The sequence below is a fragment of the Bradyrhizobium jicamae genome (assembly GCF_018130695.1).
Taxonomy (GTDB): Bacteria; Pseudomonadota; Alphaproteobacteria; order Rhizobiales; family Xanthobacteraceae; genus Bradyrhizobium; species Bradyrhizobium jicamae_B.
Genome location: NZ_JAFCJX010000027.1, coordinates 1 through 113,693 on the forward strand (window position 1 = coordinate 1; position 113,693 = coordinate 113,693).

Consider the following 113,693-nt stretch of genomic DNA (forward strand, 5'->3'; position numbering starts at 1 on the left):
CCGTCCGCCTTGCGCACACACGCCTGTCGCACGCTCAGCGGCCACCGCATCGTCACCCACGTTCGTGGCGTTCGCGAGCGCCCCTCGTGTCGGGTGAGACATGCCATTGTTAGCATAATCGGAAGTTCGTGTAAAGTAAAATATTTTTGCGCCGCGGGCTTGCGCCGTCGGGCAAATCAGCGGTTTAATATCAGCGGGAGCGTGCCGGTCCGTAGCTCGGATGCGAAGGACGGGATACGCCCCTCACTCCTGCGACGGCTCGATGCGGGGCATCTCCTTCGGCGGCGCTGCCGCCACCCTCTCCTGCTCCGCGGCGGCCGCCAGCCGCTCCACGACTACCGCGAGTGCCTGCTCGAGTTCGGGGTCGTCGATCCGGAACAGCGCCCTGATCAAGCGGAGCTGCCGGCGGGTGCGGGCTTCGTCGGCGCCGGGAAACGGGATCGACGGGTCGAAGGATTTCGTCATGGAAGCGTGGCATCCCGGTCAGGAGGAAAACGACAGCTCATTCATTGCAATACATTCACGGCAGTTCAGTCTTGGCAGTTCATTCACGACAGACGATGCCGTCATGGACGGCGCAGAAATTCAGGATCTGGTTGGCGCAGGCGGCCGGCTGCTGCATGCCGAGCATTGCGGACGCCGAGTTGAGATGTTCGATGCGGATCGAGGCGACCAGCTCGCGCAGCGCGGCTTCCTGGTCCGATGAGGAAATGTTGCTGCCGGTCGGATAGAGCGCCAGCACGGGCGCGGTGATCCGGCGGAGGTACGGCCTGGCATCGACGCGGCCTGCGAATTCGACCATGGCGACGACGATTTCGACATCAGCCTTGCCGACTTCTTTCGCGTACCACTCCATGAAAGCCGGATCGAAGCCTGCGGGAAACCGCGCCAGCGCGTTCGACTTGCGCACCCAGCCCTCGACGCCGAGCGCGCGGATCGCCTCCGCCCAGGTGGGATAGCCGACCGCATAGGCCTTGCGGATCCAGTCATTGGCCCACACCGCCGGCGCCAGCACCGACAGCGTGCGCACGCGGCTAGCCTGCTCGGCGGCCGATATCAGCGTGATGGCGCCGCCGATCGCTTCGCCGACGAGATGGAAGGTGTCGGCGCCGGCGTGATCGGCGATTGCGGCGATATCGCTCAAATAAGCCTCGCGCGAGATCGCCTGCGCCGGATTGGCCAGCGGCACGGATTGGCCGAGCCCGCGCAGGTCCGGGCAGATCACGCGATAGAACCGCGACAGATACGGGATCATGTTGAACCAGAACGCGCCGGAACGGGCAAAGCCGTGGATCAGCATGATGGTCTCGGCCTTGCGCCAGCGGTCGGTGTAGTCGTGCACCGCGTAGTGCAGTGTCGCGCCGTCGATCGCCTTGACGGTCGGCATCGCCTCGCCTCCGTCAGTTCGGCTTCAGCTGGAGCAGCTTTGCCAGCTGCTCCATCTCGGTGAATTCACCTGTCGCATGTTTCGCGGCATCTTCGGCGCTGATGACCCAGACCTCCTCGCCGCGCTTGCCGGCCAGCGTCTTGAACTCCTCCGTCGCGGCCGCACGCAGCAGCGCTTCGCGGAGTTTGTCGAAGCGATCCTGCGGAATGTCGCGCGGCGCGATCACGGCGCGCCACAGCAGCGTCTGCGCCGCTCCCATCCTGATGTCGTCGAGGCTCTCCACCTCGGGCAGCGTCTTCGAGCGCTGCGCCGTGGTCAGCAGCAGGCACTTGGCTTTCCCTTCGCCTGCGAACTGCGCGATGGTGGCGATCGCGCCGCCATAGATGTCGATGGTCCCTGCCAGGAAGGCCGTCACGGTCTGGTCGGCGCCCGAAAACGGAATGATGCGCTGGCGGATGCCGGCGGGCTGGAATATCCGCGCGGTGGAGAATTGCACGAAGGCGCCGACGCCGTCGGAGCCGTAGGTGTATTTGTCCGGATTGTTGCGCAGCTCGGTGAGGAATTCGGTGGCGGTCTTCGCCGGGAAGTCAGGGCGCACGCAGAGCACGCCGGCGGCGCGGGTGATCATCGCGACGATCCGATAGTCGCTCGCCGCAAAGCTCTGGGCGGCAACATGCGGCGCCATCGTGATCGCCCCGCTCGGCACGCCGCCGATCGTGTAGCCGTCCGGCTCGGAGCGCGTCACGAAGCTGACGCCGATGGTGCCGCTGGCACCGGGCTTGTTGAGGATCACCAGGGGCTGGCCAAGCAAGGGCGCGGCCGACTGGGCCAGCGCGCGCATGATGGTGTCGGTGCTGCTGCCCGGGCCGGCGGGCACCACGAGTTGAACCGGCCGCTCCGGATAGGCATCGGCCGGGCCAGCTCCGCGTGCCGGCGCGGCAGCGGTCGCTATCAGCGCGGCAAATAGGGCCAAGGCGCCGACCGCAGCGAATCCCCTACGGCGTCCGGGCGTCGGGCGCGGCACCATCTTCGAAAGACTCTCCCTAGGTTCCGGAAAAACCGGACGGATTTTCGGTCGGGTTGTCGGCGTGGGACAACGCCAAGTGTATCGGGCAAAAAACTGTGACTTACAGGAGCATTTCCTGTCTAATGAGTTCTTGGAAATGTGATATAAGCGTTCCAAATGAATGAACTCCCACGTACCCAGGCCCTGCGCTGCTTCATGACGGTCGCCCGCGAAGGCACCGTATCGCGCGCCGCATCGGTGCTGAACCTGACCCAACCGGCGGTCAGCCTGCAACTGAAAGGCCTCGAAGAAAGCACCGGCCTGCAGCTGTTCAACCGCACCCCCGGCGGCTTCACCTTGACCGAGGCCGGCGCCGCGCTGCTGCCGCTGGCGCACAAGGCGGTGCTGGCATCCACAGAATTCCGCACCATGGCCGAGACGCTGAAGGAATCCCAGCGCGGCGTCTTGCGGGTCGGCACCATCCTCGACCCCGAATTCACCCGCCTCGGCCCGTTCGTGCGCAGCCTCGCCGCCTCGGCCCAGCGCACCGAGGTGTTCCTGCGCCACGGCATGAGCGACGACGTTTTGTCGCAGATCGGCAAGGGCGAGCTCGACGTCGGCTTCTATGTCGACGCCACGCCGCCGGACTCGCTGCTCCGGCACACTTACACTGAGCGTACCATCGAGGGCGGCAAGTACCAGCTGGCGCCGCTGCTCGCCTATGACTACCGCGTCATCGCGCCGGTCGAATGGCGCGACCAGGTGATGGGCAAGGACTGGGCCGAGCTGATGCACCTGCCCTGGCTCGCGACGCCGGCGCATTCGGCGCACCGGCGGCTGCTCGACGACATCTTCCGGCCGCTCGGCGCGCTGCCCAAGCGCGTCGCCTACACCGACCAGGAAGAGGCGATGATCGACTTCGTCGAGTCAGGCGTCTGCCTCAGCCTCGCCCGCGACATCGTGCTGGAGCCGCGGCTGAAGCAACCACGGACGTTCGTGATATCAGACAAGGTCAAGCTGACCTGCGACCTCTCCTTTGCCTGCCTGACCACACGGCGCAATGAGCCGACCATCGCGCACGCCATTGCCGAGATGCAGGCGGTGTGGGGCGTGCGTCCCGCGCCGACCACCGCGATTGTCGGCGCGGGCACGACGCGCTCGCGCAAGGTGGCGAAGAGCGTTTAGCGGAACAATCCACGAAGGTGAGTACCTCGCTGCGCGCATTCCATATGCGCGGAAAATTGACTCAATTTGCGATCCATCAGCGGCCAAATGTGAAACTGTCTTGACCTAATCCATTCCATGGTTCGAACGGATGCGACATGATCTGGCTGGGTCTTTTCTTCCTCGCGGTTTCTCTCTTCTTCTTCGGACGCGCATGGAAAGAGTCGCAGACCGACGATTCGATCCTGTGGAAATGGTGCTCCCGACTGATCTGGTTCGGCAGCATCGGCGGTGTGCAGGTGATCGAGTTCCGACGCTACCTGGAAGGCCTGACGTATCGTCCTTTCTTTGCGCTGTTTGCCGGTGTGCTCCTCGGCGTGATGCTCTGGATTTTTGGCCGAATGATCGCGAGCGCCAATCTCCGCCCACGCTGACGTGCCTCCTCCACGTTCCCGGCGGAGGCACAGCTCGTACGCGTTGACTTACTTCGTCGCCGCCGGCTTGTCGCAGGGATAGGTATCCTGCAGGCCCCACAGCAGCAGCGACGACACCAGCCAATCGCCTTTCGCGGCGCGCTTCTCGGCCGATTTGAGCATGATCTCTTCGGTTTGCTCCGTCGTCAAAGCGAGATCGTCGGGCATGCAGAATGACGGTTGGCCGTGTCGCTTGAGCCATGCGTTGTAGGCCATCAGGCCGCCCCTGGCGCCGTCGAGGTACATGTGATTGAAGATGCGAAAATTCTCGCTCTTGGGATTGCGATAGGAATCGAGTCGGATGTCGACCGCGGCAGCGGGAGCTGCCGTCAGCGCCAAGATGCACGCCGACAAGATCCATCTCTTCATCGCGATTTTTTCCTCACGTCTTCGTCGAGCCACAAATCCCCTTCAGCGCCTGCCATTCAGCGCCCGACAGCAGCGGCGGGCCCTGCTTCAGGCCGCTGTCGGCCTTGTCCATGCGCGCGAGGCGGTCCTCGGTCAGCGGATGGCTGGAGAGCAGCGTGATGCCCTTGCCTTCCTTGCCGGTGATGCGGAGCATCAATTCGCCCATCGGCTTGGCCGGGCGGCCGAGCCGGTGCATGGTCTCGATCGCAAAACTGTCGGCATTGCTCTCGGCATCGCGCGAGTAGGACGACTGCACCAGCGTGCGCGAGGTGAACAGCAGCGCGCCGGAGCCGGTGACGTCGCCGAACAACAGCCCGATCAGGAACGACGAGCCGCCATTGTGGATCAGCTCGCGCATGCTGTCGCGATGGCGGACGTGGCCGAGCTCATGCGCCAAAACGCCCGCGACCTCGTCGGCATTCTCGGCCTTCGCCAGCAATTCATTGAACAGATAGACCCGCCCGCCCGGCAGCGCGAAGGCGTTGGCGATCTTCGGACTGGTGGTCACGACTTTCGACTGCACCGACGTGTCGAGGCCGGCGCTCTCGCGCAGCTTGCCGACCAGTTTCTCGAAAGCGGCCTGGCCGGCGGCATTGGTGCACTGGGTGGGCGAGAACACCGCCGAGACCTGCTTGTCGCCGACCTCGCCGAGCCGCCGCTCGAAACTGTCGGGCACCAGCGGCGTCAGCCGCTCGGCGGCCAGCGGCACGCCGAACAGCACCACCAGCACGATCGAGGTTGCGGCGGCGAGCGACCAGCCGACGATCGCAGCGATGCCGCGGCGGCTCGGCAGGTTCTCGTCGAGGCGCGGGCAGCGCGCGGTGACCTCAGCGGCCAGCGCCGCATCGCGGATCTCCAGCCGCGCCAGCCCCTGCCCGGTGATGCAGCTCAGCCGCAACAGGCCGGTCGGACTGTCGGCGCGACGAATGTCGTCATAGGTCCAGCTCGCAATCCGCGCGCCGTCCTCCATGATAACGAGCGCATAATCGAGCCGCAGCGTGACGGTGCGGCGCTTGTTCGAGGTGCCGTCGAAATAGGCCGCGGTCCGCCCCGGCGCTGACGGCGCGGGACTGCTGGCTTCGTCGTCCATCGTCATGCGTCAGAATCCCGCTACGTCGAGACCGTCGGCAAAGCCCTCGCCGAGCGCATTGGCGAGTTCGCCCCGCGCGCTGACATTGGCGGCGGCGCCGATGTTGTGCACGATGGTCGAGGATAGCACGCGGATCCAGAGGTCGCGCATCAGATAGACGCGCATCACCACGTTCATCGCCAGCGCGAAGGCGAGGTAGCCGAGACCGAGAAGCACCAGCATCGGAATGCTCTTGACGATTTCCTGGGACTGGAAGAACTCGTCGATCGGGGTTGCGGTCATGCTGGAGACCAGCACCGCGCACAGCCCGAGATAGATCGCGAAAACGATTCCGAGCACGACGACCCAGCCGATGACCTTCCAGTAGAGCCCGATCAGCTCGCTCTTGCGCAGCGTCGATTCCAGCCGCACGTCGCCGAAGCGGATGCCGGACAACCACCAGCGCCACTCGATCGCCTTGAACGCGCCGTAGACGAAGGGCAGGAAGATCGCCATGTAGAGCGCGAACGGCGTCAGCAGCCACAGCCACCAGCCCCGCTTGAAGAAATCCCAGCCACGGCCTTCGAAGCGTCCCTGCAGGTCGCCGTAATAGGAGTGGCGCATCTTGTAGCGCTCGAGCGCGGCCTCGCGCCAGGGCAGTGCAAGGCCGAGCGTGGCGAGGACGAGCAGGCCCCAGAGCGAGGCCTGCAGCGCGTAGATCCAGCCCGAGCCGCTCATCCAAAAGCGGACGCCGCGCCACACCGTGCGGGTCAGCCGATAGCGCCGCGCGCGGTAGATCGCGAACTGGCCGAACAGATAGAAGAAGAGGAACAGCGGAATCGAGGCGAAGGCCTGCGCCCGCTCGGCTTCGAGGCCGACCAGGAAATAGGCCAGATACACCGGCACCAGGATCGCGAGCGCGACCAGGAAGCCGATCAGGAGTTCCTTGCCGCGGCCGGTATATTCGGCGCCATCGCCATCGACATGGGTGTTGGACCATAGATGGCGGCGCATGTCGGTGGCGAGCCAGAAGCGGTAGAAGCCGAGCGTGATCAGCTCGAGGCCGGCACCGCGCGAGACCAGGTGGAAGAACTCCCTGCGGCCGCCCGAAAACGCCACCGGCATCGGCGGCGGAACCGGCATCGGCGGCGGCGGTCCCGGCGGGGTCCAACTCAGATCATTCACGGAAAAGGCTCCAAGGGCGGCGACAATTCTGCGCAGACAAAGCACAGATTTGTCGCGTCGAGTGTGATCCAGGTTTCATAGCGGAGTCGAGAGCGCGACGCATCCTAAAGGCGAGTTGCGATCGGTTTGCATTAACGGGGCCTTGCGGGAGGATGCGGATTTAAACGGTGTTTCAAACGGATTGACCCACCACGACCCCCACGATGCGGCCAAAGGCGGCGCTGACGGGCCTTGCGCGAACCGCAGAAGTGGAATGTAATTCGCTAAAACATCGACCCGCCGGCCATGCCCCGCGCGGGATCAGTCACGGGAGAAGCTCATGCATGGGACCGTCGAGTCCGTCAAAGACGTCACGCCTGAGGCCGCGCGCGAGCGCGCCTATGCGACGCCGCTGTCAGAGCTCGATCCCGGCCATCCTGAACTGTTCAAGACCGATGCCTTCTGGCCGTATTTCGACCGGCTGCGCAAGGAAGACCCGGTGCATTACTGCAAGGACTCGATGTTCGGGCCGTACTGGTCGGTGACCAAGTACAACGACATCATGGACGTCGAGACCAATCATGCGGTGTTCTCCTCGGCCGCCTCGCTCGGCGGCATCACGATCCGCGACGTCGACCCGGATCTGCGCCGCGAGAGTTTCATCGCCATGGACCAGCCGCGGCACTCGGCGCAGCGCAAGACGGTGGCGCCGATGTTCACGCCGACGCATCTCGATGAGCTCGCGATCAACATCCGCAAGCGCTCCGAGGGCTGCCTCGACAATCTGCCGCGCGGCGACGTCTTCGACTGGGTCGACAAGGTCTCGATCGAGCTGACCACGCAGATGCTCGCGGTGCTGTTCGACTTCCCCTGGGAGGAGCGGCGCAAGCTGACGCGCTGGTCCGACGTCGCGACCACGATTCCCGGCCCCGGCGGGCTGGTTGCGACGGAAGAGGAACGCCAGGCGGAGCTGCTGGAATGCGCGACGTACTTTGCGCGGCTGTGGAAGGAGCGGATCAACCAGCCGCCGAAGAGCGATTTGCTGTCGATGATGGCCCATAGCGAGGCCACGCGCGACATGGACCCGAAGAACTTCCTCGGCAATCTGATCCTCCTGATCGTCGGCGGCAACGACACCACGCGCAACACGCTGTCCGGCTCGATCTATGCGCTGCACAAGAATCCGGAGCAGTATCGCAAGCTGAAGGAGAATCCGGCGCTGATCGATTCGTTCGTGCCCGAGGTGATCCGCTGGCAGACGCCGCTGGCCCATATGCGGCGCACCGCGCTGCAGGACTATGAGTTCCGCGGACGCCAGTTCAAGAAGGGCGACAAGGTCGTGATGTGGTACGTCTCGGGCAATCGCGACGAGGACGTGATCGAGAAGCCCTACGAGTTCATCATCGACCGCGCTCGCCCCCGCAACCACATCTCGTTCGGCTTCGGCATCCACCGCTGCGTCGGCCTGCGCCTTGCCGAATTGCAGCTGAAGATCATCTGGGAGGAGATCCTGAAGCGGTTCGACCGGATCGAGATGGTCGGGGAACCGCAACGGGTCTATTCCAGTTTCGTCAAGGGCTACGAGACGCTGCCGGTCCGCATCGCGGCCTGAGCTATCCGGGAGAGATTACGATGAACGTCCACGCCGCAGTCAGCGCCGACAAGGCCGAGATGCAGCGCCTCGCCCGCGAGGAAGCCTATGCCACGCCGCTCGCCGATCTGCATCCGGGCGCGCCAAAGCTGTTCCAGAACGACACGCTGTGGCCGGTGTTCGAGCGGCTGCGCAGGGAAGCGCCGGTGCATTACTGCACCAATGCGCCGATCGAGCCCTACTGGTCGGTGACCAAGTACAACGACATCATGCATGTCGACACCAGCCACGGCATCTTCTCCTCCGACTCCACGCTCGGCGGCATCTCGATCCGAGACGTGCCGCCCGGCTACGACTATCCCTCCTTCATCGCGATGGACCAGCCGAAGCACGCCCATCAGCGCAAGACCGTCTCGCCGATGTTCACGCCTGATCATCTGGACGAGCTGGCCAAACTGATCCGGCAGCGCTCGGCCTCGGTGCTCGACAACCTGCCGCGCAACGAGACCTTCAACTTCGTCGACCGCGTCTCGATCGAGCTGACCACGCAGATGCTGGCGACATTGTTCGATTTCCCCTGGGAGGAGCGGCGCAAGCTGACGCGCTGGTCCGACGTCTCGACCGCGCTGCCGAAGAGCGGCGTCGTGGAATCGCCGGAGCAGCGGCGGCAGGAAATGGACGAGTGCTACGCCTATTTCTCCAAGCTGTGGAACGAGCGCGTCAACGCCCCGCCGCAGAACGATCTGCTGTCGATGATGGCGCATAACGACGCCACGCGGCACATGGACCCTGATAATTTGATGGGCAACATCATCCTGCTGATCGTCGGCGGCAACGACACCACGCGCAACACCATGAGCGGCTCGGTGCTGGCGCTGCACGAGCATCCCGAGCAGTTCAGGAAGCTGAAAGAGAACCCTGAATTGATCGACACCATGGTGCCCGAGGTGATCCGCTGGCAGACGCCGCTGGCGCATATGCGGCGCACCGCACTGCAGGACACCGAGATCGGCGGCAAGACGATCAAGAAGGGCGACCGCGTCGTGATGTGGTACGTCTCGGGCAACCGCGACGAGGAAGTCATCGAGCGGCCCAACGAGTTCATCATCGACCGCGCCCGGCCGCGCATCCACCTCTCCTTCGGCTTCGGCATCCACCGCTGCGTCGGCATGCGGCTCGCCGAGTTGCAGCTCAAGATCGTCTGGCAGGAGATGCTGAAACGCTTCGACCGCATCGAGGTGGTCGGCGAGCCGAAGCGGGTCTATTCCAGCTTCGTGCGGGGGATCGAGGATCTGCCGGTGCGGATCCCGGGCTGAGGCCCCGCGGCCGCCTATACAATCCCGGCATAGCCGCGAGAACCAGATGCGAAGAGAGGAGTAGCCTCTCACGCGCTAAGCCTCGGGTCATCGCGGGCGCACCACGCGTCCCCTGCCCGAGGCCACTATGGACCAGATTGCCGTTCACCAGGACAACGCGACCAGCGCCGACTGGGCGGTTGCGATCTACCGCACGCTGAAGGATTTTGGCGTCGCACAGGTGTCCTACGTTCCCGATGCCGGACATTCCAGGCTGATCAAGCTGTCGCACGCCGATGCAGCGATCAAGACCACGGTGCTCACCACGGAAGAAGAAGGCGTGGCGCTGTCCGCCGGTGCCTGGCTTGGCGGCGACCGCGCGGTGCTGCTGATGCAGTCGAGCGGCGTCGGCAATTGCATCAACATGCTGTCGCTGATGGCGAGCTGCCGCTTTCCGTTCCTGACGCTGGTGACGATGCGCGGCGAATGGGCCGAGTTCAATCCATGGCAGATTCCGATGGGCAAGGCGACCCAGCAGGCGATGGAGATCATGGGCGTCACCGTGCTGCGGCTGGAGAACCCGGATGATGCGGAAGAAGTGATCTCGGCCGCGGCCTCGCTGGCCTATGACGGCGACCAGCAGGTCGCGGTGCTGATCTCGCAGAAGATGATCGGTCGCAAGAAGTGGACGGAGACGAAGTGATGGCACAGGAATTCGGCTCCCTCGACCGCCGCGCCGCCGTGAAGGCCCTGCTCGCCGACCGCGGCGATTTGCTCGTCGTCTCCGGCCTCGGCTCGTCGTCCTACGACCTGTTCGACGCCGGCGATCATGCCGGCAATTTCTACCTCTGGGGCGCGATGGGCGGTGCGGCGATGGTCGGCCTCGGGCTGGCGCTGGCGCAGCCGCAGCGTCCGGTGCTCGTCATCACCGGCGACGGCGAGCAACTGATGGGGATCGGCAGCCTGCTGACGGTCGCGGTGAAGAAGCCCGGCAATCTTTCGATTGCGGTGCTCGACAACGGCCATTTCGGTGAGACCGGGATGCAGATGAGCCATTCCGGCCTCGGTGCGAAGCTTGAGGTGATCGCGCAAGGTGCGGGGATCACCGATGTCACCGAGATCGCCGACATGAAGGGCATCGACGCGTTCGGCGCGGCGCTGAAGGACCTGCGCGGCGGGCCGCGGCTGGCGCGCATCCGCATCTCCTCCGGCGAGGTCGAGCGTGCGCTGCCTCCGCGCGACGGCACGTATCTCAAGAACCGCTTCCGCGCGCATCTCGGCTTTGCGGTGACGTGATGGGAACGCTGTGCTCAGGCGAGCTGGATATCCCAGAGCCCCTCGGCGCGGCAGGCGGCGGTTTCCTCGCGCAGCAATTTTGCGATCAAGGTGATCGCATTCGAGCCGGGATGCTCGACGGGAGCAGCGAGCGTCAACTCGCGCCGCGGCGCGGGCTTGGCAATCGGCGCGGTCTCCAGCCGGCCCTCGGCGACCTCGGCGCGGACCGAGGACGGCGGCAGCATGGTGATGCCGAGCCCCGCCTCGACGAGGCTGGTCAGCACGCGAAACGAATCCGCCTCCAGCTTGACGTCGAGATTGACTTTCTTCTTGGCCGCGGCGTGCTCGATCATGGCGCGCAGCCCGTGCGAATGCGAGGGCAGCACCAGGCGCTGGCGCAGCAGCCAGCCGATCTCGACCTGCTTCTTCTGCTTCAATCCGCAGCCGCGCGGGCCGACGGCGACGATGTTGTCGCGGCCGAGCGGCTGCACCGCCAGATGCAGGTCGACCGACGGACCATAGATCACGGCGAGATCCATCTCGCCGCGATGCAGCCATTCGATCAGGTGACCGCTGTAGCTTTCGACGATGCAGAGCGCGATGCCGGGAAACTCCTCCATCGTGCGCCGCGCCAGCCGCGCCGACAGCACGCAGCTGACCGTCGGCACCATGCCGAGCACGACGCGGCCCGACGGCGCGCCGCCGGCCGACTGGATGTCGTCGCGGATCTGGTCGATCTGCCGCACGATACCGGCGGTGCGCGCCAGCAGCAGCCGGCCCGCATCGGTCAGCACCATGCCGCGGCCGTTGCGCGTGAACAGGTCGGTGCGCAGCTCGTGCTCGAGCAGCTTGATCTGCCGGCTCAGCGCCGGCTGCGCCACGCGCAAGGTATCGGAGGCCTTGCTCAGGCTGCCGAGTTCCGCGACGCACGCAAAGGTCCTAAGCTGCCGGAAATCCATACTTGCCAATCCTGGAAGGCAGGTTCATACGCTATAACAAACAAGCATAGGGAGTTTACCGGGGCCCCACAACAGCGGGCACGTCAGTGCTCAGAGCATGATCCGGAAAAGTGCGAAGCGGTTTTCCGAAGAGATCATGCTCAAATCAAGAGCCGAAGTGCGATGACGCTCATCGCGCTTTGGGCGCAACTCGGCAAGACACAACAATGACCGCACACGACATCCAGCACGACGACCATTCCGACATCCGCGACGCCGTCGCAAAGCTCTGCGCCCAGTTTCCCGGCGAATACTGGCGCAAGCTCGATCGCGAGATGGCGTATCCGAAGGCGTTCGTCGATGCGCTGACGGAAGCCGGCTATCTCTCGGTGCTGATCCCCGAGGAATATGGCGGCGCCGGCCTGAAGCTGTCGGCCGCGGCGGCGATCCTGGAGGAGATCCAGCGCGCCGGCTGCAATGGCGGCGGCTGCCATGCGCAGATGTACACGATGGGCACCGTGCTACGGCACGGCAACGACGCGCAGAAGGCAAAATATCTGCCGAAGGTCGCGACCGGTGAGCTGCGGCTGCAGGCGTTCGGCGTCACCGAGCCGACCAGCGGCACCGATACGTCGTCGCTGAAGACTTTTGCCAAGCGCGAGGGCGATCACTACGTCGTCAACGGCCAGAAGATCTGGACCAGCCGCGCCGAGCATTCCGACCTGATGGTCCTGCTCGCGCGCACCACGCCGAAGGAGAAGGCGAAGAAGCGCACCGATGGCCTTTCGGTGTTCATCGTCGACATGCGCGAGGTCAAGGGCAAGGGTCTCGAGATCCGGCCCATCCGGACCATGATGAACCACGCCACCACCGAAGTGTTCTTCAGCGACATGAAGGTGCCGGCCGAGAATCTGATCGGCGAGGAAGGCAAGGGTTTTCGCTACATCCTCTCGGGCATGAATGCCGAGCGCATCCTGATTGCGGCGGAATGCATCGGCGACGCCAAATGGTTCATCGCGAAGGCCACGAACTATGCCAAGGAGCGCAGCGTGTTCGGCCGACCGATCGGCCAGAACCAGGGCATCCAGTTCCCGATCGCCAAGGCCTACGCGCAGATGCGCGCGGCCGAGCTGATGGTGAAGGAAGCCACCCGCAAATATGAAGCCGGCCTCGACTGCGGCGCCGAGGCCAACATGGCCAAGATGCTGGCGGCCGATGCCTCCTGGGACGCGGCGAATGCCTGCGTGCAGACCCATGGCGGTTTCGGCTTCGCCGAGGAATACGACGTCGAACGAAAATTCCGCGAGACGCGGCTCTACCAGGTGGCGCCGATCTCGACCAATCTGATCCTCTCCTACGTCGCCGAGCATGTGCTCGGCATGCCCCGCTCCTACTGAGTAAGTCAGCATGCTTCCGCTCGAAGGATTGACCGTCATCGCCGTCGAACAGGCGGTTGCCGCCCCGTTCTGCTCGTCGCGCCTCGCCGATGCCGGCGCGCATGTCATCAAGGTGGAGCGGCCCGAGGGCGATTTCGCCCGCGGCTATGACGCGGCGGCGAAGGGCCAGAGCAGCTACTTCGTCTGGCTCAACCGCGGCAAGGATTCCGTCGTCATCGACCTCGCCACCAGGGAGGGCCGCGCGACGCTGGAAGAGCTGATCGCGAGCGCCGACGTGCTGCTGCAGAACCTGAAGCCCGGCTCGATGGACAGGCTCGGCTTCTCGCGCGAGCGGCTGCGCAAGGATTATCCCAAGCTGATCATGTGCACGATCACCGGCTATGGCGACACCGGCCCCTATGCCGACCGCAAGGCGTATGATCTGCTGATCCAGGCCGAGAGCGGCCTGGCCTCGATCACCGGCGGGCCGGACGGCCCGTCGCGGGTCGGCATCTCCGTCGTCGACATCGCAACGGGGGCCACCGCGCACGCCGCGATCCTCGAAGCGCTGATCGGACGGGGACGCACGGGCGATGGCGCCGACATCCGCATCTCCATGTTCGACGTGATGGCGGACTGGATGGCGGTGCCGCTGATCAATTCGGAAGCCGGCAATCCGCCGAAGCGCATGGCGCTTGCCCATCCCTCGATCGCGCCCTACGGCGTGTTCAATTCCAGGGATGGCAAGGGCATCCTGATCTCGATCCAGAGCGAGCGCGAGTGGAAGAAGCTCTGCGCCGAGGTGCTCGGCCAGCCCGACCTGCCCAATGATCCCCGCTTCGCCAACATGGTCGAGCGCGTGCGCAACCGCGCGCTGACGGATGCGACCGTCGGCGAAAGTTTTGGCAAGCTCAGCCGCGACGAGCTGCTGGCAAAACTCGACGCCGCCGACATCGCCTTTGCCGAGGTCAACACCATGGCCGACCTCGCCGTGCACCCGCATCTGCGCCGCATCGAGGTCGACACGCCGAAGGGCCGCGTCTCCTACGCCGCGCCGGCCGCGATCTTCGTCGGCGCAGAACGGCAGTACGGCGCGGTGCCAGGGATCGGCGAGCACAAGACGCTTCCGCAAAAGAAGAGTTAACAAATGACCGACGCGCTCGACCTCGATCATCTCCGCCAATGGATCGGCCGCAGTACGGAGGCGACCGACGTCGTCACCGCGCAGCTGGTGAAGGGCCTGCGTTCGACGTTGTTCCAGGAGATCGGCGAGCCGGCCAAGGGCGACGCCGCGCCGTGGACCGTGCATTGGTGCCTGGGCCAGCCGGTGTTTCCGATGTCGCAGCTCGGCCCCGACGGCCACCCGACCCGCGGCGGCTTCCTGCCGCCGGTGCCGCTGCCGCGCCGGATGTGGGCCGGCGGCGAGATCGCATTCATCGATGCCTTGCGCGTCGGCGACGAGCCGAAGCGGACCTCGACAATCTCGGACGTCACCATCAAGTCGGGCTCGACCGGCACCCTGTGCTTCGTCGCCGTCAATCACGAGGTCACGACGTCGCGCGGCGTGGCCATTCGTGAACGCCAGGACATCGTCTATCGCGAGATGACCAAATCGTCCGCAGCCCCGACAAAGGCCCCACCTCCGCCGCCGGCCGCGCAGCATCGCGAGAGGCATGTCTCCGATGCCGTGCTGCTGTTCCGCTACTCGGCACTGACCTTCAACGGTCACCGCATCCATTACGACCGCGACTACGTCACCGGCGTCGAGGGCTATCCCGGCCTGATCTTCCATGGGCCCCTGCAGGCCGCGCTGATCGTCGAGCTCGCCGCCAAACTGCGCGGCGGCAAGGCGCCGAAGACATTCAGCTATCGCGGCGTGCAGCCGCTGTTCGAGGGTAGCGAATTCTCGGTCAATGCGAACGACAAGGACGGCGGGCTCGAGCTGTGGACCGCGAATGCCGAGGGCCAGCCGACGATGAAAGCTGTGGCGAGCTGGTAGGCGTGGGTCGAATCTCGGCTTACTCCGACCAACACCACGGCGATTTCGTCACACGATGAGATCCGACATGTGAGGGGTGTGCCCTCCGTGCAAGTGGACGACCACGGGGAAGTCATCGTCGATCTTCAGGGCCTGATCGGTCGGATTGGCATAGACGATGGTCGAACCGGTTGCGCTGTCACTGATCCAGCCAACGGCATGCGCCGGAACATTGGTGCTTGCGGGCGTGAGGTCTGCGAAGACGAACGAACCGAGCGCCGACAAGTCGATCTTGTCGCTGCCCGATTGAAAATCGGTGATCGTGTCGAACTGCTTGGCATTTGAATCCGCGGCGGACAAAAAGACGAAGTGGTCGTTGCCATTGCCGCCGGTCAGCCAGTCCGCGCCAAACCCGCCGACGATGGTGTCGCAGCCGTCACCGCCCTTGATCGCATCGTTTCCCGAGCCGCCGTAGATCGTGTCATCGCCGCCATTGCCCTTGACCGTGTCATTGCCAGAGCCTGCATAGATGAAATCCGCCTGCCAGCTGCCGCTGACCGTGTCGTTCCCGGCGCCGGCATAGACGATCCGTCCGTCAGCGCCTCCGGCGATGCAGTCGTCTTTTGGCGTGCCATGCACGTAAGGCGGATCGCAAACGACATGGCTCCCCGTGGCCAGCACGTCGAAATCATTGGGGTCCGCGTCGCTGGCGCCGTGGATGGTGATCGTCACCGCCTGTTTGGTGCCGTCGATGGTGGTTACCGTGAAGCAATCGGTCAACGTGTCGCAAGGATTCAGCGCCTGCACGGTGCAGTTGGCGTTGTCGAGCTTGTAAGTCCACTCGCCGGCCGTCGTCATGGTGAAGGTGCCGTAGCCGCCGTCGCTCCAGGTCGGACAACTCACCGCCGTAAAGCTATTCGACGCATTGTCGACATCGGTGTCGGTGAGCGTGCCGCAGGCGATCGGCTGGCCGTGCCCAGTCCCGCCGGCTTCGGTCACCGATCCGGTCGTGGCGCCGGAAATGACGGCGGCGTCGTTGCTGCCATGGATGGTAACGGTCACCTCCTGCGCCGTGCCATCGATGGTGGTCACCGTGAAGTGATCGGTCAGCGTATCGCAGGCGTTCAACGCCTGCACCGCGCCGTTGCTGTTGTCGAGCGTGTAGGTCCACTCGCCGCACGCCGTCATCGTGAAGCAGCCGTAGCCGCCATCGCTCTTCGTCGGCGAAGAGACCTCCGTGAACGTATTCGGGGCATTGTCGACGTCGCTGTCGGTCAGCATGCCCGACGCGGTCGGCTTGCCCAGCCTGCCATTATCGGTGCCGCCGGCCTCGATCACACATCCCGTCGTGACGCCGGAAATGACGGCGGCATCATTGGCGCCATGGATGGTGACCGACACCTCCTGCGCCGTGCCGTCGATGGTGGTCACCATAAAGCTGTCGGTCAGGGTGTCGCCGACATTGAGCTTCTGCACCGCGCTGTTGGCATCGTCGACCTTGTACGCCCAGGCCCCGTCCGCCGTCATCGTGAAGCTGCCATAGCCGCCCGCGCTCGTCGCAGGCGAGCTCACGGCTGTGAAACCGGAGGCGTTGTCGACGTCGGTGTCGGTCAGCGTGCCCGACGCGGTCGTGCCGGCCGCGGCATTGGCGACCCCGCCAGCCTCGACCGCCGTGCCGGTGATCTTGCCCGAGATGACGGCGGCGTCGTTCTCGCCATGGATGGTGACCGTCACCTTCTGCGGCGTGCCGTCGATGGTGGTCACCGTAAAGCTGTCGGTCAGGGTGTCGCCGACATTGAGCTTCTGCACCGCGCTGTTGGCATCATTGACCTTGTAGGTCCACGTGCCGTTCGCGGTCATGGAGAAGCTGCCGTAGCCGCCTGCGCTGGCCTTCGAGCTGACCACCGTAAAGGTGTCGGGCGTGTCGTCGACGTCGGCATCGGTCAGCTTGCCCGATGCCACCGTGCCCAATATTGCATTGGCCACGCCGCCGGCCTCGCTCGCGGCGCCGGTCGCGATTCCCAAAATATGGGCCGCGTCGTTGACGCCGTTGATGGTGATCGTGAAGGTCTGGCTGGCCGAGAGCGCGCCGTCCGAGACCGTGATGACGAAACTGTCTGATGTCGGCGTCTTCAGCGCATTGATCGCGTCGCTGTTCGGCACGAAGGTGTAATGGCCGGTCGCGCTGTTGAGGTAAAGCGTGCCATAGGGGCTGCCCTCCGACACATCATAGGTCACTCCGCCCAGCACCGTGACGCCCCCGGTGCCGCCGCTGATGCCGAAGATCAGCGTGTCGCCGTTGGTGCTGCTGGCATGGAACGTTCCGGATGTCGCGGTGAAGGCGTCGAACACCACGGTATCGTTCTCGGTCGGTCCGGCCGGGGTGAACAGCGTCGGCGGCGCACGGATGGGAATGATCTGATTAGGTATGATCAAGGGTAGCGTTGGGAGCGACCCTGGCTCGACCTGGTCGGCACTCTCGATGAAATTGATCGGCTGCGGCGCCAGCGAATCCACCGTCGGAGGCGTGCTCGATCCGTTTGAGTTCATCTCCTTTTCGAGATTGGCAACCAGATCCTGTCGCGCCGCATGCAACTCCTGCATCCGCTCCGCCGAGTTAGCGAACTGATTGACACTGACCGAGGAGCCTTTCTTCGTCAGCACGATCGTCTCACCGGGATCGTCGACGATGATGTGCCGCGGGATCAGCTCCTTGGTCGTCAGTTCAAAGCTGCCGTGCGCGAAATCCTTGTAGGCGATGCTGTCGTCGTCCAGCAGGCTGGCGTTGGGATCTGCGGCCTGCGCCTCCTTCAGCAAGACGAAGGTCAGCGCCGTGAGCGACAGCATGCCGAACCCGCTCGCTTTTGCACGGCCGCGAAGGCCGCCGACCGGCGCATCGATCCGCAACGCGCCGGTCTTCATCGTTTCGCCCGGCATGAGGGCGAAGTGTCCTCGGGTTGCAGCGAATGCGGCGGACCGCGCGGCGCCGTCGCGGCCACAACCGAATCTGTCGAGAACCATGCGGGAGCCGCCGGACAGATCGAACATCGTGCCGTTGATGAAGCAGATTACGGGGCGACGCATGGTACTGGCTGCAATCCTTTCAAACAATCAGATCGTGCGTCGCATGGTTCACGTGCCCATGACCCGCCGCGTGATGGCTGTGCAGAGACAAATCATCGGTCGGCGTCTCCGCGACCGTCGTATCCTGGTGCGCAACACCATCGTCGTGATGATCGGCCGGTGCCGGGGTGATATCCGCGACATCGACGGGGTCTGAATGTTTGGGATTTGGCATGTTGTCCTTGAAGTGGAAGGTGTCGCCGAGATCGGCCGTATCGGTCGCCTTTGCGCCGTTGCCAGCGCCATTGCCATGTGCGCCATTGTCATGTGGGCTATTGTCATGCGTATCGGCGGTCTCGACTGCGCCGGCATTTGCCGGATTCGATTGCGGCGATTCCGCGTGCCCCTTCGGCCCTGAATGATCCTGCTGTTGATGGTTCGACGGCTGGTCTTTCTGGTCGAGCGCGGCGACCGACTCCGTCTCGGCCTGAGTGTGGGAATGGCCGTTCCCGCCGCCATGCTCCGGAGTTGCGCCATGGTTCTCGGACTCGACGGTTGAGATCGGGACGATGACGATCGTAGTGGCGGTCAGCCCACTCGGCGGCACTGCGGCCACATCGCCGGTCGTCTTCAGCGTGCTGCTGTCTGTCGCCTGATCGAATGTGAAGTTGTCGTGCGTCACGGTGTGAACGCCGTGCGGCACCACCGTCGGTGCGCTTTCCGGAGCAGTCAACGCTTCCGCGTCGAAGAGTTCGGTCGCTTGCGTCGAGCTACCGGAACTGGTCAATCCGGTCGCGCCCAGGCTTTCTTGCGCGGCATCGAAGCTGAACTGCGTGCCGGTCGTTTCTGCGCTCCAGATCCCGTCGGCGGCCAGCGTGCCGCCGGTTGAATCGGACGAAGCATCGGTGGTGGTCGTCGTGGCCAGCGCCACGAGATTCTCTGCCGTTGCGGCCAAGGCGAGATCGAGTGGATCGGCGGCCGCCACGATCGGCGCCGCGGACTGATCGGTGACGAAATCCGAGGCCTGGACACTCACGATCCCCTGCAGGTGGATTTCCACCAGGTTTGAATCGCCGACGTTCAGCGCCTGGTCGGTCGGATTGACGTACACGATGGTTTCATTGCTCGCGCCGTCATAGCGCCAGGCAATGGTATGCGGCGGCACGGTCGTGTTGGTGGAGCTCAACGCCATGAAGGCAAGCGCGCCGAGCGCCGTCAGATCGATCCGGTCGGAGCCCAGGCCGAAATCGGTGATGGTGTCGAATTGACCCGCATGGGAATCCACCGCGGACAGATAGACGAAGGTGTCGTTGCCATTGCTGCCGGTGAGAAGATCGGCACCAAAGCCGCCGATGATCGTATCGTCGCCGTTGCTGCCGCTGATCGTATCGCTTCCCGAGCCTCCGTAGATCGCGTCGTTCCCGCCATTGCCCTTGATGGTGTCGTTGCCCGAGCCGCCATAAAGGACGTCGTCGACGCCGGTTCCGTTGATGGTGTCGTCGCCGGCTCCGCCATAGATGATCTGGGTGACGCTACCGCCGCCCGCGATACTGTCGTGTCCGGGCGTGCCGTGGACGAGCGGCGGATCGACCACCACGACGCTCCCTGTGGCGAGATTGTCGAAATCGTTGGGGTCGGCGTCACTGGCGCCGTGGATGGCGATCGTCACCACCTGCGCCGTGCCGTCTGCCGTATGCACCGTGAAAGTGTCGGTCAGCGTGTCGCCGACGTTGAGCGCATCCACCACCGGGTTGGCGTTGTCGAGCGTGAACGTCCAGATGCCGGCGGCCGTCATCGTGAAGGTGCCGTAGCCGCCGTCGCTGCGCGTTGCGGTGCCGACCGCCGCAAAACTGTTGGCGGTGTTGTCGAGGTCGGTGTCGGTGAGCGTGCCTGTCGCGACCGGGATGCCGCGCGAGATGCCGCCGGCTTCGGTCACCGAGCCGGTCGCGACGCCGGAAATGATCGCGGCGTCGTTGCTGCCGTTGATGGTGATCGTCACCACCTGCGCCGTTCCGTCGATCGTGGTCACCGTGAAGCTGTCGATCAGGGTGTCGCCGACATTGAGGGCCTGCACGGCGCTGTCGGAGTTGTCCAACGCATAGGTCCACACCCCGCCTGCCGAGATGGTGAACGTGCCGTAGCCGGCCGCGCTCACCGTCGGGGTGGTCACCGCCGCGAAGCTGTTCGCTGCATTGTCGACGTCGGTGTCGGTCAGCGTGCCCGATACGATCGGCGTGCCCTGCACGGCGTTGGCGACGCCGCCGGCCTCGAGCACGGCGCCGGCCGTGCTGCCTGAAATGATCGCCGCATCGTTGCTGCCGTGGATGGTGACCGTCACCAGCTGCGGCGTGCTGTCGATCGTGGTCACCGTGAAGCTGTCGGTCAGCGTGCCGCCGGCATTCAGCGCCTGCACCGCGCTGTTGGTGTTGTCGAGCGTGTAGATCCACACGCCCGCGGCCGTCATCGTGAAACTGCCGTAGCCGCCCGCGCTCGCCGTCGGCGTGTTCACGGCCGTGAAGCTGTTGGCGGCATTGTCGAGGTCGGTGTCGGTCAACGTGCCGGATACCGTCGGCGTGCCGGGCAAGCCATTGGCGACGCCGCCCGCCTCGGTCACGGCGCCGGCCGTGGTGCCGGAAACGATCGCCGCGTCGTTGGCGCCGTGGATGGTGATCGTCACCAGCTGCGGCGTGCCATCGATGGTGGTCACCGTGAAGGTGTCGGTCAGCGTGTCGCCGGCATTGAGCGCCTGCACCGCGCGGTTGGTGTTGTCGAGCGTGTAGGTCCACACGCCATCCGCCGTCACGGCAAAGGTGCCGTAGCCGCCGGCGCTTGCCTTCGAGCTGACCAGCGTGAAGGTGTTGGCCGGGTCGTCGACGTCGGTGTCGGTGAGTCTGCCTGATGCCGTGGCGCCAACCGCGGCATGGGCGGCATCGCTGGCCTCGGTCGCGGAGCCGGTCGCGGTTCCGGAAATATGGGCCGCGTCGTTGACGCCGTTGATGGCGATCGTGAAGGTCTGGCTGGTCGAGAGCGTGCCGTCCGAGACCGTGATGACGAAGCTGTCTGATGTCGGCGACTTCAGCGCGTTGATCGCATCGCTGTCCGGGACGAAGGTGTAAGCGCCGCTCGCACTGTTGAGGTAAAGCGTGCCATAGGGGCTGCCCTCCGACACATCATAGGTCACCCCGTCCAGCACGGTGGTCCCACCGGTGCCTCCGCTGATGCCGAAGACCAGCGTGCCGGCATTGGTGCTGGTGGCGTGGAACGTTCCCGATGTCGCGGTGAAGGCGTCGAACACCACCGTGTCGATTTCGGTCGGCCCGGCCGGAGCGAACAGCGACGGCGGCAGCTTGATGGGAATGAAGTCAAATGTAGGGAACACGATCGCCGGGAGCGACTGCTGCTCGATCTGGTCACTCTCGATAAAATTGATCCGCTGCGGCGCCGGCGCACCGACTGACGGAGGCGTGCTCGATCCGTTGTTCATCTCATTTTCGAGATTGGCAAGCAGATCCCGCTGCGCCGCATGCAGCTCCGCCATTCGCGCCGCCGAGTTCGTGAACTGATCAACGCTGACCGAGGAGCCCTTCCTGGTCAGGACGATCGTCTGGCCGGGATCGTCGACGATGATGTGCCGCGGGTTCAGCTCCTTGGTAACCAGCTCGAAGCTGCCGTGCTCGAAATCCTTGTAGGTGATGCTGTCGTCATCCAGCAATGTGACGTTGGGATCCGCGGCTTGCGCCTCATTCAGCAAGGCGAAAGTCAGCGCTGTGAGCGACAGCATTCCGAATCCACCGGCGGCCCGTCCGCGAATGCTGCCGACGGGCGTATCGATCCGCAACGCGCCGGTCCTTGCCGCCTCGCCCGGCATGAAGGCGAAGCTGCCTCGGGTCACCGCGAGCCCGGCCGATTGCGGGAGACCGCCGGGATCACAGATGAATTCGTCGAGCACCACGCGCGTGCCGGCGGACAGGTTGAACACCGTGCCATCGATGAAGCGAATTCCGATACGCGCACCTGCTGCGGTCTCGATCGCGTCGCCCCGGCAGACCGGGTCGCCAGCCATGACGTCAACGGCAATGCCGCAGGCGCGCGTCAGCGTCGCACAGCCGATCGCTGTTTGAACATGGGCGATGATCTCTCGAGGCGCGGCCACAATGGCCGGTTCCTCGGTGCGGGACGAAACAAACATCGGCCTTGCCCTCGCCTGCTGAGGAATTCAGCCCCAGCGTGGTTGCCGCAATTGTCCTGCTCTGGCTTGCCGCACCACCACGAGGTAAGAACATTTCCGCTGGCAGCCGTCGGCAACCGCAAGACGTCCTGATCAAAAACTTCATCGGCTGAGGAAGGACGCGTTCAACGCAGCGTCGACGGATTGCACCGCCGCGAAGCACGGCCCTTGTCCGAAACATTGTCGTTATTTCTCAAGCCAGAGTACGGCGTTTTGGGTGATGGCACAGTAAGCTGGCTCACGGGGCGGGCGCCATGAAGAGGTACCCCTTTTGGATAGCTGGCCGGCAGCAGCCGGCCGGTACTAGATGTCCTGCCGCGCGTGGCCGATGGCTCGCGCGCCTATCGGCTGTTGCGCGAACCGGATCTTCTCAAAGGGGGGAGATCATGTGTACACATAGGATTGCGGTCTTGATGACGAGCCTGGTTCTGGCGCTCGCCGGGTCCGTGCCGGGCCCCGCTCGAGCCCAGACCAATTCGGCCCAGCCGGCCGTACAGGAGCTGGCGAAACCGATCGGGAAGGTCGTCGCCGCCACAGGCTCGGTCATGATTCAACACACGGGCGCGACGGTCGTTCAGGCCAATGTCGCGGGTCAGCCCGTTCAGGCCAAGGTCGGCGACCTCGTCTATCTCGGCGATGTGGCCCTGACCGGTGCCGATGGCCGGCTCGGCATCAACTTTGCCGACGGCAGTTCGTTCACGCTGTCGAGCAACGCACGCATGGCGCTGGACGAGTTCGTCTACCAACCGAACGGCAAGTCCAACGCGAGCTTCTACAATTTGACCAGGGGAACGGCCACCTTCGTTGCCGGCCAGGTCGCGAAGACCGGCGACATGAAGGTCGATACGCCCGTCGCCACCATGGGCATTCGAGGCACCACGCCACGCATCGAGATCGGCGATGACGGCAATGTGCGGTTTTCCACGCTGATCGAAGAGAGCACGCCCAGGACGGTCAGAAGGCGCGTCCCGGCCGCCGCCCCGCAGCCCGAGCAACCCAAGTTCAATCCCAGGATCTGTCGCGGCTGCTAGTTCATCAACGTGGCGTTGCGCCGCCTGTCATCGTCTGATCTTCCGCGATCAGGGAGCCTGTCATGGGACGTCGTGCAGCAGGCGGCATCATCGAGGGCGCGGCGGCCGTCCTGGTCATGCTGTCGCTCGAGTCATCGGCAGCCGCGCAGGCTCCGGGCAGGGACGACTATCTCAAGAACATCGAGCTGTGCAACGGCTCGAGCCGGATCTCGCTCGACGCCCGCATTGATGGCTGCACGGCGATCATCCGCGCCGGGCAGCGCTCCACGAATGCATTGACCATCGCCTACAACAATCGCGGCAATGCCTATGCCGCAAGGGGAGACTACGACCGCGCCATCGAGGATTTCGACGAGTCGATCAAGCTCGATCACAGCTACGCAAAGCCCCTCAACAACCGCGGCGTGGCTTACCTGAGGAAGGGCGAATACGACAAGGCGATCGAGGCGTTCGATGAAGCGATCAAGCTCAAGGCGAATTACGGCGAGGCGTTCGCCAATCGGGGTGAGGCCTACCTGAAAATGCAGGCCTATGATCGCGCCACGCGGGATTATGACGAAGCCATTCGTCTCAACCCCACCCTGGAAGCGCCGTGGAACGGACGTTGCTGGACGCGCGCCATCACCGGCCCGCTGCAGGCTGCCATGGAGGACTGCAACAAGGCGCTTGCGTCCGGTTCGAAAAGCGCCGCGGCGTACGACTCGCGCGGGCTGATTCAGCTGAAGCTCGGCAACTTCAGCAAGGCTGTCGATGATTATGGCTCGGCGCTGCGTCTCGATCCGAAGCTGGCGAGCGCGCTCTATGGACGCGGGCTCGCCAGGCGCAGACTGGGCGACGAAGCCGGCAGCAAACGCGACATCGCTGCGGCGCAGACCATGCAGGCAGGGATCGGCGACGAGTTCGCGCGTTACGGCGTCCGATAGCGTCTGTCGAGCGGCGGCACGATGCCGCCGCGTGGCAATGCCGCAGGAACGCAGCGCCCCACTCGCGCGTTGCTCGCCGGACACGCAGCATTCATCAGACATGGCTCACGACGAAGGACGATCCGCCAAATCGGCACGGCTGTGGCCGCTGCTGGCTGTGAATTTCTTCATGGCGGACATGCAGTCCGGGATCGGGCCGTTCGTCGGGGTGTTTCTCCAGGCCCATGGCTGGACCAGCGGGCTGATCGGCACCGCGATGACACTCGGCAACGTCGCGGGCATGGCGATCCAGACACCGATCGGCGGGTTGATCGACACCACGAACAGCAAGCGCGCCTGGGTGATCCTCCCCGGCATCGCTGTCGTCGTGGCCTCGGCCATCATCCTGGTGTCGCAGAATTTCTGGGCGGTCGCGCTGTCCCAGATCGCCACATCGATCGCAGGCGCGGCGATCGTTCCCGCGGTCACCGGCATCACGCTCGGTATGGTGAAGCAGCGCGGCTTCAACCGGCAGAACGGCCGCAACCAGGCCTTCAATCACGCCGGCAACATGGTCGGCGCCGCGGCGTCCGGCTATCTCGGCTGGCAATATGGCTACTTCGCCGTCTTCCTGCTTGCCGCGCTGTTCGGCCTCGTCACCATCACCTGCGTGCTGATGATCCCGGCGCAGAACATCGATCATCGCGCCGCGCGCGGCAAGGAAGAGGATCCGGACAGCGAGCCGAGCGGCTTCACTGTGCTGGCTCGGCACAAGCCGATTCTCGTGCTTGCGCTCGCGCTCGCCGCGTTTCATCTCGGCAACGCGGCGATCATGCCGCTGTATGGACTTGCGGCCGTTGCCGACGCGCAAATCAATGGGCCGGGATTCGTCGCCACCACGATCGTGGTGGCACAGGCCGTCATGATCGTCACATCGATCGTGGGCATGCGCGCAGCTGAAGCGCGCAACTACTGGCCCGTCCTGCTGGCATCCTTTCTCGCCCTGCCGATACGCGGCGTGCTCGCCTTCTTCCTGTCGGGCTGGTGGGGACTGCTGCCGGTGCAAATTCTCGACGGCATCGGCGCCGGCCTGCAGAGCGTCGCCGTCCCCGGCATGGTGGCGCGTTCGCTCAGCGGCACCGGCCGGGTCAATCTGGGGCAAGGCGCCGTCATCACCGTGCAGGGCATCGGCGCCTCGCTCAGCCCGGCGCTCGGCGGCTGGATTGCGCAATGGGTCGGCTTCCAGCCGGCCTTCCTGATCCTGGGTGGAATGGGTCTGGCGTCGGTCGCGCTGTGGATCGCCTGTCGACCGATCGTGCAAAAATACTGAGGTGGATCACGCGCATCGAATTCATGGCCGCAAGATCAACTTCGTCCCGTTCGGCCGAGCGTCAGCCAGAAGAAACGGCAACGCGAGGTGCTCGCACGCGCGCGCATACGCCCGGCTGCAGTTCCTCGTAGACGAGCGTGCCGCCGAGTTGCTGGGTCAGCAGCATGATGATGCGCGAGCCGAGCCCGGAGCCATCGGTTTCGCTGTGTCTGCCAACGCCATTGTCCGACACCTTCACCTCGATCTCCTCGGCCGCGCTGAGACGGACCGCAACATGCCCGGGCCGGCCATCGGGAAACGCGTATTTCAGCGTGTTGGTGACGAGCTCATTGACGATGATGCCGATCGCGAGCGCCTGGTTGTTCGGCAGCACGACATTGTCGCTGGCAACATCGAAGGCGACCGGGCCGGACGGTGCGAGCGACTGGAAGATCTTGTCGACGACGTCAGCCAGGAAGTATCGCATGTCGACCAGCCGGGAATCTTCCTTGACCGAAAGATGATCGTAGACTTCGGCGGTGACCTGGATCCGCCGCGCGGTATCCTGCAAAGCTGCGGCCACCGCCGGCTCCGCATTCCTGGCCTGCAGACGGATCATCGCGCTGAGCACGGCGAGATTGTTCTTGGTGCGATGCGCCATCTCCTGCAGCAGCAACGCCTTGGTCTTGTCGGCCTGCATCACCCGCTTCATCTCCAGCCGGAGAAACTCCGCCACGACGGCGGTGCCTGCGGCCGTGACCAGGAAAAGACCGTTCGAAGAGAAGTATTCCACGCCGACGTCGGCCCGGTAGCTGAGATAGGCTCCCACTGCGACGGCGATCGCGGCGGAGACGATGCCGGTGCCGCGATCGAAGATCAGGCCTGACAGGAAAACGCCGGGCAGCAGCAGGAAATAGCCGGGATATCCCGTCAACATCTGCAGCGCGATCTGCATGACCGCGCAGACCAGCATGATCGACATGGCGATGCAGTGTCGGACCCAGAGAGGCAGTCGATGCTCCAGCAGCAGCGGATAGAGCTTGTTCATCATAATTAAAACGAATCGGCCGGCGTCGCCGTTCCTGTCCAGCTCACGGCATTTTCAGATCAGCGCGAGGAACATTTGCGGCCGCTATCATCGCCGTCATCGCCCGCCCTCCACGAACGCGACCGACGTCCCCTTCGCAACCCTGGCCGCGACGCGCTCGGCGTCCCAGTTGGTGAGCCGGACGCAGCCGTGCGACTCCGCCTTCGAGACCTTGCCGGGCGACGGCGTGCCGTGAATGCCGTAGCCGTCTGCGGACAGGTTGATCCACACCGTGCCGACGGGATTGTTGGGACCCGGCTTGATGGTGAAGGGTTTTCGCGAGCGCACGCCCTTGAAGCGATAGGCCGGATTGTAACGGTAGTAGGGATTGCGGCTGACCTCGATCACCTTCAGCGTCCCCGACGGCGACGGCTTCTCTTCGCTGCCGACGGTCGCAGGATAGAATCCAATCAGCGCGTTCGACTTGTCGAACAATTTGACCGTCTGCCGGCTCTTGTCGACTTCGACCCGGTCGGCTTTGGCCGGCGCCTCGGTCGCTGCTGCCGCCGTGTCAACGACGACGATGATTTCACCCGCACGGTCGAACGGTCGTCCGGGATTGAGCGCGGCGAGCAACTGCTCGCTCATGTGGAATTTCTCCGCCAGCCCTTCGCGCAGGCTGGTGTAGCCGAGCTTCGGAATGTCCTTCATGTCGTCCATCTTTGCGGGCAGCTTGCGCAGGAACGGACCGGCGGCATCCTGCTCGGTAATGGTGTAGTTCGTCGTCACCGGCCGATCATCCGCGCGCAGCGCCTGCCAAACGTCGTCGGTCACCGTGTCGGAGCTCGGCAATTGCCTGGCGTCGGTGAAGGCGCGTAGCGCCTTCTTCGCATTCTCGCCGAACCTGCCATCGATCTCGCCGGGCGAAAAATGCGCGCGGTCGAGCAGCACCTGCAGCCGCACGCCCGCCGGCGTCGGCTTCTCGTTCGACAACGCCTTCTTCGACGGCTCGGCGGACTCGATGGCCGTCGCGTTCAGCTCGACACCGAACGCGGGGCCGACCACCAGAAGCGCGGTGAGAAGCACGCAGACTTGTCTCGCCCTGTTCAGCGACATCGCTGCTCCTTTCGCGCGATTGCGTGCAACAAGAACAAGCCTGCGCGTACGACGTTCCGAGAACCGGGAACGTTTGCCGGTTTTTCCCGTTCTTGGGCTGCAACGCAGTTGCTGCGTCACGCATGCACTCAGGCTTGCGGAGCGGGTGGCGACGTCGTGTTCAGAAGCTGGGACAAAGCAGTGACGAGCTGCGCGGGCACGAACGGCTTCTGCAAAAGGATGCTGCCGGGGACGCCTTGCGCGGCCCATTCATCGGCCGCCGCGCCCGTCATGTAGATGACCGGAAAGGCCGGGTCTGCTTCGCGCGCGCGGCGGGCAAGGTCCCAGCCGCTCATCCGGTCGAGATTGACGTCAGTGACCAGCGCGCGGAAATCGAAGATGTGGCTGGACAGCAGCGTCGCCGCCTGTTCGGCCGACGACAGGATTTCCGGCTTGAAGCCAGCCTCCAGCAAGGCCTCCTCAAGCACGCCCTGCAATGGGTAGTCATCCTCCGCGATGAGGATCCGAACGGAATCTGTCACGGCATTGCACCCCGAGCTCGATCGGACTCAACGCCTTGGCCGGCCTGGGGTTTCGAGGAAATGTTCAAAAGTGAACACAGCGAATTGTGCGATTCGGGCGGAACTGTTGTAGACTGCAGCCCACAAGCCCCTGCTTCGCTCAAGAGGGTGATCGCATGTTGTTCGACTCCATCGCCATCGCCGCCACCATCATCGTGCTGTTTCCGATGGGCTTTTTCCTGTTGTCCTCCCCCGCCTTCCTGCTGGTGAAACTGGATGTCCCGGAAGTCACCCAGCTGTTGCGCGGCCTGTTCAACGCGCATTTCCTGATGGTGGGCATTCTAGGCATGATCGGGACGCTCGCCTATGCGCTGGCCGGCCGGTGGACGTTCGCCGTCGGCATCGGCCTGGTCGCGGCGTTCGCGGTCTGGGGGCGCGGCTGGTTCCTCGAGCAGATGGATGCGCAGTTGATCGCACGGGACGCCGGCGATGCCAATGCGGTGCGCCGGCTGCGACGGCTGCATTGGGGCGGCATGCTGTGCAACGCGACCGTGCTGGCCGTGCTGGTGCGAAGCATTCCCTACATCATGCCCACGACGACGTCGTAGCTCACCACACGCATGGACGGCGCCCAAGCGGGATTGAGCGCCGGTGGAGATTTGATCACCGCGCCCGCGTCACCGCGGTGAGATTCATCGTCAGCAGCACGCCGGGCTTCGGCAGCTCCTTGACCGACACCACCGTGCGTGCCGGCCGGTGGTCGCCCATGCCATCGACATAGGCCGCATTCATCGCTTCGAAGTCGGACATCTCGAGCAGGAAGACGTTGACGTGCGTGACATGGCCGAGATCGGAGCCCGCGGCCTCCAGCATCACCGCGAAGGATTGGAGAATGCGCCTCGTCTGCGTCGCGACGTCGTCGCCGACCAGACGCCCCGTGGCCGGATCGAAGCCCGCCGTTCCGCCGATCCAGATCAACTCACCGACCTTGGCGACATGGCTGTAGGGGCCAATCGGGGTCGGCGTATCAGGCGGCGTGAGCGTTTCGACGCGGGATCTCATGGGAGTGCCTCGGTTAACGACATCCCATTATGCCGCACGAGCGGCGGCAAGACGCGACGAGAATTGTACCGAGAGCAAGATCAGGCCGCGCGGTCCTGCCGGTCCCGCTCGGCGAGCGCCTGCTCGATCTTGCGCTGGACGGCCGCGGTCGGTCGTCCGTCCCGCTGAAGACGGCGGAGCTCGTTCCACAACCGGATGATGGCCTGATCTGTTTCGACGTCCATGGCGCACGACTCACATGAGAGCGGCATTGTGAACGAAACAGGAACAATATTCAAGCCGGCAACCGGCCTCGCCGGCCGCATTTAGGAACGGGCGACAGGTCCGGACGTTGGTCCGGCGAGCGATACCACGAAGGAGAAATCCCGAGGACATATCCGCTCAACATAAGCCCCGTCAGTCACAACGTTGACTGGCGGGGTTTTGACGAGGAGGCCTCCCATGTACGCATTGTTCGAGGGCGCCACGCAGATCGGACCGCCGTTCCCGACCGAAAAGGAGGTGTGGGAGGCTGCGCTGATCGAAGGCCTCGTCACCGACGTTCCCGTCGCGGACGAGGAAGGCGGCCAGGTTCTCCCCAGGGGCTATCACGTCGCGCGCGTTCCGGAGTAGCGACGCGCTTCGATTTTTCGCTAAGGCATCCCCTCTCCCTGCCATGCTATCCTGGGTCGAAACCGGGCCACGGGGGGCTGTCATGCGCTTTGCGATCGGGGATGCGACCGTCGACATCATCGTCGACGATGACGATTTCACCCTCCCGCTGACGGGCTACTTTCCCGACCGCGATGTCGGTCTGATCGAACGGCATCGCGGCGTGCTGGAGCCTGACTATCTCGACCTCGCCGGCAACCTCGCCAAATTCGCGATCCAGAGCTTTGTGCTGCGGATCGGCGGACGCACGCTGCTGATCGACAGTTGCATCGGCGAGCAGAAGAACATCCCGGACATCCCGTCATGGCACCAGCGCCGCGACAGCGGCTTTCTCGACAGGCTGCGCCGCGCCGGCGTCGACCCCGCCGGGATCGACCTGGTGTTCTGCACCCATCTTCATGTCGATCACGTCGGCTGGAACACGCGGCGGGAGAACGATCGCTGGGAGCCGACCTTTCCCAACGCGCGGTATCTGTTCGGCCGCCGCGAGCTCGCCGACTGGATGACGCAATATCATGCGGGCAGCGCACTGCCGATCCACGCGCGCGCACTCGAGCAGAGCGTGATCCCGATCGTCGAGGCCGGCCGCGTCGATCTCGTCGATGACGGTTTCGAGCTCGGCCCCGGCCTGCGGCTCGTTCCGCTGCCCGGGCACACCAATGGTCAGATGGGACTGATGGTAGATCATGCCGGGGAACGCGCGATCTTCTGCGGCGATGCCGTGCACAACCCGCTGCAGATCTTTCAGCCCCGCCTGTCGACGTCCACCTGCGTCGATCAGAACGTCGCCGCCGACACCCGCATGAAGATCTTTGCGGAAGCCGCCGACAGCGGCCGGCTGGTGGTGCCCGCGCATTTTCGCGGCAGCCGCTGCGCCTGTGTCCGCGCCCGCGGCAGCGGCTTCGAACCGGTGTTTTCCTGCCGCCCCAAATGAGCCGCCGTCACAGCTCGTCGAGCGCCGACCATTGCGGCACGTGTTCGGCAAGCTTGTCGAGCAGCCCTTCGAACAGCTTGCGTTCGGATGCGCTCAGGCATGACAGCATCGCCCGCTCGCGCTCGCGCAAGGCGGGGATATATTTGGCATAGAGCGCGCGGCCGGCCGGCGTCAGGTACAGGAGCTGGCGGCGGTTGTCCTTCGCATCGACGTCGCGGCGAAGCAGCTTCTTCTTCTCCAGCGCAATGATGCCGCGGCTGATATTGGCCTTGAGGTGTCCGGAGAACTCGCAGATGTCGCTCGCGGTGACGCCCTCGCGGAAATTCAGGAAGATCAGCGTGACGATTTCGGGCCGTGTGATGCCGAACTCCATCTCGATCTTCCGGAACGAAGGCTCGCGATAGAAATTCAGGACGTAGCCGATCTTGTAGGCGATCCTGATCTCGGTGCCGCCGAGCACGTCCCTGGCGCGGTCGGCGCCCTCTTCTCGATCGGGCTTCGCCGCGCCATTTTTAGATAGTCTCATATGTGACTTTCTCATTGCCTTCCGGATCGATCTCATCCTAACATCGCGCCGGAATAGAACAGAAGTTACAGAACAGAAGTTTGGGAGATCGCCAGCCGTGAACAAGGCGGGACCTGTCGCGTCCGCGCGACGGACGGATTTGCTGTGCGCGCAGGGGCCGTCGTGCTTCTACGCAGGGACGGAGGCGCATCCGATCTATGTCGATCACGTGCGGCCGCCGGCGGGCGCGGCGGCGAAAACGCCTGTCGTGATGGTGCATGGCGCGGCCCATACCGGCGCCTGCTACATGGCAACCCCTGATTTGCGCCCGGGCTGGGCACAGCGATTCGCAGGCACAGGCCGCCATGTGTTCGTACCGGATTGGCCCGGCCATGGCCGCTCGCCGCAGCGACCGGATTTTCCGACGCTGGGCACTGAAGACGTGGCGAATTCCCTGCTCGCACTGCTCGAGGAGATCGGCCCCGCCGTGCTGCTGGTGCATTCCGCGAGCGGACCGATGGCGTGGTGGATGACGGAGCGGCGGCCCAACCTGATCCGCGCGGTCGTCGGCATCGCGCCCGGCCCGCCCGCCAATTTGCTGAAGGATTTGCCTGACGATCCCGTGGCGATCGCGGCGCTGCGGGATGATTCCAGCGCCGGCCGGCCCGTGCATGCCGCCGAGGATCGGCCGGTCTGGCTGAACGCCGAATTTGCGGCCGCCTCCTGGGCCAATACACCGCGCTTCCCGCAAGCTGCGTTCAAGCATTATTTCGCGTCGATCGTCGCCGAGAGCCCGCGCATCCTGAACGAGCGTTTCAATATCGGCGGCCGCGGCCTCAGGGTCGACGATCCCAACAGGCTGTGCGACCACGACATCCTGATCGTCACCGGTGAGCTTGATCCCCGTCATCCACGCGAGGTCGACGCTGCGACCGCGGCCTGGTTCGGCGCCGACTTCGTCTGGCTGCCCGACCGCGGCATCACCGGCAACGGCCACATGATGATGATCGAGGACAACAGCGACGACCTCGCCGCGCTGATCCTGGAATGGCTCGATAGCGCGGGCTGCTGACACGACAACGCAAGACAATCCGGAGGAGATGGAGATGAGACCGAACCTGCTCGGCGCAGCCCTGATCGCACTGCTCGCTCCTATGACGGCGCAGGCGCAGGTCAGCGGCGATGTCGTCAAGATCGGCGTCCTCACCGACATGGCCGGCGTCACCGCCGATGTCACCGGCAAGGGCTCGCTGGTCGCCGCCGAGATGGCGGTTCGCGAGATCGGCGGCAGCGTGCTCGGCAAGCCGGTGCAGATCATCGCGGCCGATCATCAGCACAAGCCCGACATCGGCACCGGCATCGCGCGGCAATGGTTCGACGTCGACGGCGTCGATGCGATCGTCGACGTGCCGAATTCCGGCGTCGCGCTGGCGATCCAGGGCCTCGCCCGCGAGAAGAAGCGCATCGTGCTGTATTCCGGCGCGGGCACCACCGCGCTGACCAACGAGCAATGCTCGCCCTACGGCGTGCACTGGACCTACGATACTTACGCGCTCTCGCATGGCACGGCCTCGGCGGTCGTCAAGGCCGGCGGCAATTCGTGGTTCTTCCTCGCCGCCGACTACGCGTTCGGCCAGCAGCTTCAAAAAGACGCCAGTGACGTGATCACGGCTGCCGGCGGCAAGGTGGCGGGCGGCGTCCGTCATCCCCTCAACACGCCGGACTTCTCCTCTTTCCTGCTGTCAGCGCAATCCTCCGGCGCCAAGGTGATCGGCATCGCCAATGCCGGCAGCGACACCATCAATGCGATGAAGCAGGCCAACGAGTTCGGCATCGTCAAGGGCGGCCAAAACCTCGCGGCGATGATCCTGTTCCTGCAGGACATCCACACGCTCGGCCTGGAAGCCGCGCAAGGCACCTATCTGACCACCGCATCGTACTGGGACCTCAACGAGGCGACGCGGGCCTGGTCGAAGGAGTTTCTGGCGAAAACCGGCATGCCGCCGTCGATGCTGCAGGCCGGCGTGTACGGCGCGGTGCGGCATTATCTGAAAGCCGTCGCGAAAGCCGGCACCGACGACGCCGACAAGGTCGCCGCCGCGATGCGCGAGCTTCCGATCGACGATGTGTTCTCGCAGGACGCAAAACTGCGCGAGGACGGCCGCGTGACGCGCACGATGTATCTGGCACGGGTCAAGAAGCCGTCGGAGTCGAAGTATCCCTGGGACTATCTGGAGATCGTGCGCCCGATCCCGCCGGAGGAAACCGTGTGGCCGCTTGCCGAAAGCAAATGCCCGCTGGTCAAGGGCACCTCGCGGTAACCTGCTTCGCGGCATCCTCATCTTGACTTCGCCGGGCAATCCATCGAGAGGTGGGTTGCTTTTGCCGTCGCTGAACGGCTAAGGCGGATCAATCGTCGCTCACATTCGGCGCAGCGGCGGAACACAAGAAGAGATCAAGGGGAGCCGCCCGATGTCGTCCCGCAAGCCCGCCGCGACGAAAAACAAGACCGTCACCGTCAAGGACGCCACCTTCGGCCTGCTGCGCGCCTTCGGCATCAAAAAGGTGTTCGGCAATCCCGGCTCGACCGAGCTGCCGTTCCTCAGCGACTGGCCCGACGACATCGAGTATGTGCTCGGCCTGCAGGAAGCATCCGTGGTCGGCATGGCCGACGGTTACGCGCAGGCCACCGGCAATGCCGGCTTCGTCAACCTGCATTCGGGCGCCGGCGTCGGTAATGCGCTCGGCAACATCTACACCGCGGATCGCAACCAGACGCCGCTGGTGATCACCGCAGGCCAGCAGGCGCGCTCGATCCTGCCGCTGCAGGCTTTTCTCTATGCCGAGCGCGCAAGCGAGTTTCCGCGGCCTTATGTGAAATACAGCGTCGAGCCGGCGCGGTCGGAGGACGTGCCGGCCGCGATCGCGCGCGCCTATTACGTTGCAATGCAGCCGCCGTGCGGGCCGACCTTCGTCTCGATCCCGATCGACGACTGGACCCACCCGACGCAACCGGTGGAAGCGCGCCAGGTCAGCCGCGAGCTCGGGCCGGATCCGGCTGCGATGAAGGCGCTGGTCAAGGCGCTGGCCGACAGCAAGCGGCCGGCGCTCGTCGTCGGCCCCGGCGTCGATCGTGCACGCGCGGTCGATCTGATGGTTGAGGTTGCGGAGAAGGCAAAGGCTGCGGTGTGGGTCAGCCCGTTCTCGGCGCGCTGCTCGTTCCCGGAACGGCATCCGCAATTCGCCGGCTTCCTGCACGCTTCGCCGGGCCAGCTCTCCGAGGCGTTGCGCGATCACGACCTCGTCGTCGTGATCGGCGCGCCGGTCTTCACCTTCCATGTCGAGGGCCATGCCGCGATCTTCGACGGCGGAACCACGATCTTCCAGATCACCGACGATCCGACGGCGGCTGCGGTGACACCCTCCGGCCAAAGCATCGTCGCCACCATGAAGCCGGCCCTGACGATGCTGCTGGAGATGCTGCCGGAGACGAAGCGCGCCACGCCCGCCGGCCGCACGCTGCCGCCGGCGCCCACTGCTGCCGATCCGCTGCCGGTCGAATATGTCCTGCATGCACTCTCCAGCGCGATGGGCCCTGACGACGTGCTGGTGGAGGAGGCGCCCTCGCACCGGCCTGCGATGCAGAAGGTCATGCCGATGCGCGGCCAGGACAGTTTCTACACCATGTCGAGCGGCGGCCTCGGCTACAGCCTGCCCGCCGCCGTCGGCATGGCGCTCGGCCGCGGCAAGGGACGCACGGTCTGCCTGATCGGCGACGGCTCGGCGATGTATTCGATCCAGGCGCTGTGGACCGCGGTCCAGCGCAAGCTGCCGGTGACCGTCGTGGTGCTGAACAATTCCGGCTACGGCGCGATGCGCTCGTTCAGCCAGGTCATGCAGGTGCGCAACGTGCCGGGTCTGGAATTGCCCGGCATCGATTTCGTCAAACTCGCCGAAGGCATGGGCTGCGACGGGGTGCGGGTGAGCAAGTCATCGGAGCTCGTCAGCGCCTACCAGCGCGGGCTGTCGCACAACGGCGCGAGCCTGATCGAGGTGATGGTGGATGCCGCCGTGCCGCTGCTCTACGCAAAGAAGGATTAGCACCGACTCAGGACGCCAGAAAGCCTCCGTCCGCCGTCAGCACGTGGCCGACGACATAGGATGACGCGTCCGAGAGCAGCCAGACGACGGCTTCCGCGACCTCTTCCGGCTGTCCCATCCGCCGCAGCGGCAGCCCCGCCGCGACGCTCGAGACATCGCCGACACCGGAGCGGAGCATCATGTCGGTGACGACGCGGCCGGGCGAAACCGCGTTGATCCGGACACCGCGCGGGGCCGCCTCCATCGCCGCCGAGCGCATCAGCGAAATCGCCGCCGCCTTCGAGGCCGAATAGAGCGACAGGCCGGAATTCGGATTGCGCACACCGCTCACCGAGGCATTGACGACGATCCTGCCCTCGCCGCGCGCGAACATCACCGGAAGCTGATGGCGAAGGCAGAGAAAGATCGAACGCACGTTGGTATCGAAGACGTCGTCATAGACGGCGCTGCCCTGCTGCTCGATCGGCGCGCGCTTCTCCTGGAAACCGGCGTTGTTGAAGGCGACGTCGAGCCGGCCATGGCGTTCGATAGCCGCTTCCACCAGACGGGCCACATCCTCCTCGCGGGTCACATCGGCCTTGATGGCAAGCGCCTGTGTGCCCAGCGCCTGGCAGGCCTCCACCGCGGACTCAAGTTCGGCTTCGCGGCGGCCGGCGATCAGCACCGCCGCAGCACCTTCAGCAGCCATTTTCAGCGCCGAGGCTCGGCCGATGCCGCTGCCGCCGCCGGTCACCAGACAAACCTTTCCACGCATCCGCTCGCCCGGGCCGAGTGAATTTTTGACCGGCAGAACCTCGCCCACGACATCCAGCTCCCACAGAACAGGCCACGCGAAACTTGCGCCGCATATAGTTGTATGATACAACTATATGGCCGGAGTCAAGAATGCCTGCCGCTGACCTGCCCCTCATCGACGACATACGTGCCGCCTCGCGGCAGATGGTGCGCGAGCTCGGCTTCATGGACGCGACGCTGGCCGCCACCGACTATCCGCCGTCGGCAGTCCATACCATCCTCGAGATCGGCACACGCGGGCCGATGACCTCGGGCCGGCTTGCCGAATTGCTGCATCTGGAGAAATCAAGCGTCAGCCGTATGGTGCGCAAGCTGATCGAGCACGGCGAGCTGAAGGAAGAACCCGACATCGACGACGCGCGGTTCAAATCATTGTCGCTGACCGCCAAGGGACGGCGGACGCTGGCTGCGCTGCATGATTTCGGCCGCCGGCAGGTCGCAGGCGCCCTGGCACGGCTGCCGGAGGCCGAGAGGGCCATCGTGCGTGACGGGCTGATGATCTACGCGCGCGCGCTCGGCGCGATGCGGAGCGCAGACGCCGAAATGGCGTAGCCCTTACGTCTCCTGCGTTTAGCTCCCGGAAGCCGCCCACTGGAATTCGGGCTGAATGCCCTGCTGGATCAGGCCCCTGCCGAGATCGGCCAGCGAGAACATCGCGCCGATGTCCACCGGGCCGCCATCGGTCCAGCATGACTGCAAGCTCGTCAGCAACGACGACATCGCCTGATTGAAAGCCAATGACGGGTCGGGCGTGATGGTCGATTTGGTGAAGTTGAACACGGTCGGCATCTGGATGGCGGCGCCGGTAAAGCCCCATTTCCCGTTGGTCTGAACGAGCTGCTTGCCGACAAAGACCTCCTTGAATTGGTAGTAATGGGCGAGTTCGGTGGTGTTGTCGGGAGGCGGCTGATCGGGATCGCCGGGCGTTCCCTCGCCTTCGGCCTTGATCAGCGCGATGGCTGCCTGGGCGTCCGCGATCGACTTGATTTGCGTGGCCTCCTTCATGTTGACGAAGTTGGCGTTCAAGTTGATCGCCGGCTGGACCGCCGTGAAGCCGGCCGCAATCGTGTCGTAAAATGCGCCGATCGTCGCCGGCGCATCGCGCAACGCCATCAGCGCGACCGGCGGAAACTCCGGAAGCTCGATCTGCATGAAGACCTGGAGCTGGTTGGGCGACAGCGGTTGCAGGTCAACGGCCAGTTTCTGCGGGATTCCGCCGGGCAATTTGTGGGTCGGATAGGTCGGCACGAAGTTCGCGTTGGCGATGCTGACCGTGCCGCCGATAGCCGACAGCATGTTGCCGGCGAGCGCGAAGTGAAACATCTCCTGCACGACGACCTGCTCAATGAGGTCCTGCACATTGCTCGGATCGTCGTTGATCGACCATTGCGCGCAGAGATACGGAGGGATGGTGGCGAACTCCAGCTGCATCGCGGTTTGCAGCGCCGCCTGCAGGTCGGGGAGCGTCGAGATTCCGTCTGACACGAATTGTGCAATGCTCTTCTTCATGCCGCCCTCCGCGATGAGTCCTGATTGATGTGCGCCGCAGCCTGCCGCTGCCCGTGGCATCCACCTTAACCTAAGATTGTATTTTTGACATGAACAATCGCGATCAACTTTTGGGGATGTGCACGCGAGCGGGCGTGCCTCCCTCAGACGTCGTCGCGGGATTTTCTGCTTGCTGTTGCTACTTGCCGTAGGTCTCGCGCATCTTGGCCTGGATCTTGGCCATGCCGCCGATCCAGCGGTCGTAATTCTCAGTCTTCTTGCGCATGTAGCCGAGCACCTGCAGCACCAGGGCGTCAGCCTGATCGAGGCAATGGCGGATTCCGCGATGCCGCTGCCTCACGCGCAAAAAAGCTAGATCAGGCTGCGGCCCGTTTCGTCGAACGACTCAGCTTGGCCTTCCGCGGCGGCGGTATCAGCAGGTCGGCCGGCACGCGGAAGCGGGCCCGCAACCTCTGCACCATCGCCATGCTCAGCCCCTTCTTGCCGCTGAGGACCTCACTGACACGGCTTGGCGTGCCAAGGATGGGCACCATGTCGGCACGGCTGAGACCGTGTTGATCCATGAGATGCCGGATCAAATCGGCGATGCTCGGTGACCGCCGCGGCCATTTTTGCTCTTCATAGGCAAGGATCAACCGCGCCTGTGCCTCCAGCCTCGCCACATCGGCCGGGTCATCGGAGTCCCAGAGCCGCTCGACCAGCGCCTGCGCCCGCGCAAGCTCCTTGTCGCTGTCAATCAGGACCAGGGTCGCATCCATCTAAGTCGCATCCATCTAAATGGTCTCCGCATCTACCACATCATACTCGGCATGCGTTCCGAAAAAGCGGATCGACAGGACGCCGGCTTGATACTGCAATCGGCCGACGAGCCGATAGTCATTGCCTTTGATGTTGAACACGACACGCCCCGCTTTAAGTATGCTTGCTTTGGGGTATGACGCTTTCACATCCTCGGGATTCCGCCAGCCTGCCCTGCCAACGATGTCGAGCCACGCATCGTACTGCGATCGTGCCGCTTTAATCCCCTTATGCCCGGCGCGGGATGCAAAGTACCTCTCAACGACATCGGTTCCGATGACGATCATGATCGACTATGGCATACATTTCCAAAAATTGGAAGACGCGACAACAATGTTCGCTTTGCAAAAAGGCCCTATCCGACCGCCGGCTGTCAGGACCGGCTCCGCTACTTGCCGTAGGTCTCGCGCATCCTGGCCTGGATCTTGGCCATGCCGCCGATCCAGCGGTCGTAATTCTCGGTCTTCTTGCGCATGTAGCCGAGCACCTGCGGGTGCGGCAGGATCAGGAAGGTCTCCTGCTCCAGGCCTTTCAGCACGTCCTGCGCGACCTGCTCGGGGGTGAGATCGCCGTCACCGGATTGCGGACCCTTGGGGATGCCGCGCAGCATGTTGGTGTCGACGCCCTGCGGGCAGAGGATCGAGACCTTGATGTTGTCGGCGCGGTGCGAGATCGCAAGATTCTCGGCGAAGCCGACCGCGGCGTGCTTCGTCGTCGAGTAAGCGGGGCTGCCGACCTGCGATAGGAGGCCCGCCGCGGAAATCGTGTTGAGGAAATAGCCGCCGCCACGCGCCTTCATCCGTGGCACCAGGTGCCGCGCCGCGTAGACATGGGCCATCACATGGATCGCCCAGCTGCGCGACCACGGCTCGTCCGAGGTGCCGCCGGCATTGACCGACAGCGGATCGAAGCCACCGCCGATGCCGGCATTGGAGCAGAACAGCCCGATCGGGCCGAACATCTGCTCGGTCGCCTCGATCACATGCAGGATGTTCTTCTCCTGGCCGACGTCGCACTTGAATGCAGCGCCGCCGACGGACGCCGCGACCGCTTCCGCATGGGCATGATCGAGATCGACGACCACGACCTTGGCCGCGCCGGAGGCATGGAACGCCTCGCACAGCGCCTTGCCGATGCCATTGCCACCGCCGGTGACCACAACGACCTTACCCGCGACCTGCATGGCCATCCTCCCTTGTTGTTGTCTTGTTCGGTTCGTCAGCTCTTCAAGACGACGTCGACCACCGCCGTATAATGGCAGGCTGCGCCGAGCAAGACAAAACAGTGCCAGATCACGTTCTGGAAGCGCAAGCGCTGCCAGGCATGGAAGATCACGCCGAAGCTGTAGAGCACGCCGCCGGCGACCACGAAGCCGAGCGCCACGGCCGGCAAGGTCTTCATTACGGCATCATAGAGCATCATGCCGCTCCAGCCCATCGCCAGATAAAGCCCGACCGCGACGCGGTCGTAGCGGCCGGGATAGCGGAATTTGAGCACGATGCCGACGATCGCCAGGCACCAGACCCCGACCAGCAGCGCGATCGCGAAATAACTCTCCTTCACCTGCATGATGAAGGGCGTGTAGGTCGCGGCGATCAACAGATAGATCGCCGAATGGTCGTAGCGGCGCAGCAGCCATTTGGCGCGCGACACCGGCCACAGATTATAGGTCGCCGAAAAGGTCAGCATGGCGAGAAGTCCGGCGACATAGATCGAAACCACGACGACGTCGAAGGTGGTGGCATAGACCGCGGTCAGCACCACCAGCGCGGTCGCCGCCACCAGGCCAAAACAAATGCCGACGATGTGGACCACGCCGTCGGCGATCAGCTCGGCGCGGTCGTAGTTCCACAGCGCGGTGCCGGCCGCGTGGATCGAGGTCTGGGCGAGTTGCTTCAAGCGGAAGATCGTCATGCCGGACCTGTTCCTCTATGGCTCGCTTCATCATGGGTATCGCAGGGGCGGTAAGGCAACCCCCTCGCCTGCAAAGGCGCCGGAAATGTGAAGCTTGATTTTGGCCGTGCAATCGCCACCTAAAGCGCGATGAATCATCACGTGTTAGCCCTTTGTTTGCGCATGATCTTTTCGGAAAACCGCTTCGCACTTTTCCGGATCATGCGGTACGGTTGACCACGCGCCCCATTTGGCCCCTCCCGCCCGGTTTTTCTCACCTTTCCATGCCCCCCAGTTTTTCAGATATCGTCGAGGAAGCGCGGCTCTCGGCGCGGGCGCTGCGCGACTATGGCGAGGGCTTCTTCCACCCGACGGTGCGGCTCGGCGTCACCGGCCTGTCACGCGCCGGCAAGACCGTGTTCATCACCGCCCTGATCCATGGGCTGACGCGGGGCGGCCGTTTCCCGGTGTTCGAAGCCTATAGCTCCGGGCGGATCGCCCGCGCGCAGCTGTCTCCGCAGCCCGACGATGCGGTGCCGCGCTTTGCCTATGAGGGCCATGTCCGCACCCTCATCGAGGAACGGCGCTGGCCGAACTCGACATCAGATATTTCCGAGCTGCGTCTCGTGATCGAGTATCAGCGGCAGAATGGCGCAGACCGCAAGCTGACGCTCGACATCGTCGACTATCCCGGCGAGTGGCTGCTCGACCTGCCGCTTTTGAATAAAAGCTTTGAGCAATGGTCGGCCGAGAGCCTGGCGCTGTCGCGCGAGGCCTTGCGGGCAAAGCTCGCAGCCCCCTGGCACGCGCATCTGGCGACGCTGCAGGCGGAGGGACACGCGGACGAACAGGCGGCGCTGCAGGCGGCAAGACTGTTCACCGATTATTTGCGCGCCTGCCGCGACGAGCGCTTTGCGATGAGCCTGCTGCCGCCCGGCCGCTTCCTGATGCCGGGCAATCTCGCCGGCTCTCCCGCGCTGACCTTTGCCCCGCTCGATGTCCCCGTCGACGGCAGCGCGTCGGATGGTTCGCTGTGGGCGATGATGCGGCGGCGCTATGAGGCCTACAAGCACGTCGTGATCCGCCCGTTCTTCCGCGATCATTTTGCGCGGCTGGATCGCCAGGTCGTGCTGGTCGATGCGCTCTCCGCGTTCAATGCCGGGCCGGAAGCGCTGCATGATCTGGAAGCCGCGCTCGCCGGCATTCTCGACTGCTTCCGGATCGGCCGCTCGACCATGCTGTCGACGCTGTTCCGGCCCCGGATCGATCGCATCCTGTTCGCGGCGACCAAGGCCGATCATCTGCACCATTCGAGCCATGACCGTCTCGAAGCCGTGCTGCGGCGGATCGTGGCCAAGGCCGCGAATCGCGCCGAATTCGCAGGTGCTGCGATCGACGTCGTGGCGCTCGCCGCGGTGCGCGCCACGCGCGAGGCGCAGCTCCAGCGCGGGCGCGACAAGCTGCCGTCGATCCTGGGCACGCCGGCGCCGGGCGAGATCGCCAATGGTGAAACGCTGGACGGTGAGACCGAGGTTGCGACCTTTCCCGGCGACCTGCCTGACGATCCCGAAGCGCTGTTCAAGGGCGATTTCCGCGGCCTCTCCAGCGCCGGTGCCGAGGCGGCCGACTACCGCTTCCTGCGCTTCCGTCCGCCAAAGCTGGAGCGGAACGGCGATGCCGAGCCGAGCCTGCCTCACATCCGCCTTGACCGCGCTCTCCAGTTCCTGATCGGAGACCGACTGCAATGAACGACAAGACGCCAGGCAAGACACCAAGGCGGCCGGTGACGTTCAAGCTCGACGATCCCGGCGTCATTGTGATGGATCCGGACGAGACCGGCCGCCCCCTGCGCGGCGCGGTGCAGATCACGCCCGAGGCCGATCCCGCGCAACTGCCGGTGCCGATCGATGCACCGCTGCTGCCGGCGCGGCGCGGCTTCCGTTGGGGTACGCTGTTCTGGGGCGCGGTCGCGGGCCTCGTGCTGCTCGGCACCGGGCTCGGCGTCGTCAACCTGATCGAGGATCTTTTCGCGCGCAACGAAGGCCTCGGCTTCCTCGGAGTTGCGTTTGCGATCATCGCGGCCGTCGCGCTGATGGTGGTGATTTCGCGCGAACTGTTCGGCCTGGCGCGGCTGGCGACCATCGAGAAGCTGCATCTGCGCGCCGCGGAAGTGCTGCTCAGCGACGACCGCGCCGCGAGCCGCGTCATCGTGAGCGATCTCCTCAAGCTCGCGCACCAGAACCCGCAGCTGGCGCGCGCCCGCAACGCGCTTGCGACCCACACCGACGACATCATCGACGGCGCCGACATGATCCGCCTCGCCGAGCGCGAATTGATGGCGCCGCTCGACGAGGAGGCGCGACGCCTGGTCTCGACGGCGGCGCAACGCGTCTCCGTCGTCACGGCGGTGAGCCCGCGCGCGATGATCGACGTGCTGTTCGTGTTCGTCGCCAGCTTGCGGATGATCCGGCAGTTGGCGCGGCTCTATGGCGGCCGGCCCGGCGCGCTCGGCATGATCCGCCTGATGCGCCACGTCATCGCCCATCTCGCCATCACCGGCGGCATGGCCGCCAGCGACAGCCTGATCCAGCAAATGCTCGGCCACGGCATCGCCGCCAAACTCTCGCAGCGGTTAGGTGAAGGCGTGCTCAATGGCCTGTTGACGGCACGACTCGGTCTCGCCGCCATCGACGTGACGCGGCCGTTGCCGTTCAACGCCCTGCCGCGCCCGGCATTGGCTGATCTTGCGAAGGATTTGTTGCGGAAGAAGGACGAAGAGGAGTGAGTCCTTCCGCGCTCGGCTGTCTGAGTCGATGACGTGTGCGAGCGATCTCATACCTGATGTCACGCCCCCGGCCGGAGCTGTCATGATGCGCGGCAGAGGGCGGTCCTCATCGGCGTCAACGATCAGAAGGGGCAGCGGAAGTAACCGGCCTAATAATCTTGGATGGCCCCGGAGACAACCTCGCCGGGACCATTGTCTTTACAGCAGAAAGTCCGAGGCGCTGAGATTGAGATTGGTACCGGTCAATTGGATCAGAAGGTCCGCGCCCGTATTGCCGTTCACATCGGCCTGCACGAAGGTGTTCCCGCCGCTCTCGTACCAGGTCACGCTGTTGGCAACGACGCTGCTGTTCTGACCGGCGAACGCGAATGCTTGGTCGCCCTTCTTGGAGGCGTTCGCGTCGATGAGAGCAATCTCAATCATGTCGGTGCCATGAACAAAGTCTTGCACGACATCAAATTTGGCGATCGTGCTGTCCGCGAAGGCGGAAAAGACAAACCTGTCGGCTCCGGCTCCTCCATTCATTGTGTCTTTCCCCGATCCCCCGTTGAGGTAATCATTTCCTGCCAAGCCCCGCAGGGTGTCGTCACCGTTCCCCCCGAAAATGCCATCTTCTTCGCCCGCTCCTCACGTCGTAGACGTTATTGGCACCTGCGTCGGCTGGAGCCTCGAAGTTCGGCGCCGTGATGAAGGCCAGCGCGCCTGTGGTCGGGTTGATCGTGAACAGCGCAGCATCAGCGCCGCCAGCTTTCGAGTAGCTCAGTATTTGGCCAGCATCCGGGTCGGTTGCCGTCACCGTTGTTACGGCGGTGGTATTTTCGGGTATCGAGATTGCACCTGGAACCGCTGCGCCATCCTGATAACCCTGTTGGACTTCGGCTGGCGACAACGCGCGCTGATGGATTGCCACACCGTCAAGCTGGCCATCAAAATAAAATGCTTCCTCGGCCCGGCCGATTGTCACCGGCGCGGCGACATCCGGGATGGCTAATGTCTGGTCGGCCGAGCCGACAAATTGTCCGTCGACATAAAACTGGTAGGACGATCCAGACTTGGTGAGAGCGAACGCGTACCACTGTCCAGGTGTGGGCTCAAATGGAACGGCAATAAAGAAGAGCTCTCCGGTGGTCGTGTTGACGTGAAAGCCGATGCCTCCGGAAAAGACTTCGAAGAACCATTTATTCTGTGATCCACCACCTTCATCTTGTCCTATGGGGACACCCCCTTGGCCGTCTCCCTGACTACCATTGGGGACGGAATTGAAATTGGCCCAGAACTCGATGGTGAAGTCGCCGTTTCCCAAATTCCAATCGGGTGAATCGGGCACGCTGACATAATCCGACGATCCATTGAATTGCAGGGCGTTTCCCGTCACTCCCGGCACTTGAGTGGCACCAATAATTGTCCCGTCGTGCTCACCTTGCTGATCGTGCGCAATTGAATCGCCGGTTTCGTCGAAGGCGTAGAAGGCAGCCACCTCATTGTCGCCGCCGCCGTTCGAGGTGATCGTCGGCGCCTGATTAAATGCACTGGTGTTGAGCAGGATCGAAACGCTGCCCCCATTTGCATGCGTTAAAGCGAGGTCCAGTTTGTCGTCGCCGTTGAAATCATCGATGGCGAGCATATAAGGGTTAACTTCAGCCGGGAACGTTGTCTGTCCTTGAAAGGTGCCATCTCCATTGCCCAGCAAGACGGACACTGAATTGCTGACGTAATTGGTCGTTGCGATATCCAATCGGCCATCGCCATTTAGATCGCCAACGACTGCTGAAAAGGGAGCTGTCCCGGTGGCGTAAGCGATTGGTGCTTGGAAAGTTCCGTCGCCGTTGCCTAACAGAATTGAGACGGCTTGGGCGCCGGCGGCGGCTACAACGATGTCCGTCTTGCCATCTCCGTTAAAATCACCGGTCGCAATATCGATTGGCTGGGTTCCGGCTGCATATGGCATTTGGTCTTGGAAAGTGCCGTCGCCATTGCCTAGCAGTACTGAGATCGTGTTGCCGTTGCCGTTGCCAAAGTTGGGTACGGTGAGGTCCGCCTTTCCATCGCCGTTGAAGTCAGCAATTGCGACCGCGAAGGGCTGAGAGCCGGTGGCGTAGGTCATTTGGGCTTGGAAGGTGCCATCACCGTTGCCGAGCAAGATTGAGACATTATCGCTGCCGGAATTGGCGACGGCGAGATCCAAGTTGTGATCCCCATTCACGTCTCCCACGGCTAGTGTGTCTCCGTCATCGTAAGACTCACTTCCTATTGCGTAGCTTACGGGCGACTGGAAACTGGCGTCGCCTTTTCCGAGAAAGACCCAAAGCGAGCTTTCCCGCGAAGAGACGATATCCTGCTTGCCGTCCCCATTCAGATCCCCAACAGCGACAGCGTACAATGCGAACTGATCGAAGATCGTCAGAGGCGACTGAAAGCTACCGTCTCCGTTTCCTATCAAAATCAGCAACGCGCCGGGGCTGCTTATCGAATTTACGGCAAGATCTGGGCTGCCGTCACCATTGAAGTCGCCCGTGGCGATTGTGTACGGCCATTGACCGCTCGGGTAATACGTTCGAGAAAAGGTCACCGCCATTTGCACTTCTCCCATGGTTCCAGAAGCACAAAGTTGAAAGGTGTTATGTCTGTCCGCCGTTTATTGAGTCTAAACTGCGGCACGAGGTGATTAACATTCAGAAAGGCGGAAGCTTTTGAAAAGAGCCTGCCGATGGCACCAACGCTGCCACTTGAGGAAACGGAGAGTTCGGTACGTCGCCGTTTTGCGGACAGCAGATGGCAAGGAGATGCTTGCCTGCGGCGCCTATGCTCTTGGTTCAAACGAAAATCAAGTATGCCGGATTGCGTACTCAGGATGGTTACTGAGGCGATCTGACGCATCAGCTTAATGAAGATAGTACGGCGATCCGACGATCAATTTTACTTTCGGCCGTCAGCCATTGCTTCGCGGGACATTTCCTCTCCAGCGCTCAGCTCTCCGCTACCGAAGAACGAAGCAGCATCGCGAGCACGCGCCAGCGGAAGAAGGTCGTGCCCGGCGGCGGCGACAGCTCCGGCGTCCAGCCGGTCAGCTTCTCCAGCGCGTAGATGTCCATCACGGTGCCGCGCCAACTGCGTTCGACACGCTCCAGCGGTTGGCGTACGGCCGTCGTCTCGTTCCACAGCGGCAGGCGATTGTCGGGCTCACGCGCGACGTAGAGGCCAACGTGGTCACGCATCTGCGCGATGCCAGGATCGGCAAAACCCTGATAGCGGCCGCGCTCGTTGACCTGGACCACTGGAACCTTGTCACGCAGGAACCAGCGCATCATGGCATAGGTGCGATAGTCTGATGTCGCGACCCAGGTCGCGCCGGTCGCTTTCAACTGTGCTTCCGCACGCGCGGCGACGGCATCGAAGCCGGCCTCGCCGCCGATCGGATCGCTGCGGCCAAGGAAATTCCAGGGTGAGGCGACGGAGTAGAGAAACACGCAGGCAACAAAGATGATGCCGGCGATGACGGACGTTCGCGCCCAGAAGATCGTCGACTTCACCATCCACGGCGCCCAGCCCTCGAACGGCAGCCGCGTGATGTTGATGGCGGCGGCGGCAAAGCCCGCCGGCCACAGGAACATCGGCCAGGTATCGCCGACGCGCAAGGTGAGCGACTTCCAGAAGAAGTAGAGGAACGGCACGATGACCGCCGTCGACAGCAGGATCGCGACCGGCTCGCGCTTGCGATAGCCGCGCCACGCCGTCAGCGACACACCCGACAGCACCACCGGCAGCAGCACGAAGCCGACAAGGCCGAACTGCATGCCGATATACTCGCCGACGGTGCGGAACGAGAATTCATGCACGGCGACCGCGCGCACCGCCTGGAAGCGGAACGAGGCCCAGTCGTGCTGCGCATTCCAGATCAGCACCGGCGAGAACACGGCGGCCGCGATCACGACGGCAAGATAGGGATACGGGCTGCGCAGCCAGCGCCATCGCCAGTCCGGCACCAGCGCAAAGGCCAGCACCGCCGGCGCCAGCATCACCGCGGTGAATTTCGACAGCAGCGACAAGCCGGCAAAGAGACCGGCAGCGAGCCACCAGCGGCCGTCATCGCTTTGTACGAGCCGCACCAGCGACCACAGCATCGCGACCGCGAACGGGATCAGCGCCGTATCAGGCGCGACCTTGGCCATCAGCAGGCCGTAATACAGCGCGGCCTCCGGCATCAGCACCGCGACAATCACGGCGCGGACATTGTTGCGGGTGACGCGGCGGACGATGTCGGCGAGCAAGAGCTGCGTCACCGCCATCGCAACGATGCCGCCGAGGCGAACGCCGATATTGGTATCGCCGAAAATCGCGGTGCCGAAGCGGATGAACCAGGCGATCATCGGCGGATGGTCGAGGAACGACAGCACGCTCTCCTTCGACCAGGTCCAGTAATAGGCCTCGTCGGTGCGCAGATCGAGCACGCCGGCATAGATCAGCCGCATCACCGTCAGCGCGGCGATCAGGGCGATCACGCCGCGCCAGGGATTGGTCCTGGCGTTGGCGGCGTTACGAGCGGGTTTCGCGCGGCGGCGATCGGGCGGGGCTGTCGTCACGGCGCGCTTTTCCTCGACTGCCCCGGACGTGTCAATGCGCCGCGCTGCCGGAAATCGTTGCGGTGGATTTCCGCGGCCCGGATGTGGCGGGGCGGCTGGTAATCATGGCCGGAATGAAGCATACCTGTCGCCGATCATGACTCACATGGCCACTCCCTCACGCGAGCATTTGCAGGAGATGGTCCGCGGCGTCGGCCAGCGGCAGGTCCGCCTTGTCAGCGGCTCGATCCTGTTCGCCTATCTGGTCAGCCATTTCGTCAATCACGCGCTCGGCAACATCTCGATGGATGCGCTGGCGAAGGGGGTCTATTACCACACCGCATTCTGGCAGTTCCTGCCGGTCACGATCGTGTTCTACGGCGCCTGCCTGGTGCACACAGGGCTCGGCCTCTGGGCACTGTACCAGCGCCGCGAGTTCCGCTGGAAGACCATCGAGCCGCTGCAGCTGGTGCTGGGCCTCAGCATCCCCATGCTGATCATCGCCCATATCGTCGGCATCCGCCTCGGGCAGGCACTGTATGGCCACGAGAAACTTTACCCGCAGGAATTCTATCTGTTCTTCGTCGCCTCGCCGGTCCGGCTGTGGACCATGCTGGCGGTGCTGGTGATCGCCTGGGTGCATGGCTGCATCGGGCTGTATTTCTGGCTGCGCATGAAGGCGTTCTTCAAATGGGCTGCGCCACTGCTGCTGGCGGCGGCGGTGCTGATCCCGACGCTTGCCATGCTCGGCGTCTATCAGGGCGGCCGCACCGTGATGGACGAGTACCGCGACCCGGATTGGCGGCGCGACAACATGACGGCGCGCCAACTCGGCACCAACGCGCAGCAGGAGGTGCTCGACCGCATCACCGGCGCGATGACGATCGGCTATCTCGGCCTGCTCGGCATCGTGCTGTTGGCGCGCGGCGCTCGCACGCTGCTGGAGCGGCGCGGCGGCATGGTTTCGCTGTCCTACGGCAACGGCCGCACCATCCGGGTGCCGAAAGGATTGAGCGTGCTGGAGGCGAGCCTGCGCAACAACGTGCCGCATGCCTCGGTCTGCGGCGGCCGCGCGCGCTGCTCGACCTGCCGCATCCGCATCATCGGCGACTGCAGCGCCCTGCCCGCGCCGTCGCAGCGCGAGGCCTTCGTGCTGCATCGCGTCGGCAGCGACGATCCCTCGATCCGGCTCGCCTGCCAGCTGCGGCCGAACGCCGACCTGTCCTTCTTCCAGCTGTTCCTGCCGCACACGGCGTCGGCGAGCGCGCAAGCCTCGAACCCGACGCGGATCGGCCAGGAGCGCTATCTCGTCAGCCTGTTCGTCGACATGCGCGGCTCGACCCAGCTCGCCGAGAAGCGCCTGCCGTTCGACACCGTGTTCATCGTCAATCGTTTTCTCGGCGCGGTATCGCAGGCCGTGCTGGAGAGCGGCGGCCGTCCCAACCAGTTCGTCGGCGACGGCATGCTGGCGCTGTTCGGCTTGACCACCAGCAGGCCCGAGGCCTGTCGCCAGGCGCTGCACGCCGCAGCGCTGATCGGCACGAACATCGACGAACTGAATCAATTCCTCAGCCATGATCTGCGCGAGCCGATCCGTTTCGGCATCGGCATCCATGGCGGCGAGGTGATCGTGGGCGACATCGGCTACCGCGACCACATGGTGTTCACCGCGCTCGGCGACGCCGTCAACGTCGCGGCACGCCTGCAGGACATGACCAAGAGCCTGGCGTGCGAGGCCGTGATCTCCGACGAGGTTCGCTTGACCGCGGGCCTTGCCGATGACGTGTTGCCGACGCAGGAAGTCGCGATCCGCGGCCGCAACGAGCCGATGGCGGTGCGCACAGTTGCGGATACGCGCGTGCTGCTATCGCTGGTCAGCGTCGAGCGTGCCGCGGCGGCCTGAAAGGTTCAACGCGCGCGGCGCGCTCTGTGACCTCTCTCACATCTGAACGGTTGTTCAGGAAAATCCCGTCTTTTCAAGGGGCTTAGCATCGAACCCGGGCTCTCCGGGGTGCGACTGACGGGCGATGGGTAACACTGCAACTGCAACCCGCGCCGCGACTGAGATCAACGCGCACCTGAAGGAGAAGACCATGTTTCGCAAAGTGACTCTCGCTCTCGCTACCGCTGCTACTCTCGGTGCCGCTGCCCTGGCGCCGACCGCTGCCTCCGCCAAGCCGTTCGGCTGGGGCGGTGGATGGCACGGTGGCCGGCATCATCACCACCACTTCGGCCCGGGCTTCGGCATCGGCGTCGGCTTCGTCGACAACGGCTGCTATGTCCAGCGCCTGGTGATGACGCCCTACGGCTATCGCTATCGCACCGTGAACGTCTGCGCCTACTACTGATCCGACCTTCGCGGTTTGATCTCAGAAGCCCCGGTCGCGAAAGCGGCCGGGGTTTTCTGCGTTTTGCAACGCAGCGTCATGGCCCGCTGCGAAAGCATCAATTGACTCCGAAATTGCCGGTGCGACATTTGCGCACGCGATTCCGCAAAACCGGGGATCCGCTTTTGCGACTGGAATACGCGCCGACGGAATGTGTTGAGTCTGGTGATGACCTGCTCATGCACAAGAATGGCTTCGGAGGAAGCGGAATGCTCGATCGACGAGATTTGTTGACGCGCGCCGGCATGGCCGCGCTGGTAACGGGGCTGGGATCACGCGGCGCATTCGCGCTCGACACGGTGACGCTGCCCTTCGACAATGGCGAACGGCCGCTGGTGCGCTATCCGCAGAAGCGCCCGATGATCGGCCTGACCAGCCGGCCGCCGCAGCTGGAGACGCCGTTTGCGATCTTCAATGACGGCCCGATCACGCCGAATAACGCGTTCTTCGTGCGCTATCATCTCGCCGACCTCCCCTACAATCTTGATCCCGACAAGTTCACGCTGGAGATCAAGGGCAAGGTCGACAAGCCGCTGAAGCTGTCGCTGAAGGACATCAAAAAGATGAAGGCGACCGAGATCGTCGCCGTCAATCAATGCTCCGGCAACAGCCGCGGCTTCTTCAACCCGCGCGTCGCCGGCGGCCAGCTCGGCAATGGCGCGATGGGCTGCGCGCGCTGGCGCGGCGTGCCGTTGAAGGCCGTGCTCGACATGGCCGGCGTGCAGGCCGGCGCCAAGCAGGTGACGTTCAACGGCATGGACGGCCCGGTCAGCGACAAGACGCCGGATTTCATCAAGGCGCTCGACGTCGATCACGCGCGCGACGGCGAGGTGATGCTGGCCTATGGCATGAACGGCGACGATCTGCCATTCCTCAACGGCTTCCCGCTCCGCCTCGTGGTGCCCGGTTATTACGGCACCTACTGGGTCAAGCACCTCAACGAGATCACCGTGATCGACAACGTGTTCGACGGCTTCTGGATGAAATCGGCCTACCGGATTCCGGACACGCCAAACAACGCGGTCGAGCCCGGCACCGCGCCGAAGGCGACGATCCCGATCAACCGCTTCACGGTGCGCTCGTTCATCACCAGCGTCGCCGACGGCACCAAGCTCAAGGCCGGCAACACCAGGCTGCGCGGCATCGCCTTCGATGGCGGCAAGGGCATCAAGGAGGTCGCAGTCTCCACCGACGGCGGCAAGACCTGGACACCGGCGAAGCTCGGCAAGGACCTCGGCAAATACGCCTTCCGCGAATGGACGCTGCCGGTGAAGCTCGCGGCCGGCTCGCATGAGCTGAAGGTGCGGGCGACCAGCAATGACGGCGTCGCGCAGCTGATGGATCCCCTGTGGAATCCGGCCGGCTATCTGCGCAACGTCGTCGAAACCGTGCGCGTCACCGCAGCGTGAGGAGAAGCATCATGACCAGCAAGCTCCTCGCCGTGCTCACCGTCGCCGCAGGCCTCGGCATCGCATCGTCCGGCGCCGCGCCGATCAACTACACGACGCCTGAGGAAACCGCGGCCTTCAAGCCCGGCCCCAATCTCGAGGTGGTGCAGAACAACTGCACCGCCTGCCATTCCGCCGACTACGTCAAGACCCAGCCGCGCGGCGAGAAATTCAAGAAAGATTTTTGGCAAGCCGAGGTGACCAAGATGATCAAGGTCTACGGCGCGCCGATCGACGACGCCGACGTCGGCAAGATCGTGGAGTATCTCGCAGCGACGTATTGAGGGTGTTGTCAGGAGCGGTCGCGCGAACCTTGCGTGTCGGCCAATTCCGCGAAGTTCGTGATATTCACGGCGCCTTCGGGAAAGCGCGCCGTGATTTCGAGCGAGCCACCCAAGGCTTCGATGTAGCGGCGCAAATTGCTGACATACATATCGGCGCGGCGCTCGAGCTTCGCGACTGCCGGCTGGCCGACCTTCAGCTCCCGCGCAAGGTCTTCCTGCGAGCGTTCCCGCGCCTGTCGCAACTCATGCAGCGCCATTTCGGACTTCAGCGCAGAGACACGCATAGCAACGCGCGCGGTACGCTCCTTGGAAAAGCCCTTGGTCAATTCCTTGAACGAGCGGTGCCCTGTCATCGGATCAAGCCTTCCTTCCGGATCTCTTCGATATAGACGTCGTAGAGCTTGTCTGCGACCGGGATCATCTGCTCGTAGAAGCGATCGTCGCCGGTCTTGTCACCACCGATCAGCAGGATCGCGGTGCGACGCGGATCAAAGGCGTAGAACACGCGGATTGGCCTGCCACCGCTCTGCACCCGCAATTCACGCATGTGATCGTGCCTGGAATTCGCGATCCCCGACGAATAGGGAAACGGCAGCTTTGGCCCGCGTTCTTCCAGAAGCGTCACGATTGCCGCGACGTCTTCCTGTTGTGCATCGGTGAGTTCGTTCCACCAGACGCCGAACTCATCGGTGTTCTCGACACTCCAGGACATGAAGTCATATATTCCATACATGGAATATCGTCAAGACGCGTCGACCTGAAGTGTTTCTGCCTCGATCGAAGCGCATCTACACCGAGGCACGCGAAGAGGTTCACTCGCACACACGCACTTCGCAGACCCGTTCGCCGAAGCTCGATCTTCAGGGAACCCTCCCTACCGCACTGCATCAAATGACCAGGAAACAGGCAGAACCGATCAAAATCGCCGGGAAGCGGGCGTTTTGGGCCAAAATCGCCATCTATCCAGCTGTTAGCAAACTGCTATCCTGTGCGACGCGGACAAGCCGGTTTGTGCGGGGACCGGCGGGTCTGTTTTGATTTGATTCCGCGGAGACGACTGGAATGCCCAAAGGTACAGTGAAGTGGTTCAATCCGACCAAGGGTTATGGATTTATCCAGCCCGCATCGGGTGGCAAAGACATATTCGTGCATATTTCTGCAGTTCAAAAGGCCGGCCTTCAGTCGCTGAATGAAGGCCAGTCGGTCGAATACGAAGAGATTGCAAATCGCGGCAAGACTTCGGCTGAGAACCTGAAGGTCTAGCGCACGCGCTAGGCGACGGCGCACTCTCGGAGGTGATCCGGGAGTGGGGCCCGACAGATCAATCCCAGACAACGTGACGTTCGGCGGGGCGGGCACCGAGCCCGCGCGCCTCTATTTCATTTCCTGATTTGCGTTCTTACAGACAAGTACCCTGGCCGGCACCTCCGCACGGCACCTTCTTCGACAACTCCTGGATCTTCCGCTTGGATTCGGTCTGCGCCAGCGTATCGAACACGCTGGTCGGCGGAAGCTGCGTGGCCCTGCGGAAATCATCGGTCGCCTTGCCGGGATGCCCGAGCGCCTCATGCGCCTTGGCGCGGGCGAACAGGCTCTCCACCGTCTCCTTCTGCACGATCGCCCGGTCGAGATCCTCGATCGCCTTGCCGTAGTCGCGCATCGACGACCAGACGATACCGCGCAGCGCCAGCGCGGCGAGGAAATTCGGCTTGGTGTTGAGGACGAAGTTGAGGTCCTTCATCGCATCATCCGGCTTCTTCAGCCCGAGATAGGCGCGCGCCCGCAGCACGTGGGCAAAGCTATCGTCGGGGGATCGCGCCACGATCTGGTCGAACGCCACCACCGCGCGATCGAACTGCGAGGACGTCAGCATTGCAAAGGCGCGCCCGAGCTGGGCGGTTGGATTGGTCGGGCTCTTCTCCAGCACGGCGTTGATATCGACCAGCCCCTCGTCGGTGCGACCCTTCAGCATCAGCGCCAGCCCGCGCCAGGATTTGGCGAGGATGTCGGCCGGTGCCAGCGTCAGCGCCTTGTCGAAATCCAGCAGTGCCTTGTCGAACTGGTTCATGCTGAAATAGGCAAGCCCGCGCTCGGTGTAGGCGAGCGGCTCCTTGCCGTTCAGCTCGATCGAACGGTCATAGTCAGCGATGGCATCCTGCGCCTTGCCGGTGCCGGCCTTGGTGATGCCGCGGCCAAGATAGGCGAGCGAATTCTTGGGATCGAGGGTCAACGCGCGGTCAATGTCGGCATTCGCGGCGTCGAACTGACGGAGACCCGAGACGGTGATGGCGCGGAGCGCGAGCAACTGCGCATCGTCGGGCTTGAGCTTGAGCAGATCGTTGAGATCGTTGCGCGCCTCGTTGAGCCGGTTGAGCCGCAAATATGACAGCACGCGCAGCCGGAGCGCACCCTCGTTGCGGGGGTCGCCCGACAGCACCTGGTTGAGGCTGGTGATCGCGCCGGCATAGTTGCCTATCGCGATGAGCTGCTTGGCCTGGTCGATCTGCTGGTTGGTCGAGGCCGTCGCGGGAGCCGCCGGGGGCGCGGCGGACGCGGCTGGAGCCGGCGCTGCCACCGCCGCCGGCGGGGTTCCGCTGCCGGCCTTCGCGAGCTCGGCCTGCATCGCGGCCGCCTGCTGGCGCTGCTGCTGCACTTCCTTGTTGTCGGGCGTGATTGACAACAGCTTGTCGAAATCGGCGATCGCCCGCGCATAGTCGCCTTTCGCGCTGAACAGCTGGCCGCGCGCGTAATAGGCGCCGCGCTCGGCCTGCGGGGCCTGGGCGATGGCGCGGGAGAAATCCTCGATCGCATGGTCGGAATCGCCCTTGCGGCGATAAGCCTGGCCGCGCCAGTAGAACGCGCCCGGTGTGTTCGGATTGATCGTGAGCGCGCTGTTGATGTCGCTCACGGCGGCATCGAGCTGTCCGGTCTCGACATGGGTGCGCGCGCGTCCGACATAGGCGGGGGCAAAATCCTGCCGCAGCGTGATCGCCTGCTCAAAATCGGCCAGCGCGTCGGCCCACGCGCGCTGATCGGCACGAAAATATCCGCGCCCGAGATACGCCGCGGCGTTCTTCGGCTCGAGCTCGACCGCGCGGTCGAAATCGGCGCGGGCCTTGTCAATCTTGCCCTGGCGCTGCAACGCATAGCCGCGGCTGAGCAGCGCGGGGACGAATTGCGGGTTGATCTGCAAAGCCGCATCGGCGTCGGCCGCCGCCAAATCGAGCTTGCCTCTGTTGTTGTAGAGCCGCGCGCGGGCCGCATGGGCCCTGGTGCGGTCGTCAGCCGAGCGGGATGCATCATTGATGATCGATGAGCAGGCCGCTTCGACCTTGTCGATGGCCTGCCCAGTGCAATCCTCGACGTCGCCGGCGCGCGCTGGCGTCCAAGGCATCGCAAGCACCAGCGTGATCGCCAGCAATGAATGGAAACAGGCGAAACGAATTGGACGAGAAAGCATGCGCTGATCCCGGCATTGATCGGATTTATCCCTACAATCAATGCGGGTGGAACGCCACGCTGCCCGACCGGACGGCGGTCAATTCAGCCGATCAATCTTCCGTCACCCATTGTGCGACGGGCATGACATCGGGCGGCTGCAGGTAACCGCGCGGCCAGAGATCGACCGCCCAATCCACCTTGGTGGCGCGCTCGGTCACGACGGCGGTGTTGTGCGGCGTCTGCACCAGCGAATATCCGCGATAGCGGGGATCGCCGACATTGTGAAATTTGAACAGACCCCATTCCTGCAGCACCAGCAGCAGGCTCGTGGTGTTGCGGGTCGTATCCCAGCAATCGTAGTTGTGCTTGTCGTCGAAATAGCGGAAGTCGGCCTTGGCGACGCGCTTGTCGGTGCCGAGGATCGGCCCCATGTGGCGATCGAGCCAGATCACCGCCTTCTGCATCGCGCCGCGCTCCGCAGCGGCATTGGCGCGTCCGGCCGTCATGATCTTGGTCAGCGCGGCCTTGTCGGCGGCCGTGAAATCGAGCATTTGGCGGCGCCGGCAGACGAAGCCGTAACACACCGTCATGGTGGAGGCCGTTGGCGGATAGATCGACACCGATGTGTAGAGCTGGCTCTGCCCGGCGCTGAGTTCGGCCGCCTGAGCCGACATGGGCCATGACAGCACGGCGACCGCGAGCGCGGCCGCGAGTTGCAGTCGCGACGTTCCCCTCCGTATCGGCTGTTCGGCGTCCTTCATGTTCCCTGCCCTACTTGGGGGCAGGATTACCGCGCCGCGGTGATGATGCCAATACGCCGCCCGCGAGCCTGTGGATCACATCAGGCCGATGTCAGCCGACCGGCAGCGGCGCGTCGCGCTTGACCTCTTCCATCACGGCGTAGGTTCGCGTCTCGCGCACGCCCGGCAGCGCCAGCAGGGTCTGGCCGAGGAACCGGCGGTAGGCCGTCATGTTGGCGACGCGCGCCTTGATGAGATAGTCGAAGCCGCCGGCCACCATGTGGCACTCCAGCACCTCAGGCGCGGTCTGCACGGCGCGGGCAAACCGCTCGAACACATCGGGCGTGGTCTTGTCCAGGAGCACCTCGACAAACACCAGCAGCCCGAGCCCGAGTCGGTGCGGATTGAGCCGGGCGCCATAGCCCTCGACAAACCCGTCGCGCTGCAGCCGCTTGAGCCGCTCGCCGACCGAGGTCGGCGACAGCCCGATCCGCTCCGCCAGCTCGACATTGGCGATCCGGCCATCCCCTTGCAAAATCGAGAGGATTTTGCGGTCAATCTTGTCGATACCCGTCATACATCCGGCAATTCTTTATTTTGTCCTGATTTTCTAAGGCAAAACTGCTATCTTGTCTATCGAACAACGGAATACGTGCGCGTATGGGTTCCCGGACCAGCCCAGAGGACCTGCCATGCCGGATCACGATCGCCTGCCCCCGCTCTTCAGTGCACCCTATGCGCCTGACGATTCCGCGATCGCCGCGCGCCTGCTGCGCGACGGCCATCTGGGCGCCGAGCAGGAAGCGCGGATCGACCGCAGCGCGACGCGGTTGATCGAGGCGGTCAGGGCCAATGACGATCCGATCGGCGGCGTCGAGGACATGCTGCGGGAGTTCGCGCTCTCCACCAAGGAGGGGCTGGCGCTGATGGTGCTGGCGGAAGCGCTGCTGCGCGTGCCGGATGCGCGCACGGCGGATCAGTTCATCGAGGACAAGCTCGGCCAGGGCGACTTCGTCCATCACGAGACCAAGTCGAGCGCGTTCCTGGTCAATGCCTCGGCCTGGGCGCTCGGCATGTCCGCACGCGTCATCCAGCCCGGCGAGACGCCGCAGGGCACAATCGGGCGTCTGACAAAACGGCTCGGCGCGCCGGCGGTGCGCGCGGCGACGCGACAGGCGATGCGACTGATGGGCAGCCATTTCGTGCTCGGCGAGACCATCGAGGCGGCGCTCGATCGTGCGCAGGCGCATTCAGACAGTGCGCCGCGCTATTCCTTCGACATGCTCGGCGAAGGCGCGCGAACGGCCGAGGATGCCGTGCGCTATTTCGAATCGTATGCGCGCGCGATCGACGCGATCGGCAAGGCCGCCGGCAAGCGTCCCCTACCCGACCGCCCCGGCATCTCCGTGAAGTTGTCGGCGCTGCATCCGCGCTACGAGGCGGTCAGCCATGGTCGCGTGATGCGCGAGCTGGTGCCGCGGCTGATCGATCTCGCCGGCCGCGCCAAGAGTTTTGACCTCAATTTCACCGTCGATGCCGAAGAGGCCGACCGGCTGGAATTGTCGCTCGACGTCATCGCCGCAGCCTTCGCCGATCCCTCGCTCACCGGCTGGGACGGCTTTGGGCTTGCGATCCAGGCCTATCAGAAGCGTGCCGGTGACGTGATCGACCATGTCGACGCGCTGGCACGCTCGCTGAACCGGCGGATGATGGTGCGGCTGGTCAAGGGCGCCTATTGGGACACCGAGATCAAGCGCGCGCAGGAGCGCGGGCTGGCCGGCTATCCCGTGTTCACGCGCAAGGCTATGACCGATCTCAACTACATCACGTGCGCGCGAAAACTGCTGGCGTTGCGGCCGCGGCTGTTCCCGCAATTCGCCACCCACAACGCGTTGACGGTCGCGACCATCCTCGAACTCGCCGACAAGCCTGAGAGCTTCGAGTTCCAGCGCCTGCATGGCATGGGCGAGGCGCTTTATGCGCAGCTCGCGGCAGACCGCCCGGAGATTGCCTACCGCACCTATGCCCCGGTCGGCAGCCACCGCGACCTGCTTGCCTATCTGGTGCGGCGGCTGCTCGAGAACGGCGCCAATTCGTCCTTTGTCGCACTGGCGGCGGACATGTCGGTGCCAATGTCGACGCTGCTGCGCCGACCGGCCGATGTGATCGGCACCGCCAACAAGGCGTCCCATGCCGACATTCCGCTGCCGGCCGATCTCTACCGGCCGCAGCGCACGAACTCTGGGGGTATCGAGTTCGGCGAGCGCGCGGCGCTGGACAAGCTTCTGACGGCAGTCGCAGGCGAGCGCGCGCGTACAATGCCATCAGTCGGCATGGCGAATGCTGAGCAGGCCACGGCCGCGATTGCAGCCGCGCGGCAAGGTTTTAAGGCGTGGAACGCGACGCCTGCGGCGCGGCGCGCCGACATCCTGGAGAAGGCTGCCGATCTGCTGGAGCAGCGCCGCGCGCATTTCCTCGCACTGCTGCAGAGCGAAGGCGGCAAGACAATCGACGACGCGCTCTCGGAAGTCCGAGAAGCCGTCGATTTCTGCCGTTACTATGCGGCACTCGGGCGCAAGGTTTTTGGCGAGGGCGAGGCGATGCCCGGCCCGACCGGCGAGAGCAACGTGCTGGCGCTGCGCGGCCGCGGCGTGTTCGTTGCGATCTCGCCGTGGAATTTCCCGCTGGCGATTTTCCTGGGACAGGTCACGGCGGCGCTGATGGCCGGCAATGCCGTGGTCGCAAAACCTGCCGAGCAGACGCCGCTGATCGCTGCCGAAGCGGTCCGCCTGCTGCACGAAGCCGGCGTTGCGAGCTCCGCGCTGCATCTGGTCCAGGGCGACGGCGCGATCGGCGCCGCGCTGGTCGCGCATCCCGCCATCGCCGGCGTCGTCTTCACCGGCTCGACCGAGGTGGCGCGCGCGATCAACCGGACGCTCGCCGCCAAGGACGGCCCGATCGTGCCGCTGATCGCGGAGACCGGCGGCATCAATGCGATGATCGTCGACGCGACCGCGCTGCCCGAGCAGGTCGCCGACGACGTCGTGACCTCGGCGTTCCGCTCGGCCGGCCAGCGCTGCTCGGCGCTGCGGCTCCTGTTCGTGCAGGATGACGTCGCCGACCGCATGATCGAGATGATCGCGGGCGCCGCGCGCGAGTTGAAGATCGGCGATCCCGCCGACGCTTCCGTTCACATCGGCCCGGTGATCGATGCCGAGGCCAAGCAGCGGCTGGATGCGCATATCGAACGGATGAAGCGGGGCGCGCGCGTACATCTTGCCGGCACCGTGCCTGCCGGCAATTTCGTCACGCCGCATATCTTCGAGCTCGCCAATGCTGGCCAGCTCACCGAAGAGGTGTTCGGGCCGGTCCTGCACGTGGTGCGCTATCGCGCCGACAAGCTCGGCGATGTGCTGACGGCGATCGAAGCAACCGGCTTTGGACTGACGCTCGGCATCCATTCGCGCATCGACGACACGATCGAGGACGTGATCGATCGCCTGCAGGTCGGCAACATCTATGTCAACCGCAACATGATCGGCGCCGTGGTCGGCGTGCAGCCGTTCGGCGGCAGCGGTCTCTCCGGCACCGGCCCGAAGGCCGGCGGCCCGCATTATCTGGCACGGTTCGCGACCGAGCAGACGGTGACCATCAACACCGCGGCCGCCGGCGGCAATGCGGCGCTGATGGCGGGGATGGAGTAAGCCACACCGCGTAGGGTGGGCAAAGGCGCGCAGCGACGTGCCCACCATTCACGGCGTGCTCCGATGGTGGGCACGCTACGCTTTGCCCACCCTACAAGTCATGGCCCTAGGCGAGAAAGTGCCGTTGCATCGCCGCGCCGAGATGGGTCAAATGCCTGATAGCGCGGGATCATCGTGAGCGATAATTCCAGCCACCGGAAAAACACCAACAAGCGTCGCGGGAGCCACGGCATCATGGAAAAAGGCATTTTTGACGGGCTCAAGGTGCTGGACTGCGCGAGCTTCATCGCGGCGCCCGCGGCTGCGACGGTGCTGTCGGACTTCGGCGCCGACGTCATCAAGATCGAGCCGCCCGGCACCGGGGATCCCTACCGGAACCTGCCGAACCTGCCGGGCTATCCGCACAGCGAGCACAATTTCGCGTGGATGCTGGAGGCGCGCAACAAGAAGAGCCTGGCGCTCGACCTCACCAAGCCGGAGGCGCGCGAGGTGCTCTACAGACTGGTCGCCGAATCCGACGTCTTCATCACCAACATGCCGCCGCAGGTGCGCGAAAAACTCGGCATCACATATGATCATTTGGCGCATCTCAACGATCGGCTGATCTACGCCTCCTTCACCGGCTATGGCGAGAAGGGCGAGGAGGCCAACAAGCCCGGCTTCGACAGCAATGCCTATTGGGCGCGCTCCGGCCTGATGGATCTCGTGCGCGCCGACGAGGCGATCACCCCGGCCCGCTCGGTCGCCGGCATGGGCGATCATCCCTGCGCGATGGCGTTCTACGGCGCGATCGTCACCGCGCTGTTTAAGCGCGAGAAGACCGGCAAGGGCTCGCATGTCGCGACAAATCTGATGGCGAACGGCATCTGGGCCAATGGCGTGCTGGCGCAGGCCAAGCTGGTCGGCGCGAAATTCCAGAAGCGCAAGCCGCGCGAGCAGGCGCTGAATGCGGTCACCAATCACTACAAGTGCAAGGACGGCCGCTGGATCATCCTCTCGCTGCTCAACGAGGAGCGGCAATGGCCGACGCTGGCGCGCTGCATGGGGCGCGAGGACCTCGTCACCGATGCCCGCTTCGCCACCAAGGCCGAACGCCATTCCCGCTCCATCGAGCTGATCAAGATCTTCGACGCGGTGTTCGCCGGCAAGGATCTCGCGGAATGGCGCAAGATCCTCGACGGCAACGGCCTGGTGTTCGGCGTCGTCGGCATCCTCGACGACATCCCCCACGACAAGCAGATGATCGAGAACGAGGTGCTGGTGCGCTTCGAGAACGACACCATGCTGACGGTGAACAGCCCGATCTTCATCGACGGCGTCAAGAAGGTGCAGCCGCGCAAGCCGCCCGAGGTAGGTGAGCACAGCGACGAGATTTTGCGGCAGGCTGGTTATGACGAGGCCACGATCAAGAAGCTGCGTGCGTCCGGCGCGGTGGCTTAGCCCCCTCGCCACACTGACGCTATCTCTTTCCCTTCTCCCCGCGTGCGGGGAGAAGGTCAGGATGAGGGGGAGCCTCCGCGAGGTCGGTGACAGACGGGCTCGCGGAGGCTCCCCCTCACCCGGATCGCATCTACGATGCGATCCGGCCTCTCCCCGCAAGCGGGGCGAGGCGAATATCCCGCCGACAACGAAAGCTTGAAGATGCCCACCTATCGCCTCCATTACTTCCCGGAATCCGGCAACAGCTACAAGCTCGCGCTGATGCTGACGCTGTGCGGCGAGACGTTCGAGCCGGTGTGGACCGATTTCGGTGGCGGCGTGACGCGGACGGCGGAGTGGCGGGCGACCGTGAATGAGATGGGCGAGATCCCGGTGCTGGAAGTCGACGGCGAGCGGCGGACCCAGACGGCACCGATCCTGCTGCAACTGGCCGAGCAATACGGCAAGTTCGGCGGCGAAACGGAGGCCGAAAAGTTCGAGCTGCTGCGCTGGCTGTTCTGGGACAACCAGAAACTCTCCGGCTACATGGCGACCTACCGCTTCCTGCGCACCTTCACGCCGTCAGCCGATCCCAAGGTGCTGAAACATTTTCGCGCGCGGCTCGACGATTTCCTCGGCATCCTTGAGCAGCATGTCGGCCGCAACGTGTTCATGATCGGTGCCAAGCCAACGGTGTCGGATTTCTCGATGATGGCCTATCTGCATTATCCGAGCGACGAGACCGGCTACGACTTCGCGACCAGCCATCCGAATATCAGCGCGTGGCTTGGTCGCATTGCTGCCCTGCCCGGCTGGAAATCGGCCTATGATCTGCTGCCCGGCCCACGACTAAAACACTACGCGTAAAAGGATCAGCGGCTCATCCAGGCCCAGACGATGCCGGCGACGATGACGCCGATGATGATGGTGACCGCGATCGCCCAGATGCTGACGCGGGCGTCGCCGATGGTCTGGCGCTCGGCCTCGTTCTCCGCGATCTCGCGATTGCGCTGCTTGTCCTGTTCGGAAGAGCTCATCGGCCGGTCTCCGCTCACGGTCTGGCGGTTCAAGTCCTGGTCGCCGGTTGCACCATAGCATCAAACGATGACGTCTGGCGCGTGCCGACCACGCGGCTCAGCGCAAACGCCGCCAGAGCCGCGCAGAGAGCGGCCGAGGCCGCGGTGATGAACAGCTCCGCCGTGCTCCATTTCGCGGTCATCAGCGCGCCGCCGATCAGGGGGCCAATGATCGAGCCGACCCGGCCGATGCCGAGCGCCCAGCCGACGCCGGTGGCGCGCACCGAGGTCGGATAGAAGTTCGCCGCCAGCGCATTGGCCGCGATCTGGCCGCCGACGATGCAGAAGCCGGCGGCGAAGATCGCAAGCGTCACCAGCGCGGCGGAGTGGCCAAGCTGGCCGATTGCGCCAACGGCGAACACGGCGACGAAATAGACCAGCGCCAAGGCGCGGAACGAGAAGCGGTCGACCACGCTTCCCAGCGCGAACGTGCCGACCACGCCGCCGACCTGGAGCATCGCGCCGATCATCGCCGCCGCCGAGACCGAGGCGCCGAGGTCGTTGAGCACGGTCGGCAGCCAGTTCGCCAGGAAATAGAGGTCGAGCAGGCTCATGAAGAACACGATCCACAACAGCAGCGTCGGCAGCGTCCTTCCCTCGCTGAAGAGATGCACGACCGGCAGGCCCGCGAGCCTGGGCTCGTGCACGACGAATTGCGTGCTGGTTGCGACCGGCGCGGCCTTCAGATTGATCCGGCCGAGCAGCTCGGCGACGCGGCCCTGCGCACGGCCGCTCAGCGCAAGGAAGCGCGCGGATTCCGGCAACCGCCACGCCAGCACCGGCGTCAGCAGCAGCGGCGCGATGCCGCCGACGATGAACACCGAGCGCCAGCCATAATGCGGGATCAGCGCGGCCGCGAGCAGGCCGCCGAGCGCGGCGCCGACCGAGAAGCCGCAGAACATGACCATCACCATGGTGGCGCGGCGGCGATGCGGAGAAAATTCCGACGTCATCGCCACCGCATTCGGCATCGCGCCGCCGAGCCCGAGGCCGGTGAGCAGGCGAACGACGAGCAGCGTGTTGACGTCGTTGACGAAGGCGGTGGCGAGCGAGCCGAGGCCGAAGGCGAGCGTCGCGCCGACGATGATCGCCTTGCGGCCGACGCGATCGGCCAGCGGGCCGAACACCAGCGCGCCGATCATCAGGCCGAACAGGCCTGCGCTGAACACCGGTCCGAGCGCAGCACGCGACAGGCTCCATTCCCTGGCGAGCGCGGGGGCGACATAGCCGATCGCCTGGGTGTCGAAACCATCGAGGAACAGCACCGCCGCGCAGGTGAGCAGCAGCTTGATCTGGAACGCGCCGACCGGCTGCTGATCGATATAGCCGGCAACGTCGATCGTCTCAGTCTCCGCCATCACCGTCCCTCCTCCGGATGCGCCTCTTGCGGCCGCTTGTCTGTGTTCAGCGCGAAGGCCGCGGCCTAGCGGCGCAGCGCGTCCTTCGCAAAGCCGGCGATCCGCTTGTAGCCCTCGGACATTGCGATCAATTCCTCGCGGCTGATGACGTCCTCGATGGCGCGGAACGGCCTGTCCTGCGTGCGCAGGAACACCTCGCGCAGGATGGCATCCGGCGGGTTGCTGCGGTTGGTCAGCACGATGCGCGTGGTCGCCTCCAGCCGCTGCTGTTCATAGGCGGCGAGCGCGGCGACGGGATCGTCATGCGCCTGCAGGGCCGATGTCAGCGCGCGCGCATCGAGGATCGCCTGGCCGGCTCCGTTCGAGCCCCGCGGCACCATCGGATGCGCGGCGTCGCCGAGCAGCGTGACCCGGCCAAAGCTCCAGCGCGGCAGCGGGTCCTGGTCGACCATCGGGAATTCGAGCACGCTGTCGGCAGCGCGGATGAAGGCGGGCACGTCGAGCCAGTCGAAATGCCAGTCGGCGAAGGCCCAGAGGAAATCGTCGAGCGAGCCGGCTCTGTTCCAGTCGCGCTTGCGATAATTCGGCGTCTCGATCTCGGCGACCCAGTTGACGAGTTGCAGCCCGTCGGCACCGGCGGCGCGGATCGGATAGATCACCATCTTGCCATGCGACAGCCAACCGGCGCGCACCATGCTGGCGCCGGATAACATGGGTTTCCACCGCGTCACGCCGCGCCACATGTTGACGCCGGAATAGCGCGGCTCGCCTTCATCCGGAAAGAACTGCTTGCGCACCGCCGAATTGATGCCGTCGCAGGCGATTGCGATGCGGCCGCGCACGATGGAACGATGGCTGCCGTCATCCGAAAACGTCACGCTGACGCCGGCAGCGTCCTGCTCAACGGCGACGCAGTGGCTGCTGGTGACGACACGATCGGCGCCGGCGCGCGCGCAGAAGGCATCGAGCAGCAGCATCTGCAGGTCGCCGCGATGGATCGAGAATTGCGGATGATCGTAGCCGGCAAGGCGGCCGAGCGGCTCCTGGTAGATCAGTTGTCCGAAGCGGTTGAAGAAGGTGGCGTCCGTCGTCGTGATCGACACTCTCGCCAGCGCGTCCTCGAGGCCGAGCGCGGCGAGTTCCCTGGTCGCGTGCGGCAAGAGATTGATGCCGACGCCCACGGCGCGGATTCTAGACGTGGATTCGAAGATGCGGCAGGGAATTCCGGCCTGATGCAGCGCGAGGCCGAGCGTCAATCCGCCGATGCCGGCGCCGACGATGATGACCTCGTCCATGCGTCCATCCCTTGTTCTTTTCGGGGATGAAACACGATTAGTAAGACCACTGTCAATCTGGGTGTCTCCTCGTGTCCCGGACGCGGTGCAGCGTGCAACGCTGCGCCGCAGAGCCGGGACCCATGCTTCCCCGGTGTTGCGGCATGGGCCCCGGATCAGCAGCGCACCGCTGCGCGCTGCGCAGCATCCGGGGAACGTGCAACTACCGCCCCTTCACGAAGCACATGCCCATGCCGGAGGTCTTGCCCGCAACCTGGCAAGCGAGCCCGGCGGCGCAGGTCCAGCCGCGAAAGCTCTTGTCGGCGGGACCCTTGGCATCCGCCTGATAGCAATGCGCGCCCCAGCCGTCGCTGTACTCCGTCCCGGCAAGCTCGGCACTGGCGCGCGCCTGCGGGCGGTTGGCAAAGCCGCGGGAGAAATCGGGCGACTTGCCGTCGCGGAACGCGGTGAGGATATCGCGGCGGCGCGCCTGGTCGCCGAAGAAATGCGGCGAGGCCGGCACCACCGTGGCGTTCGACGGTTTTGCCGCCATCCAGTCGACGCCGGGAAAATGGAAGCCGCCGATGCCGCGGGTCTGGTGGCAGCCCGCGCAGGTGACGTCGTTGAGGCGTCGCTCGAAGCCGGCGAGCGACTGGATGTTCTGCAGTTTTGCGCCGTCTGCCGTGGCCTTCTTCAACGCACCGACCACGTCGTTCTCGGAGAACACCGCCTTGTCCGAAGCACCCTCGCCCTGCACCAGCCCGAATTCCGGCTGCAGGTCGGACGCGTCAAATCCCACCGGCGTCGGCGCGACCGCGCTGTTGGCAAGGAATTTCTCCGGGATCAGAATCGTCCCACGATCGAGCGCGGCGAAATTTTTGGGATCGAGGAGCCACGCCCTGAACTCGCGACGTAGCGCTTCGTCGCCCAGAAGGCGGTCGCGATCGATCTGGTTTTCCAGCGGCGCTTCCTCGAAGCGCTTCGTCTGGCTGACGAAATCGAACACCTTCAGCAGATAGTCGGTGCGGAAGTCGCGCACCGCTGATTTCGGCGCATGTGCGATCTGCAGGTTGGTCTCGATGCGATCGATGTTTTCATAGCTGATCAGGTCGAGCGGACCGTCCTTGCCGAACAACACGTCCAGCATGCGCTCGCCGGCCAATGGCGAGCCCATCGCAAGCCACCGTCGCGCAAGCTCGCGGCAGGTGATCTCAGTGCCGTTGCGATCCCTAGCGTGGTCGCCCTTCGCCTTCAGCACGATGTTCAGCGTCATCGGCAGGCGCTGCGACACCGCGTTCTCGCCGACCATGGTCGCATCCATGCGGGTCAGCCGATAGATCAGGCGGATCTCGCCGCAGCTCTCCGGCGCGACATAGGCGCGGTCCATGCGGTTGACGACGCCGGCCAGTACAAAGCGGACGTCGGGGGAGTCGAGCAGCGCGCGGTCGAACAGCTGGAACGCAAAGTCGTCGCCGACGCCGATGCTTTCGTTCGGCAGGGTCGCCCTGTGCTTGTCGACATAGCGATCGAATTCGCGATCGAGCGCGGCGCGGACCGGCGCCATCGACGGCAACTGGAACAGCAGGCTGTTGGTGAGCGGCAGATCGGCCGAACGCTCCGGCCACAGCATGCGCCCGAGACCGAAGCGGCCCTGATCGAGTTCGCGCAGCACGGCGGGATCGATCACCGCCGCGCCGCGCTCCAGCGCGCGGTCCTCGCCCGCGCGCACGAGCGAAGCGCCGCAGAGCAGGACGGACAAGACGAACAGGCATCGCAGCGCGCGGCTCATGTCCCCACTAACACCGCCCTGCAAAGCCTATTCAAGAAAAAAGGCGCTTCACATCGTGGTGAAGCGCCTCGCGACGTCAGGATCCCGCGGATTAGCGCGCGATGACCAGGCCCTTGCTGGTGACGACCACCCAGCGGCCGTCCTGCTTGCGGATGGCGTCGACACGGCCGAGGCCGGGAACGGGATCGCCGGCATAGACCTCGAAGATGCCCTGGCGGCCCTCGATCAGTGCGCCGCCGTTGGCGACGTCGCGCAGCACCCAGCCTTCGACGGTCGGCAAACGGCCGACCTCGGGCTTTGCCGGCGCCGGAGCGGCTGCGGCAGTCGTCGTCGCAGGCTGCGTCACCGTTCCCGTGACGTCCCTGGCCGCAGCGGGCGCGGCGGCGGCAACCGGTGCGGGCACGGCCGGCGGGGTGGCGCGGAGCTTGTCGACGGACTCGCTGAGCTTGGCGATCCTGGCCAGCGGCTCGGCCTGCGCCTTCTCGACCTTGTCGAGACGGTCGCTGGTCTTGTTGAACTGGCTCATGCCCATCTTGGTCGAGTGCTCGACGCTGGCCTTGAGCGCGAGCAGCTCGGAGTCGATCCGGGCGATCGAAGCTTCCACCGCATCGGCCCTAGTGGCCGCGGCATCCTTGGTGGCCGCGACAGCCGCGCCACCATTGGGCTGGCCAAAGCTTGCAGTCGCGAGCGCGCCGCCGATCGCACCCGCTACCGTGGCCAGCGCTACCATGGCCGCCATCGCGGCGAACCGGCGTGCACCGGACGGTTTCTTGGTCTCCTCGGCAGCCGGCTTTGCTGCCGTTGCCTCGTGATCCCAGGTCCGCTCGCCCGGCGCCATGATCATCAGCTTGCCCGGGAAACGGGGCTCGTCCTTCGGCTCGACCTTGGCCACTTCGACCTTCGGAATCTCGATCCTGGGCGGCTCGACCTTCGGCGCTTCCGCCTTGACCGTGAAGGCCTCAACCTTGGGCATTTCCGCCTTGGGCATCTCAATCCTGGGCGCGTCGGCCTTCGGGGAGGTCTCTTCCTGCTCGGGCGCGAGACGGGGAGCCTCGACCGCGGCTGCGGCCATCACCGGCTCGGCCCTGGCCGCCGTGTCGGAAACCGCTTCACTGACCGGCTCGCTCTGCTGCTCACTCACGTTCAAAGTCTCCAGAATGGGTTGAGGATTTGGTAACTTTTATTGCTTGCGAAATCGTTACCTGGATCGTTACTTGGGCGGACTTACCGAAATTTTAGGAACTTTTCCGGGCTGGATTCAGGCTGAATGCTGCCTTGCGGCAATCCGACTGCTCCGCTTGCTTGCAGGCTTTTCCCGACTAACATGTCCGGAAGATCCAGCCAGAAGGCGGGGATGGTCATGACGATCGAAAAGTGCATCAACGAATTTGCTGTCGATGACGTCATTTTTGAGGAAGGTTCCACCGGGCGCGAACTTTTCGTGGTGCTCGACGGCCAGGTCGAAATCGCCAAGATGAACGGCGCTGACAAGACCGTGATCGTCACCCTCGGCAAGGGCGAGTTCTTTGGCGAGATGGCCGTGATCGACGGCTCGTCGCGCTCCGCCACCGCGATCGCGGTGGCACCGCACACGAAAGTGATGCGGATCAACCACGCCCGCTTCGTCTACCTCGTCAGCCAGCAGCCGGCGTTCGCACTGATGATCATGGACGCGCTGTCGAAACGGCTGCGCGCCTCCAACGCCGTCACCTACCGGAGCGCCGCGAACCCATGAGCGACCGCCGTCCGAGCCCCTTCAAGACCCTGCTCGACAGCGAGCTCGCAACGCTGATCCAGGCGACCGAGGACGTCTACCAGGTCCGCTTCAAGAACCGCGCCGCCAATGCCTATCTGATACGCGGCAGCCGGCGGACCATCATGATCGACGTCGGGCTGTCGACCAACTACCCCCACCTTCTCACCTGCCTGAAGCATATCGGCGTCACGCCCGAGATGATCGACATGGTGGTGCTGAGCCACGAGCATCTCGACCATATCGGCGCCGCCTATCATTTCCACGGCAAGGCCTACATCGCCGCGCATCGCCTTGCCGCCAACAAGATCATGCTGCGCGATGATTTCTCGATGCTGCGCAAGATGTTCAACGAGCCGAACGTGCCGATCAACATCGACATCTGGCTCGAGGAAGGCAATCTGATCGACCTCGGCAATTTCCGCCTCAACGTGATGTATACGCCGGGCCATACCTCGGCCTGCATCACGCTGTTCGATCAGGACAAGGGCCTGCTGTTCGCCGCCGACACCTTGATGCCCGGCGGCGTGATGGGCGGCGTGTTCGGCTCCGGCTCGATCGCCGACTACATCCAGTCGCTGGAGCGGCTGAAGGGGCTGAATTCGAAGATCCTGCTGTCCGGCCACGGCCGGCTCTCCGACACGCCGCAGGACGATGTGCGGATCGCGATCGCGCGCTCGCACGGACTGCTGGAGGACACCGCGCAGCTGTTCGACGCACTCGACGCGCGCTCCAACTTCGAGCCGATCATGCAGTCGGTGCGCGATCTCAACAAGCTCGACGACTGAGCGCCCGCTTTCTCCGTCATTGCGAGCCAAGCGACTTGTCCGCCGAAGCCTTGGCGAAGGCGGAAGCAATCCATGGCACCGCGCGCGGAGAGATGGATTGCTTCGTCGCTTCAGCGCAAAATTGCTTTGCAATTTTGTCGCGAGCTCCTCGCAATGACGAGGAGGGCCGCGCGCCACCTGATTTGACAAATGCTCGCGCGGCCTGTTCAACAGCACCCAACAACAATGCCCCAAAGCAAGGAGCGAGGACTATGAAGTTTTACGACTCGGTCGGACCGAACCCACGCATCGTCCGGATGTTCATGGCCGAGAAGGGCATCGAGATGCCCAAACAGACGGTCGACGTGCGCGGCGGCGAGAACCGCGAGGCCGCGCATCTGAAGCGCAATCCGCACGGCCAGATGCCGACGCTCGAGCTCGACGACGGCGTCTACGTCTCCGAGATCATTCCGATCTGCGAATATCTCGAGGAGAAGACACCGGCGCCGGCGGTGATCGGATCGACCGCTGAAGAGCGCGCCGAATGCCGGATGTGGACCCGCCGCATCGATCTCAACATCTGCGAGCCGCTCGCCAACGGCTTTCGCTTCAGCGAAGGGCTGAAGCTGTTCGAGAAGCGCATCCATTGCGTGCCCGAGGCCTCGCCCGGCCTGAAGGCGATGGCGGCCAACCGCCTCAAATGGCTCGACGGCCAGATGGCCGACGGCCGCGAATTCATCTGCGGCAAGCGATTCACGCTGGCCGACATCCTGCTCTACTGCTTCCTCGATTTCGGCGGCAAGGTCGGCCAGCCGCTTGATCCGTCGAATGCGCATATTGCGGCGTGGTTCAAGCGGGTGGCCGAGCGGCCGTCGGTGACGGCGTAGGGGATAGTCCCTCCGTCATTGCGAGGCGCGCAAGCGACGAAGCAATCCATTCATCCGAGCGTGTGGACGGATGGATTGCTTCGCTTCGCTCGCAATGACGTAGAGAGTTGGTTGTCTACATCATCACCGGCGCATCCGGCAGCTCATTCGCACCACCCACCGTCCGCGGAAAGTGTCTTGCAAGCTCCCGCGACACGGCCTCAATACCTTTGATGACCCCCTGCTCGAAGCGGCCTGCGCCGAAATCCGTTTCCATCTCGCGGCAGATCGCCTCCCATCCTGCGGCACCCACCTTCGCATTGATGCCGCGATCGGCGACGATCTCGACGTCGTGATCGGCAAGCAGGAGATAGATCAGCACGCCGTTGTTGTGCGCGGTGTCCCAGATTCGCAGATGCGAAAACACGTCGATCGCGCGTTCGCGTGCCGGCTGATTGCGAAACAGCGGCGCGCCGTCGAGCGCGCCTTCGACGACGAAACGGATCTGGCCCGAATGCGTCGTCTCGCCGGCCCTGATCGCCTGCTCGATCGCGTGCAGCACGCGCGGCGGAAACTCGCGCCGGACCCGCCAGCGATGCTCGATCAAATGCCTGCCGATGCGCTTGATGCTCATATCCCTACCGGCTCCAAGTCCTACCAGCTCCAAGTCATGCAAGCCTTAAGCCCTACCAGCTTCCCGAGGCGCCGCCGCCACCAAAGCTGCCGCCACCTCCGCTGAAACTGCCGCTGTCGCTCGAACTCGAACCACTGCTCCAGCCGCCGCTGGACCAGCCTCCGGAATAGCCGCCGCGCCGGCCGGCCCCGGGGCTGCCCCAGTTCAAGGCCCCGAAGATCATCGCCGCGACGAATGCGATGCCGCCCACCACGATAGCCGTGGCGATCGATCCGATCGCCATCCAGGCGAAGGCGCCGACAAGACCGCCGGTCGCGAGCGAACCGATCAACCGCCCCAGGATCGTGCGCAGGAATCCGGACAGCACGACGATGCCGATCAGCACGGCCGGATTCGCCAGGTCGAACAGCTCGGGCGCCTGCCAATGCTCGGGCTCCGCCGCCGGCAGCTTTTCGCCGTCGATCACGCCGATCATCCTGTTGACGCCGGCAGAGACGCCGCCGGCAAAATCGCCGGCCTTGAATTTTGGCGTGATCACCTCGTCGATGATCCGCCGTGCAGTCGCGTCGGTCAGCGCGCCTTCGAGGCCATAGCCGACCTCGATCCGCAAATGACGATCGTTCTTGGCGATGACGAGCAGCGCTCCGTCATCGATCTTCTTGCGCCCGATTTTCCAGGCTTCGGCGACGCGGATACCGAACTGCTCGATCGTCTCCTCGCCCGTGGTCGGCACGATCAGCACCGCGACCTGACTGCCCTTGCGGGTCTGCAGATCCTTCAGCGTCTGCGTCAGCGAGGCGATGTCGCCCGCCGACAGCGTCCCGGTCTGGTCGACCACGCGGCCGCTGAGCGGCGGCACCGCGACCTCGGCCAGCGCCGGGACCGCCCAGCCCAGCAGCAGCGCAAACAGGATCGCGCGCGCGAGGATCATCGCGAACCGACGGCTGCGGTCACTTCGACGGCGCCGGCGTCGGATTGAAATCGACCTTCGGCGCGGTCGAGATTTCCTTCTCGTTCTCGACCGAGAAGTTCGGCTTCTCCTTGTAGCCGAACATCATCGCGGTGAGGTTGTTCGGGAAGGTGCGGATGCCGACGTTGTACTCCTGAACCGCCTTGATGTAGCGGTTGCGCGCCACCGTGATGCGGTTCTCGGTGCCCTCCAGCTGCGACATCAGATCGCGGAACAACGCGTCCGATTTGAGCTGCGGATAGTTCTCGGTGACGACCAGGAGCTTCGACAGCGCGCCGGTCAGCTCGCTTTGGGCCTGGGTGAATTTCTGGAACGCCGCCGGGTCGTTCAGCACCTCCGGCGTCGCCTGGATGCTGCCGACCTTGGCGCGCGCATTGGTGACCCCGAGCAGCACGTCCTTCTCCTGCTGCGCAAAGCCCTTCACCGAATTGACGAGGTTCGGCACGAGATCGGCGCGCCGCTGGTATTGATTGACCACCTCAGACCAACCCGACTTGACCTGCTCGTCATTGGTCTGGATCGCGTTGTAGCCGCAATTGGTCAGGCTCAGGCACGCCAGCGCCGCCAGCACGGTCCAAAGCTTACGCATGAAAAGTTCTCCCGGTGGAATTTTCCTGGCAAACCTATCAGATCGCTTTCGCAACGTAATCCTGCATTCCGCCAATTTACCCTTGCCTATCCATCCGCGCCCCAGTCATCATGTCGCAAAGCCGATCCCGGGGAGGATCCATGACAACAACATTCGAGACGATCCGCATCGAGCGGCCGGAGCCTGCGATCGCGCGGATCGTGATGAACCGGCCCGAGGCGCGCAACGCGCAAAACCTGCAGATGACCTACGACCTCAACGCCGCCTTCGACCAGGCGGTGCAGGACGACGCGATCAAGGTCATCATCCTGGCCGGCAGCGATCCGCATTTCTCCGCCGGCCACGATCTGCGCCCTGCGGGCAAGAACAGCGCCGGCGTCGACTTTCCGCCGGTCGGTAACTGGGGCGGCTTCGCCGAGCCGAACGCGCACGGCCGCTTCGCGCGCGAGCAGGAGATCTATCTGCAGATCACGCGGCGCTGGCGCAATCTGGCAAAACCGACCATTGCCGAGGTGCAGGGCAAATGCATCGCCGGCGGGTTGATGCTGGCCTGGGCCTGCGACCTCATCGTCGCAAGCACCGACGCCGAGTTCTGCGACCCCGTCGTCACGATGGGCGTCTGCGGCGTCGAGTGGTTCGTGCATCCCTGGGAAGTCGGCCCGCGCAAGGCCAAGGAATTTCTGTTCACCGCCGACGTCTGGAGCGCGGAGGAAGCGCATCGGCTCGGCATGGTCAACCACGTGGTGCCGCGTGCCGAGCTATCCGCCTTCGTGCTGGCGCTGGCGCGCAAGATCGCAGCCAAGCCGGCCTTCGCGCTGAAGCTGACCAAGGAAGCGGTCAACCGATCCGTCGACGTGATGGGCCAGCCTGCCGCGATCGACCAGGCCTTCGCGCTGCATCAGCTCTGCCACGCGCACAATCTGCAGGAATTCGGCATGATCGTTGACCCGTCGGGTCTGCATCCTTCCGTCCGCAAATCAGCCAATGTGAAGTAGGACAGATGGACCTCAATCTCAGCGACGAGCAGCGCCTGCTGCGCGAAAGTGCCGACCGCTTCGTGGCGGAAACGTTTACCGCCGACCACCGCAAGACAACGGCGAACGAGCCGCTCGGCTTCTCGGCCGCGATCTGGAAGCAGTTCGCCGAGCTCGGCTGGCTGGCGCTGCCGATCAGTGAGAGCTATGGCGGGCTCGGCGGCGGCGCGGTCGATGTCGGCATCCTGATGGAAGCGTTCGGGCGCGGGCTGGTGACCGAGCCCTATCTCTCCACCGTCGTGATCGGCGCGGCGCTGGTCACGGAGTGCGGGACCGAGGCGCAGAAGCAGGCGATCCTGCCGGAGATTGCCGAAGGCGGACTTTATCTCGCGATGGCGCATTCGGAACGCGCCGCGCGCTTCGATCTTGGCAAGGTCGAGACGATGGCGACGAAGACCGGCGATGGCTGGCGATTGAATGGCGCCAAGACGGCCGTGCTCGACGGCGCCGCAGCCTGCCAGATCATCGTCTCGGCCCGCGTCGCCAATGCCAATGGCTCATCCGGAAAGCTTTGCCTGTTCGTGGTGCCGGCGGGAACGGCCGGCCTCTCGTTGCGCGACTATTCGCGGCTCGGCGGCGGCCGCGGCTGCAGCCTCGATCTGAAGAACGTGCAATTGCCTGCCGACGCGCTGCTCGGCGACGGCAGCGACGCACTGCCCGCGATCGAGGCGGTCGTCGACCGCGCGATGGCGGCGCTTGGCGCGGAGGCGGTCGGTATCATGCAGACCCTGCTGCAGACCACGCTGGAATACACCAAGATTCGAAAGCAGTTCGGCCGGCCGCTCTCGGCCAACCAGGTGATCCGCCACCGCCTCGCCGACATGGCGATGCAATGCGACGAGGCGCGTTCGATGGCGCTGCGGGCGGCGCTGATGGCCAATGCCGAGCCGGTGGCGCGCAGCCGCGCGGCGTCCGGTGCCAAAGCAAAAATCGGCAAATGCGCGCGCTTCGTCGCCGAACAATCGGTGCAGCTCCACGGCGCCATGGGCGTCACCGAAGAGCTCGACATCGGTCTCTATTTCAAGCGCCTGCTCGCCTTCGACACGCTGTTCGGCGGCAGCGCGCATCACTATCGCCGCCATGCCGCGCTGAGCGGCCGGACGCAGGCTTAAGCGGAGGCTAGGATGGATCTCACCTTCAATGCCGAGGAGCGCGCCTTCGAACAGGAGGTCCGCGACTTCCTGGCGACGAACCTGACACCGGAGCTGAAGCGCGCCACCGCGCTGACGCCGTCGGTATTCTCCGATCCCGACATCGGCATGGCCTGGCAGCGCAAGCTGCACGCCAAGGGTTGGGGCGCGCCGGGCTGGCCGGTCGAGCATGGCGGGCCGGACTGGACCCCGGCACAGCGCTGGATCTTCGAGGCCGAATGTGCCCGCGCCGGCGTGCCCAATGTCAACGTGATGGGCGTCAAGATGGTCGGCCCCGTCATCATCGGCTTCGGCACGGCGGAGCAGAAGAATTTCTATCTGCCGCGCATCCTCTCCGGCGAGGACTATTGGTGCCAGGGCTATTCCGAGCCGGGCTCCGGCTCCGATCTGTCATCGCTGAAGACCCGCGCGGTGCGCGAGGGTGACGATTACATCATCAACGGCACGAAAATCTGGACGACCCATGCCCATCACGCCAACCGCATGTTCGCGCTGGTGCGCACCAACGAGAGCGAGCGGCAGCAGGATGGCATCAGCTTCATCCTGATCGACATGAAGTCTTCAGGCATCACGACGCGGCCGATCCTGACCATCGGCGGCGACCACGAGGTCAACCAGGTGTTCTTCGACGACGTCCGCGTGCCCGTCGCCAACCGCGTCGGCGAGGAAGGCAAGGGCTGGACCTACGGCAAATATCTGCTGGAGTTCGAGCGCGGCGCCGGCATCGCGTCGGCAAAACTGCGCGAGGCATTGCGGACGATCTCCGAGCTCGCGGTATCAGATGTGACGGGACGCGCGATCGACGACCCTGACATCGCAATGCGGATGTCGGAGGTCGAGGTCGATATCGACGCGCTGGAGATGACAGAGCTGCGCGTGCTGTCAGCGCTGCAGACCGGACAAAATCCCGGTGCGGTGTCATCGATCCTCAAGCTGCGCAACAGCGAGATCCGCCAGGCCGTGACAAAGCTCGGGGTCGATGTGATCGGCAATGACGGCCTTGCGGTCGAGCCGGCGCGGCCGTTCTACAAGCTCAACCACGAGCCCGCGATCCCCGAGGAGCTGCTGCCGGTGGTGCCGGAATATCTCAACGGACGCGCCTACACGATCTTCGGCGGCTCGTCGGAGATCCAGCGCGACATCATCGCGAAGATGGTGTTGGGGTTGTAGGGCGCCCCTTTCGTCATGCCCGGGCTTGTCCCGGGTATCCACGTCTTCCGGTCTGGAAGCAAAGACGTGGATGGCCGGGACAAGCCCGGCCATGACGGCGTAACTTTACTTAAGCCGCCTTCACCTTCGCGTCGCGGATCGCCTGCCAGATCTTCGACGGCGTCAGCGGCGTGTTCAGCTGGGTGATGCCGAGCTCGCTCAGCGCATCCATCACGCCGTTGGCGATGCAGGGCGGGCCACCGATCGCACCGGACTCGCCGCAGCCTTTCGCGCCCAGCGGATTGGTCTTGCACGGCGCGGAATCGTCCAGCGTCACCGAGATCGGCGGGATGTCGTCGGCGCGCGGGATGCAATAGTCCTGATAGCTCGCGGTCAGGAGCTGCCCTTCCTCGCTGTAGGCGACGCCTTCGTACAACGCCTGGCCGATGCCCTGGGCGACGCCACCATGCACCTGGCCGGTCACCAGCATCGGATTGACGGCGACGCCGACGTCGTCGACCGTGGTGTAGCGCACCACCTTTGTGATGCCGGTCTCGGGATCGATCTCGACCTCGCAGATATGCGTGCCATTCGGCCAGCTCGGCCCGTCGACCTTGCCTTCGCTGTCGACGCTGAGCTGCGCACCTTTCTCCTTCTGCGCGATCTCGAACAGCGTGACGCGTCTGTCGGTGCCGACCACCGTGAGGACGCCGGCACGATACTCGATGTCCTCGATCGAAGCCTCCAGCATCTGCGACGCCTTCTCGCGCGCCTTGTTGATCATGTCGTTCGAGGACACCGCAACGGCCGTGCCGCCGACGAACAGCGAGCGCGAGCCGACGCTGCCGAAGCCGGTGGCCAGATCCGTGTCGCCCTGCACGACGTCGATCTTGTCGGTAGGGATGCCGAGCGTATCCGAGATCATCTGGCTGTAGGTGGTCTGCAGGCCCTGCCCCATCGCCATGGTGCCGGAATGCAGGATGATGCGGCCCTCCGCGGTCGCGTGCAGCGAGACCTTCTCGGTGTGGGCGGTGCCGCCGGTCCATTCGATGTAGCTGGTCAGGCCGCGGCCGTAGAGCAGGCCCTTCTTCTTCGCCGCCTTCTTTCGCGCGGCAAAGCCGTTCCAGTCGGCAAGCTCGGAGGCCCGCTCCATCATGTGCGCGAAGGCACCGGAGTCGTACACCTGGCCGACGGCGTTGGTGTAGGGCAGTTGCGCCGGCTTGATGTAGTTCGCCTTGCGCAGCGTGCGCGGATCCATCCCGATTTTTCGCGCGGCAGCGTCAAAGAGGCGCTCGACAATGAAGACAGCCTCGGGCCGGCCCGCGCCGCGATAGGCGCCGACCGGCGCGGTGTTGGTCATCACCGACTTCACCTCGAAATGCACCAGCGGCAGATCGTAGACGCCGGTCTGCACGAAGGGACCCAGGATCAGCGGAATGATGTTGGCGGTGCCGCTGCAATAGGCGCCGGTGCCGCCGATCGAGCGCACGCGATAGGCCAGCACGCGGCCCTTGGCATCGAGCGCAAGCTCGCCGGTCGAGGTGAGGTCGCGGCCATGGGTGCCGCCGACGAAATCGTCGGTGCGGTCGCCGCGCCAGCGGATCTTCCTGTTCAGCTTGGTGGCGGCATAGGCGACGATGCCGTCTTCGGGATAGAGGCTGGTCTTCTGGCCGAAGCCGCCGCCGATATCACCGACCAGCACGCGGATGCTCTCCTTCGGCCGCTTCAGGATCGCGTCGGCCAGCAGGTCGCGGGTCGAGCCCGGGGTCTGCGACTGCACATGCAGCAGCAGGCGCCCGGTCTTCTTCTCGATCTCGGCAATGGTCGAGCGCGGCTCCATCGCCGACGGCACCAGGCGCTGGCTGACCAGATCGAGCGAAACTGTATGCGCGGCCTTGGCAAAGGCCTCCTCAACCTTGGCGGCATCGCCATAGCTCATGCCGGCGACGATGTTGTCCGGCACCTCTTCCCAGACCGCGGGCGCGCCTGTTTTGATCGCCTCGACGGGATCGACCACCGAGGGCAGCACCTCGTAATCGACGGCGATCGCCTCGGCCGCGGTCTGCGCCAGTACGCGCGAAGTCGCGACCACGGCCGCGACCGCCTCACCGGCAAAGCGCACGATCTCATGCGCCAGCAGGCGCCGCGGCGGCACGCTCATCGGCTTGCCGTCCGGCCGCTTGAAGATCGCAAGCGTCGGCAACGTGCCGATATCGTCCTTGATCAGATCGGCGCCGGTATAGACGGCCTCGACGCCGGCCATCTCCAGCGCCGCCTTGGTATCGATCGATTTGATCTTCGCATGCGCATGCGGCGAGCGCAGCACGTGCAGCCACAGTGCACCGTCCTCCGGCTTGTCGTCGATAAACTGCCCCTTCCCGGTGAGCAGCCGCTGGTCCTCCAGACGCTTGACGGGCTGGCCTGCACCAAAACGCATATTGCCGGGAAGAATGTTCATTCCGAAGTCCTTCGAGATTGCAAAGAATTGGCAGGGGTTTTAGCGGATTTCCGCCGCGAGACAACAGGCCTCGGGGACGAGGCCATGCGCATCAGTTACCAGGAAGTGACCGTCAGCCGAGACTTGTAGGGTGGGCAAAGCGACCCCGTCCACGGTGGCTCAACGAGCGAAGGCGGAAGCGTGCCCACCATGACGAGCACGTCGGGAATGGTGGGCACGTCGCTTGCGCTCCTTTGCCCACAGGATTTCAGCTCAAGTCCCGCAGCGCCGCCTCGATCACGTTGCGCTGCTCGACCGTGAGCGGCGCCTGCGGCGGCACGGGATCGCCGACGTCGTAGCCCTGGAAGGCCAGGCCCGCCTTGATGCAGGCGGCGAGGTTGAAGCGGGCAAAAGCCTCGTTGATCCGCCAGAGCTTGCGCTGCAGGACCATCGCCTCGTCCCAGCGGGTGCGGCGGCAGAGGTTGTAGAGCTCGACGCTCTGGCGCGGGATGATGCAGGCAGGTCCGGCCATCCAGCCCACGCCCCCGATCATCATCACTGCGGCGGGAATATGCGCGGACGCCGCGAACACCTTGATACTGTCGCCGCAGCGATTGATGATCGAGAGCAGCCGCCCGGTATTGGTCGAGGCATCCTTGATGTAGCCGATGCGCGGATGCTCGGCGAGCCGCGCGATGACGTCGAGCGTCAAATCCGAGCGCTGGAAGTTCGGATTGGTGTAGATGACGACGGGAATATCGACGGCATCGGCGATGGCGCGGAAGTAGGATTCGACCTGCGCGTCGCCAACCGGGAAATAGGCCTCCATGATCGCCAGAATGCCGTTGGCACCGCGCTTCTGATAGGCCCTCGCCTGTGCGACCGCATCCGCCGTCGAGGTCGAGGCGACGCCGGCGACCACGGGTACGCGGCCTTGCGCGGCCTCGATCGTGGTCTGTACCACGGTCGCGCGCTGCGCATTGTTGAGATAGGCGAACTCGCCGGTCGATCCCAGCGGCGTCAGCCCGTGCACCCCGGCCTTGATCAGATCGTCGCAGAGCCGGCCCAGTACCTCGGTGCGGATGTGGCCGGCCGGATCGACCGGAGACACCAGATAGGGAAAGACGCCGTGGAAATCAGCCATGCTTCAGCCTCGTCGACGGTGAGACATAGTCGGGATCGTGGGCGAAGGGAAGCGGCGCCCCTGCACGCATGGCTTGCAGCAGCGCGGCGAAATCGGTCCTGGCGCGGAAGCCGAGCAGCCGCTCCGCCCTGGACGGATCGTAGATCCGGCCGATGCTCGCCGGCAGATGCCAGCCGCGTTGCGCGTAGAGGTCGGCGGCTTCCGGGAAGACACGCGCAACGACGCCGGCGGCATCGGATTTCAGCGCCTCGACATCGCCGCGCGAGAATGGCGGCGGCGCGCTGATGATGAAGACCTCAAAACCACGGACCTTCTCCAACGCGACAAGATGCGCTTCCGCTGCATCCTCGACCGTCAGGCGGCGATAGAGCAGCTCATTGGCCTTGAGGTTCTCGCCGCCGACATCATCGATCGTATCGTCATCTTCGGGAAAGAAGCGGCTGGTGCGCAGCACCGCGCAGTTCAGGCCATGCTCCCTGCTGTACAGCCGGCATAGCCCTTCCGCGGCAAGCTTGGTCACGCCATAGATGTTGCGCGGCTCGAGCGGCCCTGCGGTCTCGTCGAGCCAGACGGCGGCATGGCCTTCGCCGTCCCGGATCGCCTGCGAGATCATCAGCGAGGTCGTCGAGGTGAAGACGAAGCGGTCGTGGTGTGCGGCGACCGCGGCCTGCAGCAGATTGAGCGTGCCGGTGACATTCGTGTCGATAAAGGCCTGCGCGGGAAACCGTTCGATGTCCGGCTTGTGCAGCGCCCCGGCGTGGATCACGGCCTCGATGCCGTGGTCGGCGAACACCCGGTCGACCGTGGCGCGATCGGCCACCGAGCCGATCACATCGGTCGCCTCGCCTGCGACCACGTCGAGGCCGGTCACGTCATGACCGGCCTGCCGCAGCCGCGGCGCAAGGAAGCACCCGAGCCAGCCCGACGAGCCCGTCAGCAGCACACGCATCGCGTCAACCGTCGCCGGGACTCAGAACGCCTTGGCGATCGCGGCCCGCGCGTCGCCCTGGATCTGCTTGAGATGATCGGGCCCGCGGAAGCTTTCGGCGTAGATCTTGTAGACGTCCTCGGTGCCCGAGGGACGCGCCGCGAACCAGCCATTGTCGGTCTCGACCTTGATGCCGCCGAACGACTGGTCGTTGCCCGGCGCCTTGGTTCGCACCGCGCGGACCGCGTCTCCCGCGAGCTGCGTCATGTTGAGCTGGTCGGGGCCGAGCGCCTTCAGCGCGTTCTTCTGCTTCGGCGTCGCCGCGACGTCGATGCGCTCATAGTAGGGTACGCCGAGCTCTTTGGTGAGGTCGCTGAACAACTCGCTCGGATCGCGCCCGGTCCTGGCGATGATCTCGGCGGCGAGCAGCCCCAGGATGATGCCGTCCTTGTCCGTCGTCCACACCGAGCCGTCCTGCTTGAGGAAGGACGCGCCGGCGCTTTCTTCGCCTGCGAAACCGAACGTGCCGGTGCCGAGGCCTTCGACGAACCATTTGAAGCCGACCGGCGTCTCCACCAGTTTGCGGCCGAGCTTCCTGGCCACACGGTCGATGATCGAGCTCGAGACGACGGTCTTGCCAATCGCAGCGTCCTTGCGCCAGTGCGGCCGGTGCCCGAACAGATAGAAAATCGCGGTGGCCAGGAAGTGGTTCGGGTTCATCAGCCCGTTCGAGCGGGTGACGATGCCGTGCCGATCGGCGTCGGTGTCATTGGCGAAAGCGACGTCGAATCTGTCGCGCATCTGGATCAGGCTCGCCATCGCGAACGGCGAGGAGCAGTCCATCCGGATCTTGCCGTCCCAATCCGCGGTCATGAAGCGGAAGGTCGGATCGACCGCCGTGTTGACGATGCTGGCCTTGATGCCGTAGCGCGCGATGATCGGCTGCCAGTAATGCACGGCGGCGCCGCCGAGCGGGTCGATGCCGATATTGACGCCGGCCGACTTGATCAGTGCGAGGTCGACCGTGTTGCCGAGATCGGCGACATAGGGCGTGACGTAGTCATGGAGATGCGTCGTCGCGGCCTTCCTGGCGCGATCGAACGGCATCCGTTTGACGGCCTTCATCCCCTCTTCCATGAAGCGGTTGGCGGCCTTCTCGACCACCGAGGTGACGTCGGTGTCGGCGGGGCCCCCATGCGGGGGGTTGTATTTGTAGCCGCCATCGTCGGGCGGATTGTGCGAGGGGGTGATGACGACGCCGTCGGCAAGGCCGGAGCTGCGTCCCTTGTTGTAGCTCAGGATCGCGTGCGAGATGACGGGCGTCGGCGTGTAGCCGCCGTGCTGGTCAATCATGATCTCGACACCGTTGGCGGCGAACACCTCGACCGCGCTCGCCAGCGCCGGCTCGGCCAGCGCATGGGTGTCGATGCCGATGAACAGCGGGCCGGTCAGCCCGGCGTCGCGGCGATAGTCGCAGATCGCCTGCGTGGTCGACAGGATGTGGTCCTCGTTGAAGGAATTCTTCAGCGAGGAGCCGCGATGGCCCGAGGTGCCGAAGGCGACGCGCTGGGTCGGATCAGCGGTGTCGGGCTTGCCCGCGAAATAGGCCGTGACCAGGCGCGGCACGTTGGCGAGAGAGGCGGGATCGACCGGTTTGCCGGCGGCAGGATTTTGTGCAGTCACTGGACCTCTCAAAACCGGAACATGCTGGGAAATCAGCGCGACTTGAGGATGCCTTGGGGTACCATGATGGCTTACTCCCAATCAAGCCAAGGGCATTTCGTTCCTTCATGCCACGAACATGATCCGCAACGCGAGGACCTGAGGCCCTGTCCGGGCCTTACGGCTTGCGCGACTTGATCCAGTCGTCGACCGCGGGTAGCGCACGCGCCCTGAAGTCTGCCGCGATCGCGATCGATTCCGTCGCACGCGCCGTCATCAGGCGGCCGCCGCTGGTCGACTGCGTTGGGGCGAAGTTTGCGAGTTCGGCCGCATGGGCTTCGTCGGTAAAGCCGGACATGAAGTTCGGAACGAACTGGTCGCGGAAGCCGGGCCCCTGCCTGGCGAGCAGCACGTCGAAATGGCTCCGCACGAAATCCCAGGCCAGTTGCAAGTGCTCGCCGGAGAATCCGACCGTGCTGAAGATGCCGGGCACGAGCGTGCCGGGCAATTCATCGGTCAGCGTCAACGCCAATGTCGCGCGCGCGAGGTCAGCGTCGCGCGCCGCCGCGGCGGCATAATAATAGCGCACGCGCTCGTTGACCGCCGTGCTCTTGCGCGCCAAAGCCAGCAGCGTGTCATAGGTGGCGCGATCGGCATCGAGGCCGACGATATGGGTGACGGCATCGCGCAGCGCGTTCGGCAGCGTCTTCGGGTCCTGCAGGAACGCGGCAAACCGCCGTTTCGCCTCGGCCTGCACGGTCTCGTCGCCGAAATCGCCGAGCGCGCGGATCACGCTGGCGCGCAGCAGCGTGATGTCGTCGTCGCCGGAGCCGCTGCCGTCCCAGCCGACCCGGTCGAGCAGCGGGCGCAGCTTGGCGCGCGCATAGGCCTGGATCGCCGGCCGCTCGGCGCGATCCCGCGCCAGCCGGTTGAGATTGGCGAGCGAGGAAATCACCTGCTCCCACACCACGCGGTGATCGCCGATATCGAGCGCATCGACCAGCGCGAGATAGGATGACGGCTCGTCTCGGCCGGCCTGCACCAGCGCCCAACTGTCGCTGACGATGTTGAGGCGGTCGTCGACCGACATCTGCGGCAGCGCCTTCAGCAACGCGGCACGGCTGCCCGAACCGTAGTCCACGCGAAAATAGCCGATGTCGCCGAGATTGACCTTGTAGGCCTCGCCGCAAGTTCCCGCTGGAATCTCCGCGCTGCCTTGCAGCAGCATTTCCTCCGGCGGCTTGCCGACCACCGGCCCGACCGCGGCGGGAATCTGCCATTTGTGCACCGGCAACGCCGAGACGTCGACATTGCGCGGCGCGATGATGAAACGATCCTGCCGGAGCGAGAGGATTTGGTCGTCGCCGTTGCACCTCGTCTCGGCGACGATCAGCGGCACGCCCTCCTGCTCGGTGAACGACGCGGCAATGCCGGTGATCGGCTTGCCGGCGGCCGCCTCCAGCGCCTGCCAGAGATCGGCGGTCGTGCTGTTGCCGTAGGCGTGCGCGGCCATGTATTTGCGGATGCCGTGGCGGAACGCCTGCTCGCCAAGGTAAGTCTCGAGCATCCGGATGAACGCCTGGCCCTTGTTGTAGGTGATGGCGTCGAAGGCGATGGTCGCCTCGCTGTGATCGGCGACCGGCTGCTGGATCGGATGCGAGGTCCGCCGCGCGTCCAGGCTCATGGCGAACTGCTTGCCGCCATAGGCGCTGCGCCAACCCTGCCATTGCGGATTGAACTGATCCGACGCCTTGGTCGCCATCCAGCTGGCAAAACCCTCGTTGAGCCAGAGATTGTCCCACCAGCCCATGGTGACGAGATCGCCGAACCACATATGCGCCATCTCGTGGGCGATGATGCCGAAGATGCCGCGCCGCGCCGAGTCGGCGTTGACGGCGGGATCGAACAGCAGCCGGCTCTCGAAGAAGGTGATACCGCCCCAGTTCTCCATCGCGCCGCCGAAGCCACCGGGCACCGCGATCAGGTCGAGCTTTGGCAGCGGATATTTCACGCCGAAATAGTCGTTGTAATAGGCCAGCAGTCTTGCCGCGCTGTCGAGCGCGTAGCGGCCCTGCCCGCTCTTGCCAACCGTTGTCACCACGCCAATGGTCACACCATCGGCGTCCACGGTCTGCCGCTCCAGCTCGCCGATGGTGAGCACGAACAGATAGCTCGACATCTTCGGCGTCGGCGCGAATGTGACCTTCTTCAGATTGTCCGCCACCGGCTCCTCGGTGGTGACGGGCATGTTGCCAACCGCCATCAGGTTGCGCGGGATCGTGACCTCTAGCGCGAAGCTTGCCTTGAACGCCGGCTCGTCAAAGCACGGGAAAATCCGCCGCGCGTCGGCAGGCTCGAGCTTGCTCGAGATCAGCCGCTTGAGGCCGGCTTCCGTCGGGTAGTCGACGATGAACAGGCCGGTGCCGAACTTGTTGATCTGGGCGGTGAAGGCGATGCGGAGCTTGTGCGGGCCCACGGCGAGCGGCTTCGGAAATGTCAGCGTCGCGGTCTGCGCGGCAGCATCGAGCGTCACGTCCGCCTGCTGTGCGCCATCATCGACGGTCGCGGAGGCAAAGCTTGTGCTGATCGCGTTCAGCGTCACCTGCGCGGTCGGTTCGCGCACCTCGACATCGACGATTTCGACGCCGGGCAACGCAAGCGTCGAGAAATCCGGCGTGAGCTCGACCGCATAGTGAACGGGGATCACGGTCTTCGGCAGCTTACCGGGCGTGGTGTCGAAGGAATAGATCGGCTCAGCCTGCGCGCCGAGCACCATCAACAGTGTCAGGACGACCGACGCTCCGAGACGACGGAGATGAGTTGACAGGGTCATGAACTGCGGCTCGCGGGAGACATTGCTGAGATGGCCGTCTACGGCCCGGGTGCGGACCATGCGAGCCGAAATCTAGGCGAGAAACCGCCGCAGCGATACTGACAACTACGCGACCCGCGAGGCGTCGCGCACGGTCGCTTCGGCGTCCAGCTTGACCGCATGGCGGATCAGGAAGTCATCGAACTTGGCAAAGGGCAGCGGCGGCGACACCAGATAGCCCTGGCCGTCCTCGACGCCGCAGGCGAGCAGCGCCTGACGCTGCTCGACCGTCTCGATGCCTTCGGCGATCACGGTCATCTTCAGCTTGGCGGCGAGTCGCACCAGCATTTCCACAATGGTGGCGGCCGGGCCGTCCTGGGCGATGGTGTCGACAAAGAACTTGTCGATCTTCATCGTGTTGACGCCGAGCCGCTTGATCTGCGACAGGCCGCTGTGGCCGACGCCGACGTCATCCATCGCGACCCTGAAGCCGTACTCGCGCAATTCCTCGACGATGGTCGCCGCCTTTTCCAGATCCGCGAATGCCTCGCGCTCGGTCACCTCGAGCACAATCTGCCGCGCGGCCACGCCGCCGTCGCGGACCTCGCTGCGCAGGCGGTCGACAAAGCCCTCGCTCACCAGATGCCGCGGGGTGATGTTGATCGACATCTTGAAGTATTTGTCGTCAGTCATCCGCGGGCGCAGCACCTTCAGCGCCTCGCCGAGGATTTGCCAGGTGATCGCCTCGATCCGCCCCGAGGATTCCGCAAGCGGGATGAAGTTCATCGGCGGCGTGATGCTGCCGTCGGCGTGCACCCAGCGCGCCAGCACCTCGCAGCCCTTGATCTCGCCGGAGCGCAGATCGAAGGTCGGCTGGAAATAGGGCTTGAACTCGCGGCGCGCGAGCCCGCGATCGATGTCGGCGATCGGACCTTCCAGCTGCCGGACCGTGCGCGTCAGCAGCAGGCCGAACACGAGGCCAAGGCCAACCGCGATCAGCATCACCGGCCAATAGCCATCCCTGTTCCACGACTGCAGCGCCTGCGGCGCCACCCGCACGGTCGCATGCAGGGGATAGCGATGCGACGTGGCGCTGAACGCCACGAGATCGGGCACATCGAGGCCCGCGGCCGGCGCGAAGCGGCCGATGTCGGCGCCGCGCTCGAGGCGGACCATCACCTCGCCATGGTCGCGCAACTCCGCCGGCAGGATGTCGAACAGCGAGGCGCTGACGCCGAGAATGGCAACCAGCGAATTTGTGTCGTCGATGTCCTTGAGCACGCCGAGCGCGACGCCGTTGATCTGGTCGACGCGGAACAGCATCGGACCGCGATCGCCGGTGCGCAGCATGTCCGTGCGCTTGACCCACTCATTGTCGAATTCGAGCGTCTCGGAATAGGCCGAGCAGATCACCGAGCCTTCGCGGGTGACGAGCCGGATGTCCTTGACCGCCGAGCGCTGATAGACCTGAAGGCGGACCGCCTGCAGCGACGCCGAGTTGCAGTTCATCGGGCCGCGCCGCATCACGTCGTCGAGGGTCGCCACGCCGAAATCGACCGCGACCTCGGAACGGCGGAGCGCGATGTTGGCGAGTTCCTCGAGCTGCCTGGTCTGCTGCCTGTTGATGGCGCCGGTCGCAATGAAATGCCCACCGGTCGCGAACACGGCAAGGCTCACCGCGACCATCGCCAGCTTCGTCAAAAAGGGCCGCCGCAACTTCATCGAAGCACGCACCATCCAGGCAATCGTCCGACCCTAGGCCGAAGCCGCTAAGATTCAGTTGAAGACCGGGGTTCCACCAACGATCGTTGGCGGGGCGTTAACTCCGCGATTTGTCACGGGAATTGTGTCGCAGACCGGCATGGTCATGCGGCGGTTGCCCGGCGATGGGATGAAAGGTTAACCTCAGCTAACCATTTCTCATTGCCGTCTCTATCCCCTGATGATCGGCGTATTCACAGCCAGAGTCCTGATGACCCTCGGCCTCGTTGCCGTCCTGACGCCGGCCCTTGCAACCGATGATCCCGATGACGCGCCGCTGCAGCTCGCTTTGCCTGTCACAACGGACCCCGCGATGATCCAGTGCCGCCAGGTCGACACGCTAGGACCAACAGAGCTGACCTTCCTGCCGATGCACCGGACCTTCCATGACGATTTCGATGCGCATCCGCTCTCGACCGGCCGCTGGGTCCCGCATTACGCCGGCGGCGCGGCCTGGCCGGAGGCGCGCTATTGGGGCGGCGACGGCTCCGACTTCAAGCGCAAGACCTCGGCCAATGGCGAGCAGCAGATCTATGTCGACCCGCGCTATGCCGGCCGCGGCACCACGCCGCTCGGGCTTGACCCGTTCCGGGTCGAGAACGGCGTGCTGTCGATCACCGCGAGCCGCACGCCGCCCGAGCTGAAGGCCGTGCTGTTCAACAACGAGTACACCTCGGGCATCCTGACCACCCAGGGCACCTTCGCGCAGAAATACGGCTACTTCGAAATCCGCGCAAAAATCCCGATCGGCACCGGCGTGTGGCCGGCGTTCTGGCTGCTCGCCGATGACGGCGGCTGGCCGCCGGAGATCGACACGGTGGAAGGCCGCGGACAGCGGCCCGGCGATCTCGTGATGACGACGCATTGGCGGATCCCGGCGACCGGCCGCATCGAACATTGCGGCTTCGATTTCACCGTGCCCGGTGCTGAGGCCGACTTCCACAATTACGGAGTGCTGTGGGAGCCGGACCGGCTGATCTATTTCATCGACCGCAAGCCGGTGTCGGATATCCGGGTCCCGATCGGCTTCGACGATCCCATGTACATGATCGTCAACCTGGCGATGGGCTCGAAGTTCTTCGGCGGCGTCGGCTTCGTCGACGGGGAATCGCCCGTCACCGTCGCCTTCGAGATCGACCGCATTTCCGCCTATCAGCTCGATGTGTCCCCCATGGGAGTTAGCAATGTTCGGTAAGTTCTCGCGCCGGCAGTTCGCGCGGATGGCAGGCCTCTCCGCGCTCGGCCTGTCGGCGCCGGCAGGTGCAGCAGACGCGCCGCAGGCAAACAGCACGTCGCCCGGCACGCTGCAGTTTCCCGACGGCTTCCTGTGGGGCACCGCGACCTCGTCCTACCAGATCGAAGGCGCGGTCGATGAGGACGGCCGCGGCAAATCGATCTGGGATACATTCAGCCATACGCCGGGCAAGATCGAGGACGGCACCACCGGCGACCGCGCCAATGATCACTATCATCGCTACAAGGAGGACGTCCGCCTCATCAAGGACCTTGGCGTCAAGGCCTATCGCTTCTCGATCGCATGGCCGCGGGTGTTTCCCGACGGCACGGGATCGCCGAACCCGAAGGGGCTCGATTTTTACAATCGCCTGGTCGATGAGCTCCTCGCCAACGGCATCGAGCCCTACGCCACGCTCTATCACTGGGACCTGCCGCAGGCGCTGCAGGACCGCGTCGGCGGCTGGCGATCCAGCGAGACGTCCAAGGCGTTCGGCGAGTATGCCGGCTATGTGGCGGAGCGGCTGACCGACCGGGTGAAGAACATCTTCACCCTCAACGAGGTCGGACGTTTCCTGCCCTTCGGCTACGAGCTCGGCATCGATGCGCCCGGGCTGACGCTGCCGATCGGCGAGGTCAATCAGGCCCGGCACCACGTCGCGCTTGCCCACGGCCTCGCCGTGCAGGCGATCCGCGCCAAGGGCCGCCCCGGCACCCGCGTCGGCCCGGCCGAGAACATCACCGCCTGCGTGCCCGCGATCAACACGCCGGAGAACATCCGCGCTACCGAGATCGCGACCCGCGAATTCAATTCGAGCTTCCTCGGCGTCGTGCTCGAGGGCCAATACACCGAGGGCTACCTCGCATATGCTGGCGCCAATGCGCCGAAATTCACCGCGGAGGAGCTGAAGATCATCTCGACGCCGGTCGATTTCGTCGGACTGAACATCTACGCGCCGCAGTTCTATATCGTCGCGACCGAGCAGAAGCCGGGCTGGAAACCGCTGCCGATGCCGGCGTCGTTCCCGCACATGAATTCCGAATGGCTGCGGATCGCGCCCGAGGTGATCTACTGGACGCCGCGCATCGCCGCAAAGCTCTGGAACATCAAGAGCATCTATATCAGCGAGAACGGCACGTCCTCGGAAGACAAGATCCGCACCGACGGCCAGATCTACGATCTCGACCGCATCAGTTTTCTGCGCAACTACCTTGCGCAATTGCAGCGCGCGACCGCCGAGGGCGTGCCGGTCCACGGCTACTTCCTGTGGAGCCTGATGGACAATTTCGAATGGATCTTCGGCTATGAAAAGCGCTTCGGCCTCTATCGGGTCGACTTCGAAACGCAGGCACGCGTGCCGAAGCTGAGCGCGGCGTTCTATCGCGATCTCGTCGCGCGCAACGCGATCGGGGTGTGAGTCTACCCGGCCTCCGGCCGTGCGCCGGACCAGGCGCGCGTGAGCAGCGCGCGGATCGCATCCTGCTCGACGGGCCGCGGATTCCAGTAGGGGTTCTTGACCGCCAGCGCCGCAGCCTTGTCGATGCCGTCCTCGGGCATGCCGATCTCGGCGAGCGAGCGCGGCGCGCCGAGCTTCGCGGACAGTTCGAACAGTCCGTCGGCCGCGCCGGGCGACCTGAGCGCGCGCGCCGCACGGCCGAGCGCCTCGCGCGCGGCTGATGTGTTGTAGGCAATGGTGTGCGGCAGCAGCACCGCATGGGTCTCGGCATGCGGGAGGTCGAACAGCGCGCCGACGGTGTGGCAGAGCTTGTGATGCAGCGCCATGCCGACGGTGCCGAGGCAGACGCCACACAGCCAGGCGCCATACAGCGCGTCCGACCGCACATCGACGTCGCACGGACGCGCCATCACCTCGGGCAGCGCCGAGGCGAGCTTGGCGATCGCCTCCTCCGCCATCAGCGCGGTGATCGGATTGCCGTCGCGCGCATAGAGCGCCTCGGCGGCATGCGCGATCGCGTTGAGGCCAGAGATCGCCGAGAACCTTGTCGGCATCGAGAGCGTGAGGTTGACGTCGTAAATTACGGTCTCGGGCAGGATTTTGGGCGACGACTGCGTGGTCTTGACGCCATCGACGGTCTCGCCGAGCACCGGCGTCATCTCGGAGCCCGCGTAGCTCGACGGCATCACCAGTTGCGGCAGGTCGGTGCGCAATGCGATCGCCTTGCCGAGCCCGACCGCCGCACCCGCGCCGATCGCGACCACGCCATCGGGCTTCAGGTCGCGCACGACCTGCATCGCCTGCTCCGTCACCGCAACCGGCGTATGCACGATCGCGCCGTCGAACAATCCGGCCATGCGGCCGCCGGTCAGCGCGGCGATATCGCCGAGCTCCGCCTGCTGCCGCCGCGTCGCCAGCACCAGCGCGCGCTTGATGCCGAGCTTGTCCAGCTCGTCCGGAAGGCCCTTGATCGTGCCGGTGCCGAACACGACCCGCATCGGGCTGGTCTGGTAGATAAAGGGCTGCGGCATGGCGGTTCCTGCGTAGCGTTCCGGCAGGACCATGGCCTGCCGAATGCGCGGTTGGCAAATCACCTTTCTCTCAAGGCTATCAATATTGGCCCTGCGGCGGCAGCCCGAGCGCCATCTGGCCGTACATGGTGCCGACCGCATCCCAGTTCATGCTGATATGACGGCCGACCGCATTGGCGTCACGCCAGGCGCGCTGCACCGGGTTGGCCAGATCGAGGCCCGCGCCGCCGGTCGAGGCGTTCAACGCTTCCGCCGCGCGGATCGCAAGGCTGACCGCAAACGATTGGCCGCGGCGGCTGACGATGCGATCCTCGATCGACACTGTCTCGCCACGGCGCACGGTCGCGGTACGATCGCGCAAGTCACGCAGCAGCAGCTCGCGCGCTGCGTCCGCGGACGCAGCCGCCTCGGCGACCCTGAGCTGGATGGTCGGAAACTCGGCCATACGGTTGTTGTGGCCTGCGACCGCGCCGCGGGTAACCCGCTTGCTGGTCCGCGCCAGATAGTCGTCGAGCGCGCCGGCCGCGGCACCGACCGCGGTCGAGGCCAGGCAGGACGGGATGTTGCACAGCATCGGCACCGAGAAGGCAGGATTGTCGGCGTGGAGCACGGCGCCCGGCGTCTTGCCGCTGGTGGTCTCCGCGAAGGTCAGCACGCGATGCGCGGGCACCAGCACGTCGTTCAGCACCAGCGTCTTGCTGCCGGTGCCGGCGAGCCCGACCACATTCCAGGTGTCGTCGATCACATAGTCAGTTGACGGCACCAGCAGGAAGGCCGGCGTGAGCGGACCGTCTTCAGCCTCGGCCGGCAGTAGCGCGGCGCACAGCGACCATTGCGCGTTGTCGCAGCCGCTCGCGAACGACCAGCGCCCGCTGAGCCGATAGCCGCCGTCCGCTTTGATCGCCTTGCAGGCCGGCGCGTAGGAGCCGCACGCCACCGCATCCGGATTTAAGTCCCAGACATCGCGCTGCGCCTGCTCGGGGAAGCTCGCGATCAGCCATTGATGCGCGGCGAGCAGGCCTGCGACCCACGCAGTCGACGCGCAGGATTTGGCGAGCTCGATGTTGAGATCGACCAGCACGTCGAAATCGTGCTCGTAGCCGCCGAACCGCGCCGGCTTGACGATGTCGAAATAACCGATCGCGCGGAGTGCATCGATGTTCTCCACGGGCACGCGGCGGCTCTGCTCGGTGGCGTGCGCGCGCGTCGCGATCTCCGGCCGAACGCCGGCGAGACGAAGTTTCAGCGCCGCGAGATCGGGCCGCGACGGCCAGGCCTGCTCCTTGCGCTGGATGGCGATGCTCATGGTGTCCTCCTCCTCTCAAGTTTGTTGCGGTCAGTGATTGGCGGCGCAGGATTGCGCGGCGCCGTCACGCGCGACGGAGACGCAGTAGGTCGCATCCTGGTAGATCAGCGGCGCGATCGGATCGCGAAGCTTCACGGCCGCGGCCTCGCCGATGAAGATGGTGTGGGTGCCGTAGGGGACGGCCGCGACCTTGCGGCAGAAGATGTTGATCTGGGCGTCGTCGAGATAGCTCACGCCGTCTTCGGACGTGAGCCAACGACCGTGATCGAAGCGCAGCTCCGGCGCGACCGCGCCGCTGAAGGCGGATGACAGCTCCACCTGGTCGCTGCGCAGCACGTTGACGCAGAAATGGCGGCCGACCGACATGATGTCGTGCAGCAGCGTCGCGCGGTTGATGCAGACGATCAGCGACGGCGGATCGAGCGACAGCGAGGTGACCGCGGTCGCGGTCATGCCATGGCGGCGGGATTGGTCGGCGGAGGTGATCACCGACACCGCGGCGGGAAAGCGCCGCATCGCGAGCTTGAAGGAAGCCCGCACATCCTCAGACGTCGTCGACATCGCGATCTCCTTCCCTCGTTGATCTTTACTTTCACGAACAATATTTGCATTTGCAAATGAAAGTCAACAGAAATTTGCAAATGCAAATATCCGTTGGATCGGCGGATGTGAATCGGCTAGTGTCGGCGTGCAAAAGTTGCGCAAAGACAGGTTGCAAACACTTGTACCAGCTGACCAATTCCCTCCCCTATCTGCTCAACCGGGTCGGCGTGAGGATGGGCGAATTGTTCTCGCGGCGGATCGCCGGCTACGACGTCACGCTGCCGATGTATCGCGTCATGGCGGCGCTGTGGGAGCAAGGCGACCAGCGCCTCGGCGATCTCGCAGGCATGACCTCGATCGAGATGTCGACGCTGTCGCGGCTGATCGGGACCATGAAACGCAAGGGCCTGGTGTCGCGCACGCGGCTCAAGGACAATGCGCGGACAGTCGCGATCAACCTCACCGCCAAGGGCAAGAGCCTGGTCGAGGAGCTGATCCCGATTGCCGTGCATTTCGAGACGGTCGCGGTGCGCGAGTTCACGACGAAAGGCGTCACCGATCTGAAGACAACGCTGGCGGAAATCTATGTCAGTCTCGGGACGCTCGAGCCCGAGATCGCCGAAGCCGAGGCGCAACGCCGCGCGAGCAAGCGCCAGGCGTGACGCGCCGTGTCAGACGCCGCGGCGCCAATCCCGCGGCGTGCAGCCGAAGCGTTGCTTGAAGCGCCGGGCGAAATGCGAGAGGTCGGCAAAGCCCCAATCGAACGCCATGTCGCCGATCGCACGTCCCGCCATCGCAGGATCCCGCAAGTCGCGCGCCACGCCCTCGAGGCGGCGCTCCATCACATAACAGGCAAATGTCGTGCCGGCGCGCTCGAACAGCTTGTGGACGTAACGCTCGCTGATGCGCACCGAGCTAGCGACAGCAGCAGCGGTGAGGCCCGGCTCACGCAGTCTGCGATGGACCGCACGGCGCAACGCCAGCCAGGTCGCATCGACGAGGCCTGCGACCTCAGCCGTTCGCGCGCGGCTACCGCGCGACAGGCTGAGCGCCACCAGATCGAGCAGCACGCCGAACAGGCGCACGTTCTCCTCTTCCGGTGCAGTCAGCGCCGACGAATTCAGCGCATGCGCCGTCTCGGCAATGAGATGGCCGACCACGGGATCGTCAGATACGCGCGTCGGCATGACATCGAATGACGGCGGCAGCCGGTCGTGTAGCGCCTGCGCGGGCACCCAGAAGGAAGCCACCTGAAACTTCGGTCCACGATCATGGAGCAGCGAGAGCGGCCTTGAGCTGTCGCAAATCCCGACCTGACCATATGACAGGCTGACGTCGCGCCCGGACTGCACGAGGCGGCAGCGACCGGCCAACTCAAGGTTGAGGTAGTAGCAGCTCTCGTCCGACGACGCGATATCAGCAGCCGAGCGACGCACGATGTGTTCGGGGAAGGTCACGCGGTTGACCGCACCCTGGCCCATTCGTATCGCCTCGACTCTGGCGGCAAAGCGCGGTTCAGCGGGCGGCTCCGGCGTCAGCTTCATGAACGCCTGACAAATCGCCTCGCGGTAATAGGCGAACTGTTCGCCCGGCCGTACATCCTCGGTATCCCAAGCGAGGCTCTGCGGGCGAGCCAAGGAAGCGATTTGCTGCATGAGTTCACTCCCAGACCAGTTTGGTTCGCCCTCAGCCAAGCGCCGATAGCGCGGCCGCCGCAATATCCCCGGCCGAACAATGAACGCCGCACCTCCCCCTGCCGGCTGGAGCAAGCGGCCGATCTAATCAAACCCCTTCAGGAGGCACAATATGTCGACTTACGTTCTCGTCCACGGCGCCTGGCATACCGGGGCGGAGTTTGAGCCGGTTGCTGCGGTCATCCGCAAGGCAGGCCATGAGGTCCATACGCCGACCATCAAGGGCAATCGCCCCGGCGACAAGAAAGACACCGGGCTCGATGAAGCGATCCAGTCCATCGTCGAATATCTCGCCGAGAAAAATCTGAAGGACGTCGTGCTGGTCGGCCACAGCTATGGCGGCATGATCATCACCGGCGTCGCCGACCGCGCCGCCGAGCGCATCCGCCGGCTGGTCTACTGGAATGCGTTCGTGCCTGACAATGGCGAGAGCCTCAACGACATGGTGCCGCCGCAATATGTCGGGCTGTTCGACGCGATCCATGCCGAGCGCGGCGACGGCTCGGTGGTGCTGCCGTTCCCGATCTGGCGCGAGGCCTTCATCAATGACGGCGATCTCGAGACCGCGCAGCGCGCCTACGACGTGCTCAATCCGCACCCGCTGAAGACGTTTCAGGACAAGATCGTGCTGAAGACCAACCCGGCGGAAATGCAGATTGCAAAGTCTTACGTCAACTGCACCGAGGACACGGCGCTCCCGCACGGCCTGCCCTGGCATCCGCGGCTGTCGCAGAAGCTCGGGCTGTACCGCCTGGTCCAGATACCGGGCAGCCACGAACTCTGCTTCACCAATCCGCAGCGGCTGGCGCAGGCTTTCATGGACGCCGGGCGGGATTAGAAGACGACGAAGCTTAGATAGACGGGCTCGGTTTCGTTTCACCTCTCCCCGACGGGGAGAGGTCGATTTGCGCAGCAAATCGGGTGAGGGGCCGCGGCTCCAACGAGGGACCGGAATCCCTCACCCGGCGCTGCGCGCCGACCTCTCCCAAAGGAGAGGTGAACCATGCGGCACCCCCCGACTTCCCAGCTCACATCGGCAGACCGGCGGTGGATGCCACCGCCGTCATCACGCCGCGGATTTCGGCGAGCCCCTTCAGGCGCCCGATCAGGGGATAGCCTGGATGGGTGCCGCGGCCGATGTCGTCGCACAGCTCGTGGCCGTGGTCGGGGCGGAACGGAATCCGCCAGTTCGCTTTGCCGGCCTGCTTGCGGCGGGCCTGCTCCTTGAGCAGCGTGGTGACGACCGCGACCATGTCGACGTCGCCGCCGAGATGATCGGCCTCCATGAAGGAGCCGTCAGCATTCTTGGTGACGTTGCGCAGGTGAGCGAAGCGGATATGCGGCGCGAAGCGCGCGGCCATCGCGGGCACGTCGTTCTGCGCGCCGGCGCCCAGCGCGCCGGTGCAGAAGGTGATGCCGTTCGCCACCGACGGACAGGCATCGACGATGAACTGCAGATCATCCGCAGATGACACCACGCGAGGCAGTCCGAACAGGTCGCGCGGCGGGTCATCGGGATGGACGCACAGGCTGACGCCGGCTTCCTCCGCCGCCGGCACCACCTCGCGCAGGAAGCGCGCATAGTTGGCGCGCAGCGCGGCGTGATCGATGCCGTGGTAACGATCGAGCATGCGGCGCAATCCGGGCACGTCATAGCGATCGTAGGCGCCGGGCAGGCCGGCCATGATGGTCGCGAGCAGGCGATCCTTGTCGGACTGTGAGGCGCGCGCGACCCAAGCCTTGGCGCGGCGGAGCACGTCCTCGGAATGATCGGCCTCGGCGCCCGGCCGCTCCAGGATGTAGCAATCGAACGCGGCAAAGGCGTCGGCGTTAAAGCGCAGCGCGGTGCCGCCGCCGGGCAGGCGGAACGCGAGCTCGGTGCGGGTCCAGTCGAGCACGGCCATGAAATTGTAACAGATCGTGGTGACGCCGCAGGCCGCGAGGTTGCGGATCGACTGCCGGTAATTGTCGAACAGGGCTGCGAGATCGCCCTCGCCGAGCTTGATCGCCTCCGCCACCGGCAGGCTCTCGACCACGCTCCAGCGCAGGCCGAGCTCAGCATCATCAGCGATCATGTCGCGCCGCTTGCTGATCTCGTCGACGCTCCACACCACGCCATAGGGGATGTGGTGCAGGGCCGTGACGATGCCGGAGGCTCCCGCCTGGCGGATTTGCGGCAGACGCACCGCGTCATCGGGACCGAACCAGCGCCAAGTCTGTTCCATTGTTTTTCTCTCGTGAGTTCGAAGCAGCAGAGTCTATTGCTTGCGGCGCGGCCGGCGTTTCACCGCGATCTGCGCGGCGTGTTCTTCCTGGCGGGCGAAGATGCCCTCGGCGCGGCGAAACACCTCGCGCAGATGCCGGCGCATCGCGGCCACCGCGCTCGCCTCGTTGCATTCGGCGAGGCCATTGAGAATCTCGCGGTGCTGCTCGATCAGCAGCGGGATATGCCCGGCGTCCTCTTGCAGCGTGAGGTGACGGACGCGGTCGAAATGGATCTTGGTCTGGCGGATCACCTGCCAGACATCCTCGTGCTGGCTGATCTTGGCGATGGCGTGATGAAATTCTTCGTCGGTGGCATAGAACTCGGCGGATGTCGCCGCTTTCTCCTGCCGCTCGATGATGTCGTTGAGCTCGCGCAGCGAGGTCGCATCGATGAAGCGCACGGCTTCCGCAACCAGCGCACATTCCAGATGCTCGCGGATGAACTGGGCATGGCGGAACGCCTCGCGCGAGATCGGCGCGACGAAACTGCCGCTCTGCGGGTAGATGCGAACGAGGTCGGCATCGGCGAGCTTGATCAGCGCCTCGCGCACCGGCGTGCGGCTGACGCCGAGCCGCTCACAGAGATCGAGTTCGGCCATCGGCGTGCCCGGCGGCAGCGCACCGCTGACGATATCGTCGCGCAGCCGCTCATAGACCTGATCGGCAAGCCGCCGGCCGGAGCGTCCCGCCTCTTCATTGCTCGACCGCGGCGTATCAGCCTCCATTCCGGGCGGACCGCTGCGGTCCGCCTCCGGCCGTATCGTAGCGGGTGCGCCGTTCCGGATCATAGGAAACCGATCGATATCCACGGAATGAAGATGATCAGCAGCAGTGCGACGACGAGCGCGGCGAGATGCGGCCAGACGTGGCGAATCACGTCATCCGGCGAGACGCGCCCGATGGCGCAGGCGAGATAGAAGCCGACGCCGAACGGCGGCGTGAACAGGCCGAGGCCCATCGAGAACACCGCGATGATGGCGTAATGCACCTCGTTGACGCCCATCACCTTGGCGATCGGGAACAGCAAGGGGCCGAACAGCACGATCGCCGGCACGCCCTCGAGCACGCTGCCGAGCACGACAAAGGCAAAGGCCGAGATCGCGAGGAAGCCCCACTTCCCGCCGGGCACGCCGACCATGAGATCGACCAGCTGCTGGGAGAAGCCGGATTGCGTCAGCGCCCAGGCCATGCCGGTCGCCGCCCCGACCACCAGCAGGATGGCGCCGGACAGCGAGGCCGTCTCGACCAGGATCGGATAGACCCTGCGCCAGTCGAAGCAGCGATAGAAGAACATGCCGACCAGGATGGTGTAGACGACGCCGATGGTCGCGACCTCGGTCGCGGTCGCAACACCCTCGACCACCGCCGAACGGATCACGATCGGCAGGCCGAGCCCGGGCAGCGCGACGGCGAAGAGTTTCAGCTTGGTCCTGGCGTCGAACCGCTTGACCGCGCTCATGTCCTCCTTACGGGTCTGCATGAACACGACGACGGCGAGCGCGATCATGCCGACGACTGCCGGCAGCAAGCCGCCGGTGAACAGCGCGGCAATCGACACGCCCGTGACCGAGCCGACCGTGATCAGCACGATCGACGGCGGAATCGTCTCCGACATCACGGCGGAGGCCGAGAGCAGCGAGACCAGGTCGCCTTCGGAAGCACCGCGCTTCTTCATCTCCGGAAACAGCGCCGGCGCGATCGCCGCCATGTCGGCGGCCTTGGCACCGGAGATGCCGGAGACGAGATACATCGCACCCAGCAGCACATATTGCAGGCCGCCGCGCAGATGGCCGATCAGCGACACCAGGAAGTTGATCATCGCACGTGCCAGGCCGGCGAGCTCAATCAGCGCGCCGAGCAGCACGAACATCGGCACCGCCAGCAGCACCATATGCGACATGCCTTCGCTGACGCGGCCAGGCACGATCGAAACCGGGATCGTGGTGCTGAATTTGAGATAGGCGACTGTCGCCAGCAGGAAGGAGAAGGCAATCGGCATGCCGATCACCATCGAGAGTGCGACGAGGCCGAAGAAGAAGATCAGCAGATTGTAATTGCCGAGATCCTCCAGCGTCGGGGACGCGAAGTGGAATGCGCCGCCGACGGCTGCGACCAGCGCCAGCGAGCCGCAGATTTGCGCCAGCGTCGCATGCTGGATCAGCTTGTCGACCGCGGTCATCAGCATCAGCAGCACGCCGACCAGGATCGCAGCCTCGCGCCAGGCCTCGCTGATCTCCAGCACCGGCATGTTGCTGATCAGGCGACTTTCGACATGCTCCCAGGTCGGCATGATCAATCCGACCAGCACGGTGCAGACCAGCATCAGCCCGAGTGCATCGACCCGCGCGCGCGCTGCGGGGGAGAGATTGCGCACGAAGGCAGTCAGGCGCATATGCTCGCCGCGGCGCAGCGCCACCACCGAGCCCAGCACCGCCAGCCAGACGAACAGCACGGTGGCGAGTTCGTCGGACCAAACCAGCGGCGCGCCGAACACGTAGCGCGCGGTGGTCGCGGCGCCCAGCAGCACGACTTCGGCAACGACGATCGCGGCTGCAGCCGCTTCGACGGTGCGGCCGAGCATGCGGTCGAACCGCGCGAATGCGCCGCTCGCGGGCGCCTCTGTCTCAGCGGTCATTTCCATGGCGTAAAACTCCGTGGCCGCGTGAACTTGCGCATTTCTCCGACCGCGGACGGCGGTCGGAGTCGTTGGCAATGCTTAAAGGCCTAGAGCTGGCCGACGGATTTTTCGAGCAGCGCCCAGGCGTCCGCACCGAACTTGGACTTCCACTCGGTGTAGAAGCCGCCGGCGCGCAGCGCGTCGCGGAACGGTTTGGTGTCGACCTTGTTGAAGGTGACGCCGGCGGCCTGCATCTCCTTGGCCGCCTTCTCGTTGAACTCCTGGATGTCCTGCCGTTGCTTGGTGGCGGCATCGGAGAGCGCCGCGGTGACGGTGGTGCGCACGTCCTGTGGCAGCGAATTCCAGCGGATCGCGTTGGCGAAAATGTAGTGCCCGTCCCAGATGTGGCCGGACAGCGAGACGTATTTCTGCACCTCGTACAGCTTCGCGCTCTGGATCAACGCCAGCGGATTCTCCTGGCCGTCGACGACGTGGGTCTGTAGCGCGGCATAGAGCTCGCCGAAATTGATCGGCGTTGGCGCAGCGCCAAGCGTCTTGAACAGCGTGACCCACAGTGGATTGCCGGGCACGCGGATCTTGAAGCCCTTGAGATCGTCGGGCGTCACGATCGGCTTGGCGCTGGCGGTGATGTTGCGATAGCCGTTGTCGAGCACCTTCGGCATCACGTGCAGGCCGACCTTGCCGAACTGCTCGCGGACGTAATTGCCGAGATCGCCGTCCATGGCGGACCAGACCTTGTCGTAGCTCTCGAAGGCGAAGGCGACCGCGTTGATGCCACCGACCGGCACCACCGTCTGGTTCACGCCCGAGGTCGACATGAAGTCGAGCGCGCCGGAGCGCGTCTGGGTGAACATGTCGGGTTCGCTGCCGAGCTGGCTGTTCGGATAGACCTGCAGGTCAACCAGGCCGTTGGTCTGTTTCTTGATCGCTTCAGAGGCTTCGATGATCCGCAGCACGCCGGGATGGCTGGCGGGAAACGCGGTGCCGTAGCGCAGGCGGTATTTCGCGGATTGCGCCGATGCGCGCTGGAACGGCAGCGCGGCGGCGCCTGCGGCCAGCGTCGTGCCCAGGAATGCGCGGCGAGAAATCGTCATTGCAAAATCCTCCCTTTTGATCACCAGACGGCTCTTTTCGAGCTTTCTTGTATCCTTGATGAAAACTTACGGGATACCAGAAGAAAATGCAAGAGGGCAACAGAAATCGCATTATATCTAGATAAATCAATGTGATATATCGAATCTCGAAGCTCTCAGGCGCCATCTCTCGATCTTTTCTTGTATCCTAGTTTGTGACTTTGTAGGATACATCTAACGCCGCCCTGCTCTCACAGGCGGCCAAACAAATCGACAGCGGAGGAGCGCGATGAAGAGTCTCGTCGTTGAACGACCCGGCAGCCTGGCCATCGACACGCGTGCCGTACCCGAGCCCGCAACGGGCGAAGTCCGCATTCGCGTCGAACGCGCCGGCATCTGCGGCTCCGACATCCACATCTTCCACGGCAGCAATCCCTTCGCGCGCTATCCGCGCGTGATCGGCCACGAGTTCTTCGGACGGATCGATGCGCTCGGCGACGGCATCAATGCGAAGATCGGCGCGCGCGTCGTGGTCGATCCCGTGATCGGCTGCGGCCAGTGCTATCCCTGCTCGGTCGGCCGTCCCAATGTCTGCGCGAAGCTTCAGGTGCTCGGCGTGCATCGCGACGGCGGCTTCTCGGAATTCGCCTGCGTGCCCGTTGCCAACGCGCATGCGCTGCCTGACAGCATCGACGACACCCAGGCGCCGCTGGTCGAGCCGTTCTCGGTCGCCGCCAACATCACCGACCACACGAAAGTATTTCCATCGGACGTCGCACTGGTCTACGGCGCGGGCCCGATCGGGCTCACCGTCGTGCAGGTGCTGAAATACGTTTACGGCGTCCGCGAGCTGATCGTGACCGACCGCATCGATGCGCGCCTGGAAGCCGCGCGCGCCAACGGCGCGGACCGCGTGATCAACACAGCGGGCCTTTCATTGAAGGACGAACTCGCCGCCAGCGCCACGCAGCCGACGCTGATCATCGACGCCGCTTGCCATCCAAGCATTCTGGGCGAAGCGATCGAGATCGCCTCCCCTGCGGCGCGGATCGGCATCATGGGTTTTTCGGGCGATCCCTCGACCATCATCCAGCAGAAGATCACCAGCAAGGAGATCGCCATTCATTCGTCGCGGCTCAATTGCGGAAAATTTGCAAAAGTGATCGACTGGTTTGCGACCGGCAAGCTGCATCCGGAACGGCTGGTCACCCACCGCTATGATGTCAGCGACTACGCCACCGCCTTCCACACCTTCGAGCACGACCAGGCGGCGTGCTGCAAAGTGCAGTTGACCTTCTGATGCCCCGCCTCTCCAACGCCACGCTCGCGCAACTGCCGGCCGCGATCGGCAGGCCGAATTATGATCGCGCAGCACTCACAACCGGTATCGTCCACCTCGGCATCGGCGCCTTCCATCGCGCGCATCAGGCCGTCTACACCGATGGCCTGCTGGCCGACGACCCCCGCTGGGGCATTTTGGGCGTGTCGCTGCGCTCGCCGGACACGCGCGACGCGCTGGCGCCGCAGAATGGGCTGTACAGCGTATCCGTCACCGATGGCGACGGCGCACGCCGCCAAGTGATCGGTGCGCTGACCGGATTGATGGTCGCCCCCGAAAATCCCGCCGATCTGGTCGCCCGCCTCGCCGATCCCGCGGTGCGGATCGTCTCGACCACGGTGACCGAGAAGGGCTACAGCCACGATCCCGCCACCGGCGCGCTGCGCGAGGACGATGCCGACATCCGTCATGATTTGCTCAACCTCGAACGGCCGCACACCACGATCGGCGCCATCGTCAGCGGCCTCGAACGCCGCCGTGCCGCCGGCGGCGCACCGTTCACGGTGCTCGCCTGTGACAATCTGCCCGACAATGGCCACACGTTGCGCGGCCTCGTGATCCGCTTCGCAGAGCTGCGAGATCCCGATCTCGGCAAATGGATTGCCGATGAGGTTCGTTTTCCTTCGACGATGGTCGACCGGATCGTCCCCGCGACAACAGATGCCGATCGTGCCAGCGTCGCCGCTGCGCTCGGGCTCGACGACGCCTGGCCGGTGATGACCGAGCCGTTCACGCAATGGGTCATCGAGGATGATTTCGGCCTCGGTCGCCCGGCATGGGACAGATTCGGCACGCAGTTCGTCCACGACGTCGCGCCTTACGAGCTGATGAAGCTGCGCCTGCTCAATGGCTCGCATTCGACGCTGGCCTATCTCGGCTATCTCATGGGCCGCGAGACCGTCGCCGACGCGATGAGCGAGCCCGGCCTCTGTCGCCTGATCGAGGAGATGATGCGGCTCGAAGTCTCGCCGACGCTCGCGGCGATGCAAAACTTCGATCTCGCCGGCTATCGCGCCTCCCTGCTCGCCCGCTTCCGCAATCCGGCGCTGCGCCATCGCACCTGGCAGATCGCGATGGACGGCTCGCAAAAATTGCCGCAGCGCCTGCTCGGCACCATCCGAGAGCGGCTGGCGCAGGGCGCACCAATCGACCGCCTCGCGCTCGGCGTCGCCGCCTGGATGCGCTACGTCACCGGCCGCGACGAAAAGGGCCAGCCGATCGACGTCCGCGATCCCCTCGCCGCGCGGCTGCGCGCGCTTGCCGGCGAAGCAGGCCCGGCGGCGCCGCGACTCGCCAGGGCGCTGCTATCGGTCAGCGAGATCTTCGGCGCCGACCTGCCGAACGATCCGCGCTTCGTCACACCTGTCGAGGTTGCGCTCGACAGGCTCTTCGCACACGGCGCCCGCGCCGCGATCGATCACGCGCTGGCGACTGCAGCGACGCGCTGACCGACCTGCGCCACCGCCTTGTAGTCCGGTGCCGTCGCCAGGAAGCGGGCATAGGCGTCGGCATCGGGCGGCGTGAATTTCTCGACCAGCGGACTGCGTCGGCGTGACGTCGCACCGATGTCGTCGAGCAGCTCGTCGAAATGCTTGAAGTGATAGGGCGCGACGCACAGCCCGCCATAGACGCCGGCCGCGGGACGCTCGACCCGCCTGAAATGCAGCATCATCGCGATGTTGTCGCTCATCTCCTTCGCGCTCGGCTGATGCGCGAGCTGGCCATCGGCATAGCGCACCAGCCAGTTCGCCGCCATGTCGGCGCACAACACCGTGCAGAAGCTGGAGTTGAAGCCGACAAAGCCCATGTCGGGCAGGTCAGGATTGGCGATCAGGCGATAGAGCCGGTATTGCCCGTCGGCCTCGACCAGCTTCTTGCGATATTCCTCAGGCAGGAACGGCACGCCGAGCTTGTAGCCGATCGCGAGCACGGCAACATCTGCGGCAACACGCTGGCCGCCGCTCATCACGATGGTGTTGCCGTCGTAATGATCGAACGTGCCCTGGATCGCCTTGATGCGGCCGTCGGCGACCATCGGATAGAAGCCGGGTGTCGCGATCGGAACCGAGCAATTGACGCCGTCCTCGATCCGCTCCGTCGGCACCATGTCGCACTTCTTGAGCTTGAGCTGCATCTTCAGCATGCCCTCCAGCCCGCGCCAGTTCGCCCACACGAACGGTTTGGCGATCGCATGCGCGAGGCGCGACATCGGCCCAATGCCCCAGCTCGCGAACATCTGCTCCTGGGCACGGATGTAGAGGATGCGCTTGAAGTTGACGAGGCCGCCGATGAAATAGGGAATCCGCCACAGGTGCTCGCGGTAGACGATGGTGACGTCGCTGGCGCCTGAGTTCACCGCATTGACCGCGATGTCGGTCGCCGACTTCGAGCCGCCGAGCACGACCACCTTGCGGCCCTTCGCCAGCTTCGGATCGGCATATTGCGAGGAATGCAGGATCCGGCCGCCCTGCGCCTTGAAGCCGTCCTCGCCGGCGAGTGAGAGCGACTGCGGATCGTTGAACTGCCCGGTGCAGACAGCGACGAAATCGAAGTCCTCGTGACTGCTGACGCCACCGTTGCGCGCGAGCTCGAGCGTCCAGCCCGGCCTGCCGTCGGCGCGACGCTTCATGCCGACCACCCTGGTGTTGAAGCGCATCGCGCCCTCGAGCCCGTGGTCGCGGGCGTAGTCGCGCAGATAGGCATGCACCTGCGGCCCCTTCGGCCATTCCGGATAGGACTCCGGCATCGCCTTGTCGGTGTAGCGATAGAGATCCTTCGGGCTCTGGGTCTGGACGTCGGGATAGGAGCGCGCCGGCTCCCAGACGCCGCCGAGATCGCCGCTCCGCTCCAGGATTGTGACCTTGTGGCCGCGCTGCGAGAACGCCTTGCCGGCTGCGAGGCCTGATACGCCGGCACCGATGATGCACACATGCTTCTGCTTGACCATGACACCGCTCCGCGTTGAACTAATGCGTTGATTTCGGCACGCGCGTCCCCGTCATTGCCGGAGATGCTCCCCGGCAATTCCAATCGCACGTGATTTGATGGGTTAGGCTGGCCGCTTAGTCGTTAGCTTCGGGCGGCAGGAAGTCGACTTCATGCTCCGCCGAGATCCGTACCACTTCGGCCGGGTCCTGCAGATTGTGCAGCTTGTCGAACAGCGCCTCGAGCTTCTGCATCGGCGAGACCCAGAACAACGCCCGCGCCGGCTTGTCCGACTTGTTGAAGTAGCCATGCGGGATGCCGCGCGGCATGCGCACGAGATCGCCGGCCTTGGCCTGCACCCAGACGCCGTCGAGCTTGAGGTCGAGCGTGCCCTCCTGGACCAGGATGAACTCGTCCTGAGTGGGATGGATGTGCACCGGCACGAACTGGCCGGGATCGCTGTTGGTCTCGAATGCGAAGGTCGAGTCGGTCACGGCCTTCGGGAAGTAGACCTGACCCAGGATGTTCCAGGTCTTGCCGCCATAGCCGGTACCAGATCGCGTGATGCCTTTTTCGAGCGTGCCCATATCAGCCTCCGAGTTGGAATTGCATTGCGGAGCCTGACCCTGTCGCCGGTCGACCGTGCTGTCTATCCGTTAAACGAATCCCGTTCGGCCAAACCGCATGCTGCGGTGCGAAAATCCTCACGACACGCCATTCTGCTGTCCACAGCCGCCCTGGATTGCGCAAGCTTCGGGCAATTTGCACGCAAAAATCGCGTTCCCTCCCGGCCGGTATTGGATTAGTCTCCTGATGTTTTAAGCCTCAAACAACTCCGGACGACCGGCGTGATGGCGACCAAGGCGGAGGTTTTCGGAAGCGCCCGGCTCGGCGAATTCAGCCGTGTCGCCACCGCGCGCGTCGACGATGCCGCTGACGCGATCGGCCGCATCTTCTGTCCGCACGAGTTGAAGCCGATCGGCCGCTCGGAGGCCGACTTCAGCGCCCTGCACAATTGCGCCGCCTTCGACGGCTTCTCCGTCAACTACGTCGCCTATGGCGGATCGGTCTCGATCGATCCCGGCTGCCTCGATCGCTTCTTCCTGCTGCAGATTCCGCTGACCGGCTTCGCCACGGTTCGCACCGCCGCGCGCCAGGTCACGACGGGTCCAACGCGGATCGCATCGCTGCTGTCGCCGACCATCCCGACCGAGATGATCTGGCACGATGACTGCGCGCAGCTGATCCTGCTGCTCGACCGCAAGCTGGTCGAGCATCGCGCCGCCGCGCTTGCCGGCGGATCGGTTCGTGCCGTCGAGTTCGATCCCGAAGTGCGCCTGACCGGCGCGTTCGGCGAGAAGCTGCAGGCACAGGTCGAACAGTTGGTCACCCAGGCCGAAAGCCTCGGACCGAAGCGAAGCCTGCCGGCGATCGCGGCCGCGGATTGGCGCGAGTCCTGCCTGAATGCGCTGCTCAACAGCCAGCATCACAGCCTGAGCGCGGCGATCGATGTCTTCAACGGCCGCGCCGAAGCGCAGCCGGCGGCGCTGCGGCGGGCGCGCGCGTATCTGGAGGCCCAGGCGGCCGAACCGCTCGATCTGGCCGATCTCGCCGACGTCGCGGGCAGCGGCATCCGCGCGCTGCAGATCGGCTTCCGCCGCCATTTCGGCATGACCATTTCGGACGTGCTGCTCGACATCCGCCTGGCGCAGCTCAATGCGCGGCTGAAGACGGCGCGGCCGAGCGAGCGCATTGTCGATATCGCCTTCGACCTCGGCTTCACCCATCTCAGCCGGATGGCCAGCGCCTATCGCACCAAGTTTGGCGAAACGCCGAAGGCGACGTTCCGCCGCCTGAGCTAAGTCGCCGTCAGATCTTGAGCAGCCGCACCCGCGTGCCCCAGGGGTCCGCGGCCTCGAGACCGCCGGCGATCGCGCTCATCTCGACGCCCGCGCGGCGCAGCCGCTCTTCCTGCGCGGCGAACAGGTCGGCCTTCTCGGTCACCAGCGAGAACCAGGCGAGGCCGGTCGTCGCGTCGTCGCGGCGGCCAGCACCGGCGCTCTGCCAGACATTGATGCCGAGGTGATGGTGATAGCGCCCGGACGACAGGAACGCCGCGCCGTTGCGCTTGCGGGTCGGGTCGAGGCCGACGGTCCCCTGATAGAAAGCCTCCGCCTTGGCGAGATCGCCGACACGCAGATGCATATGGCCGATCCGCATGCCATCCGGCGCCTTGGCATAGTCGCTGGTCCTGGTGCTGGTCAGCGTCAGCAGATCGTTGACATTGAGCTCGTCGGTCGCCATCGCCACCGTGCCCTCGCTCCATTTCCACAACGACGGATCGCGATCGGCATAGACCTCGATGCCGTTGCCTTCGGGATCGTCCAGATAGACCGACTCGCTGACAAGGTGATCGGCAAAGCCGGACAACGGCACGCGATGAACAGCGACATGCACGAGCCAACGCGCGAGATCCTTGCGCGTCGGCATCAGGAAGGCGGTGTGATAGAGACCGGCGGAATTTCGCGATTCAAGCTCAGCCTGCGGGCGGGCTTCGAGCGTCAGCAGCTTGACGCCGCCCGCGCCGAGTTGCGCGCCGGCCGCCGAGCGCTCGATCACGGTCAGGCCGAGCACATCGCGGTAGAAGTCGGCGACCTTGTCGAGGTTGCGGACGCGCAGCGTGACCATGCCGACGCGCATCGGCGTGAGGTTGGCAAAGGTCGGTCCGCCGCCGCTCGTATTGCCCTCGGCGCGTGCGGCTCCTGCCGCAGCCGCAGCAAGCGAGGTGGCACCAGCGGCTTGGAGCAAGGTGCGGCGGGTCAGGTCGATATTCATCGCCGAGGGCTCGTTCGGGACTGGGTGGCCTTGAATGGCCGTCCGATTGCTACACATTCCCGGGACCGGAGCCCAGTCACATATTCGTCGGTCCGGCGTTCGGGCCCTGCCCATCCGGGCAGTTTCCGCACCCACCGCGATATCCCAGATTGAGGGAAGCCCTGGATCAAGCAAGCGCTGGAGTTTCCCATGACCGACCCGACCACCCTCGCCTCAGTTTCATCCGACCTTTCGGCGACGGTCGCACGCGTCGCGCCGGCGATCGTCTCCGTGCACTCGCACCGTCTGCGCGCCACCGGTTTCGTCTGGAAAGCGGGCCTCATCGTCACCGCCGACGAGGCGCTGGCCGACGACGGCGAGGTCGAGATCCAGCTCCCCGACGGCAGCACGCACGGTGCGGCGATCGCCGGACGCGATCACACCACCGACATTGCACTGCTGCGCTTCGGCGGCGATCTCGCACCGGCCAGGCTGTCGGCTACGGTCCCTGCGCTGGGTTCGCTGTCGGCGATCGTCGCCGCCGACCGCGGCGCACCGACCGCGGCGCTCGGCATGGTCGCGCACTCAGGCGCGCCCTGGCGCAGCCTGCGCGGTGGCGACATCGATGCGAGGATCGAGCTCGACGTCCGGCTGCGCCACCACCAACAGGGCGGGCTCGCGCTGAACGCCGCCGGCGACGCTTTTGGCATGGCCGTGCGCGGTCCGCGTCGCGTGCTGACGATCCCGACCGCCACCATCGCGCGCGTCGCAACGCAGCTCGAGTCCCGCGGCCGCATCGCACGCGGCTATCTCGGCGTCGGTCTGCAGCCGATCCGCCTCGACGACGGGATCGGCGCAATGGTGATGAATGTCGACAAGGCCGGCCCCTCGGCAGCCGCCGGACTCCGGCAGGGCGACGTGATCGTTGCCGTCAACGGCGAGAAGCTGTCCGGTGTGCGCGCGTTGTCACGCGCGCTTGGGCCGCAAAGCGTCGGGACGGTCGTCGACCTCGAGATCCGTCGCGGTGGCGAACCGATGAACTTCAAGGTGACGATCGGCGAGAGGCCGGAGACGTGAGCAGGGACACCGCGCCTGACATCGTGATCGCACTCGAGATCGCCGATCCCGCTCTCGCCGACCGGCTGGCGACGCTGCTCGGCGGCGTCGCAGGCCTGCGTCTCGTCGCACCGGGAGAGCCGGCCGGGGTGGCAGTCGTCTCGCGCGATCGAGAGGCGACAGGCGTGCTCGGCGAGACCGACCTGACGCCGCGCGAGCTGGACGTGCTGGCGCTGCTGGCCGAGGGCGCATCGAATAAGATGATCGCGCGGCAACTCGGCATCTCCGTCCACACCGTCAAGTTCCACGTCGGCTCGCTGCTCGACAAGCTCGACGCCACCGGCCGCACCGACGCTGTCGCGCATGCTGCGCGCCGTGGCGTGATCGATTTATAAACCGCGACGATTGGCCCCAAAAACGGACCTCGGGAGCATCGTGATTTCCGTTTCCGAGGCCGTTCATAAACATTAAATTTCACGGCCATACTCCCGCAAACGGCAGTCGTGGGAAATGATGGCCGGACTGCCGGTTGAAGTTCCGAAAAAGACGGAGGCTTCGAAAATGAAGAAAGCAGTATTGGCATTGGTGACGGCTGTCACCCTTGGCGTCTCTGCCCTGGCGCCCTCGCCTGCGCATGCGTGGCGCGGCGGAGGCTGGGGCTGGGGTCCTGGACTCGCGGCCGGACTGATCGGAGCGGCGGTGATTGGTGGCATAGCCTCCAGCGCCTACGCCTATGGTCCAGGCTACGGCTACTATGGCGGACCGTACGGCTATTATGGCGGCTATGGCCCCGGATATTACGGCGGCTATGCGCCGGCATACTATGGCGGCTACGCGCCGGCATACTACGGCGGATATTATCCGGGCTATTATGGTCCCCGGTACCGCGTTGTTCGCCGGGCCTATGCCTACGGGCCCCGGTACTATGGCGGGTACGCTTATCGCGGCTACGGTTATCGTCGCTGGTGATCGCCAGACAGGATCGTAAGGCGGCATAGCTGAGTGCCATCGCTAGGCACTTGCCGCGGGAAATGAGAGCCTGAACAGCAGCCCGGGCGCGTTGTCGCGCAGCTCGATCTTCGCGCCGTGCAGGCTCGCGACTGCCGCGACCAGGCTGAGGCCGAGGCCATTGCCGGGCGTGTAGCGGCTTTGCTCGAGGCGGTAGAAGCGCTTGAACACGCGGTCGTGCTGGTCGGCGGGGATGCCAGTGCCGTCATCGGCCACCGAGATCACCGCGCCGGCCTCGCCGTTCTTGCAGGTCACGATCACGCGCCCGCCGGCGCGGCCGTGCTTGATGGCATTGTCGACGAGATTGGCGATTGCATCGAACAACAGGTCGCGATCGCCGGTCAGGCGCACCTCCGCGTCGCCCTCGAGGCCGAGACGGGTCGCGTCCTGCTCGGCGGCGGCGTCGTAAAGCTCGACCACCTCGCTTGCGATCTCGACCAGGTTGACGCTGCGAAACGCGCCCTTGCGGGCGTGCGTCTCGATCTCGGAGATCCGCGTGATGGAGGCGAACATGCCGAGCACGGCATCGAGGTCGGCAATGGTGTCCCCGATCAGTGACGCATCGCTCTCGCTGTCGCGCGGGGCGTGATAGGCCTTCTCCAGCCGTCCGCGCATCCGGGTCAGCGGCGTGCGCAGATCGTGCGCGACGTTGTCGCTGGCCTGCTTCACCTCGCCCATCAGGGTCTCGATGCGATCGAGCATCTGGTTGAGGTTCTCGGCAACGCGATCCCATTCATCATGGCTGCCGCGCAGCGGGATGCGCTGGTCGAGACCGGAGAGCATGATGGCGCGGCTGGTGGCGTTGATCTCCTCGATCCGGCCGACCGTGCGCCGGGTCACCAGCACCGCGGCGAGACCGGCCAGCACCGCGAGCAGCACGGCGACCGCGATCATCGCAAGCTCGATCATGGCGGCAAAACCGCCGTGGTCGCCGGCATCGCCGACGCGGCTCTCCACATAGGCGACCGTGCCGAAGTAGACGTAAGCCATGATCGCGGCGACGATCAGCCCGAACGCCGCGATCGCGATCAGCGCCAGCCGGAACGTCGATGATTGAAGGGTCTTAGCCAGGAGCACGGAGGCAGTATCCGATGCCGCGAATGGTATGGATCAGGGGATAGGCCTGCTGGTCGTCGACCTTGCGGCGCACGCGCCCGACATAGACGTCGATGATGTTGGTCGAGGGATCGAAATGCAGGTCCCACACATGCTGCAGCAGCATCGCGCGCGACACGACGCGGCCTTCGTTGCGGGCGAGGTATTCGAGCAGCTGGAATTCCTTCGGCAGCAGCGGAATCTTCCGGCCGCGACGGTCGGCGGTGCGTGAGATCAGGTCGATCGCGAGATCGCCGACCCGCAAGATGGTTTCCTTGGCGACGGTGTCGCTGCGCCGGCCGAGCGCTTCCAGCCGCGCCAGCAATTCGACGAAGGAGAACGGCTTGACCAGATAGTCGTCGCCACCGGCACGCAAGCCGCGCACGCGGTCGTCGACCTCGCCGAGCGCGCTGATGATCAGGAACGGCGCGGCGACCCCGCCGTCGCGCATCTGACGCATCACGGCGATGCCGTCGATATCCGGCAGCATGCGGTCGATCGTGATGACCGCATAATCGCGCGCGGCGCCCTGGCTCAGCGCCTCGCGGCCGTTCGCCGCCAGATCGACCTGGTAGCCGCTGGTCGCGAGCTGCTCGACAAGCTGTCCGGCGGTTTCCGGATCGTCCTCGACGACAAGGATGCGGCGGTGACCTCCGGTCATCATCCAAAACTCTTTCGAACGCCCCCGCACGACGGTCGCCACCAGACTATCCCACCCCGGGGCAGGACGGAATGCCCGGCGGCGACCGCGTCAACGGTGCGGTTCAGCGGCGCTAGTAATAGTAGTCCCCGCACACATTGATCCACCGCCATCCGTATGGCGTCCATGTCCGGCGCACGCAGCCGTCGTAATAGCCATAGTCGCCGTACAGGTAGGGCGCGCCGACGAAGGCGAACCGGTGGAAGCGGTGATGGTGGAAGCGTCCGTGGTGGACTCCGGTGCCGGCAAACCGCGCTCCGGGCGCGAACGCCGCACGGGTCATCGGTGCGCCGACGAAACGCGCGCCGCCGACATTGGCGCCGACAAAACGCCCGCCGCCGCCCGCCGGCGCAAACGCCATCGCGCCGCCGCCGCGCATACCGCCACCAACCCCTGCGGCATGCATCCCGCCGCCGAAGCCACCGCCACCACGCATGCCGCCGCCACCGAACCCGCCGCCGTGGCCGCCTCCGCCGCCAAAGCCGCCGCCATGGCCGCCACCTCCGCCGCCAAAGCCGCCGCCGTGGCCACCACCGCCGCCACCGCCACCGCCACCGAAGCCGCCTCTGGCGAAGGCCGCCGGCGCCAGCGCGACCGTCACGGCGAGCGTCGCAGCCATGAGGCCAGTGAAGAGCTTGTTCTTCATCGAAGGATCCTCCGTCGTTGAACCACGGCGAAGGTTCTTCGCCGCGGCAAGACGAGGATCAGCAGACGCAAACCGGCGGCCCACATCAACTTACAAATGCGCCAGATTCTGACACGGAAGTTAGTTTAGGCTGATTACGTCGACTTGCCGCGCCCGTTCTTCTCCGCCGCGCGGCGCATCGCATCCGCGAGCGCGCCGCCGCTCGACTGCTGCTGCGGCTTGCGCCGCGCCGATGAGGTCATCGGTCCCCGCACATTGTCGCGGGAACCGCCAGTCTCGCGCTTCGGCCCGACCTCGTCATCGAGCCGCAGCGTCAGCGCAATGCGCTTGCGGGCGACCTCGACGTCGAGCACCTTCACCTTGACGATGTCGCCGGGCTTCACCACCTCGCGCGGATCCTTGATGAAATTCTTCGACATCGCGGAGATGTGCACCAGGCCATCCTGGTGCACGCCGATGTCGACGAAGGCGCCGAACGCCGCGACGTTGGTCACGGTGCCCTCGAGGATCATGCCCTTCTTCAGGTCCTTGACCTCCTCGACGCCCTCCTTGAACACCGCTGCCTTGAACGCCGGACGCGGGTCGCGGCCGGGCTTTTCCAGCTCGCGCAGGATGTCGGTCACCGTCGGCAGACCGAAGGTATCGTCGACGAAACTCTGCGGCTTCAGCTGGCGCACCACGTCGGCATTGCCGATCAGCGCCTTGATGTCGCTCTTGGTCGCTTCGAGAATCCGCCGCACCACGGGATAGGCTTCCGGGTGCACGCCGGAGGTATCGAGCGGATCCTCGCCATTGGTGATGCGCAGGAAGCCGGCGCACTGCTCGAACGCCTTCGGCCCGAGCCGCGGCACGTCCTTCAGCGCCTTGCGCGACTTGAACGGGCCGTTGGCGTCGCGATGTTGCACGATGCTCTGCGCGAGCCCAGGTCCGATGCCGGACACCCGCGCCAGCAGCGGGACCGACGCGGTGTTGGCATCGACGCCGACGCCGTTGACGCAGTCTTCCACCACGGCATCGAGCGAACGCGCGAGCTTGGCCTCGCCGAGATCGTGCTGGTACTGGCCGACGCCGATCGCCTTGGGATCGATCTTGACGAGCTCGGCGAGCGGATCCTGCAGGCGCCGCGCAATCGACACGGCACCGCGCAAGGTGACGTCGAGACCGGGCAGCTCCTCCGACGCAAAGGCCGAGGCCGAGTAGACCGACGCACCGGCCTCCGACACCACGATCTTGGTCATCTTCAGGTCGGGCAGCCGCTGCACCAGCTCGGTCGCGAGCTTGTCGGTCTCGCGCGAGGCCGTGCCGTTGCCGATCGCGATCAGCTCGACGCGATGCTCGATTGCCAGCTTGCCGAGCATCGCGAGCGCCTCGTCCCAGCGCCGCTGCGGCTCATGCGGGAAGATCGCGGTCGTCGCCAGCACCTTGCCGGTGGCATCGACCACCGCGACCTTGACGCCGGTGCGGTAACCGGGATCGAGGCCCATCGTCGCACGCGCGCCAGCGGGCGCCGCGAGCAGCAAGTCGCGCAGGTTCGAGGCGAACACCCGCACCGCCTCGGTCTCGGCCTCGGTCCACAGACGCATGCGCAGATCGATATTCAGATGGATCTGGATCTTGGTGCGCCAGGCCCAGCGCACGGTCTCCGTCAGCCACTTGTCGCCGGGGCGGCCCTGGTTGGATACGCCAAAGCGCATCATGATCTTCATCTCGTAGGCGCTGGGGACGCCGGCCGCCGGCTCCTGCGCCTCCGGCTTGATGGCGAGGTCGAGGATCTCTTCCTTCTCGCCGCGGAACAGCGCGAGAATACGGTGCGACGGCATCTTGGGCAGCGGCTGGCTGTAGTCGAAATAGTCCTTGAACTTCTCGCCTTCGGTCTTCTTGCCCTGGCGCACGGTGGAGACGATCACGCCGTTGGTCCACATCTGCTCGCGCAGCGCCCCGATCAGATCGGCATCCTCGGCGAAGCGCTCGACCAGGATGGCGCGCGCGCCTTCCAGCGCGGCGGCGACATCGGCGACCTGCTTCTCGGCATCGACGAACGGCTCGGCTGCGACCTTCGGATCGCGCTCGGGCTGCGTCAGCAGCAATTCGGCCAGCGGCTCGAGGCCCGCCTCCTTGGCGATCTCGGCCTTGGTGCGGCGCTTCGGCTTGTAAGGCAGATAGATGTCTTCCAGGCGGCCCTTGCTGTCGGCGGCCATGATCTGGGCTTCGAGGGCTGCATCGAGCTTGCCCTGCTCGCGGATCGAATCGAGGATCGCGGTGCGGCGGGCCTCGAGCTCGCGCAAATAGGTCAGCCGCTCTTCCAGCGTGCGTAGCTGCGCGTCATCGAGTGCACCGGTCAATTCCTTACGGTATCGCGCGATGAACGGCACGGTTGCGCCGCCATCGAGCAGCGTCACCG

At 64.9% G+C, this 113,693-nt stretch carries 103 protein-coding genes and 1 pseudogene (1 of these 104 running past the window's edge); 45 read left to right on the forward strand and 59 right to left on the reverse strand.

All coding sequences use genetic code 11. The annotated features are described in order from the left end of the window. Positions 1-243: 243 nt before the first annotated feature. The 3 genes from JQ604_RS31280 to JQ604_RS31290 all read right to left on the reverse strand — a co-directional run bounded on the left by JQ604_RS31280 (position 244) and on the right by JQ604_RS31290 (position 2,360). Positions 244-465 carry a hypothetical protein gene (locus JQ604_RS31280; protein WP_212364558.1) on the reverse strand — a complete coding sequence of 74 codons (222 nt, stop codon included), beginning with the start codon at positions 463-465 and terminating at the stop codon, positions 244-246. A 79-nt stretch (positions 466-544) separates the two neighbouring features. Then, positions 545-1,387, reverse strand: a complete 843-nt coding sequence (locus tag JQ604_RS31285) for an alpha/beta fold hydrolase (RefSeq protein ID WP_212364559.1) — start codon at positions 1,385-1,387, stop codon at positions 545-547. A 13-nt stretch (positions 1,388-1,400) separates the two neighbouring features. Next, complete coding sequence (locus JQ604_RS31290; RefSeq protein WP_212364560.1) at positions 1,401-2,360, reverse strand: tripartite tricarboxylate transporter substrate binding protein; 960 nt, start codon at positions 2,358-2,360, stop codon at positions 1,401-1,403. 210 nt (positions 2,361-2,570) lie between these two features. Here JQ604_RS31290 and JQ604_RS31295 point away from each other — a divergent pair, with 210 nt between their 5' ends. Both JQ604_RS31295 and JQ604_RS31300 read left to right on the forward strand, forming a co-directional pair. Further along, on the forward strand, positions 2,571-3,578 hold the full coding sequence (locus JQ604_RS31295; RefSeq protein WP_212364561.1) for a LysR family transcriptional regulator: 1,008 nt from the start codon (positions 2,571-2,573) through the stop codon (positions 3,576-3,578). A 137-nt stretch (positions 3,579-3,715) separates the two neighbouring features. Further along, the gene (locus JQ604_RS31300; protein WP_212364562.1) at positions 3,716-3,991 is read left to right on the forward strand and encodes a hypothetical protein; all 276 of its coding nucleotides are present in this window, start codon (positions 3,716-3,718) and stop codon (positions 3,989-3,991) included. Positions 3,992-4,039: 48 nt separating this feature from the next. On the opposite strand, the gene JQ604_RS31305 is transcribed toward JQ604_RS31300, so the two are convergent. The 3 genes from JQ604_RS31305 to JQ604_RS31315 are packed head-to-tail and all read right to left on the reverse strand — an operon-like array spanning position 4,040 to position 6,692. After that, positions 4,040-4,399 (reverse strand): hypothetical protein, encoded by a 360-nt coding sequence (locus tag JQ604_RS31305; protein WP_212364563.1) that lies wholly within the window; start codon positions 4,397-4,399, stop codon positions 4,040-4,042. 13 nt (positions 4,400-4,412) lie between these two features. After that, positions 4,413-5,534: a M48 family metallopeptidase gene (locus JQ604_RS31310; RefSeq protein ID WP_212364564.1), complete on the reverse strand. Its 1,122-nt coding sequence runs from the start codon at positions 5,532-5,534 to the stop codon at positions 4,413-4,415. A gap of 3 nt (positions 5,535-5,537) precedes the next feature. After that, positions 5,538-6,692 carry a DUF898 family protein gene (locus tag JQ604_RS31315; RefSeq protein ID WP_349631163.1) on the reverse strand — a complete coding sequence of 385 codons (1,155 nt, stop codon included), beginning with the start codon at positions 6,690-6,692 and terminating at the stop codon, positions 5,538-5,540. Positions 6,693-7,011: 319 nt separating this feature from the next. Here JQ604_RS31315 and JQ604_RS31320 point away from each other — a divergent pair, with 319 nt between their 5' ends. The 4 genes from JQ604_RS31320 to JQ604_RS31335 all read left to right on the forward strand — a co-directional run bounded on the left by JQ604_RS31320 (position 7,012) and on the right by JQ604_RS31335 (position 10,853). Beyond that, positions 7,012-8,283, forward strand: coding sequence for a cytochrome P450 (locus JQ604_RS31320; RefSeq protein WP_212364565.1), 1,272 nt, complete (start codon positions 7,012-7,014; stop codon positions 8,281-8,283). A gap of 20 nt (positions 8,284-8,303) precedes the next feature. Beyond that, the gene (locus JQ604_RS31325; protein WP_212364566.1) at positions 8,304-9,578 is read left to right on the forward strand and encodes a cytochrome P450; all 1,275 of its coding nucleotides are present in this window, start codon (positions 8,304-8,306) and stop codon (positions 9,576-9,578) included. Between the two features lie 127 nt (positions 9,579-9,705). Beyond that, the gene (locus JQ604_RS31330; RefSeq protein ID WP_212364567.1) at positions 9,706-10,260 is read left to right on the forward strand and encodes a thiamine pyrophosphate-binding protein; all 555 of its coding nucleotides are present in this window, start codon (positions 9,706-9,708) and stop codon (positions 10,258-10,260) included. Continuing rightward, on the forward strand, positions 10,260-10,853 hold the full coding sequence (locus JQ604_RS31335; RefSeq protein WP_212364568.1) for a thiamine pyrophosphate-dependent enzyme: 594 nt from the start codon (positions 10,260-10,262) through the stop codon (positions 10,851-10,853). The genes JQ604_RS31330 and JQ604_RS31335 overlap by 1 nt, the downstream gene beginning before the upstream one ends. Before the next feature lie 14 nt (positions 10,854-10,867). Here JQ604_RS31335 and JQ604_RS31340 read toward each other — a convergent pair whose 3' ends face one another. After that, positions 10,868-11,791, reverse strand: coding sequence for a LysR family transcriptional regulator (locus JQ604_RS31340; protein ID WP_212364569.1), 924 nt, complete (start codon positions 11,789-11,791; stop codon positions 10,868-10,870). A gap of 206 nt (positions 11,792-11,997) precedes the next feature. On the opposite strand from JQ604_RS31340, the gene JQ604_RS31345 reads away from it, so the two are divergent. From JQ604_RS31345 to JQ604_RS31355, 3 genes are read left to right on the forward strand one after another with little or no spacing between them, the layout of a single operon-like run. After that, on the forward strand, positions 11,998-13,167 hold the full coding sequence (locus tag JQ604_RS31345) for an acyl-CoA dehydrogenase family protein (protein WP_212364570.1): 1,170 nt from the start codon (positions 11,998-12,000) through the stop codon (positions 13,165-13,167). Between the two features lie 10 nt (positions 13,168-13,177). Further along, on the forward strand, positions 13,178-14,290 hold the full coding sequence (locus tag JQ604_RS31350) for a CaiB/BaiF CoA transferase family protein (RefSeq protein WP_212364571.1): 1,113 nt from the start codon (positions 13,178-13,180) through the stop codon (positions 14,288-14,290). A gap of 3 nt (positions 14,291-14,293) precedes the next feature. Next, positions 14,294-15,145, forward strand: a complete 852-nt coding sequence (locus JQ604_RS31355) for an FAS1-like dehydratase domain-containing protein (RefSeq protein ID WP_212364572.1) — start codon at positions 14,294-14,296, stop codon at positions 15,143-15,145. A gap of 48 nt (positions 15,146-15,193) precedes the next feature. On the opposite strand, the gene JQ604_RS31360 is transcribed toward JQ604_RS31355, so the two are convergent. Next, positions 15,194-18,208, reverse strand: coding sequence for a VCBS domain-containing protein (locus tag JQ604_RS31360; protein WP_212364573.1), 3,015 nt, complete (start codon positions 18,206-18,208; stop codon positions 15,194-15,196). Between the two features lie 19 nt (positions 18,209-18,227). Then, positions 18,228-22,340 (reverse strand): VCBS domain-containing protein, encoded by a 4,113-nt coding sequence (locus JQ604_RS31365; RefSeq protein WP_349631164.1) that lies wholly within the window; start codon positions 22,338-22,340, stop codon positions 18,228-18,230. Positions 22,341-22,828: 488 nt separating this feature from the next. On the opposite strand from JQ604_RS31365, the gene JQ604_RS31370 reads away from it, so the two are divergent. The 3 genes from JQ604_RS31370 to JQ604_RS31380 all read left to right on the forward strand — a co-directional run bounded on the left by JQ604_RS31370 (position 22,829) and on the right by JQ604_RS31380 (position 25,678). Next, a complete protein-coding gene (locus JQ604_RS31370; RefSeq protein WP_249158935.1) occupies positions 22,829-23,446 on the forward strand; it encodes a FecR family protein in 618 nt (205 codons plus the stop codon). Between the two features lie 62 nt (positions 23,447-23,508). Further along, positions 23,509-24,369, forward strand: coding sequence for a tetratricopeptide repeat protein (locus tag JQ604_RS31375; RefSeq protein WP_212364575.1), 861 nt, complete (start codon positions 23,509-23,511; stop codon positions 24,367-24,369). A gap of 100 nt (positions 24,370-24,469) precedes the next feature. Beyond that, positions 24,470-25,678: an MFS transporter gene (locus JQ604_RS31380; RefSeq protein ID WP_212364576.1), complete on the forward strand. Its 1,209-nt coding sequence runs from the start codon at positions 24,470-24,472 to the stop codon at positions 25,676-25,678. Between the two features lie 61 nt (positions 25,679-25,739). Here the strand turns inward: JQ604_RS31380 and JQ604_RS31385 are convergent, their stop codons facing one another. From JQ604_RS31385 to JQ604_RS31395, 3 genes are all read right to left on the reverse strand, one after another. Continuing rightward, positions 25,740-26,705: a sensor histidine kinase gene (locus tag JQ604_RS31385; protein ID WP_249158937.1), complete on the reverse strand. Its 966-nt coding sequence runs from the start codon at positions 26,703-26,705 to the stop codon at positions 25,740-25,742. 96 nt (positions 26,706-26,801) lie between these two features. Then, positions 26,802-27,800: a L,D-transpeptidase family protein gene (locus JQ604_RS31390; protein ID WP_212364577.1), complete on the reverse strand. Its 999-nt coding sequence runs from the start codon at positions 27,798-27,800 to the stop codon at positions 26,802-26,804. 128 nt (positions 27,801-27,928) lie between these two features. Next, entirely contained in the window at positions 27,929-28,321 is a 393-nt protein-coding gene (locus JQ604_RS31395; RefSeq protein WP_212364578.1) for a response regulator, read from the reverse strand. Positions 28,322-28,476: 155 nt separating this feature from the next. Here JQ604_RS31395 and JQ604_RS31400 point away from each other — a divergent pair, with 155 nt between their 5' ends. Next, on the forward strand, positions 28,477-28,908 hold the full coding sequence (locus JQ604_RS31400) for a hypothetical protein (RefSeq protein ID WP_212364579.1): 432 nt from the start codon (positions 28,477-28,479) through the stop codon (positions 28,906-28,908). A 55-nt stretch (positions 28,909-28,963) separates the two neighbouring features. On the opposite strand, the gene JQ604_RS31405 is transcribed toward JQ604_RS31400, so the two are convergent. Next, positions 28,964-29,362, reverse strand: coding sequence for a RidA family protein (locus tag JQ604_RS31405; protein ID WP_212364580.1), 399 nt, complete (start codon positions 29,360-29,362; stop codon positions 28,964-28,966). Between the two features lie 80 nt (positions 29,363-29,442). Then, a complete protein-coding gene (locus JQ604_RS31410; RefSeq protein ID WP_212364581.1) occupies positions 29,443-29,586 on the reverse strand; it encodes a hypothetical protein in 144 nt (47 codons plus the stop codon). 217 nt (positions 29,587-29,803) lie between these two features. On the opposite strand from JQ604_RS31410, the gene JQ604_RS31415 reads away from it, so the two are divergent. After that, a complete protein-coding gene (locus JQ604_RS31415; RefSeq protein WP_212364582.1) occupies positions 29,804-29,974 on the forward strand; it encodes a hypothetical protein in 171 nt (56 codons plus the stop codon). An 82-nt stretch (positions 29,975-30,056) separates the two neighbouring features. Continuing rightward, a complete protein-coding gene (locus JQ604_RS31420) occupies positions 30,057-30,947 on the forward strand; it encodes an MBL fold metallo-hydrolase (RefSeq protein ID WP_212364583.1) in 891 nt (296 codons plus the stop codon). Positions 30,948-30,954: 7 nt separating this feature from the next. Here JQ604_RS31420 and JQ604_RS31425 read toward each other — a convergent pair whose 3' ends face one another. Continuing rightward, positions 30,955-31,473 (reverse strand): MarR family winged helix-turn-helix transcriptional regulator, encoded by a 519-nt coding sequence (locus JQ604_RS31425; RefSeq protein WP_249158939.1) that lies wholly within the window; start codon positions 31,471-31,473, stop codon positions 30,955-30,957. Between the two features lie 97 nt (positions 31,474-31,570). Between JQ604_RS31425 and JQ604_RS31430 the strand changes: the two genes are divergently transcribed. The 3 genes from JQ604_RS31430 to mdlC all read left to right on the forward strand — a co-directional run bounded on the left by JQ604_RS31430 (position 31,571) and on the right by mdlC (position 35,553). Beyond that, positions 31,571-32,524, forward strand: a complete 954-nt coding sequence (locus tag JQ604_RS31430; RefSeq protein ID WP_349631165.1) for an alpha/beta fold hydrolase — start codon at positions 31,571-31,573, stop codon at positions 32,522-32,524. Positions 32,525-32,558: 34 nt separating this feature from the next. Continuing rightward, a complete protein-coding gene (locus JQ604_RS31435) occupies positions 32,559-33,773 on the forward strand; it encodes an ABC transporter substrate-binding protein (RefSeq protein ID WP_212364584.1) in 1,215 nt (404 codons plus the stop codon). Positions 33,774-33,924: 151 nt separating this feature from the next. Further along, positions 33,925-35,553: a benzoylformate decarboxylase gene (mdlC, locus tag JQ604_RS31440; protein WP_212364585.1), complete on the forward strand. Its 1,629-nt coding sequence runs from the start codon at positions 33,925-33,927 to the stop codon at positions 35,551-35,553. 7 nt (positions 35,554-35,560) lie between these two features. Here the strand turns inward: mdlC and JQ604_RS31445 are convergent, their stop codons facing one another. Further along, on the reverse strand, positions 35,561-36,307 hold the full coding sequence (locus JQ604_RS31445) for an SDR family NAD(P)-dependent oxidoreductase (protein ID WP_212364656.1): 747 nt from the start codon (positions 36,305-36,307) through the stop codon (positions 35,561-35,563). 131 nt (positions 36,308-36,438) lie between these two features. On the opposite strand from JQ604_RS31445, the gene JQ604_RS31450 reads away from it, so the two are divergent. After that, complete coding sequence (locus JQ604_RS31450; protein ID WP_212364586.1) at positions 36,439-36,900, forward strand: MarR family winged helix-turn-helix transcriptional regulator; 462 nt, start codon at positions 36,439-36,441, stop codon at positions 36,898-36,900. An 18-nt stretch (positions 36,901-36,918) separates the two neighbouring features. Here the strand turns inward: JQ604_RS31450 and JQ604_RS31455 are convergent, their stop codons facing one another. From JQ604_RS31455 to trhA, 6 genes and pseudogenes are all read right to left on the reverse strand, one after another. After that, positions 36,919-37,857, reverse strand: a complete 939-nt coding sequence (locus tag JQ604_RS31455) for a ferritin-like domain-containing protein (RefSeq protein WP_212364587.1) — start codon at positions 37,855-37,857, stop codon at positions 36,919-36,921. 178 nt (positions 37,858-38,035) lie between these two features. After that, positions 38,036-38,140, reverse strand: a pseudogene (locus tag JQ604_RS31460) (short-chain dehydrogenase); the annotation flags it as partial. A gap of 73 nt (positions 38,141-38,213) precedes the next feature. Then, on the reverse strand, positions 38,214-38,615 hold the full coding sequence (locus JQ604_RS31465) for a helix-turn-helix domain-containing protein (RefSeq protein ID WP_212364588.1): 402 nt from the start codon (positions 38,613-38,615) through the stop codon (positions 38,214-38,216). A 15-nt stretch (positions 38,616-38,630) separates the two neighbouring features. Continuing rightward, a complete protein-coding gene (locus tag JQ604_RS31470; RefSeq protein WP_212364589.1) occupies positions 38,631-38,942 on the reverse strand; it encodes a type II toxin-antitoxin system HigB family toxin in 312 nt (103 codons plus the stop codon). 101 nt (positions 38,943-39,043) lie between these two features. Then, positions 39,044-39,838 carry an SDR family NAD(P)-dependent oxidoreductase gene (locus JQ604_RS31475; RefSeq protein WP_212364590.1) on the reverse strand — a complete coding sequence of 265 codons (795 nt, stop codon included), beginning with the start codon at positions 39,836-39,838 and terminating at the stop codon, positions 39,044-39,046. A gap of 35 nt (positions 39,839-39,873) precedes the next feature. After that, positions 39,874-40,569, reverse strand: coding sequence for a PAQR family membrane homeostasis protein TrhA (trhA, locus tag JQ604_RS31480; RefSeq protein ID WP_212364591.1), 696 nt, complete (start codon positions 40,567-40,569; stop codon positions 39,874-39,876). A 263-nt stretch (positions 40,570-40,832) separates the two neighbouring features. On the opposite strand from trhA, the gene JQ604_RS31485 reads away from it, so the two are divergent. Both JQ604_RS31485 and JQ604_RS31490 read left to right on the forward strand, forming a co-directional pair. Further along, complete coding sequence (locus JQ604_RS31485) at positions 40,833-42,296, forward strand: YcjX family protein (protein ID WP_212364592.1); 1,464 nt, start codon at positions 40,833-40,835, stop codon at positions 42,294-42,296. Then, positions 42,293-43,333 (forward strand): YcjF family protein, encoded by a 1,041-nt coding sequence (locus JQ604_RS31490; RefSeq protein WP_212364593.1) that lies wholly within the window; start codon positions 42,293-42,295, stop codon positions 43,331-43,333. The genes JQ604_RS31485 and JQ604_RS31490 overlap by 4 nt, the downstream gene beginning before the upstream one ends. A 198-nt stretch (positions 43,334-43,531) precedes the next feature. Here the strand turns inward: JQ604_RS31490 and JQ604_RS31495 are convergent, their stop codons facing one another. The 3 genes from JQ604_RS31495 to JQ604_RS31505 all read right to left on the reverse strand — a co-directional run bounded on the left by JQ604_RS31495 (position 43,532) and on the right by JQ604_RS31505 (position 47,802). Next, positions 43,532-43,903 carry a M10 family metallopeptidase C-terminal domain-containing protein gene (locus tag JQ604_RS31495; RefSeq protein ID WP_212364594.1) on the reverse strand — a complete coding sequence of 124 codons (372 nt, stop codon included), beginning with the start codon at positions 43,901-43,903 and terminating at the stop codon, positions 43,532-43,534. A 16-nt stretch (positions 43,904-43,919) separates the two neighbouring features. Beyond that, entirely contained in the window at positions 43,920-45,908 is a 1,989-nt protein-coding gene (locus tag JQ604_RS31500; RefSeq protein ID WP_212364595.1) for an FG-GAP-like repeat-containing protein, read from the reverse strand. Positions 45,909-46,299: 391 nt separating this feature from the next. Further along, positions 46,300-47,802, reverse strand: coding sequence for a glycosyltransferase family 39 protein (locus JQ604_RS31505; protein WP_212364657.1), 1,503 nt, complete (start codon positions 47,800-47,802; stop codon positions 46,300-46,302). A gap of 256 nt (positions 47,803-48,058) precedes the next feature. On the opposite strand from JQ604_RS31505, the gene JQ604_RS31510 reads away from it, so the two are divergent. From JQ604_RS31510 to JQ604_RS31525, 4 genes are all read left to right on the forward strand, one after another. Next, a complete protein-coding gene (locus JQ604_RS31510) occupies positions 48,059-49,795 on the forward strand; it encodes an adenylate/guanylate cyclase domain-containing protein (protein ID WP_212364596.1) in 1,737 nt (578 codons plus the stop codon). 190 nt (positions 49,796-49,985) lie between these two features. Further along, positions 49,986-50,240 carry a hypothetical protein gene (locus tag JQ604_RS31515; RefSeq protein ID WP_212364597.1) on the forward strand — a complete coding sequence of 85 codons (255 nt, stop codon included), beginning with the start codon at positions 49,986-49,988 and terminating at the stop codon, positions 50,238-50,240. Between the two features lie 248 nt (positions 50,241-50,488). Next, the gene (locus JQ604_RS31520) at positions 50,489-51,688 is read left to right on the forward strand and encodes a molybdopterin-dependent oxidoreductase (protein ID WP_212364598.1); all 1,200 of its coding nucleotides are present in this window, start codon (positions 50,489-50,491) and stop codon (positions 51,686-51,688) included. 11 nt (positions 51,689-51,699) lie between these two features. Beyond that, positions 51,700-52,011, forward strand: a complete 312-nt coding sequence (locus tag JQ604_RS31525; RefSeq protein WP_212364599.1) for a c-type cytochrome — start codon at positions 51,700-51,702, stop codon at positions 52,009-52,011. 8 nt (positions 52,012-52,019) lie between these two features. Here the strand turns inward: JQ604_RS31525 and JQ604_RS31530 are convergent, their stop codons facing one another. Further along, positions 52,020-52,337: an XRE family transcriptional regulator gene (locus JQ604_RS31530; protein ID WP_249158942.1), complete on the reverse strand. Its 318-nt coding sequence runs from the start codon at positions 52,335-52,337 to the stop codon at positions 52,020-52,022. A gap of 23 nt (positions 52,338-52,360) precedes the next feature. Beyond that, positions 52,361-52,744, reverse strand: a complete 384-nt coding sequence (locus tag JQ604_RS31535; protein ID WP_283818042.1) for a type II toxin-antitoxin system RelE/ParE family toxin — start codon at positions 52,742-52,744, stop codon at positions 52,361-52,363. 329 nt (positions 52,745-53,073) lie between these two features. On the opposite strand from JQ604_RS31535, the gene JQ604_RS31540 reads away from it, so the two are divergent. Next, complete coding sequence (locus JQ604_RS31540) at positions 53,074-53,274, forward strand: cold-shock protein (RefSeq protein WP_163149424.1); 201 nt, start codon at positions 53,074-53,076, stop codon at positions 53,272-53,274. A 136-nt stretch (positions 53,275-53,410) separates the two neighbouring features. On the opposite strand, the gene JQ604_RS31545 is transcribed toward JQ604_RS31540, so the two are convergent. From JQ604_RS31545 to JQ604_RS31555, 3 genes are all read right to left on the reverse strand, one after another. Then, the gene (locus tag JQ604_RS31545) at positions 53,411-55,471 is read right to left on the reverse strand and encodes a tetratricopeptide repeat protein (protein WP_212364601.1); all 2,061 of its coding nucleotides are present in this window, start codon (positions 55,469-55,471) and stop codon (positions 53,411-53,413) included. A gap of 91 nt (positions 55,472-55,562) precedes the next feature. After that, positions 55,563-56,213 carry a hypothetical protein gene (locus tag JQ604_RS31550; protein ID WP_212364602.1) on the reverse strand — a complete coding sequence of 217 codons (651 nt, stop codon included), beginning with the start codon at positions 56,211-56,213 and terminating at the stop codon, positions 55,563-55,565. Positions 56,214-56,304: 91 nt separating this feature from the next. After that, complete coding sequence (locus tag JQ604_RS31555; protein WP_212364603.1) at positions 56,305-56,769, reverse strand: Lrp/AsnC ligand binding domain-containing protein; 465 nt, start codon at positions 56,767-56,769, stop codon at positions 56,305-56,307. A gap of 115 nt (positions 56,770-56,884) precedes the next feature. Between JQ604_RS31555 and putA the strand changes: the two genes are divergently transcribed. The 3 genes from putA (at position 56,885) to JQ604_RS31570 (ending at position 62,182) form a co-directional block, all read left to right on the forward strand. Beyond that, positions 56,885-59,896: a bifunctional proline dehydrogenase/L-glutamate gamma-semialdehyde dehydrogenase PutA gene (putA, locus tag JQ604_RS31560; protein WP_212364604.1), complete on the forward strand. Its 3,012-nt coding sequence runs from the start codon at positions 56,885-56,887 to the stop codon at positions 59,894-59,896. Positions 59,897-60,130: 234 nt separating this feature from the next. Continuing rightward, entirely contained in the window at positions 60,131-61,336 is a 1,206-nt protein-coding gene (locus tag JQ604_RS31565; RefSeq protein ID WP_212364605.1) for a CaiB/BaiF CoA transferase family protein, read from the forward strand. Positions 61,337-61,537: 201 nt separating this feature from the next. Beyond that, positions 61,538-62,182: a glutathione S-transferase family protein gene (locus JQ604_RS31570; RefSeq protein WP_212364606.1), complete on the forward strand. Its 645-nt coding sequence runs from the start codon at positions 61,538-61,540 to the stop codon at positions 62,180-62,182. A gap of 5 nt (positions 62,183-62,187) precedes the next feature. Here JQ604_RS31570 and JQ604_RS31575 read toward each other — a convergent pair whose 3' ends face one another. From JQ604_RS31575 to JQ604_RS31595, 5 genes are all read right to left on the reverse strand, one after another. Next, positions 62,188-62,352: a hypothetical protein gene (locus tag JQ604_RS31575; RefSeq protein ID WP_212364607.1), complete on the reverse strand. Its 165-nt coding sequence runs from the start codon at positions 62,350-62,352 to the stop codon at positions 62,188-62,190. 29 nt (positions 62,353-62,381) lie between these two features. After that, complete coding sequence (locus JQ604_RS31580) at positions 62,382-63,749, reverse strand: MFS transporter (RefSeq protein ID WP_212364608.1); 1,368 nt, start codon at positions 63,747-63,749, stop codon at positions 62,382-62,384. 65 nt (positions 63,750-63,814) lie between these two features. Then, positions 63,815-65,044: a flavin-dependent oxidoreductase gene (locus JQ604_RS31585; protein WP_212364609.1), complete on the reverse strand. Its 1,230-nt coding sequence runs from the start codon at positions 65,042-65,044 to the stop codon at positions 63,815-63,817. 202 nt (positions 65,045-65,246) lie between these two features. Then, entirely contained in the window at positions 65,247-66,812 is a 1,566-nt protein-coding gene (locus tag JQ604_RS31590) for a hypothetical protein (RefSeq protein ID WP_212364610.1), read from the reverse strand. Positions 66,813-66,903: 91 nt separating this feature from the next. After that, on the reverse strand, positions 66,904-67,953 hold the full coding sequence (locus JQ604_RS31595; protein WP_212364611.1) for a hypothetical protein: 1,050 nt from the start codon (positions 67,951-67,953) through the stop codon (positions 66,904-66,906). A 219-nt stretch (positions 67,954-68,172) separates the two neighbouring features. Between JQ604_RS31595 and JQ604_RS31600 the strand changes: the two genes are divergently transcribed. The 3 genes from JQ604_RS31600 (at position 68,173) to JQ604_RS31610 (ending at position 70,219) form a co-directional block, all read left to right on the forward strand. Continuing rightward, positions 68,173-68,547 (forward strand): Crp/Fnr family transcriptional regulator, encoded by a 375-nt coding sequence (locus tag JQ604_RS31600; RefSeq protein ID WP_212364612.1) that lies wholly within the window; start codon positions 68,173-68,175, stop codon positions 68,545-68,547. Next, positions 68,544-69,353: an MBL fold metallo-hydrolase gene (locus JQ604_RS31605; protein ID WP_212364613.1), complete on the forward strand. Its 810-nt coding sequence runs from the start codon at positions 68,544-68,546 to the stop codon at positions 69,351-69,353. The genes JQ604_RS31600 and JQ604_RS31605 overlap by 4 nt, the downstream gene beginning before the upstream one ends. A 251-nt stretch (positions 69,354-69,604) precedes the next feature. Beyond that, on the forward strand, positions 69,605-70,219 hold the full coding sequence (locus JQ604_RS31610; protein ID WP_212364614.1) for a glutathione S-transferase family protein: 615 nt from the start codon (positions 69,605-69,607) through the stop codon (positions 70,217-70,219). Positions 70,220-70,334: 115 nt separating this feature from the next. Here JQ604_RS31610 and JQ604_RS31615 read toward each other — a convergent pair whose 3' ends face one another. The 3 genes from JQ604_RS31615 to JQ604_RS31625 are packed head-to-tail and all read right to left on the reverse strand — an operon-like array spanning position 70,335 to position 72,391. After that, complete coding sequence (locus JQ604_RS31615; protein ID WP_212364615.1) at positions 70,335-70,832, reverse strand: TPM domain-containing protein; 498 nt, start codon at positions 70,830-70,832, stop codon at positions 70,335-70,337. A 52-nt stretch (positions 70,833-70,884) separates the two neighbouring features. After that, complete coding sequence (locus tag JQ604_RS31620; protein WP_212364616.1) at positions 70,885-71,763, reverse strand: TPM domain-containing protein; 879 nt, start codon at positions 71,761-71,763, stop codon at positions 70,885-70,887. Between the two features lie 19 nt (positions 71,764-71,782). Continuing rightward, positions 71,783-72,391, reverse strand: coding sequence for a LemA family protein (locus JQ604_RS31625; RefSeq protein ID WP_212364617.1), 609 nt, complete (start codon positions 72,389-72,391; stop codon positions 71,783-71,785). A 140-nt stretch (positions 72,392-72,531) separates the two neighbouring features. Between JQ604_RS31625 and JQ604_RS31630 the strand changes: the two genes are divergently transcribed. From JQ604_RS31630 to JQ604_RS31640, 3 genes are read left to right on the forward strand one after another with little or no spacing between them, the layout of a single operon-like run. After that, positions 72,532-73,386 carry an enoyl-CoA hydratase gene (locus JQ604_RS31630; protein WP_212364618.1) on the forward strand — a complete coding sequence of 285 codons (855 nt, stop codon included), beginning with the start codon at positions 72,532-72,534 and terminating at the stop codon, positions 73,384-73,386. Positions 73,387-73,391: 5 nt separating this feature from the next. Next, positions 73,392-74,537 (forward strand): acyl-CoA dehydrogenase family protein, encoded by a 1,146-nt coding sequence (locus tag JQ604_RS31635; protein ID WP_212364619.1) that lies wholly within the window; start codon positions 73,392-73,394, stop codon positions 74,535-74,537. Positions 74,538-74,549: 12 nt separating this feature from the next. Then, positions 74,550-75,746 (forward strand): acyl-CoA dehydrogenase family protein, encoded by a 1,197-nt coding sequence (locus JQ604_RS31640; protein ID WP_212364620.1) that lies wholly within the window; start codon positions 74,550-74,552, stop codon positions 75,744-75,746. 109 nt (positions 75,747-75,855) lie between these two features. Here the strand turns inward: JQ604_RS31640 and JQ604_RS31645 are convergent, their stop codons facing one another. The 6 genes from JQ604_RS31645 to JQ604_RS31670 all read right to left on the reverse strand — a co-directional run bounded on the left by JQ604_RS31645 (position 75,856) and on the right by JQ604_RS31670 (position 86,409). Beyond that, positions 75,856-78,183 carry a xanthine dehydrogenase family protein molybdopterin-binding subunit gene (locus tag JQ604_RS31645; RefSeq protein WP_212364621.1) on the reverse strand — a complete coding sequence of 776 codons (2,328 nt, stop codon included), beginning with the start codon at positions 78,181-78,183 and terminating at the stop codon, positions 75,856-75,858. Between the two features lie 247 nt (positions 78,184-78,430). Next, positions 78,431-79,306: a dihydrodipicolinate synthase family protein gene (locus JQ604_RS31650; RefSeq protein ID WP_212364622.1), complete on the reverse strand. Its 876-nt coding sequence runs from the start codon at positions 79,304-79,306 to the stop codon at positions 78,431-78,433. Continuing rightward, a complete protein-coding gene (locus JQ604_RS31655) occupies positions 79,299-80,255 on the reverse strand; it encodes an NAD-dependent epimerase/dehydratase family protein (RefSeq protein WP_212364623.1) in 957 nt (318 codons plus the stop codon). The genes JQ604_RS31650 and JQ604_RS31655 overlap by 8 nt, the downstream gene beginning before the upstream one ends. A gap of 21 nt (positions 80,256-80,276) precedes the next feature. Continuing rightward, positions 80,277-81,917, reverse strand: a complete 1,641-nt coding sequence (gene pgm / locus JQ604_RS31660) for a phosphoglucomutase (alpha-D-glucose-1,6-bisphosphate-dependent) (protein ID WP_212364624.1) — start codon at positions 81,915-81,917, stop codon at positions 80,277-80,279. 157 nt (positions 81,918-82,074) lie between these two features. Beyond that, positions 82,075-84,729, reverse strand: coding sequence for a M1 family metallopeptidase (locus JQ604_RS31665; protein WP_212364625.1), 2,655 nt, complete (start codon positions 84,727-84,729; stop codon positions 82,075-82,077). 105 nt (positions 84,730-84,834) lie between these two features. Further along, positions 84,835-86,409 (reverse strand): EAL domain-containing protein, encoded by a 1,575-nt coding sequence (locus JQ604_RS31670; protein WP_349631166.1) that lies wholly within the window; start codon positions 86,407-86,409, stop codon positions 84,835-84,837. A 241-nt stretch (positions 86,410-86,650) separates the two neighbouring features. On the opposite strand from JQ604_RS31670, the gene JQ604_RS31675 reads away from it, so the two are divergent. Continuing rightward, the gene (locus JQ604_RS31675) at positions 86,651-87,664 is read left to right on the forward strand and encodes a glycoside hydrolase family 16 protein (RefSeq protein WP_212364626.1); all 1,014 of its coding nucleotides are present in this window, start codon (positions 86,651-86,653) and stop codon (positions 87,662-87,664) included. Next, on the forward strand, positions 87,654-89,120 hold the full coding sequence (locus JQ604_RS31680; protein ID WP_212364627.1) for a GH1 family beta-glucosidase: 1,467 nt from the start codon (positions 87,654-87,656) through the stop codon (positions 89,118-89,120). Before JQ604_RS31675 ends, JQ604_RS31680 begins: the two co-directional genes overlap by 11 nt. Positions 89,121-89,122: 2 nt before the next feature. Here JQ604_RS31680 and JQ604_RS31685 read toward each other — a convergent pair whose 3' ends face one another. From JQ604_RS31685 to JQ604_RS31695, 3 genes are all read right to left on the reverse strand, one after another. Further along, a complete protein-coding gene (locus JQ604_RS31685) occupies positions 89,123-90,190 on the reverse strand; it encodes a maleylacetate reductase (RefSeq protein ID WP_212364628.1) in 1,068 nt (355 codons plus the stop codon). Positions 90,191-90,269: 79 nt separating this feature from the next. Then, positions 90,270-91,496: an acyl-CoA dehydrogenase family protein gene (locus JQ604_RS31690; protein WP_212364629.1), complete on the reverse strand. Its 1,227-nt coding sequence runs from the start codon at positions 91,494-91,496 to the stop codon at positions 90,270-90,272. 30 nt (positions 91,497-91,526) lie between these two features. Beyond that, positions 91,527-92,057 (reverse strand): flavin reductase family protein, encoded by a 531-nt coding sequence (locus JQ604_RS31695; protein WP_212364630.1) that lies wholly within the window; start codon positions 92,055-92,057, stop codon positions 91,527-91,529. A 161-nt stretch (positions 92,058-92,218) separates the two neighbouring features. Here JQ604_RS31695 and JQ604_RS31700 point away from each other — a divergent pair, with 161 nt between their 5' ends. Next, a complete protein-coding gene (locus tag JQ604_RS31700; RefSeq protein WP_212364631.1) occupies positions 92,219-92,701 on the forward strand; it encodes a MarR family winged helix-turn-helix transcriptional regulator in 483 nt (160 codons plus the stop codon). Positions 92,702-92,710: 9 nt separating this feature from the next. Here the strand turns inward: JQ604_RS31700 and JQ604_RS31705 are convergent, their stop codons facing one another. Further along, positions 92,711-93,694 carry a helix-turn-helix domain-containing protein gene (locus tag JQ604_RS31705; RefSeq protein WP_212364632.1) on the reverse strand — a complete coding sequence of 328 codons (984 nt, stop codon included), beginning with the start codon at positions 93,692-93,694 and terminating at the stop codon, positions 92,711-92,713. 151 nt (positions 93,695-93,845) lie between these two features. On the opposite strand from JQ604_RS31705, the gene JQ604_RS31710 reads away from it, so the two are divergent. Further along, positions 93,846-94,571 carry an alpha/beta hydrolase gene (locus JQ604_RS31710; RefSeq protein ID WP_212364633.1) on the forward strand — a complete coding sequence of 242 codons (726 nt, stop codon included), beginning with the start codon at positions 93,846-93,848 and terminating at the stop codon, positions 94,569-94,571. 190 nt (positions 94,572-94,761) lie between these two features. On the opposite strand, the gene uxuA is transcribed toward JQ604_RS31710, so the two are convergent. The 4 genes from uxuA to JQ604_RS31730 all read right to left on the reverse strand — a co-directional run bounded on the left by uxuA (position 94,762) and on the right by JQ604_RS31730 (position 99,730). Then, positions 94,762-95,958, reverse strand: a complete 1,197-nt coding sequence (gene uxuA / locus JQ604_RS31715) for a mannonate dehydratase (RefSeq protein WP_212364634.1) — start codon at positions 95,956-95,958, stop codon at positions 94,762-94,764. A 33-nt stretch (positions 95,959-95,991) separates the two neighbouring features. Beyond that, a complete protein-coding gene (locus tag JQ604_RS31720; RefSeq protein ID WP_249158947.1) occupies positions 95,992-96,786 on the reverse strand; it encodes a GntR family transcriptional regulator in 795 nt (264 codons plus the stop codon). Next, complete coding sequence (locus JQ604_RS31725) at positions 96,783-98,639, reverse strand: TRAP transporter large permease subunit (protein WP_212364635.1); 1,857 nt, start codon at positions 98,637-98,639, stop codon at positions 96,783-96,785. Before JQ604_RS31725 ends, JQ604_RS31720 begins: the two co-directional genes overlap by 4 nt. Before the next feature lie 83 nt (positions 98,640-98,722). Continuing rightward, the gene (locus JQ604_RS31730) at positions 98,723-99,730 is read right to left on the reverse strand and encodes a TRAP transporter substrate-binding protein (RefSeq protein WP_212364636.1); all 1,008 of its coding nucleotides are present in this window, start codon (positions 99,728-99,730) and stop codon (positions 98,723-98,725) included. Positions 99,731-99,998: 268 nt separating this feature from the next. On the opposite strand from JQ604_RS31730, the gene JQ604_RS31735 reads away from it, so the two are divergent. Together JQ604_RS31735 and JQ604_RS31740 are read left to right on the forward strand one after the other, a co-directional pair. Continuing rightward, complete coding sequence (locus tag JQ604_RS31735; RefSeq protein ID WP_212364637.1) at positions 99,999-101,009, forward strand: Zn-dependent oxidoreductase; 1,011 nt, start codon at positions 99,999-100,001, stop codon at positions 101,007-101,009. Beyond that, positions 101,009-102,496 carry a mannitol dehydrogenase family protein gene (locus JQ604_RS31740; RefSeq protein WP_212364638.1) on the forward strand — a complete coding sequence of 496 codons (1,488 nt, stop codon included), beginning with the start codon at positions 101,009-101,011 and terminating at the stop codon, positions 102,494-102,496. The genes JQ604_RS31735 and JQ604_RS31740 overlap by 1 nt, the downstream gene beginning before the upstream one ends. Here the strand turns inward: JQ604_RS31740 and JQ604_RS31745 are convergent. Next, complete coding sequence (locus tag JQ604_RS31745) at positions 102,466-103,995, reverse strand: flavin-containing monooxygenase (RefSeq protein WP_212364639.1); 1,530 nt, start codon at positions 103,993-103,995, stop codon at positions 102,466-102,468. The genes JQ604_RS31740 and JQ604_RS31745 overlap by 31 nt on opposite strands. Before the next feature lie 115 nt (positions 103,996-104,110). Beyond that, positions 104,111-104,560 carry a cupin domain-containing protein gene (locus JQ604_RS31750; protein ID WP_212364640.1) on the reverse strand — a complete coding sequence of 150 codons (450 nt, stop codon included), beginning with the start codon at positions 104,558-104,560 and terminating at the stop codon, positions 104,111-104,113. A gap of 264 nt (positions 104,561-104,824) precedes the next feature. Here JQ604_RS31750 and JQ604_RS31755 point away from each other — a divergent pair, with 264 nt between their 5' ends. Beyond that, a complete protein-coding gene (locus JQ604_RS31755) occupies positions 104,825-105,835 on the forward strand; it encodes an AraC family transcriptional regulator (RefSeq protein WP_212364641.1) in 1,011 nt (336 codons plus the stop codon). 7 nt (positions 105,836-105,842) lie between these two features. Here JQ604_RS31755 and JQ604_RS31760 read toward each other — a convergent pair whose 3' ends face one another. Continuing rightward, on the reverse strand, positions 105,843-106,808 hold the full coding sequence (locus JQ604_RS31760; RefSeq protein ID WP_212364642.1) for a VOC family protein: 966 nt from the start codon (positions 106,806-106,808) through the stop codon (positions 105,843-105,845). Between the two features lie 189 nt (positions 106,809-106,997). Between JQ604_RS31760 and JQ604_RS31765 the strand changes: the two genes are divergently transcribed. The 3 genes from JQ604_RS31765 (at position 106,998) to JQ604_RS31775 (ending at position 108,812) form a co-directional block, all read left to right on the forward strand. Beyond that, positions 106,998-107,864 (forward strand): S1C family serine protease, encoded by an 867-nt coding sequence (locus tag JQ604_RS31765; protein WP_212364643.1) that lies wholly within the window; start codon positions 106,998-107,000, stop codon positions 107,862-107,864. Then, positions 107,861-108,238 (forward strand): response regulator transcription factor, encoded by a 378-nt coding sequence (locus JQ604_RS31770; RefSeq protein WP_212364644.1) that lies wholly within the window; start codon positions 107,861-107,863, stop codon positions 108,236-108,238. Before JQ604_RS31765 ends, JQ604_RS31770 begins: the two co-directional genes overlap by 4 nt. Before the next feature lie 166 nt (positions 108,239-108,404). Beyond that, complete coding sequence (locus JQ604_RS31775; RefSeq protein ID WP_212364645.1) at positions 108,405-108,812, forward strand: hypothetical protein; 408 nt, start codon at positions 108,405-108,407, stop codon at positions 108,810-108,812. 42 nt (positions 108,813-108,854) lie between these two features. Here the strand turns inward: JQ604_RS31775 and JQ604_RS31780 are convergent, their stop codons facing one another. The 4 genes from JQ604_RS31780 to JQ604_RS31795 form a co-directional block, all read right to left on the reverse strand. Continuing rightward, complete coding sequence (locus JQ604_RS31780) at positions 108,855-109,928, reverse strand: sensor histidine kinase (RefSeq protein ID WP_212364646.1); 1,074 nt, start codon at positions 109,926-109,928, stop codon at positions 108,855-108,857. After that, positions 109,915-110,607 (reverse strand): response regulator transcription factor, encoded by a 693-nt coding sequence (locus tag JQ604_RS31785; protein WP_212364661.1) that lies wholly within the window; start codon positions 110,605-110,607, stop codon positions 109,915-109,917. The genes JQ604_RS31780 and JQ604_RS31785 overlap by 14 nt, the downstream gene beginning before the upstream one ends. A gap of 112 nt (positions 110,608-110,719) precedes the next feature. Further along, positions 110,720-111,292, reverse strand: coding sequence for a hypothetical protein (locus JQ604_RS31790; RefSeq protein ID WP_212364647.1), 573 nt, complete (start codon positions 111,290-111,292; stop codon positions 110,720-110,722). Between the two features lie 134 nt (positions 111,293-111,426). Continuing rightward, positions 111,427-113,693 carry the 3' portion of a Tex family protein gene (locus tag JQ604_RS31795; RefSeq protein ID WP_212364648.1) on the reverse strand. It continues 64 nt past the right edge of the window, so only the last 2,267 of its 2,331 coding nucleotides appear in the window; its start codon lies off the right edge, out of view; it ends in the stop codon at positions 111,427-111,429.

Excerpts from the sequence above, each read along its gene's own strand:
- JQ604_RS31280 (WP_212364558.1), bottom strand. The coding sequence starts at position 465 with ATGACGAAATCCTTCGACCCGTCGATCCCGTTTCCCGGCGCCGACGAA.
- JQ604_RS31285 (WP_212364559.1), bottom strand. The coding sequence starts at position 1,387 with ATGCCGACCGTCAAGGCGATCGACGGCGCGACACTGCACTACGCGGTG.
- JQ604_RS31295 (WP_212364561.1), top strand. The coding sequence starts at position 2,571 with ATGAATGAACTCCCACGTACCCAGGCCCTGCGCTGCTTCATGACGGTC.
- JQ604_RS31300 (WP_212364562.1), top strand. The coding sequence starts at position 3,716 with ATGATCTGGCTGGGTCTTTTCTTCCTCGCGGTTTCTCTCTTCTTCTTC.
- JQ604_RS31305 (WP_212364563.1), bottom strand. The coding sequence starts at position 4,399 with ATGAAGAGATGGATCTTGTCGGCGTGCATCTTGGCGCTGACGGCAGCT.
- JQ604_RS31310 (WP_212364564.1), bottom strand. The coding sequence starts at position 5,534 with ATGACGATGGACGACGAAGCCAGCAGTCCCGCGCCGTCAGCGCCGGGG.
- JQ604_RS31320 (WP_212364565.1), top strand. The coding sequence starts at position 7,012 with ATGCATGGGACCGTCGAGTCCGTCAAAGACGTCACGCCTGAGGCCGCG.
- JQ604_RS31325 (WP_212364566.1), top strand. The coding sequence starts at position 8,304 with ATGAACGTCCACGCCGCAGTCAGCGCCGACAAGGCCGAGATGCAGCGC.
- JQ604_RS31330 (WP_212364567.1), top strand. The coding sequence starts at position 9,706 with ATGGACCAGATTGCCGTTCACCAGGACAACGCGACCAGCGCCGACTGG.
- JQ604_RS31335 (WP_212364568.1), top strand. The coding sequence starts at position 10,260 with ATGGCACAGGAATTCGGCTCCCTCGACCGCCGCGCCGCCGTGAAGGCC.
- JQ604_RS31340 (WP_212364569.1), bottom strand. The coding sequence starts at position 11,791 with ATGGATTTCCGGCAGCTTAGGACCTTTGCGTGCGTCGCGGAACTCGGC.
- JQ604_RS31345 (WP_212364570.1), top strand. The coding sequence starts at position 11,998 with ATGACCGCACACGACATCCAGCACGACGACCATTCCGACATCCGCGAC.
- JQ604_RS31350 (WP_212364571.1), top strand. The coding sequence starts at position 13,178 with ATGCTTCCGCTCGAAGGATTGACCGTCATCGCCGTCGAACAGGCGGTT.
- JQ604_RS31355 (WP_212364572.1), top strand. The coding sequence starts at position 14,294 with ATGACCGACGCGCTCGACCTCGATCATCTCCGCCAATGGATCGGCCGC.
- JQ604_RS31360 (WP_212364573.1), bottom strand. The coding sequence starts at position 18,208 with ATGCGTCGCCCCGTAATCTGCTTCATCAACGGCACGATGTTCGATCTG.
- JQ604_RS31370 (WP_249158935.1), top strand. The coding sequence starts at position 22,829 with ATGACGAGCCTGGTTCTGGCGCTCGCCGGGTCCGTGCCGGGCCCCGCT.
- JQ604_RS31375 (WP_212364575.1), top strand. The coding sequence starts at position 23,509 with ATGGGACGTCGTGCAGCAGGCGGCATCATCGAGGGCGCGGCGGCCGTC.
- JQ604_RS31380 (WP_212364576.1), top strand. The coding sequence starts at position 24,470 with ATGGCTCACGACGAAGGACGATCCGCCAAATCGGCACGGCTGTGGCCG.
- JQ604_RS31385 (WP_249158937.1), bottom strand. The coding sequence starts at position 26,705 with ATGAACAAGCTCTATCCGCTGCTGCTGGAGCATCGACTGCCTCTCTGG.
- JQ604_RS31390 (WP_212364577.1), bottom strand. The coding sequence starts at position 27,800 with ATGTCGCTGAACAGGGCGAGACAAGTCTGCGTGCTTCTCACCGCGCTT.
- JQ604_RS31400 (WP_212364579.1), top strand. The coding sequence starts at position 28,477 with ATGTTGTTCGACTCCATCGCCATCGCCGCCACCATCATCGTGCTGTTT.
- JQ604_RS31405 (WP_212364580.1), bottom strand. The coding sequence starts at position 29,362 with ATGAGATCCCGCGTCGAAACGCTCACGCCGCCTGATACGCCGACCCCG.
- JQ604_RS31410 (WP_212364581.1), bottom strand. The coding sequence starts at position 29,586 with ATGGACGTCGAAACAGATCAGGCCATCATCCGGTTGTGGAACGAGCTC.
- JQ604_RS31415 (WP_212364582.1), top strand. The coding sequence starts at position 29,804 with ATGTACGCATTGTTCGAGGGCGCCACGCAGATCGGACCGCCGTTCCCG.
- JQ604_RS31420 (WP_212364583.1), top strand. The coding sequence starts at position 30,057 with ATGCGCTTTGCGATCGGGGATGCGACCGTCGACATCATCGTCGACGAT.
- JQ604_RS31425 (WP_249158939.1), bottom strand. The coding sequence starts at position 31,473 with ATGAGACTATCTAAAAATGGCGCGGCGAAGCCCGATCGAGAAGAGGGC.
- JQ604_RS31435 (WP_212364584.1), top strand. The coding sequence starts at position 32,559 with ATGAGACCGAACCTGCTCGGCGCAGCCCTGATCGCACTGCTCGCTCCT.
- mdlC (WP_212364585.1), top strand. The coding sequence starts at position 33,925 with ATGTCGTCCCGCAAGCCCGCCGCGACGAAAAACAAGACCGTCACCGTC.
- JQ604_RS31445 (WP_212364656.1), bottom strand. The coding sequence starts at position 36,307 with ATGCGTGGAAAGGTTTGTCTGGTGACCGGCGGCGGCAGCGGCATCGGC.
- JQ604_RS31450 (WP_212364586.1), top strand. The coding sequence starts at position 36,439 with ATGCCTGCCGCTGACCTGCCCCTCATCGACGACATACGTGCCGCCTCG.
- JQ604_RS31455 (WP_212364587.1), bottom strand. The coding sequence starts at position 37,857 with ATGAAGAAGAGCATTGCACAATTCGTGTCAGACGGAATCTCGACGCTC.
- JQ604_RS31465 (WP_212364588.1), bottom strand. The coding sequence starts at position 38,615 with ATGGATGCGACCCTGGTCCTGATTGACAGCGACAAGGAGCTTGCGCGG.
- JQ604_RS31470 (WP_212364589.1), bottom strand. The coding sequence starts at position 38,942 with ATGATCGTCATCGGAACCGATGTCGTTGAGAGGTACTTTGCATCCCGC.
- JQ604_RS31475 (WP_212364590.1), bottom strand. The coding sequence starts at position 39,838 with ATGCAGGTCGCGGGTAAGGTCGTTGTGGTCACCGGCGGTGGCAATGGC.
- trhA (WP_212364591.1), bottom strand. The coding sequence starts at position 40,569 with ATGACGATCTTCCGCTTGAAGCAACTCGCCCAGACCTCGATCCACGCG.
- JQ604_RS31485 (WP_212364592.1), top strand. The coding sequence starts at position 40,833 with ATGCCCCCCAGTTTTTCAGATATCGTCGAGGAAGCGCGGCTCTCGGCG.
- JQ604_RS31490 (WP_212364593.1), top strand. The coding sequence starts at position 42,293 with ATGAACGACAAGACGCCAGGCAAGACACCAAGGCGGCCGGTGACGTTC.
- JQ604_RS31500 (WP_212364595.1), bottom strand. The coding sequence starts at position 45,908 with ATGGCGGTGACCTTTTCTCGAACGTATTACCCGAGCGGTCAATGGCCG.
- JQ604_RS31505 (WP_212364657.1), bottom strand. The coding sequence starts at position 47,802 with ATGCGGCTGATCTATGCCGGCGTGCTCGATCTGCGCACCGACGAGGCC.
- JQ604_RS31510 (WP_212364596.1), top strand. The coding sequence starts at position 48,059 with ATGGCCACTCCCTCACGCGAGCATTTGCAGGAGATGGTCCGCGGCGTC.
- JQ604_RS31515 (WP_212364597.1), top strand. The coding sequence starts at position 49,986 with ATGTTTCGCAAAGTGACTCTCGCTCTCGCTACCGCTGCTACTCTCGGT.
- JQ604_RS31520 (WP_212364598.1), top strand. The coding sequence starts at position 50,489 with ATGCTCGATCGACGAGATTTGTTGACGCGCGCCGGCATGGCCGCGCTG.
- JQ604_RS31525 (WP_212364599.1), top strand. The coding sequence starts at position 51,700 with ATGACCAGCAAGCTCCTCGCCGTGCTCACCGTCGCCGCAGGCCTCGGC.
- JQ604_RS31535 (WP_283818042.1), bottom strand. The coding sequence starts at position 52,744 with ATGTATGGAATATATGACTTCATGTCCTGGAGTGTCGAGAACACCGAT.
- JQ604_RS31540 (WP_163149424.1), top strand. The coding sequence starts at position 53,074 with ATGCCCAAAGGTACAGTGAAGTGGTTCAATCCGACCAAGGGTTATGGA.
- JQ604_RS31545 (WP_212364601.1), bottom strand. The coding sequence starts at position 55,471 with ATGCTTTCTCGTCCAATTCGTTTCGCCTGTTTCCATTCATTGCTGGCG.
- JQ604_RS31550 (WP_212364602.1), bottom strand. The coding sequence starts at position 56,213 with ATGAAGGACGCCGAACAGCCGATACGGAGGGGAACGTCGCGACTGCAA.
- JQ604_RS31555 (WP_212364603.1), bottom strand. The coding sequence starts at position 56,769 with ATGACGGGTATCGACAAGATTGACCGCAAAATCCTCTCGATTTTGCAA.
- putA (WP_212364604.1), top strand. The coding sequence starts at position 56,885 with ATGCCGGATCACGATCGCCTGCCCCCGCTCTTCAGTGCACCCTATGCG.
- JQ604_RS31565 (WP_212364605.1), top strand. The coding sequence starts at position 60,131 with ATGGAAAAAGGCATTTTTGACGGGCTCAAGGTGCTGGACTGCGCGAGC.
- JQ604_RS31570 (WP_212364606.1), top strand. The coding sequence starts at position 61,538 with ATGCCCACCTATCGCCTCCATTACTTCCCGGAATCCGGCAACAGCTAC.
- JQ604_RS31575 (WP_212364607.1), bottom strand. The coding sequence starts at position 62,352 with ATGAGCTCTTCCGAACAGGACAAGCAGCGCAATCGCGAGATCGCGGAG.
- JQ604_RS31580 (WP_212364608.1), bottom strand. The coding sequence starts at position 63,749 with ATGGCGGAGACTGAGACGATCGACGTTGCCGGCTATATCGATCAGCAG.
- JQ604_RS31585 (WP_212364609.1), bottom strand. The coding sequence starts at position 65,044 with ATGGACGAGGTCATCATCGTCGGCGCCGGCATCGGCGGATTGACGCTC.
- JQ604_RS31590 (WP_212364610.1), bottom strand. The coding sequence starts at position 66,812 with ATGAGCCGCGCGCTGCGATGCCTGTTCGTCTTGTCCGTCCTGCTCTGC.
- JQ604_RS31600 (WP_212364612.1), top strand. The coding sequence starts at position 68,173 with ATGACGATCGAAAAGTGCATCAACGAATTTGCTGTCGATGACGTCATT.
- JQ604_RS31605 (WP_212364613.1), top strand. The coding sequence starts at position 68,544 with ATGAGCGACCGCCGTCCGAGCCCCTTCAAGACCCTGCTCGACAGCGAG.
- JQ604_RS31610 (WP_212364614.1), top strand. The coding sequence starts at position 69,605 with ATGAAGTTTTACGACTCGGTCGGACCGAACCCACGCATCGTCCGGATG.
- JQ604_RS31615 (WP_212364615.1), bottom strand. The coding sequence starts at position 70,832 with ATGAGCATCAAGCGCATCGGCAGGCATTTGATCGAGCATCGCTGGCGG.
- JQ604_RS31620 (WP_212364616.1), bottom strand. The coding sequence starts at position 71,763 with ATGATCCTCGCGCGCGCGATCCTGTTTGCGCTGCTGCTGGGCTGGGCG.
- JQ604_RS31625 (WP_212364617.1), bottom strand. The coding sequence starts at position 72,391 with ATGCGTAAGCTTTGGACCGTGCTGGCGGCGCTGGCGTGCCTGAGCCTG.
- JQ604_RS31630 (WP_212364618.1), top strand. The coding sequence starts at position 72,532 with ATGACAACAACATTCGAGACGATCCGCATCGAGCGGCCGGAGCCTGCG.
- JQ604_RS31635 (WP_212364619.1), top strand. The coding sequence starts at position 73,392 with ATGGACCTCAATCTCAGCGACGAGCAGCGCCTGCTGCGCGAAAGTGCC.
- JQ604_RS31640 (WP_212364620.1), top strand. The coding sequence starts at position 74,550 with ATGGATCTCACCTTCAATGCCGAGGAGCGCGCCTTCGAACAGGAGGTC.
- JQ604_RS31645 (WP_212364621.1), bottom strand. The coding sequence starts at position 78,183 with ATGAACATTCTTCCCGGCAATATGCGTTTTGGTGCAGGCCAGCCCGTC.
- JQ604_RS31650 (WP_212364622.1), bottom strand. The coding sequence starts at position 79,306 with ATGGCTGATTTCCACGGCGTCTTTCCCTATCTGGTGTCTCCGGTCGAT.
- JQ604_RS31655 (WP_212364623.1), bottom strand. The coding sequence starts at position 80,255 with ATGCGTGTGCTGCTGACGGGCTCGTCGGGCTGGCTCGGGTGCTTCCTT.
- JQ604_RS31665 (WP_212364625.1), bottom strand. The coding sequence starts at position 84,729 with ATGACCCTGTCAACTCATCTCCGTCGTCTCGGAGCGTCGGTCGTCCTG.
- JQ604_RS31675 (WP_212364626.1), top strand. The coding sequence starts at position 86,651 with ATGATCGGCGTATTCACAGCCAGAGTCCTGATGACCCTCGGCCTCGTT.
- JQ604_RS31680 (WP_212364627.1), top strand. The coding sequence starts at position 87,654 with ATGTTCGGTAAGTTCTCGCGCCGGCAGTTCGCGCGGATGGCAGGCCTC.
- JQ604_RS31685 (WP_212364628.1), bottom strand. The coding sequence starts at position 90,190 with ATGCCGCAGCCCTTTATCTACCAGACCAGCCCGATGCGGGTCGTGTTC.
- JQ604_RS31690 (WP_212364629.1), bottom strand. The coding sequence starts at position 91,496 with ATGAGCATCGCCATCCAGCGCAAGGAGCAGGCCTGGCCGTCGCGGCCC.
- JQ604_RS31695 (WP_212364630.1), bottom strand. The coding sequence starts at position 92,057 with ATGTCGACGACGTCTGAGGATGTGCGGGCTTCCTTCAAGCTCGCGATG.
- JQ604_RS31705 (WP_212364632.1), bottom strand. The coding sequence starts at position 93,694 with ATGCAGCAAATCGCTTCCTTGGCTCGCCCGCAGAGCCTCGCTTGGGAT.
- JQ604_RS31710 (WP_212364633.1), top strand. The coding sequence starts at position 93,846 with ATGTCGACTTACGTTCTCGTCCACGGCGCCTGGCATACCGGGGCGGAG.
- uxuA (WP_212364634.1), bottom strand. The coding sequence starts at position 95,958 with ATGGAACAGACTTGGCGCTGGTTCGGTCCCGATGACGCGGTGCGTCTG.
- JQ604_RS31720 (WP_249158947.1), bottom strand. The coding sequence starts at position 96,786 with ATGATCCGGAACGGCGCACCCGCTACGATACGGCCGGAGGCGGACCGC.
- JQ604_RS31725 (WP_212364635.1), bottom strand. The coding sequence starts at position 98,639 with ATGGAAATGACCGCTGAGACAGAGGCGCCCGCGAGCGGCGCATTCGCG.
- JQ604_RS31730 (WP_212364636.1), bottom strand. The coding sequence starts at position 99,730 with ATGACGATTTCTCGCCGCGCATTCCTGGGCACGACGCTGGCCGCAGGC.
- JQ604_RS31735 (WP_212364637.1), top strand. The coding sequence starts at position 99,999 with ATGAAGAGTCTCGTCGTTGAACGACCCGGCAGCCTGGCCATCGACACG.
- JQ604_RS31740 (WP_212364638.1), top strand. The coding sequence starts at position 101,009 with ATGCCCCGCCTCTCCAACGCCACGCTCGCGCAACTGCCGGCCGCGATC.
- JQ604_RS31745 (WP_212364639.1), bottom strand. The coding sequence starts at position 103,995 with ATGGTCAAGCAGAAGCATGTGTGCATCATCGGTGCCGGCGTATCAGGC.
- JQ604_RS31750 (WP_212364640.1), bottom strand. The coding sequence starts at position 104,560 with ATGGGCACGCTCGAAAAAGGCATCACGCGATCTGGTACCGGCTATGGC.
- JQ604_RS31755 (WP_212364641.1), top strand. The coding sequence starts at position 104,825 with ATGGCGACCAAGGCGGAGGTTTTCGGAAGCGCCCGGCTCGGCGAATTC.
- JQ604_RS31760 (WP_212364642.1), bottom strand. The coding sequence starts at position 106,808 with ATGAATATCGACCTGACCCGCCGCACCTTGCTCCAAGCCGCTGGTGCC.
- JQ604_RS31765 (WP_212364643.1), top strand. The coding sequence starts at position 106,998 with ATGACCGACCCGACCACCCTCGCCTCAGTTTCATCCGACCTTTCGGCG.
- JQ604_RS31775 (WP_212364645.1), top strand. The coding sequence starts at position 108,405 with ATGAAGAAAGCAGTATTGGCATTGGTGACGGCTGTCACCCTTGGCGTC.
- JQ604_RS31785 (WP_212364661.1), bottom strand. The coding sequence starts at position 110,607 with ATGACCGGAGGTCACCGCCGCATCCTTGTCGTCGAGGACGATCCGGAA.
- JQ604_RS31790 (WP_212364647.1), bottom strand. The coding sequence starts at position 111,292 with ATGAAGAACAAGCTCTTCACTGGCCTCATGGCTGCGACGCTCGCCGTG.